Origin of the sequence: Arthrobacter sp. TWP1-1, assembly GCF_049897845.1 — a bacterium.
GTDB lineage: Bacteria > Actinomycetota > Actinomycetes > Actinomycetales > Micrococcaceae > Specibacter.
The window spans coordinates 1-113643 of record NZ_JAFCXC010000007.1 but is presented as its reverse complement, the minus strand read 5'-3'; the positions used below and the strand labels follow the sequence as shown (position 1 = coordinate 113643).

The window sequence follows — 113643 nt, the reverse complement described above, 5'->3', positions numbered from 1 at the left end:
GGCATGGGCATGGGCATGCCAGGAGCTCCGGTTGAGCCGATGACCTTAAGCCAAGCCGAAGCGGCAATGGGCTTCAATATCTATGCGATTCCCAACGCCGGCCTGCAGATTGGCATCCTGATCTTGGGCGCCTTGGCTGTGCTGCTCATTTCCTCCGAGTTCGGTACCGGGATGATCCGCTCCACCATGACCGCCGTACCCAAGCGCTTGCCGGCATTCTTTGCCAAGGCCGTGGTGCTGGTTGTTGTCTCCTATGTGCTGACCCTGCTGGCCGCCGTGGCCACGACCCTCATCGCCATGCCAATCTTCAGCGCTTATGGGATCGATATTTCCTTTGGCCTGGACGGAGTGGTCTACTCCATCCTCATGGGTGGCTTGTATGTTGCGGGCGTGGCCCTGATCGGCTTGTCCTTGGGCACGCTGCTGCGCAGCTCGGCCGGGGGCATCATCGTCCTGGTGGTTGTCTTCTTCCTGCTCGACGTCGGTACCCAGCTGATGCAATTGATGCCGGGTGAGTTCTGGAAGTACTTCAACCAGTACGTGCCGAGCGTGGCCGGAGGCCGCATGTTGGAAATCCATGACAAGGGGGCCTTCATCAGCCCGTATGTGGGCGGGCTGATCTTCCTAGGCTGGATCCTGCTCTTTATGATTCCGGCCGTTATTTCCCTCAAGGTTCGTGACGTCTAAGACCTGCTGATGGCCCCAACTTTTCGGTGGGGGACCTAAGCTCAAACTTATGCGCACATTTGACCAGGCGGGGGACGCGGAACGAACGGCCGCGCACCCCGCCGACATACCATCCGTTGAACGGCGGGCCGCGGAATTCACGGCCCGCCGTCGCGGCGTTCTCAGTCGGTACTTCCACCGGCACCCCCGCGTCATGGATGTGGTGGTCGTGGCAGCGTATCTGCTGGCCGGGTCGGGGATCTTCCTCAGTGGCGATTACAGCATCAACCTGAAAGAGCATGTTGTCATCGTTTTGGCATCCGCCACGGTGCTCATGTTCCGGCGGGACAAGCCGCTGGCCGTGCTGACGATCGTTTCAGTTTTCGAAATACTCAACATCGCAGTGGTGCCAACTGCCAGCAACATGGGCGTCAGTATTTGGTTCGCGCTTTACGCCGTCGCCATTCGGTACCGGACCGTCATCAGCTTTGTGCTGGCGGTAGTGTCCGCAATACCACTGACCTTCTACATGCTGTTCCTCTACCAGTACCCCGCCCAGTTTCTGACGGAAAACGGTCCCAGTGCCGCGGCAAGCACTGTCATTTCCTCGATTGTCATTTTGCTGGCCAACATCATCTCCGCAGGTATCGGTGCTTCCGTACGTCGCAGCCGCACGCACGAAGCAGAATTGCGCCAGTGGGCGGTTCGCAACTCCCAGCTAGCCTCGGTGGCTGAGCGCAACAGGATCGCCCGGGAAATGCACGACGTCGTAGCCCATTCACTCACCGTCATGGTGGCACTGTCCGATGGCGCCGCCGTCGTGGTTAAAAGGGATCCGGCCAAGGCAGGGGAGGTGCTGGGCCAGCTTTCCCAAACAGGCCGCACGGCGCTGGCAGACATGCGGAGAGTTCTGGGGGTATTGCGGGAGGACTCCGGCGCAAACCGTGCCCCACAACCGGACCACGCCGACATGGGGGCACTGATTGAGGGATTCCGACAAGCGGGCCTTCCCCTTGTCTTCACTCAGTCCGGGCCGCCCGTGCCAGATGATCCTGCGCTGGCCCTGACGGTGTACCGGATAGTGCAGGAATCGCTGACCAATGTGTTGCGCTACGGGACCGCCGTGTCCCGTGTCCAGGTCAGTGTTGTCAACGAGCTGTCAGAGGGAAAACTCACTGTGCTGGTTTCCGATGATGGGCACGGCACCATGGATGAATCGATCGGCACGGGAAGTGGCATTGTAGGAATGCGCGAGCGTGCCGGCATCTTTGCCGGAACGGTCGACGCCGGACCCACGCCCCGAGGCGGGTGGACCGTCGAGGCGGTCCTGCATCCGGCGGAAGGGCCTTAAACAATGGAGGAAGCTGTGGAAGAGACATCGGCCGTGGAAGGCACAGCGGCACCGGGCGGACAGGCGATCAAGGTTCTGCTCGTGGACGATCAGCCATTGCTGCGGATGGGCTTTCGGCTGATCCTTGAGGGTGAAAACGATCTGGAAGTTGTTGGCGAAGCCTCAAATGGCATCGAAGCGTTGGCCGCCGTGGACAAACTGCAGCCCGATGTTGTGTTGATGGACGTCCGCATGCCGCTCATGGACGGGATTGAAGCAACCGGAAAGATCAGCTCATCCGCCGCCGAAGCCAGGATCATCATCCTGACAACCTTTGACCTGGACGAGTATGCGTTTGCCGGTCTTCAGGCCGGCGCCAGTGCCTTCCTGCTCAAGGATGTGGCGCCGCAGGATCTGGTACAGGCCGTGCGTCTGGTGGCCAGTGGCGATGCCGTGGTGGCCCCGCGGGTCACCCAGCGCCTATTGGAAAACTTCGTCCGCAGCGGGCATCCACGCCCCACCCAACCGGCGGATCCGTTGTTGGGTGACCTCACCCCGCGTGAACTTGAAGTTGCCCAGTGCATTGCCCAAGGGCTCTCAAACGCCGAGATCGCCCACTCACTGTTTCTTTCCGAAGCGACAGTAAAAACGCATGTGCGGCGGATCCTGACCAAGCTACACCTGCGTGATCGGGTACAGGTTGTTGTCTACGCCTATGAAACCGGCATGGTGGTGCCGAGCAATCCCGACTACTAAGCGGACCATGGCGCTTCATGATTGAATCGATGTATGACTTCCGCTGAGCACATCCTGGACCTCCGAGACTTTATTGAGGCGTCGCCGTCGAGCTTCCACGCCGCGCACGTAGCGGGCGAGAGGCTGGCGGCGGCGGGGTTCACGCAGCTGGCGGAGAACGAGCACTGGCCCGTTCATGGCAAGTTCTTCATGATTCGCGACGGCGCCATCATCGCCTGGGTTGTGCCGAAGCAGGCTACGGCAACCACAGCGTTCAACATTCTGGGCTCGCACACGGATTCGCCGTCGTTCAAGCTCAAGCCGAAACCCACCACGGGCCGTTTCGGCTGGTTGCAGGCAGGGGTGGAGGTTTACGGCGGACCGCTAATAAACTCCTGGCTGGACCGCGAACTCCAATTCGCCGGCCGTTTGGTGGATCTCGATGGCACCGAAACGCTGGTGGCCACCGGAGCGCTGCTGCGTTTCCCTCAGTTGGCCATCCATCTGGATCGCAGCAGCAACGACGGCCTGAAGCTGGACAAGCAGCAACACATGAACCCCATTTGGGGTCAGGGCAACCCCGCGGACGAGGACCTGCTGGGTCTGCTGGCCGAACGGGCCGGTGTTGACGCCACGACGATTGGTGGCTTCGACATCGTTGTGGCCGACACCGCGCCGGGCCAGGTCTTTGGTGCGAAAAATGAGTTCTTTGCGGCCGGCCGCATGGACAACCTCACCTCGGTGCATGCAGGTCTGGTGGCGTTGATTGCCGCGGCCGATGCGGTTGCCGCCGGTGGCGACCAAGCGATTCCGGTACTGGCCGCCTTTGATCATGAGGAAATTGGTTCCGGCTCCCGCTCGGGCGCCTGTGGACCCATTCTGGAAGATGTCTTGACCCGGGTGTCGGATGGTTTGGGCGCTTCGGTGAGTGAACGCCGTCGTGCATTTGCGAACTCGGTGTGCATCTCGGCCGACGCCGGCCACGCGGTCCACCCCAACTATTCCGAACGCCACGACCCGGCGAACCTACCGGTGCTCAATGGCGGCCCGCTGCTGAAGATCAACGCCAACCAGCGCTACGCAACTGACGGCGTGGGTGCCGCACTGTGGGCCAAGTTGTGCACCACGGCAGGCGCGCCCTACCAAGAGTTCGTCTCCAACAACAATGTCCCGTGTGGTTCGACGATCGGTCCGCTGACGGCTACGCGCCTAGGTATCCGCACCTTGGACGTGGGTACCCCGCTGCTGTCCATGCACTCAGCGCGAGAGCTATGTGGCGTTGAGGACCCGTTCTACCTGGCGAAGATTGCGCAGGCCTTCTTTAGTTCGGCCGCCTAGCCCGGCCGCATCCACGGTGGTCAGGCGACGAGGCTGACCACCAGGTTGATGGTGGTGGCCAGAATGCCCGTGCCAAAGACGAAGGCCAGCAGGCTGTGCCGCAGGACGGCCGATCGCATGGCCCGCGTGGTGATGTTGGTGTCGGAGACTTGGTAGGTCATGCCGACGCTGAACGCCATATAGGCAATGTCCGTGTACTGCGGCGGCTCATCCTGGTTGAACTCGATGCCACCGGGTTCCTCGCTATAGTAAATCTCCGTGTAGCGCAGCGTGAACAAGGTGTGCACCATGAGCCAGGACATGGCCGTACAGCTCAGGGCCAACAATGCCAGCAGGAATCGATCGGTTCCACTCACGCCTGTACTGCCGAGCATGACAAGCACGACGGCGGCCAGCGAGCCTAGCGCCGCCAGCAGGATCAGCAGATCCGAGATGCGGCGCCCGGGGTCCTCCGCTACCGCGTGGGCGGCAGTACGTTCGGCGTCCATGGGGCTGATCTGCAACCACACCGAGGCGTTGTATACGAGTGCGGCCGAGGCCCAGCCGACGGCCGGGGCATAAATCCAAGCGCCCAACACACCTGTCAGAACAGCCGCGAGGGCACCGCACACCATCATGCCAAGTATGCGCAGCCGCCGGTGCCGAGCCCGTGGCGAAGGTGCAGGGTTCATGCTGTGATCATGCCACGGCGGCGGACTGTTGTCCCGCCGCACACAGCCCAATGAAGGCACCCAACTCTGCCATGCCAACAGGAGTGGACGGCATGAAGTTGCTGAGCATGGGCGAACGGATGATGACAGCACGCCACTGTCCGCGAGACACGGCCACGTTGATGCGGTTGCGGTTCAGGAGGAACTCCATGCCGCGCGGAGCACCTGTGGGATCGGCGCAGGCCATGGTCACCAGCACCACGGGGGCCTCCTGGCCCTGGAACTTGTCAACGGTTCCTACCTTGACTCCGGACAAGCCCGCCTGGTCAAGAACGCCGCGCACCACATGGACTTGGGCGTTGTAGGCGGAGACGACCAGAATGTCCTCCTGGGCCAGTGGGCGGGGTGCTTTATCTGCGTCGGGCATCCACATCAGCCCGATGTGCGCCTTGGCCTGTGCCACCACCTCCGCGGCCTCCTCCTGGGACGACTGCACGTTATCTTTCTCGCTCTTTGGGTCCTGACTGATGTACACGGTTTCCACGCCGGGAGCCTTGCCCGCGAGGTGACGGAGCGAGGCGGCGGGTGCCGATTCCAACTTCCCTTCATAGCTCAGAGCCGAAACTGCCGCGCACAGATCCGGATGCATCCGCCATGAGTCAGCTAAGAAGTAGCCCAGATCCACCGGCAGGGTGGCATGCCCGGCGGACAGCCAGCCTAGGGCGGAATCATCCACAGGTGCGGGGTGCGAGCCCTGCGTGACCTGCGGCAATTGCTGCGGATCGCCCAGCAACAGCAGGCGCTTGGTGGCTTGCGCAACGGCCAGTGTATTGGCCAGCGAGTACTGCCCGGCTTCGTCGATCACGAGCAGATCCAACGAGCCCTCGGGCACATTTGCCCCTGTCATGGTCCAGGCCGTGCCGCCGATCAAGGCGCCGTCCGGGCCATCCAACAGCTTGCCAAATTGTTTGTCGTCCAGGACCTTCCAGGGCACCTCATGAGTGCCGTTGAGCTTCTTACCCACGCGCTCCGGATCCACACCGGCCTTGTCGACGGCGGCGCGCAGCATGTTTTCCACGACGGCGTGCGATTGCCCCACCACGCCAATCTTCCATTTGTGGTCCTTGATCAAGGTGGCGATCACATGGGAACCCACGTGCGTCTTTCCGGTCCCGGGAGGTCCCTGAACGGCAAGGTAGGAATGATCCAGCTTGAGGATAGCCTCGGTGATGGCGGTGATGTAATCGTGTTCCTGCAGGCTGTGCCCGTCCCCGGGCACGACGGCGGACGGAAGACTCGCGCCGTCGGCCAACCGGGGCTTGGCCTTCCGCAGGATCTCAATGCCCGGGTGCTTGGGCAAGTGCGGGAGGTTGCTGCCAACCTTGTTGGCCAGTTCCGAGAGCGCCGCCCGGATGCTTGCCGTGGGGACAGGCTTGTTGGGCGCCAGGGCAATGGGCTCCTGGCTGTAGGGCTGCACCTTGGTGGTGGACTTTTCCTCCACGAGCAAGGTGGTCAGCTCCGGCGTTGCGGGGTCGGAGACGTCCTCGAGCAAGGTGATGTTGAACAGCCCGCCCCGCAGGGCTGGCGCCTTGTCAGATTCTGTTGGGTCGTCTTCCATTCCCTCGGGCAACGGGGCGTTGTACATGCCAAACCACGTGGTTCCCGGACGGAAGTCCGAGCCCTCCGTGGCGGTCCCCGTGACCTTCAGGGTGCGGGATTCGGTCCGGGCACGGGGCTTGTCGGCCGGTTTGGCCCATTCCTCCACCACCTCAGCGTGCTCGATGCGCAGCATGTTGCGTTCCTCGGTCCAGGCTTCCGGGCCCTTTTCCAGCCGGTCAAAGTGGCCCCACCAAAACTGCTTGTCCTCGCGCCGGTGGTAGCTGGCGGCAGCTGCCACCATGTCGATCGCGTTTTCCTCGGCACTGAGCACGTAGCCCTTTTGGTCCTTGAGCGCGGCGATGTAGCTGGCCAACTTCGCTTCCTCGGGGCTCGGCTCGTAGCCACCCTTCTTTTCTTCGGGGAGCTTGAGTTTTCCGCTGCTCTCGGTCCACGTCTCCACTTTCACGGCGGCGCCGATGGTGAGCAGCCAGTCCCGCAGCCGCAGCGTGGAGACGCAGTCGTAGCGGTTGTAGTCGCTGATGGAAGCGAGGGTTTCTTCCGCCTTGGCTGCCATTGAGGCGTCACCTGCCAGTCCGGCATCGCGCTGCTTGCAGTAGTCCGCGTAGGCCACCACGGAGGCGCCGGCATCCTTCACATCGCCTGCGCGGCCTGCGGGCATGTAAAAGGGCTCGAGCTTCTTGATGGAGTAGGAGGACTCCGAGATCCGCACTGATTGCCGTACGGTGTCGAGCAGGTCAACGAGCAGGCCCGTGCGCAGCCAATTGTCAATGATGTCCTCGGCCTTGGCGTCACCATGCATGACGGAGAGGTTCCGCAGGGCAGACTTTTCATAGGGTGCGTAGTGGTAAACATGCATTTCCGGCCATATTTCACGTCGGGCTTCCACATACTTCAGAAAGTCCAAAAACGCTGCACGTTCTTCGTCGCGGGAGTGCGCCCAGAACGGTTTGAACACCAGGTCCTGATCCGGTACGGATGAAGGGTCAACCCCATCTGGCGGCGCCTCGATGGAGCCGAAGAGGTACTCGATGCCCCACTTTTCCGTGGCAGCATCCTGCCAGAGCGGATCGCCCTCGAAATCAAAGAAAATATCGCCGCCGCTGGACGTGGGTAGCTTGCTGACGGTGGGCAGGACCTTGTAACTCAGTGGATGCTCATCGGCTCCCTTGCCGGCAACGACGGTGACTACGTCAGCCTCCAACCCCAGCTGCATGCGGGCCTGGTCACGCAAGCGGGCCAAGGGACCTGTAGCGGCGGCTGGTGCTAGGTCCGCCAAGTTCTGGACGGAGTTGATGCCTTGCGCCATGAGCTTGCGGCGCTGGGAGGAACTCATGCCGTTGACCAGCAGAAGATCGTCGTGCTCGCGCACCTGCTCCGCGCAGTAATCGCAGCGCCCGCAGTAGCTGATACCGGCCTGGAGCCAGGCCACCGGCGACGGTTGGGCTCGGTGAGCGGCGGTCAGCGCAAGGAAGTTGTCCCGACGTTCCCGGAACACGGGCAGGAGATCCGGCATTGGATGGTTGCTTTCGCTACGGTCGCCCAGCTTCAACGTGGCCACCGGTGCCACAGGAATCCCGTAGTGCTGGAGCTGATCACCGTAAGCGGCCAGCTGCAACAGCGCGCTGACCTTGGCATGACGGGCCAACTTGGTGTCCCACACCGCATACGAACCGTCAGGCTGCCTCATGAGGAAATCGGCGAAACCCACGAGGGAACCGTCAAAAAATGTCGCCTGGAAAACCACATCGGCGCCGGCCCGCAACGCCTCAAGAGTTTCCTCGCGCTTGGCCTCGAGCCCAGCCCAGGAAAGCTCGCCACGGTCGACGGACTTCACGCCCTTGCCCGTGATCGGGTCCCATTCGCCATGCTCGGCAATCAGCTCGTTGAGAATCTTGCGCTCGAAGGCATCGCCGAGCTTTGCTGCCCGTTCCAGCATTTCGTCCCTGGCAAAGCCCGGCTTCGGCGTCCGGCCCAGCTTCTCGTCCAGGATCCGCAGCGTCCGGTACTGGCATTCGCTGGCCGTCACCAAATCCGAGGCAGAGAAGATCAGCGGCGCAAGTCCCGCGCCCGAAGGCGAGTCACCGGGGGAGTCAAGCAGAAACATGTCAGTGCCTTCCATGCTGGTTGGGTGCAGCACCTTGAATCTAGCAAGCGGCACCCACATTGCCAGAATGCCCGCACCCAGCATCCACACACGTCCGTGAGGCAGGATGGAAGCACCACCAACCTAGGAGGCCCCATGAACACGTTCCGCTACGAGACCACCCTGCCGCATCCGCGTGCCGATGTGTTTGCCTGGTTTACCCGGCCCGGCGCCTTGGTGCGGCTCACGCCGTCGTTCTTTGGGACCATCCTGGCCGAGCCAAGCAACGGCATCAATCCAGGCTCGACGGCGGCCATGGGCGTGGGTGCCCCGGGCGGGGCTGGGATGTGGCTCGGATCCGCGGCCGGGACTGTGCGCGGGCTGCTACCGGCATCCATCGCGGGCAAGAAGTGGGCGCGTCCTGAAATTCGCTGGGACGCGCTGCACACCGATTTGGTGCCCGGATCGAGCTTCACCGACGTCATGGACAAGGGGCCGCTGGCCTCGTGGACGCATAAGCACAGCTTCACCGACGGCGCTGAGCCGGGCACCACCGTCATGGTCGACGAGGTGCAGTACGAGCTTCCGGCCTTGGCCCGTGGGGATTGGGCCCGCAAGAAGATGGATGCCGAGCTCACGCGCATGTTCGCGTTCCGGGAGCGGCAGCTGTTGGGTGATCTGGCCTTTCACGCGGCGCATTCCGGACCACCGTTGACCATTGCCGTGAGCGGCGCCTCCGGCATGGTCGGGCGGCAGATTTGCGCGCTGCTGGGCGGCGGTGGACACACTGTGCTGAAGCTGGTGCGTCGCGCTCCGAAATCGGCTGACGAGATTTTCTGGGATCCGGATGCCGGTGTGTTGGATTCCGCTGGTTTGGCGCGCGCCAACGTGGTGATCCATCTGGCCGGACACCCCATTGGCGGGCGGTTCACCGAGGACGTGAAGGACGCCATTTACGTGAGTCGCGTGCGTGGGACCCGGCTGCTGGCGCAATCACTGGCAGCGTTGGCGTCCGACGGCGTGAAACGCACCTTGGTTTCGGGCTCCGCCGTGGGCTATTACGGCGCGGATCCGCATGCCGGAACTGATGCGCTGCGTCCGCCGCGGGCGCTGGAGGAAACGGACCCTCCCGGCACCGATTTTCTTGCTGGTGTGTGCCGGGACTGGGAAGCGTCGTGTGCCCCAGCCGGGGACGCCGGTGTGCGCGTGGTGAACGTGCGAACGGGCATCGTACTCTCCGCCGCCGGGGGCGTTTTGCAACGGCTGCTTCCCCTGTATCTGGCCGGAGCCGGTGGCCCGCTGGGAAGCGGACAATGGCAGAGCTGGGTTGGTATTGATGACATTGCCGGGATCTTTGCCCATGCTGCGGTTTCCCCTTCCGTTCAGGGGGCCGTCAACGGTGTGGCGCCACACCCGGTGACCGGCGAAGACTTTGCACAAACGCTGGGCTCGGTCCTGCGCCGCCCCGCGAAACTCAAGGTGCCGGAGCTGGGCCCACGGCTTCTGTTGGGCGATCAAGGCGCGGCGGAACTGGCGCTGGCCAGCCAGCGGGTTTCGGCTGCCACGGTGGTGGCAAGCGGCTATGAATTCAGGAACCAGGATTTGGAATCCGCACTGCGGCACATCCTCGGCGAGTAGCCGCCTGGCTAGGTCGCTGTGGCGGTGTCCGGCGTCGAAATTAGGGCGCGAATAATGAGCACCACCATGGGAACCAACACGGCTAGAGCCATCATGTTGACCCAGAAGAAGCCGCCTGCCGCAAGGACGGGTCCGGCCAACGCGGCCATTCCGGCGGCAGCGAAGTTCATCAACATGTCATTGGCGCCCTGAAGGGGGACTCGCAACTCGGCAGCGGCAGACTGGTTGAGCAGGGACGAGCCACCGATCAGGCACGCCGACCAGCCAAGGCCCAGCATGACGAGAGCCGCGGACATCAGCATGGGATCGCTGCTGTCCGAGACAATGGCGCCGAGGGTAATGGCCGCTAAGAAAATACCGGAACCGGCCAAAATCACGGCCAAGGCGCCAATCCTGTCCACAAGCCAGCCAAACAAGGGGCTGGCGGCGTACATGCCCAAGATGTGCAGGCTGATGACGATCCCAATGATTTCCAAGGGATGGCCGTGTGAATTCATGGCAACTGGTGTCATGACCATGACGCCCACCATGATGGCGTGCCCGCCCGTGACGGCCGCCAGTGCCGCCAGCGTCTGCGGGTTGTGACTGGCCAGCCGCAGTGCCCGCCATGCCCCATGCCTCTTGCTTGGAGCTGCGGCCGTTCCAGCTGCTGCCGACCCAGCCGCGTCCAACTCAACTGTGGCCGAAGGCGTAAGGAAGAATACGGCGATGACCAGCGCGGCCGTGACGAAGGCTACCAGCGAGAAGGTGAAGGGCCCGGACAACGGCACCAGGCCCAGCCTGATCCCCAGCAAGCGGCCGGGTTCGGAGAGGTTGGGCCCGGCGACCGAGCCAACCGTCGTCGCCCAGATGACGATGGCCATGGCGCGACCGGCCTTCTCCTGAGGGGCGCCGTCGACCGCCGCATACCGTGCCTGCAGGCCGGCCGCAGTGGCGGAACCAAAGAAGAGCATTCCGACGGCCATCAGCCAGAACTGGCCCAGAGCGGCAGCCAGCAATACCAGTGCTGCACCCATGGCACCCAAGGCAAAGCCAGTACTTAGGGCCCAGCGGCGGCCGGCCCGCACCGCCAGGTTGGCCAGCGGCACGGCAACCAGCCCCGCGCCCAGGGCCGACGCCGTCTGCACAAAGCCGGATGCCGCCGTCGTGCCTGCCAATTGAGCGGCAAGGATGCCGCCCACGGCAACACCGGAGGCCACGCCAACGCCGGAGAGTAGTTGGCCGATGACCAGCACGGTTTGGTTGCGGAGACGGAGGGGGACTGAACTCATGCGGACATCCTTCGAGGTGTTGTGGTGTTACTTTGGGCCAGCGCCTTGGTGGCCGCGTTCGTCACGGCGTTCGTCAGCAGGTCCAGCGCCGCCGACTGGATTTTCCAACGTTGCCAAAAGAGCGGAATGCGGGTGATGCGCCCCGGAACCAACTCCACCAGGTCTCCTGATCTTAGGCCGTCACCACAGTGTGTTTCCGGCATGAGTCCCCATCCGAGACCTTGTTTCACGGCCGCGGCGAATTGGATGGTGTCGGGGATGAAATGTTGGACGCCACGTAGCTCGGTGTTGGTTACTGCGCTGAAGAAGTTGTTTTGCAAGGTGTCATGGCGATCAAACTGGACGGTGGGTGTCGCGGCGAAAATCTCGGCCGAAAACCCCCGCGGAAACCACCGGGCCATGAAGCCAGCCGAGGCCACTGCGCGGTATTCCATGGCGCCCAGCGGGACAACTGTGCACCCCTGAACAGGTACGGCCATGGCGGTGACGGCGGCCATGACCTCACCGGACCGCAGCAAGGCAACGGAATGATGCTCATCCTCTCGAACAATCTCACAGGCCAAGCTTCCATCCCGCGGAACCAGGGCAAGGGCATCCATGAACCACGTCGCCAAGGAATCGGCATTAACTACAACGGCCAGTGTGCCTTGAGCGGCACCAGCCAAGCCCAGCTCCGCCGCGGCATCGGCCTCGAGTTGGCGCAGCTGACGCGCCAGCCGATGCACAACGGTGCCGGCCGCCGTGGCGGTGATGGGCGTTGAACGTTGCAGCAGGACCTGACCGGCTGCCTGTTCCATGGCCTTGATGCGTTGGGAAACGGCCGAGGCCGTGACATGCAGTGCGCTGGCGGCAGCGTCAAAGGTGCCGTGTTCCAGCACCGCAAGTAGGGTGCGCAGCTGCTCGGTCTGAAACGCCAACATTAGATTTCCTTAGGTATCAACAAAATAATTAGCTGTACTGATCATAGTGTGGCTAGTAGTTTCAAAGGGTGACCTCATTGGATATTTTCTCAAGCACTGCCACCGGCCTCGGTGCCGGGCTGGCCCTCATCATCGCCATCGGCGCCCAGAACGCCTTTGTGCTCCGCCAAGGCATCCGAGGGGAACATGTGGGCCTCGTTGTGCTCGTCTGCATGCTCAGCGACATAGTGCTTATTGCGGGCGGGATCCTCGGGATCGGGGCCGTTATTACGGCCGTGCCAGCCGTGGTGGTGGCGATCCGGTTGGCCGGTGCCGCGTTCCTGATCGGCTACGGTGTTCTCGCCGCACGGCGGGCACTCCGGCCCGGTGCGTTGACGGCCGGTCCGCAGAAGGGCTCGTTGAGCGCCAAAGCTGCTCTCGTGACGGCGGTGACGTTGACCTGGCTCAATCCCCACGTCTACCTTGATACCGTGCTGCTCTTGGGAACACTCGCCAATCAGCACGGAGAGTTGCGCTGGTGGTTTGGCGCAGGAGCCGCGTTGGGCAGTGTTGCATGGTTCAGCGCGTTGGGGTTTGGGGCACGCTTCCTGCGCCCCGTGTTCGCGAAGCCTGGAGCCTGGCGCGTGCTCGACGCACTGATTGCCGCCGTCATGCTATTCCTTGGCGTCAAGATGGCGCTGGGGGTCTAGCCCAGAGACGGAAGTTCGGCTAGATGAAGTCCATCTCGACCCGGAGAAACGATTCCGCCGAGACGATGGCTCCGGCAAAGGCGTCGTCCTCCGTGGGGGACTTCTGGGGGGTGCGCGTGTACCACTCGTGCAGATTCATGTGAACCCGGAGCACCCGCCCCTCCGCAGGAGCATAAAACAACCCAAAGCGTTGAACCGGCCATTCCGCCGGCGTCTCAATCCCCACAAGGAGGGCCGCATTCAGCGCGGGGTTGAACCATTGGGCGATGGGCCGGCGCCGGTCCTCGAAGAACAATCCTGCGGCGTACCTGCCCGCAGCAATCGGGCCCATATCCGAGCACAGACGTTCGCGCCATAACGGCAGGATCACTGTGTCATGACGTTGCCAAACTGCTGGGACCAGAGGTTGGTCGCTGCGAGAGCCCACGGATTAATTCTAGCCACTCCGGCCGTTCTGAACAGAGGGCCGTGCACAGAATTCGCGTGGTAGGCGGGCAGGGCCTATTCGCAGCCCACGCCGTCGTTGTCTCCGTCGAACTTTGTTTGAAAACCTGGCTGGCCGGCGTGGATGGGCGCCGCTCCTGCGGCTCGCACGGCCGTGCAGTTCTGGTAGTAGGCATCCGCCGCCGGCACCTCGACCAGCGGGGCCGGAACAGGTGCGGCTTCGACCGGAGCGACCGGGACAACTGGTGCCACCGGAGCCACGGGTGCAACCGGGGCCGGCGGTGGCAGGATGACAGGCTCAACCGGGGGAGGTGTTTGGTTCGTGGGAACCTGAATGTCGGCGCAGCCATCGAGAACCCTTGCCATGGCGTCGTGTTCGGCCTGCGTCACCCACAGGCTGTAGGTGGCCTTGACGGAGATCTGCCGGGCCACGTAATCGCAGCGGAAAGACTTGTTCGGTGGCAGCCATGTGGCCGCGTCCCCGGCCCCCTTTTGCTGGTTGGTGGGGCCGTCCACGGCAAGCAGGTTCAAGGGATCGTTGGCCATCGACGTGCGCTGTTCCACGCTGAGTTGCTGGGCTCCTTTTTGCCAGGCGTCGCTGAGTGCCACGACGTGATCGATCTGCACGGCGCTGCTGGTCGATGAACCGCGCACAAAGGAGATCGTCCCCGCCGTGTACGGATCGGCAAGAACGCCCGTTAACACCAGGCAATCGCGCGTTCCGGGCTTGAACACCTTCGCCGTCAGGTCGCGGTTCAAGATGTCATTGCGGGTGTCGCAACCATTCCTGTCCACATCAGCCCAGGCCTGACCGAACTCCTCGCGGCTGTACCCCGTTTTCGGCGCTCGGCCCTTAACCGGCAACGTCGCCAAGACTTCCAGAGCCTTGGCGGCGAAGGCGGGCTGCACGTTGGCGGCCAGATCGGCATTACCCGCGTCCGGAGCATCCTCCCCATCCAGGGGAGCCGCATCCTCCGCCGTGGGAGTCGGGCTGGGTACGGGACTGGGTACGGTGCTTGCCTCAAGGGAGTGTGTTGCCACGTCCGACGCCGGATCGGCCTGGGGTGCCGGCGCGCTACCGCACGCCGTGGTGACGAAAAGGACTGACGCAAGCAGTGAACCCACGATGAAATCTGCGGGGCCAAAGGAGCGGGTGGGACGTGCAGCAGGCAAGGCGGAGTTCTCCCCAAATAAAGAACGAATGGTGTCCCACCAGCCTATCGGCGACCACTGACAAAGAAGTCCACCCAGCGGGGCCGCCCCCTTAGCTGGCTGAGGCGGTCACTTCGGCCAGGATGCGTCGCAGGACCTCCTCGCCCGCTAGAACACCACGCACGGAGGTGAGGCGGAGGTGGGACGCCAGGTATCCGGCGTCGTGCAATTCGCCATGCAGCGGACGGAAGGCAAGATCGGCGCCGTGCAGCATGCCCTGATCGAGCAGGGAATCGCCGGCGGCAATCACGGTGCCGGAGCCGGTGCGGCGGGCCACCTCGGCAAGGGTGTCCGTCTTGTTAATGGGCAGCGGGACACAATAGAGTTTCCGGCCCTGGATCGAAACGCTCCAGCCGGCCTCGGCGCAGAAGTCATTGAGCTCGTGCACAAAGGAATCTGGCATGGATTCACGGTCAATAATGGCGTAGACGAACAGGTCCTCTGCCCGGCGCAGGCGCAGGATCCACGGCGCAAAATCCGGGTTGGACAGGTGGGCCTCGATGCGTTCAAGGGGCGCGCAGGCGGCCGCCATCTTGGCCGAGAGCTGCTGGTGCCATGCCGCATCGGGAACGCCGTTGTGCAGCAGCACCCCGCCGTTGGAGGTGATGGCGTACTCAGGCACCGGTCCGGGAAGTTGCACACGTTCGTACTGAGCCTGCGTGCGCGTGGTGACGGGGACGAACGTTGCGGCAGCCTTTACCGCGAGTAGCAGCTCCTCGGCCGCGCGTGTCATGTAGGAGAGCGGGGCGCCGTCGTACACCTCGGCAACAATGAGCGAGGGGGCGTCCTTGTCGGCGCCGGTGAGCCAGAGAGCGTTCTTAGAGTAGATCAGGGTGCGGTCAAGGTCGCACGCAACCAGGGTTGGAGTGCTCATGCGTTGTGAACCGCCTTGCCGTCGGCGCCAACGGCGCTCTTGTCGAACTGGGGGTGGATCAGGCCAACGCAGCTGTAGGGCAGGCCCGGGACTTCCTCCACAGGGACACCGCGCTGTTCGGCAAGCAGGAGCACGTGGGCAACATCTGCCCGTGCCTCGGGGTTGACCAGCACCCGCCATGGCACGCGGCGCAGCAACACCCGGGTGGTTTCGCCAACGCCGGGCTTGACCAGGTTCACATTGTTGATCCCGTACTCGGTGCTGATCCGCTCCACGGCCTCCCAACCAATCCAGCTCGGCTGCGGTTGTGCGGCCCGGTGATCGGCGCTCTGGCGCTCAACGTCCGGGCGAACCTTCTCGAAATGGGAAGCGATGGCGTCCAAGAAATCATTGGAGACATCGTTGGGGGCCAGCTCGGAGTAGAACTTGGCCCCATGGAAATCGTCCGGGCCAATGTGCTCAACGTTGAATACCGTGCGGGAAACCAAGCCAGAGACCGTCGAATTCAGGCAGGCCGAAGGGATCAGGTAGTCCTCGCGGGTGCCGAACATCGAGACGCAATGTCCGGGATCGGCAAGAACGGCGAGGTCGTCGGGGAATCGGACGCCCGAGGTAGCGGCAAAATCATCGAGGGCGGCGGTGAGCTCGCGCGAGATGGCACCTTTGCCCGTCCAGCCGTCAACGAAGAGGATCCTGGAGGGGTCGAAGTTGGCGGCCAGGTACCGCAGCGCCGTCGGATCCAGACCTACCCCGCGCACGATGCTCATGGTGAAATGCGGCAGCTCAACCCCGTGGATCGCTTTGGCCCAGCGGCGCATCAAGATGCCAATGGGTGTGCCGGCGCGGGCAAGGGAGACCAACACAGGCTGGTTGTCCCTGGCTGACAGCGCCAATTCCGTCACCACTCCAACAGCCGTGGCAATCCGCGTCCCGGCACGGGCAACGGCCTCCTCATACAAGGCCTGGTACTCCGCACTGGGCGAGTACTCAACCGGCAGCGACTCAGCGTAGTTCGCGGCCCCGGATTGGATGGCGCGTTCCCTCTCGGCCGTGGGTGCCTCAAGGGCAACGTGGCTCAAATCCTTCAGCAGCCACACGACCTCGTCCGCAGCATAAGATCCAAAATCCGGCCCGGTCAGGGGCGTGGGCAGTTCAAAGTTGCTCATGGGGCGACCTCAATGGGGGTGCTGGTGGATGGGCTGGAGGAGTTTGCGGGATTGTCCACGGGAAGAAGGACCACGACGGCGTCATCGGCGACCGCCCGCAGCGCCACTGCCAGCGGCGGCAGGTCCGGGACGGAGCTGTGCAGCAGTTCCGTTCGCTCCGTGCCCGGTTCCGGGAATGCCACGATGGTTCCGGGCCGTTGCCCGGAACCACTGAGGTTATAGGCGAAGCGAATACCAGGACCGTCGTTTGTTAGATCATGGCTGGCAAAGACTAGGGCACTGGCGATGGCGTAATCGGGACGATCGACGGGAACGATGGGTGAACGGGTCGTGGTGGAGAAACGCACTTCACCATCAGGGCGCAAGCGGCCCAAAGCTTGGGCCACGGCCAGCGGCAGGAACATGTTTTCCTCACAGCCCAGCACCACGAACGGACCCTGAGCGCCGGTCTCCTCCAATTGCGCGGACAAATGCTCGGCAATTGCCTCGACCGTGGCCTGCAATGGTGCGGAGGCGTTGCCAAAGCGGTCGCTACGCACGGGTGAAATGAAACTGCTGGCCAACTCTAGAATCGACACGCGGCCGGCAGTTTCAAGCGAGAGCTTTTCTTGTGGCAGTTCTTCGATCAGCGTCGCAGCGCGGCCCAGAATATCCGCACCGAGTTCGATTCGCCCTGTTCCAAGGGCTGCCACCGCAATGCGGCAGTCAAGCTCCGCGGCCAAGGCATCAAAGCGTGACCGGTCCTCGGCGCTGCGCAGGTCTATCAACGCGGCCACCACATAAACAGGATGCGGCACTAGGGCGTGGAGCTCGCGAATGGTGTTGATGACCGTGGAACCTGTGCTGAGCTCGTCGTCGACCAAAATCACCGGCCCGGCCCCGTCCAGCCACTGCGGATCTGTGGGCACCATGGCATGCGAGGTGGCGTGCGAATGCCCCTCCTCAAAACCCGCCACGGGAACAACGCCGGGCGTGGCATGCCGGGTTGAATGAATGTAATAAGCCCCCAGGGCATTCGCTACCAAACGGCCAAGACCCGTGGCCGTTTCTGCATACCCAATCACGACGGCGTCCGGCACCACGGTGCGCAGCGTGGCGACGTGCCCGGTCAATGCGGAAATGGCTTCTTTTCGCTGCCCTGCGGGCTGTTGCAACACCGCGGTGAGAGCCCGGGCGGCCGCGGTGAGCTCGACGTCGGGCACTTGCTGGAAAAGTTCCTTGGCCGCGAAGGCGCCCAACAGCTCTCCCGCCGCAATGACCAGGGCGGGCTCGGTGGGTACGTGCTTGGCCAGGACTTGGGAGACCAGCAGGTGGGCCCGCTTGGGGTTGCGACGCAGGGCCAGTCCCACCAAATCCTCGATGGCGACGGCGCTGGCGGGATCGCTGTGGATGGCCACACCCAGGGCGTTGGCGACGTATCCGCCGGTCCAGAGGGGTTCGCTCATGCCATGCTCGCTTCCAAGAGATCAACGAACGTCACGTTCGCCGCGGAGACACCGAAGGCCTCGGCGCGCAGGAGTGTGCGCTGGGCCCAGGCCTGGTGGGGTTTCATCTCGTTCATCTTGTTGCCGTAGGGCGAGGCTGCCGCGCCGCCGTTGACGTTCCCGGCGATCGCCAGCGCATCCAGGTATTCCTCGTGGCTGACGACAGTCATGGCGTGAACGAGCGCCACGTGGGTGGGGTGAATGACGGTTTTGCCGAGCAGTCCGTTCGCCAGATCCAGTTCGATCTCGCGGATCAAGGTGTCCAAGTTTGCCGTCATGATGCGCTGCCGCAATCCCTGTTCCTGTAGCCCCGCAAACGGCGTGACACGCAGTTGGGGACGCAGCACGCGCTCGGTGTTTGAGTAGTGTTCCCAGACGGGGCCGGAGATGACGAAACCGCCCTCGGGCCGGCCCAGGACATTGACGATGTCGCCAATGACCCCGGCCACGACGTTGACGTCGTAAATGGTGAGGTCGCGGGAGCGGCGCAAGCCAAAGGCGCTGGACATGTCCGTTGCGCCGATCCGCACGGACAGGATGTCCTGGCGGTTGGCGGCCAACAGGGTGTAAATGTTCGTCAAGGCCGCGGCACGAGTCTCCAGGTGGATCACGGCCGGTGATTCAAGGATTGGCATGATGCGCAGGCGCCGACGGCGCGCCCCGCCGGATCCGCCATCAGGCACACCACCGTGACTGCCGTCCAGGCCTAGCTCGGCCTGGATCACGTGCAGGGCGTCGATGAATGCGGCACCTGTTCCAGTTTCGTTGTCGAACTTGGGAATCACAAACCCTGTCAGCACGGATGTGGCGGCGCCGGCTCGACGGGCAACGGACAGCATTTGTTCAGGCGTCCGGACGCGGACAAAAAGGAGCGGCAGGGCCTCGTTGCGGGCGGCGAGGCCCTTGAGGGTCGAAACCACATTCTCCTCGGCCTTTGCCACATCGGCATCGGGAATTGAATCCTCAAGGCAAAGCACCATGGAGACGCAACCGAGGTCCCGCTGCCGCCGTACATCCTTGACCAGATCCGGACGGTTCGCCGGGGTGTACAGCGTGCCGCCCAAAGCAACGGCCTGCAGATCTGGGGTGCTGTCCGCCGTTAGTTCAACAGGCGGCCGGTGAAAAAGCGTAGTCATTTGTGAAGCGGTCAATGAACGGAAATGTCGCATGGGCCCTTTCAAACGGATGTTGGCATACCTGCGGTGTTTACCAGCAGTGCCTAGCGGCCATAGGCGGACGTAGGTGCCCTGTGTGTCATGGAAAAATCGAACTCTTGCCAAATTTGCAGATCGGACCAATCTAGCGGTACCGGTTCGGCCCGGAGCTCCAGAACACTGCCAATCCGGTGGACCAGCAGGACTATCTGCGTGCCATCCTTGGCCGGTGGCAGCGCCACGGTATCGCCCGAGAACAGCCTTACACCCATGGCAGAGGTGCTGCGGTTGATGAAAATTGCGCGCCGCAGTTCCCGCACATGGCGCAACGTGATCAGGGCATCGTTGCCAAGGTAGCCCACCAACTCACGGTTTCCGCTGGTCTTTACGGGGCTTCCCGCCTTGTGCCCGTCAGCCGTCTGGGCACCAACCACGCGGCGCACGCTTTCCCATGCAATGGCCGTGCTGCCCGTGACGACAAGGGTGCCCACGGAGGATTGCAGTGCTGACAGCCGCAAGGCCCGATCCACCAGATTCAGTTCGTAAACGTCCTTGATGCCGGGAGCCGCGAATAGCAGCGCAACCTCGTGATCCTCCTGTTTGGACTTTTCCCGCTGCGCCGCTAGCTTCTGGGCCCGCGGACCAATGGACGACGCCGGACCGCCGCCTCCCAGCACTAGTCCGGCTGATCGCTGTGGGTGGGATTGGGGCTGGGATTGCGGCTGGATTTGAGCTTGGGTAGCCGGTTGCTGGGCAGGCGCCGCTACCGGTGGCCCGCCCAAGCTGAGCCCCGTTGAGGGCCGCAAGGCAGGGGGCGGGGATTGCGCCGGTGGTGCAACTGCCGGCGCAGTCTGCGCGGACGTGGCGCCTGTGCTGGTCCCGCTACTGGTGGCTGATTGGGCCCGGCCAGGCTTGATGCGGCGGCGCAGGAAAGTGATGTCGGTGCGCGGAGTGGAGGAGACGTTCACGGGGCGGCCCTACAGGCTGATTCCGTAGTCCTTGGCCACGCCGGCCAAGCCTGTGGTGTAGCCCTGGCCGAGGGCCCGGAACTTCCAATCATCGCGATGCCGGTACAGTTCGCCAAAAATCATAGCCGTAACAGAATCCACGTTCGTCACGGAAAGGTCAAAACGCACCAATTCACGATTATCCGCGGTAGCCACCCGGATATGGGCGCTGCGTACCGAAGCGAAAGTGCCCTGGCCCCGGAATTCTGGATCCACATGGGCCAGGAAAATGATCTTTGAAATGTCTGCAGGAACCAGGCCCAGCTGGACATCGATCTGTTCCTGATCGCCGTCGTCAATAAAGGTGACCGAGGAATCGGCGCTGACCAACTGGTTGAAATACACCAAATGGTCGTTGGAGACGGCCTGGCCGGATGCATCGCACATGACGGCGAACGGCACCAATTCCGCCTGCGGCCCCAGGCTGGGGATGGCATCCCAACCCAAGCCGACCACAACGTGGTCAAGGCCCGGATTCTCGGCAGTCAGGGCAGCATTTGCCCCTGCCACTAGTGTTGCCAAGATTGGCCCTCCAGACGCAATGGGTCCCTTTCAGAAACTGGTTGTTGCAATTGCAGGGCTGCATCCTGGGCGGAGAACTTGTCCGCAAGGAAGCGCCCATGGGTGGAAAGTTCCTCCACGGCGCCAATACGAATCTGGTTCAGTAGATCCGCAAGGGTTTGTTCAAGAGTCGCCAATTGTTCGGCGAACATGAACGTCGCAGAGGACTCCTCGTCATGATGGGACGGGGGCAGTGCCAGATACGCCTGCAGTGGTGTTGGCACGTAGCTGGTGATCATGGCGTTGAGCAGAACCCGTTGCTCCGTGGAGCAACCCCTGATTTGGATATCGGCAACTGCGTCCCGCATCAGGTCACCCAAGTGACGCAGCTGGGACATCAGCAGGGGTGGCAGAGTGCTCCCCGAACGGCGTACAGCCGCACGCAGAGAATCTACGGAGGCACCCATCTGGGCAATCTCCTGCGCAATCGGGTCAACGGTGGGGCGGTCGGGCACACTAGGTGCCCCTCCGCCGCCAAATCTGCCCCCCATAAAACGGCCAATCATAGCGCCACCCTTGTTTCCTCGAACGTGCTTCTAGCCTACTCGCGATCGGATTGGCGTGAGCGCTCCAGGTACGGCTTGGCCTTGGCCAATCCGTCCTCCAGAGCGTGCACAGTGCCTTCCATGTTTTTGGCGGCCGAGGCACGGAACGTGTCGATGGCATCCATGGTGGCAAAGACGTTGTCGAAGGCCTTCTGCAAGGTTTCAACACTCACGCCTGAGCTGGCGGCCTGCTGGTGAATGCGAACCGTCTGGTCCTTGAGCATCTCCGAGGTCTTCAGGATCATGTTGTTGGTTGTGGTGTTGATGGCATCAATCTGGTCCAGCACCATCTTTTGGTTCGCCAAGGCCTGAGCAACGATCACGGCGGTACGCAAGGCTGAAATGGTGGTGGTGCGAGCCCTGTCGACACCCTTGATCAGTTCAAGGTTGTTCTTGCGGATCAGGTCCATGGCCAGGTAGCCCTGCACCGAGACAGCCAGCTGGGTCAGGATGTCCTGATGGCGCTGACGGATGGGGTACAGAACATCGGCTTCAAGTTTCTGGGCCTGATCGATCTGGCCCGAGGCGCGGGTGGCGTCAATCTTCTCGACGCAGGCGGCGTCCAAGGCCTTGGCGAAGACAGCGTATTCACTCAGGCTCTGCATGGTTTCCCACAGCTTGACCTTTTCCCCGGCCAGGGAGGCGTTGTCCTTGAGGAGTTCGTCCTGGCCGGCCATCAGCGACTTGATAATGGCATCCAGCTGGGTCTGCGCGGATTCGTACTTCTGGAAGTACTTGGCCAGCTTGTTGCCGCCGGGGATGAAGCCCAGAATCTTGCGGCCAACACCGAGATCGGCGTTGTTGGGCGTGAGGTCCTCAACGGTGGTGCGCAGGTCGTTCAACGTGCCGGCAACCTGAGCCTGGGCGCTATTGCCGCTCTTCTTTGCCCCGGCCATGGACGTTGTGGAGCGTTCTAGCATGCGGCTGGATGCGTCCGAAGAGGTGGTCATTTCCGTGCCGGCCAGCTTGGAAATGCCGTCAACCTTGGAGGTGAATTCAGGGCTGCGAGCATCAACCGTGGCGATCTCGGCAATGAATTCCTTGGCCTGACGGCTGATTTCGACCTGACGCTCCGCGGGAACGGGAACCATGCCGGGGGCCTCTTCGGCCACAACGATCTCCGGTGCGTCGGGCGCCTTCAGGACTAGTGCGGTTTCGGCTTCGGAGGGAGGGGTCAAAGGTGAAGTCATTGTTAGATCCAATTCTCAGATAGCAAGGTGTGCAGAATGCTGATTTATGGGTGAAGCCTGCCGCCACGTCACAGGTGGCTGTGGCGGCAGGCTTCAGCAATGCAAAAAGCGATGGATCAGCCCAGCGGCACACCGAAATCGGTGGCGATGCCGGCCAAACCGGTTGCGTAGCCCTGACCTACGGCCTTGAACTTCCACTCCGCACCGTTGCGGTAAATTTCCGCGAACAGCATGGAGGTTTCGGGGGCTGCATCTTCGCTCAGGTCAAAGCGCACAATTTCTTGATCGTTGCTCTGGTTCACTACGCGGCAGTAGGCGCCACGTACCTGGCCAAAGTTCTGGCGGCGGGCTTCGGCCTGATCGATCGAGACAACGATGACAACGCGTTCAACATCCGCGGCGACCTTGGTGAGGTCGATCAGGATCTGCTCGTCGTCGCCGGCGCCGTCGCCGGAACGGTTGTCACCGAGGTGGGTGACGGAACCGTCTTTGGCGGCAGGCTGGTTGTAGAAGATGAAGTCGTCACCGGAACGTACCTTGCCGGTGGCGGCCACCAGAAGCGCCGAGGCGTCTAGGTCAAAGGCTTCGCCGGTGGTGGTGCGTGGATCCCAGCCCAAACCAACAACTGCTTGCTGCAGTCCCGGATCGGTTTTGGTCAATGAGAGGTTGTTACCTTTTGCGAGCGTCAGTCCAGCCATGAAATCGAGTCCTTACGTTGTGGATTTACTATTTGGAGCAGCTGCGTTTAGTCCAGAATAATTCCGTAGTCGGTTGCAATGCCGTGCAAGCCGCTGGCGTAGCCTTGGCCAACAGCGCGGAACTTCCACTCTGCGCCGTGGCGGTAGATCTCGGCAAAGATCATGGTGGTCTCCGACGCCGCGTCCTCGGAGAGGTCGTAGCGCACGATCTCGGTGTCGTTGTCCTGGTTGATCACGCGGCAGTATGCGTCCCGAACCTGGCCAAAGTTTTGGCCGCGGGAATCGGCCTGGTCAATCGAAACAACAATGATGACCTTGTCGATGTCCTCGGACACCGTGGCGAGGTTGATCAGGACCTGCTCGTCATCGCCGTCACCATCACCGGTGCGGTTGTCGCCCTGGTGGACAACAGAACCGTCCTTGGATTCGAGCTGGTTGTAAAAAATAAAGTCGTCATTGTTGCGAACCTTGCCGCGGTTGGTGACAAGGATGGCGGACGCATCCAGGTCAAAGGCGGCTCCGCTGGTGGTGCGCGGGTCCCAGCCCAAGCCAACCATGGCCAGCTGCAGTCCGGGATCGGCCTTGGTCAGGGATAGGTTGCTGCCCTTGGACAATGTCAAAGATGCCATGAAAACTGAACTCCTCTCATCGCGAAGCGACGCTAACAAACTTAAGAAAAACGGTTGGCGAATCCCTACAGGGTTGCGGCTGCCGGCTGGATCAGGTCCATGGCCGTACGGCCGTTGGCACGGTCACCGATGGCCGTGAACTGCCAAGCCCCACCGTCGCGGGAAACCTTGGCCATGATCATGGCCGTGTGGGTGCCGGAATCGGTCAATTGAAAACGAGCCACTTCCGGGGAACCAGCCGTGGACTCATCAACGAGGCGGCAGAAAGCATTCTCGACCAGGTCAAAGGTTTGACGGCTGTAGCTGCTGATGACAAATACGATCTGTGCAACGGCCGGGGAGACCTTGGCAAGATCAACGAGAATGACCTCGTCGTCGCCATCGCCCTCACCGGTCAGGTTGTCGCCCGTGTGGCGGGTGGAGCCGTCCTTGCTCTGAAGCTGGTTGAAGAAGACGGTGTCGAGTGCCTTGCCGCTCGCGTCAAAGAAGATGGCCGAGGCGTCCAGATCAACGTCGGCAGCCTTCTTCAGGCCACCAAACAATCCACGCTTGGCAGGGGCCGCAGAGTCCCAGCCCAGACCCATCCGCACCCGGGTGAGGGCAGCGCCGTCGTTCTTCTTCAGTGAAAGGGCCTGACCCTTTTGCAAACTAAGTCCCATAACGTTCTTGCTCCTTGTGAATAGATGAGGAAAACAGTGGTTCGTCAGCTGGTTAGCTGGTCAACTTTGGGCTGCTCCGACTCGGCGAGGCGCTTGTTGCGGACAATCGAGGACACGAACGCGGCGGCAATGAACACCACGCCGATGACGCCGGTGATGACCTCGTTGACCTCAATGCTGATGGTCAAAAGCAGGATGACGGACAGCGCACCAATGGCCCAGTGCGCGCCGTGATCAAGGTATTCGTAGTCATCCAGGGTCCCTTCGCGAACCAGGAAAACAGTCAGCGAGCGGACAAAGATGGCGCCGATCAGGCCGAGGCCTAGGGCGATGATGATGGGGTCGGAGGTGATGGCGAACGCGCCGATGACCCCGTCGAAGGAGAATGATGCGTCAATGACTTCAAGGTAGAGGAAGAGCATGAACGCGGCCTTGCCCACTGCCTTGCCGACGCCCTTGTTGGACTTGTTCGACTTCTTGGCGATCGCAGCGGCCTGGGCATCGATGTCATCGGCGTCGCTATCCCCGTCGCCATCGACGTCGAACAAGTCACCCAAGCCGTTCACGAGGAGGTAGGTGACCATACCCAGGATTCCGGAGATCAGGACGTCAACTTCCTTGCCTGGGCGGACCATGGTGGCCGAGATGACAAGGATGACCATGGCGATCGCCATTGCGGCGCCGTGGAGGCGACCAACGAACGCAAGTGGCTTTTCCAGCCACTTGAGCCAATGGATCTCACGCTCTTCAAACATGAAGTCGAGGAACAACATGAGCAGGAAGACGCCACCGAAAGCGGCAATCTGCGGGTGCGCATCGTGCAGGAGGTAGGCGTAGCTGCCCTCGGTGTGGATATCGCCCTTTTCCAGCGCCAATTGAATGGCCTGCACAGGATTGAGATTGGCGGTCACGCCCACGATCAACAGCGGGAAAGCAACACGCATACCCACAACGGCAATCAAGATACCGACGGTAAGGAAGATCTTCTGCCAGAACTCGCTCATCTTTTCCAAGATGCGCGCGTTGACCACGGCGTTGTCAAAACTCAGGCTAACTTCCAAAACACCCAGAATGGCGCAAAGAATTAGCGCTTCAATGCCACCGTAGAAAAAGGCGACAACAAGTGCCACGGCGGTGATCCCGAAAGACCACCCAAAAGTTTTCATGAACACGCGCTGACAAGCTCCTCAAGAGTTCCCCGGTCACATGGGATCAGGGATTTGTGGTCGATGTGAGAATACCCGCACGCGGCCCGACGGCGTACGCGCGGATCGTTCAAAGTCAATTATCTCCATTCACTCTATATATTCCTAATGGTTGGGGCGCCGAAATGGTTCCCTTTTTCTCATCAAAGTGATGGTATCCATGGTGCATCACGGCACTGACAAAGCTGTTGCGGAAATGGGTTTTCACTATTGGGTGAATTATCTTCGAAATTCTAAGAGTGGATGGGCGCCGCAGTCAGGCGTCACGCAGCTGTGGTTAGCTGCGCAAAAGTGTGGAAAGCAGTATGGTCAGGCTCAGTTGGACTTATGCTGCCGCTGCAGCGTCATTCATGAATTGGGGGCTGGATCATGACGGAGATTTTGTTGGATGCCAAAGGACAGGACAGGCTTAACATCCTTGTGCAATGGGCTGCGGAAGCGGCGCTGGCCGGCCATCTGGTGCCGGAGCAGGGTGATCTGCAAATCATTGCGCACACCAAGCTTGTTGCCGTAGAGGGAAGCGGCGCATCCGTGGTTCAAGGGTGGGAGTCAACCATCAGCTGGATGCTGAAACAAGCCACGTTCGGTGTCATGGATCCCTTCCGGCACCTGCCCGAGGAGCTACTCAGTCCGGCGGGCATCCCAACGCCGGGCCCCGCCGTCGTTCTCGAGGGAAACGAGGAAGTCACTGAGGTCCTTGAGGTCCTGCCCAAGGCAACATCCCCGTCCAAGCTTCCGAAGTGGGAAGCAGCTGCCCGTGAGCAAGTGCGTGAGGCCATTAAGCGGTACACCAAGCCACTGCACGATCTAAAGGCCCGCGATGCCAACGAAGGAGATACCCGCCTTGTTGTCACCGATATCTTGTGTGAGGGGCTGGACTACGACAAATTTAGGGACCTCACCACCGAGTACATGGTGAAGCAGGATTTTGCCGATTATGGAGTGCGGATCGACAAGCAACTCGTGGCCTTCATTGAAGTGAAGCGGATCAGCCAGAAACTCAACGAGCGGCATCTGCGGCAGGTACAGATGTACGCCGTCAATGAGGGAATTGAATGGATGGTCCTGACCAACGGCGCCGTCTGGCAGGCCTATCACCTCACCGGTGGGTTGCCAGTCATCATCAATATGGCCTTTGAGATTGACCTGCTGGGCCCGGAGTCGCTCGAGGAAAAAGCCGAGCTGATGTTCTTGTTGCACCGTGAGGCGCTCAAGCGTCGGCGGATCGATGAGTCCTGGAAACACCGAGCGGCCACCGAGCCGAAAGCCCTTTTGGAGCTCATCCTCTCCGAAGCCTTGCTGGAGCAGATCCGAAAGGAAGTTAAACGGCGTACAGGCATCACAACAACTCCCGAGGCGCTGAGCGAAGTCATTAAGACTGAGATCGTTGACCCGAAGCTCATGGCCAAACTTTACAAGTCCTGACGGCTGGCAGCTTAGGGTTAATGGCATGACAACGCGAGAATTAACGCTGCCCACGGCCGAACTCCACCTGCACATCGAGGGGACGCTCGAGCCGGAGCTAATTCTTGAACTTGCGGCCCGCAACGGCATTGCTCTGCCGTTCCCGACGCTGGAATTACTGAGTGCGCAGTACGAATTCAAGGATCTCCAGTCCTTTCTGAACCTGTACTACGCCAACATGGCCGTCCTGATCACCGAGGCTGACTTTGCTGACATGACCCGTGCTTACCTGGGCCGGGCCCAGGCGGCCGGGGTTCGGCATGCCGAGATCATGTTTGATCCCCAGGCCCACCTTGCCCGCGGTGTTGAACTGACGACGGCGGTGGACGGTATCGTTGCGGCCCTGGCTTCCAGCGAAGCCGAGTTTGGTATCAGTACCGGGCTCATCGCGGCGTTCCTGCGCGATGAATCAGAGGACTCTGCGCTGGAGGTTTTGGAGGCCCTGCTGTCCATGGGCGCTCCCATTATTGGTATTGGCCTCGACTCCGCGGAGGTGGGGAATCCGCCGTCGAAGTTTGTCCGGCTCTTTGAGCGGGCGCGTGCTGCCGGGCTGCGGCTCGTGGCCCATGCCGGCGAGGAAGGCCCGCCCAGCTATGTTGTGGAAGCCCTTGACCTGCTCGGGGTTGAGCGGATCGATCATGGCATTCGGTCCGTGGAGGATCCTGCGCTGGTCAGGCGGCTCGTTGCGGAGCAGGTTCCCCTGACTGTGTGTCCGCTGTCCAATGTGCGCCTGCGCGCGGTGGATACGCTGGCGGAGCATCCCCTGCCCCGCATGATCGAGGCCGGCATGAACGTGTCCGTCAACTCGGATGACCCGGCCTACTTTGGCGGCTATCTTGGTACCAACTTTGAGGCGCTGGAGACCGAATTCGCCTGGGGCGCTTCGGTTGCGCGGACGCTGGCCGGCAACTCCATCCGGTCATCGTTTGCATCTGACTCGCGTAAGAGCGAGTTGTTGGCTGAACTTGATTCCTGGAGTGCAGCGCAGGGCTAATTTGTGGCTCAGATGCCGGCGGCCTCGGCTAGGCCAGCGCGGTAAGTCTGCCGGCGGCTTCGGTCACCGGACCAATCTGCTCGACCAGTAAAACGGCGCCGAGGGCGCACATAATGATGCCGCTGGAGAGCGTCACGCCGCGGGCAGCGCCGGGCCGGGAACGCAGCAGCTTTCGCGAGCCGGCGGCCACCAACGTGTAGATCACGGCAGTGGAGACCACGAAGGACGTGCCAAGAATTGCCGATTGCAACGGTACCGAGAAGGCGGCGTCGGTCCTGATGAACTGCGGGGTGAGAGCCACGAAGAGCAGCAGCCCCTTCGGGTTGATGCTGCTTGTTCCGAAGCCCTGCACAAAGGACCCCCACGTCGAGCCCGCCGTGTCAGGGGCAGCGGATGTCCCGGACGCGGCGGGAAGTTCGCCATTGGCCCCGACACTCACGAACCCTGCTCCGCGCCAGGACTTGGTGGTCATGAACCCCAGCCACAAAAGATAAATGGCACCAGCCACCGTCAACCACAGCAACAGGCTCGGGATGGCCGCCATGAGAGCCGCGATTCCGGCGGCCAACAGGATTGTGTGAAGCACGTATCCGCCACATAATCCGGCCACCGCTGGGACAAAGCTGCGCCGCCCGAGGCCCGCAGCAATAGCGAAGGCCCAGTCTGGACCGGGGGTGCAGCTCAGGGTGATGGCCACGATGAGGAATCCCGTGAGTGCCTGCGGTTCCATAATGTTCCTGCCTGATTGTTGGGTTACGGCAAGCTTAGGGAAACGTGCACAAGAAGTGCTTACCTTTTTCACCCCGAATTCAGGTCTGGGCGATAAGATAATTGCGTGATTGATGCAATTGATAAAGAAATTTTGCGCACGCTCCAGAATGACGGACGCATGAGTGCCACCGCGCTTGCTGCCGAGGTTGGGTTGACGGTTGCCCCGTGCCATCGGCGCCTGAAGGATTTGGAAGGATCTGGCGTCATCAGTGGGTATCGGGCCATCGTAGATCCGGGTGCGGTGGGGCTGGGGTTTGAGGCGCTGGTCTTCGTTTCGCTGGCCCAGGTGGACCGTGCCACGATCGACGAATTCGAGGCGAAGGTGTCCGGCAACCGGCGCATCACATCCGCCCAGCGCTTGTTCGGAGACCCGGATTACATTCTGAAGGTCGTGACCAAGGATCTCGACGACTACCAAAAGCTGTATGACACCGAGCTGACCAGCCTTCCCGGCGTTCTGCGACTGCGCTCCACTTTGGTCATGAAGAATCTCAAGCCAAGCGCGGGTTTGCCGCTTTAGAAAAGCCCTGCTGAGGCACCCCTGAATTGCGCGAATTTCGACAAGTTAGGGTGTGGTCAGTCCACATGATGCGTGATTTGGCCTACAGTGGTGATCATGAAAATTGCGCTCTTCGCCACCTGCATCGTTGACGCCATGTATCCGCGCACGGCACAGGCCACCGTGGCGATCCTTGAACGGCTTGGGCACGAGGTCGTTTTCCCCGCCGGCCAGGCTTGTTGCGGGCAGATGCACGTGAATTCCGGCTATTTCAAGGAAGCCCACTCCGTGGTTGCGAATCATGTGCGGGCCTTTGACACGGAAGACTACGACGTCGCCGTGGCGCCTTCCGGCTCCTGTGTGGCCAGTGTGAAGCATCAGCATGAGTTGGTGGCCCGCCGCTGCGGAGACAGTGCGCTGGAAGCCCGAGCCGCCGTCGTGGGCGCCAAGACCTATGAGCTATCCCAGCTATTGACTGACGTCTTGGGTGTTACCAACGCGGCCGAGCAATTGGGATCGCACTTCCCGCACAAGGTCACCTACCATCCGAGCTGCCACGGTATGCGGCTACTGCGCTTGGCGGACAGGCAATTGAACCTCCTGAAAAGTGTGGGCGCAATCGAGATGGTGGAACTGCCGGAAGCCGAGCAATGCTGCGGCTTCGGTGGCACGTTCTCAATGAAGAACGCAGACGTATCCAGCGCCATGAACGCCGACAAGGCTGCCAACATCTGCGGGACAGGCGCCGAGCTGTGTTCCGGGGGAGACGCCAGCTGCCTCATGCACATCGGCGGCGGGTTAGCGCGGCAGGGGAGTGACGTAGCTACCCTGCACTTCGCAGAAATCCTGGCCAGCACTCTTGAAAATCCGGTATCGGTCACCGGTACGGTCACGTTGGCAGGGGGCAAGCGATGAGCAACACTTTTCTGGGCATGCCGTCGCTGCCCGTTTATGGCCACGGCAATCTCAACGCCACGGAGCCGTTCCCCAAAGCGGCCCATCGAGAACTTGGCAACGAGCAGTTGCGTGCCAACCTTGGCCACGCGACCCACACCATCCGGGACAAGCGTCTCAAAGTCGTTGCCGAGCTTCCCGATTGGGAACAGATGCGTGACGCCGGCAGCGCCATCAAGAATGCCACCATGGCGAATTTGCCAGCCCTGCTGGAGCAGTTCGAGGCGAACTTTACGGCCCGCGGCGGCATCATCCACTGGGCTCGTGACGCCCAAGAGGCCAATGAAATTGTCACCGCTCTCATCAGGGAAACCGGTGAAAGTGAAGTGGTCAAGGTTAAATCCATGGCCACCCAGGAAATCGGTCTCAACGAATACCTGCAAGAGCAGGGGATTGAAGCCTTCGAGACCGATCTCGCGGAGCTGATTGTTCAGCTCGACCACGACAAGCCCAGCCACATTCTGGTCCCCGCTATCCACAAGAACCGCAGCCAGGTCAGGGAGATCTTCCTGCGCGAAATGCCCGTGGTGGATCCAAACTTGACGGACGAACCGGCACGGCTTGCCGAGGCTGCCCGGAAGCACCTGCGCAAGAAATTCCTCTCCGCCAAGGTTGCGGTCTCAGGCGCCAACTTTGGCCTTGCCGACACAGGCACGCTGACTGTTGTGGAATCCGAAGGCAACGGCCGCATGTGCCTGACCCTGCCGGAAACCCTCATCACTGTCATGGGCATCGAAAAACTTCTGCCTTCGTGGAGCGATCTCGAGGTGTTCATGCAGCTGCTGCCACGGTCTTCCACGGGCGAACGCATGAATCCTTACACGTCCCTGTGGACGGGCGTGACCCCCGGCGATGGTCCGCAGAACGTGCACCTGATCATGCTCGACAACGGCCGCACCGCCGCGTTGGCCGATGAAATGGGCCGCACGGCACTCAATTGCATACGCTGCTCAGCATGTATGAACGTCTGCCCCGTCTATGAACGCACGGGCGGCCATGCCTATGGTTCGACCTATCCGGGCCCGATTGGCGCCATCCTTTCTCCGCTCATGACAGGCATCAAGAGCGAGGAAAACAACTCCTTGCCTTATGCGTCCTCATTGTGTGGCGCCTGCTTTGACGCCTGCCCCGTGAAGATCAATATTCCCGAAATCCTTGTGCACCTGCGCGGCGTGGACGTGGACTCCAAGCGCTCCAAAGGGAAGGTGCCCAGCCAGATGGACCTCATGATGAAGGGCGCAGAGTGGGCGTTCTCCAGCGGCTCGCACCTGAACTTGCTGGAAAAGGGGCTGCCGTTGGGCAAACTGGTTGCGGGCCGGGACAAGGTCATCAAAAAGCTCCCAGGCATCGCCGCAGGGTGGACCCAAAGCAGGGATATTCCGGCCCCGCCCACGCAATCGTTCCGCCAGTGGTGGGACAAGGAACACCAGCCGGGTGCCGCCGTCGTACCCGGGACCGCAGTCGGAACCGAGAACAGCAACGAAGGGGAGCAGGCATGAGCGCGCGCGAGGACATCATGAACCGCATCAAATCGGCCCTGAGCGACGCCCCAGAGGCGCCCGAAGTCCCCCGGGAATACCGCCGCAGCTCGGCCATGACCGCGCAGCAGCGCCTCGATCAGCTCGTGGACAGGTTGGTGGATTACAAGGCCAAAGTGTTTGTCACTCCCACGGACGGCGCTGCGGCGAAGCTGGCTGAACTGCTGTCCGGGAGCACCGCCATCGTGGTGCCGCACGGCTTGCCCCAGGAGTGGCTTGCCGCGGTGAAGAACGACGCCGAGACGTTGGCTGTGCACGTTGACTCACCCGAGCACCGCCTCACCACTTTGGAACTGGATGCCGTGGATGCTGTGGTGACGGCTGCGGCGACGGCCGTGTCGGAGACCGGAACCATCATGCTCGACGGCAGCGACGATCAGGGTCGACGGATCATCTCGCTGGTCCCGGACCGGCATATTTGCCTGCTGCGGGCCAGCGACATTGTGGAGGTGCTGCCCGAGGCTATTGCGCGTCTGGAGGCCACCCGCCCACAGACCTGGATCAGCGGGCCGAGTGCCACGAGCGACATTGAACTTGAACGCGTCGAGGGCGTGCACGGCCCGCGCACCCTCGACGTCATCATCCTGACGTAGCCGCCCTTACATATTCCTAGTTCCACCCCTAGACTGGCTGGAACCCCTTGATTCCCCGATAAATTTCGGCACCAAGTATTGCGCTTGGCGTATATTTTCGCGGGCGGGGTTGATTTCTTGTTGCACTAGAAGGCTCCAGAAGGAACCTTCTGAACTAACTAGGAAGGAAGCATCGCCATGTCAGGAAACAAAGCTGTTGCCTACAAGGGACCCGGAGTAGTTGAGGTCATTGACGTCGATTACCCCACGTTTGAACTCAAGGACGGGCCGGGCGTCAACCCGGCCAATGTGGGGCGCAAAGTCCCCCACGGCGTCATCCTGCGCACTGTAGCCACAAACATCTGTGGCTCCGATCAACACATGGTGCGAGGACGCACCACGGCTCCCACGGATTTGGTGCTGGGCCATGAGATCACCGGTGAAGTGATCGAGGTAGGCCCGGATGTTGAATTCATCAAGGTCGGTGACATCTGCTCGGTTCCCTTCAACATTTCCTGCGGTCGTTGCCGCAATTGCAAGGAACGTAAGACCGGCATTTGCCTCAACGTGAACCCAGACAGGCCCGGCAGTGCCTATGGATACGTGGACATGGGTGGTTGGGTTGGTGGCCAGGCCGAGTACGTCCTGGTGCCCTACGCCGACTGGAATTTGCTGAAGTTCCCGGACCGGGATCAGGCTCTTGAAAAGATGCTGGACCTGACCATGTTGTCGGACATCTTCCCCACGGGCTTCCACGGCGCTGTCACGGCAGGCGTCACGGTTGGCTCCACTGTCTACATCGCCGGCGCTGGTCCTGTCGGTCTGGCCGCAGCAACGAGCGCGCATTTGCTCGGCGCCGCGGTGGTCATTGTCGGTGACATGAACGCGTCCAGATTGACGCAGGCCCGCACCTTTGGTTGTGAAACTATTGACCTTTCGCAGGGAGATCCAGGCAGCCAGATTGAGCAGCTGTTGGGCATCCCGGAAGTGGATTGTGCCGTTGATGCCGTGGGCTTTGAGGCGAAGGGGCACGGACAAGGTGCTGGTGAGGCGCCGGCGACTGTGCTGAACTCGCTCATGGACATCACGGCGGCTGGCGGTGCAATGGGCATTCCGGGCCTGTATGTCACGGGCGATCCCGGTGGCATCGATGCGGCCGCGCAGAAGGGTGCACTGAGCCTAAGCTTGGGTACCGGCTGGGCCAAGTCCCTGTCCTTCACAACCGGTCAGTGCCCCGTCATGAAATACAACCGCGGCTTGATGATGGCGATTCTGCATGACAAGGTCTCCATTGCCAAGAACGTCAACGCGAAGGCGATATCCCTCTTGGATGCACCTCGCGGCTATGCCGAGTTCGACGCCGGTGCTGCCACGAAGTACGTGCTGAATCCAAACGGCTACTTGAACTAGCCACCATCTGTGATGCAGTAGTTGCTGAATTTGTGCCGATTTTGGCCGATTTAGAGCATCTACTGCATCACAGTCTGGTTGGGCCCAGCTCGCCGGCGCTATTTTTCCCAGGGTGCCTTGAAGGGAAAATACTTCTCTAAAAAGTCTGTGACGAGTTCTCGTCGCCGTGATGGGCTGGCATCACCATTGCTGCCGTCATTCAAGCACAGGAAGTCGGCATTGCGTTGGGCCAGGATGCGATCAAGAGAGGCCAGACCGGCAGTGTTTGCCGTGTCAACATAGATACCCTTGCCGTCCTTGTGCATGACGGCACGGCCGGTCAAGAGCGCGTAGTAGTGGTAGAGCGAGTTTGTCACGGAGATATTCTCTGCGGCCCGGAATGTGCTGGCCGCCGTGGCGGCAAACTCCTGGGCGAATTCCTGTTCAAGTTCACTCAGTACTGACCTGCGCAAGGGTGCGGCGCTGTGCTCCAGATGGTGAGTTGTGAAGGCGTCGAAACGGTCCCATAGGAGCCTGCGGTTCACTCGGGCGGAGTTTTCAAAGCCGCTGCGGGCCGCTTCGCTTTCGCCCAGACCAATCCGGTTGGGGGAGAGTACAAAGCGGGTGATACCGCCGGGCGTGAAGAACAAATCCGGGGAGATGGGGCGACCAAAGAACATGTCGTCATTGGAATATAGAAAATGCTCGGACAATCCCTCGATATGGTGCAGTTGAGACTCCACGGCCATGGAGTTATGCGTTGGCAGCACCGAAGGGTCGGCGAAGTGCTCCTTGCTCCGGACCACGGTGACCTTGGGATGGGCGGCCAGCCACTCGGGCGCGGGTGAGTCAGTGGCAATGAAGATGCGCCTGACCCACGGAGCAAACATATGCACGGAACGCAAAGCGTACTTCAGCTCGTCCACCTGCCGGAAGCGTGATTCGTGGTCATCGCCCTCGCCTAATATTGCGTCCGCTTCAAGGGCGCGCCGGGACGCCTGGTACTCGGCGCCGCTGCCGTCCACCCAGGAAAACACCATGTCGATGTCAAAGCGAATGTCGAAAACGTGGTCAATGAACATGTTTTCGATGGTGGGCCAATGCTGCCCGTAGCGGTCGACGGAGCTGCGTGTGGCATCTGCACGATCGATGCTGCGCCGGGTAAGCGAATTTTCCAGCGGGAGGTCGATGCGATCGGCGGTGAAGGACCACAGCTCGATCTGAACGCCCCACGCTGCGCCAAAGTGCAGACCACCACGCGGTTCTACGCGGGGACGGAAGAGTCGCATGATGCGAGTCTTTGCCGAGGCCGCCAAGTGCCCGTCCGCGAGCAACACCGTTGACTTTCGGGTGTCCACGCTGCGGGCATAAAACGGCTCGTCTGCGAACGCCTCCGCAAGGGCCTGCTGCAGTTCCTCACGTAACACGGCATCAATGGCAAGCACCGGGCGCAGGTCATTGCCACGCACCAGCAGGTATTCAATCGAGTGGGCATCCAGCACGCTGCGGATCGCAAGAAGGTCCGCAGTCATTGCTTCATTTGGCGTCTGCGCCGCTGAGCTGTCATCAGCAGCGCTGGCACGGTTGATCAACGCCAGCCGGCCGCGGTGCAGCATCACGTCATCCCGGTCCAGAATTTCCGCGGCCCTCGGCGTAAGCGCCCCGAGCGCTCTGGAACTCGACGCGTTGGCGGAGCCTTCGCTGGGTGAGGCGGGCATGGCGGCTCCTGTACGGCTGGGGTAAACGTGGAGTTGGGCCGTGCTGGCGGCCCGACCCTGAGCTTACCGCGCCGGAACCTGACCCAACCGGAATACATTCCCGGGGTCAAACTGCCGAGCCAGAGCTGTTAGCCGCTCCAGCACCGGAGCGGTGTAGTTCGCCGCGAAGCCTGCCTGGCCGCTGCCGGCGGAGAAATTTGGCAAGGTCCCACCGTATGCCCATGGCGACATATTTTCCCGCAGCACTGCTGAATGGGCTTGGATTCCAGCTAGATCAGGGGGCGCCCCGACTCCCACGGTGTACAGCCCGAAGGGGGCATCCCGATGACACAGGGCGCTGGGCTCGTCCGGATCTTGGGCCAGGACGCCGCCAAATTGGCGGATTTCCACCAGAAGTTGCGATGAAGCCGCGTCTGGACCGGCAGCCTCCAGCAGGGCATCGACGGTTGCCGTGTTGAAGTCCGTCAACAAGGCTGAACCCTCGGTAGCAGGCATGGGATCTTCCGGATCGGAATGTACCAGCCCGATCATCGAAGCTGGCATCAGCCCGACGGCGTCCATTAGCACCGGCGCAGCCGAACGGATCGGCGCAAGCCAGGTGGCGCCGTCGTCAGCGTTTCCGGCGTAGACGTAGCGGACGGCAATCGTGAACCTCCCGGCCAGCGGTTCCGGGACTCCCGGCATGGGTGGCAACTGCATGAGGGCTACCGAGGTGGTCGCGGCGTGCGGCAACGTGGGGCACCACTGAGCCCAGGCGTGCAGGACGCTTGGTACGTCGGCCGTGTCGAAGAAGAGCGCGCCGGCATAGATCATGGGCAACGCCAGCAGATCGAATTCAAGGCCCGTGATGATGCCCAGCGATCCCTTCCCTCCGCGGAGACCCCAGAAGAGTTCGGGTTCAGTGGCGGCGGTGACGTGGCGGAGCGCGCCGTCGCCGGTTACGACATCGAAGGAGCGCACCATATCTGAGGCGGCACCGAAGGTCCGCGCCATGGGTCCGATTCCGCCGCCGCTGGTGTAGCCGGCGACGCTGACGCCGGGGGCGGAGCCACACAAGCCGACCAGTCCAGGTGCGGCGCAGTCGCCAAGCACCGTTTTCCACGTTATTCCGGCGCCTGTACGCGCGGTGCCGCCGCCTTCGGACTCGCTGATCACGCACTCGTTCAAGGCGCCGGTGTGGATGAGCAGGGCGCCGTCGAGGTTGCTGGCGATGCCATGGCCAGTGGCCTGAACGGCGACCGCCAGTCCGTTGGCGGCAGCGAAATTCACCGCCTCAACCACATCCTGCGGTGTCGTGGCGCCCACGACGGCCGCCGGGCTCGTCGTCACGGCCACGTTCCACGGCGTGGCCAGCTGTGCGTACAAGGGTTCGCCGGGTTCGTGGAGAGTGCCGGACAAGGCACTTCGAAGGCGGGAAAAATCCGGGCGGGGGCTGGCGGGTTCCATGGTGACCTCTCGCAATGACGGCCGTGCACAGCGCTTAGACCCCCAGACGGCCTGTGTTAAAGCCTGCCATTGCCATGACGATCTGGCTATGGATAGTTCAGCTCAATATTCGACGTCGGACCCCGGGTTCAGCTGTTTCGTGCGGCACGCTTGCGGTGGAACAGCAGGGCAACGGCGATTCCGGCAAGCCAGAAATCCTTCGCCAGTGCTGTGCCGGCAGCCGTTGGGCGGATACCATCCGCTTCGGTCATGCCGGGCGACTTGAGATAGGTGGCTACGAGGCCGCCGGAAAACGCGCCAAGGGCCAGCCCGGCCAGGCGGCTGGGAATGAACGGGGTAAGAACCAGTGCGCCGAGACCGATCTCGGAATAGCTCAGGTACTTGCCAAATTGCTCCGGGGCAAGCTGGCCAAGCTGCGGGACTGCCCGCTGCGCCATGTCCTGCAGGCCAGCGGCGTGTTCCTCGGGAAGGCTGAGTTTGTTGATTCCGGAGTTGAGAATAAACGCCCCGGAGACAAGGCGAAGTGCTGCGTTGCTGATGCTGAATCCCATGATGATCTCCCGTGCGTCTTGGTGGCGTTTGTTGTTTCAGCCTAGGGTCGTGTGCATCGCGTGGCTAGTGCCCGGCAGGGCGTGTTCCATCGCGACCCGGTGCGGATCAGCTAGCTCCGTGGCCCAACCGTCGCCGCAAGCCCGGCGATCATGGCCTTCAAGCCCAGCATGAATGCGGCATCGGCGTCATTTCTGGCGCCCGCGTTTGCCGCCCTGAGCTCGACGGCGGCGCTGAAGTTGGGGGCCTCGGACGCCAGCGAGCCTGCGTCGAAGATGTCGGCCGGCGCGTTGACGTCATACGCGGATCCGTAGATGAATGACTCCAATGCCACGACGGCGTCAATGATGGATTCGCGCGGCCAGCCGGCGGCCAGGAACCCCCGCGTCACGGCCTCGTACATCGTGATGGTTGCCGGGGCATTAGTTACCGGCAGCAGCGCGATGACCGGAATTAGCGGCAGGTGCGCCGCGAAAACGTCTCGGTAGGACGTCGCCCACGAGGTCACGGCCGTTTCCCACGGTTCCAAACCAAAGGCGGAAACATCCACGCGGCCCATGAGGTGGTCTTCCACAAGCAGCAGCACGTCCTGCTTGGAACGCACATGGTTGTACAAGGCGGACGGAGCCACGTTTAGTGACCTGGCCAGCGCCGCCATCGTCAAACCCTTGTAGCCGGCGTGGCTGACGAGTTTCAGGGCAGCCTTGGTGATCCGGGCGGAACTGAGCAGTGCCTGCGGGGGGCGCCCTGCCCGACGTCGTGCATTTGCGTGCTGCTCTACAAGCTCGGCCAAGGCCATTTCCCCTTCCTGGCGCAACGGTGGCGCAAGATTTTCCGCACACCCCTTTACGGGTGGTGGTGATGTCCGTTACAGTCTATTCTAAATGAACGGCATTCATTTAGTGAGGCGGATCACCAGCGCCTCGTAGGAGAGGGAAACATGACATCGGCAGAAACCCCCGTCACGATCGATCGCGATGTGGTCATCATCGGAGCAGGCCCGTCCGGGTTGACGGCTGCCCACGAACTGAAGAAGGCCGGCCTGAGCGTCGCAGTCGTTGAGGCGCGTGATCGCGTGGGCGGGCGGACCTGGTCCAACACGATCGACGGTGCATGGCTGGAGATCGGCGGCCAGTGGGTTTCCCCGGACCAGACGGCGCTCATCGGTCTGCTGGAGGAACTCGGCCTGAGCACGTACCCGCGCTACCGCGACGGGGACAGCGTCTACATCGCCCCCGACGGCACCCGCACCCGCTACACCGGCGAAATGTTCCCCGTGTCAGCGGACACCGAAGCGGCCATGAACAAGCTCATCGATACCCTCGACGGGCTCGCCGCCGCCATGGATCCCGCGAAACCCTGGGACCATCCGCAGGCCCGCGAGCTGGACATCATCTCCTTCCACCACTGGCTGCGCGGCCAGTCCAATGATGAGGAGGCCTGCAATAACATCGGCCTGTTCATCGCCGGCGGCATGCTCACCAAGCCCGCCCACGCTTTCTCCGCTCTGCAGGCAGTGTTCATGGCATCCTCCGCTGGCTCCTTCAGCAACCTTGTTGACGACAATTTCATCCTCGACAAGCGTGTGGTGGGCGGCATGCAGGGCGTGTCCCTCGCGATCGCCAAGGAGCTCGGCGCGGACGTCATCCTGAACTCCGCGGCCCGCACAGTCCGCTGGGAAGAGAACGACGGCGGCTACCTCGCCACCGTGATTGCCGACGGCGCCACTGTGACGGCCAAGCGCGTGATCATGGCCGTTCCGCCTAACCTCTACAGCCGAGTCTCCTTTGACCCGCCGCTGCCGCGCCGCCAGCACCAGATGCACCAGCACCAGTCGCTGGGCCTGGTCATCAAGGTCCACGCCGTCTACGAAACCCCGTTCTGGCGTGAAGACGGGCTCTCCGGAACCGGCTTCAGTGCCTCATCACTGGTTCAGGAGGTCTACGACAACACCAACCATGAAGACCCCCGCGGCACCTTGGTCGGCTTTGTTTCCGATGAGAAGGCCGACTACGCGTTCACGCTTTCCCCGGAGCAGCGCAAGAAGGAAATCACCGCCTCACTCGCGGAATTCCTTGGCGAGGCTGCCGCCGAACCGGTGGTCTACTACGAATCGGACTGGGGCTCGGAGGAATGGACCCGAGGCGCGTATGCGGCCAGCTACGACCTAGGCGGACTGCACCGCTACGGTCCCGACCAGCTGGCACCTGTTGGCCCCATCCACTGGTCCTGCTCCGACCTAGCTGCCGAAGGCTACCAACACGTTGACGGTGCGGTTCGCATGGGCCAGTTCACCGCCGCAGCCCTGATCGCAGAACTGGCGTAACACCGCGCTGGTCGAGCTTGCCGAGACCCGGCGGCCAGAACCAACACATTGATCATCACGTCCTGAGGAGGACCCTATGCGGTACGTAGTTGGATATGCGGCCAATGCCCGTGGCGGCGACGCCGTCAACCTGGCCGTGGCCTTGGCTCGTAGGCAGGGTGCCAGCCTGGATCTTGTCATGATCATGCCCCAGGATTCGCCGTACAACGGTGTCTATCCGCCGGATTCCGGTTTTGGCGACATCTTGGCCGAGCAGATATCGCAGTGGATCGATGAGGGCTTGGCCCTGATCCCGGACGACGTCCCGTCGCAGGCTCACATCCGCCGGGGTGAATCCGAGGCGGAGGCGCTGATCACTGCTGCCGAGGAGTTGGGGGCTGAACTGCTGGTCATTGGGGCCAGCAGCTCGGGCTTGTTCAAAAGATTCTCCATTGGGTCTGTCGCCAGCGCCCTGCTGCATGCCTCCACAGTTCCCGTGGTGCTTGCACCCTCGGGCTACAGCCGCACGGATCCCATCACACGCCTGACCTGTGCGCTGGGCACCCGTGCCGGAGCCGAAGACGTGCTGCGCACCGGCTTGGACATGGCCAAACGCCGTTGCCTGCCGCTCCGGCTGGTCTCGCTCGTGGCCCTGGGCCAAGCCGATTCAGGGGCCACCATCGAAGAGGCAAACGCCCACCTGCGCAGTGTCGCAGAAGCCAGCCAAGGCCTCGACGTCGACGAACTCGACAAACCCGAGATCGACGTCGTCGTTGGCCACGGACGCACCATTGAGGATGCAGTGGACGGGCTGGACTGGGAAAAGGGCGAGATCCTTTTGATCGGATCCAGCCGCCTGGCCCAGAACAAATCCATCTTCCTTGGCAGCACAGCAAACCGCATTCTGCGTGCCCTGCCGGTGCCCATGATCGTGGTGCCGCGCAATTTTGAATTTTCAACCACCGAGGTGACGACATGAGCACACCCAATGCAGCAGTGAACTCCGCCGATCGCGGCTTGAGCGAGAAGGGCCTAAAAGCAGGCTCGGTGGGGCTGATCGGCGCCGTCGTGATTGGCATTTCCTGCATCGCTCCGGCCTACACGCTGACCGCCGCGCTCGGGCCAACCGTGTCTGAGGTGGGTGTGCACCTGCCGGCCATCTTTATTGTGGGGTTCATCCCCATGCTGTTGGTGGCGCTGGGCTACAGGGAACTGAACAATGCCATGCCCGACGCCGGAACCTCCTTCACGTGGGCATCGCGCGCCTTTGGTCCGTGGCTGGGGTGGATGGGTGGTTGGGGTTTGATCGCCGCCACCATCATCGTGTTGTCCAACCTGGCCGCGGTGGCCGTCGACTTCTTCTATTTGATGTTGGCGCAGATTTTTTCCAACCCGTCCCTGGCCGACTTGACTACGGTGCTGCCGCTGAACATTGCCACGACCTTGGTCTTCATTGCCGGTGCCTGTTGGATCTCCTACCGGGGCATGGAAACAACCAAGACGTTCCAGTACGTTTTGGTTGCCTTCCAGCTCTTGGTGCTGGGGTGGTTTGCCATTGCGGCCTTCGCCCACGTTGCCAACGACACGGCCTTTGACGCCACCGCAATTCAGGCCGACTGGTTCAACCCCTTTGCCGTGGAGTCATTTTCACAATTTGCCGCCGGAGTTTCCCTGTCGATCTTCATTTTCTGGGGCTGGGATGTCACCTTGACCATGAATGAGGAGACGAAAAACCCGGAGAAGACACCGGGGCGTGCGGCTACCGTCACCGTCATTGTCATCATGGTGATTTATATGACAGTGTCCTTGGCCACCCTCGCCTTCGCAGGCATCGGAACGGAAGGTTTGGGTGCCGGAAACCCGGAGAATCAGGGCAGCATCTTCGCGGTCTTGGCGGGCCCGGTCATGGGGCCGTTCGCGATTTTGATGTCCCTAGCCATCCTGAGCTCCTCGGCGGCATCCCTGCAGTCGACCTTTGTTTCACCGGCCCGGACGTTGCTTTCAATGGGGCACTACAAGGCCTTGCCGAAGAGTTTTGGCAAGATCAGCCCCACCTACAAGTCGCCCAGCTATGCCACCATTGCGGCGGCCGTCGCGGCGGCAGCCTTTTACGTGGTTACCCGCACGCTGTCGGAAAATGCTCTGTGGGACACCATCACGGCGCTAGGCATGATGATTTGTTTCTACTACGGCATCACGGCGCTGGCCTGTGTTTGGTACTTCCGGGCAGAGGCATTCCGTGGGGCCCGCAACTTCTTCTTCAAGTTCCTGGCACCCCTGGTGGGCGGAGTCATCTTGCTGGTCATGTTCTTCAAGACCGCTTACGACTCTATGGATCCTGACTACGGATCCGGATCCAACATTGGCGGGCTGGGGCTCGTGTTCATCCTTGGCGCCGGCGTAATCCTGCTCGGCGCGGTCCTGATGTTGATCATGAACTGGCGTCATCCGGAGTTCTTCAAGGGCCAGGTCTTGAGCAAGGCCAGTCAGCCTTACAACCCGTAACCACGAAAAGGGACGGCGTTTGCGCAAAAAGCCGGTGGTAGACCACCCGCCGATTGCGCAAACGCCGTCCCTTTTGGAATCAGCGGGTTTAGCTTTGCGGGCGGCGTGCCGCTTCGCGCTCTTTCGCCAGCTTTGCCTCGGCGCGAGCCTTGGCATGAACGGCGCGTTCCTCAACCAGCCACGCAGGGGGTGCCTGCAGCAGCGCGGTGATGTCCGCCGTCGTGAGTGCATCGGTGATGTTTGAACGGTTCAGACCACCGATGGAGATGTTCAACTTCTGCGCCATGACGGGGCGCGGGTGCGGCCCATTGCGGCGCAAGTCCTCCAGCCAGGTGGGCGGGGTTTCCTGCAAAACCTTGAATTCCTCCCGGCTGATCGCGTTCTCTTGGAATTCCACGGGAGCTGCGGGCAGGTGGATGCCCAGCTTCTTTGCCGCGGTGGCGGATTTCATTGCTTGGGGGGAAGGTTTAATGCTCATATCTCTAAGGGTACCGGTGCTCGCGCGGTAGTTTAGGGGAAAAGGGTGCGTTAGGGTAAACAGGTGTCTGAATCCCGCGAACTTACAGTGACCTTTGTCCCGGGTGTGACCCCCGGAAAGTGGATCCACCGCTGGGAGGAGCGCATGCCCGGCGTACCCCTCGTGGCGAATCCGGTATCGGAGGAGCACCAGCTGGATGCCGTGCGCGCCGGCGAGGTCAACATGGCGTTCGTTCGCCTGCCCGTGGACAAGACCGGACTCCACGTCATTCCGCTCTATGAAGAGCTCTCCGTGGTTGTGGCACCCAAGGATCACCCCATTGCAGCCTTTGACGAGCTCTCCGTTGAAGATTTGGCCGACGAATACCTGCTCGCGGACCCGGATGAATTCCCGGAATGGCGCGATATTTCCACCGAAATTGCTGCCGGAACCCGCAAGCCATTGCCGCCCATGGCCTCCATTGAAGAGGCGCTGGATCTGGTCGAGGCCGGGCTCGGAATCCTGATCCTGCCGATGTCGGTGGGCCGTCACTTCAGCCGCAAGACCCTCCGCTCGCGACTGCTTCATGGCGTTGCGCAAACCACCGTCGCGTTGGCCTGGATCGACTCCTTCTACCCGCTCCCGGAAGAAGAAGAAGCCGTCATCCAAGAATTCGTTGGCGTTGTCCGCGGACGTAGCGCCAACAGCTCCCGCCAGCCGTCGGTACAGGCCAAGCAGGATGCTGCGCCTAAAAAGGGTGCCAAGGTCGCTAAAAGTTCGACGCCGGCCCGTGCCGGTGCAGGTAAGGGCAAGTCTGGCGGACCCAACCTGCGCGGTGGCGGGCGTCCCGGCGCCAAGGCCAGGGCGCAAAAGCGCGGGCGTCGCTAACGGGCCTGGGTGCCGTGGCACGAAGGAAATCCAACTTCTTGAATCTCGGAATTTGACGGAGTGGGCCGGCTCCGCTCCAGACACTTAGGAGCACGATCACGATGACCGAACGCTTTTTTCTGGACAAGTCCGACCCGGGCAGCTGGCGCGCGCTTAATGGATTGGCACTGAAGGTCCATGCATCCACTGAGGCTGCCGGGATTCCACGTTCGGTGATCGAACTGCTGAACGTGCGAGTCTCACAAATCAATGGCTGCGCGTTTTGCCTAGACATGCACAGCCAGTACGCTTTGGACGCCGGTGTGGCCAGCCAGCAGCTTGCGGTGTTGCCCGTGTGGCGGGAAACGGCACTGTTTACGGACCTGGAGCAGGCGGCGCTCGCGATCGGCGAGGCCGCTGCACTCCTGCCCGATGGCGACGAGCGACAGGTGGAACTCCAGAAGGCGCGCTCGGTTCTGACGGATGACCAGTATTCGGCGTTGCAATGGGCTGGCGTGGCCATCAATGCGTTCAACCGGGTCTCGATCCTTAGCCAACACCCGGTCCGGCCCCGCGGCTGACATATTCCGTTGCGGCCCTGCAACTGCGCCCCTGCGAAGAGGGTTTCGGCAATCATGGTGGATCTAGACTTGGCCCATGAGCAACGTGGAGACACAATCCGAAGAAGTGGTCTGCGCCTTCGAGCAGAATGTCGGTGGCGCCGAGGTTCTTCCGCCGAGAGCTGTTCCGCTAGGTGGAATCAGGGCCATGGAAGTTCGCCGGACCCTGCCGCAGAAACGCCGCAGCCTCATCGGGGCCTGGTGCTTCGTGGACCACTATGGGCCCGATCTGATCCCCGCATCGGGCGGGATGAACGTTCCCAGACATCCGCATACCGGCCTGGCGACCGTTAGCTGGTTGTTCTCCGGCAAGATTGATCACCGTGATTCGGCGGGCTTCACCGCCGTCGTCCGGCCCGGCGAGGTGAACCTCATGGTTGCGGGCCGGGGCATCTCGCATCAGGAGTTCTCGACCCCGGACACCTCGATCCTGCACGGTGCGCAACTGTGGTTCGCCCTGCCCGAGGCAACCCGGCACATGCCTCCAACGTTCGCACATTATGTTCCGGAGCCGGTTCTCGGGGAAGGCACGGAGCTGCGGGTGTTCCTTGGCTCATTGGCGGGTTCGACCTCACCGGTTGACAGCTACACCCCTCCTTTGATGGGAGCCGAGGCGGTGCTGAGGTCTGGCGCCCGGCTGGAGCTCTCATTGGATCCGAGCTTCGAATACGGGATTCTGCTGGATACCGGCGATCTGCAGGTGGACGGCGAACAGGTGCCGGTGGACCACCTTGTGTACCTGCCCCCGGGCCGCTCGACTGTGGTGCTTGAAGCGGGTACGAGTCCTGTGCGCGTCCTCCTCATCGGCGGTGAGCCCCTGGGCGAGAGGATCGTCATGTGGTGGAACTTTATTGGGCGGAGCCACGAGGAAGTCGTGGCCTACCGCGCGGCCTGGCAGGCCGAGATCGGTGCTGAACCGGCCGCGCCACCGGCAGGCGACGTTTACCCGGACGGGGCACCCTACCCGCGCTTTGGCCCCTTCCCAGACAATATGCCAGCACCTTTGCCCGCACCGGGACTACCAAATGTTCAGCTGCGCCCCCGCGGCTGAAAACCGGACCGGAGCGGATTTTTTTTGCCCTACGACCGTCGACGATGCCAACTCTAGTCAGGACATCGGCCCTGTACTAAAGTCGGAATCGCGTGACCCATCAACTAGTCACGGTGCCCGAATCAACGAAAAAAATGTGGGCGGGCACCGACGGTAGATAAGGAAGAATGCAATGGCCACTTACAAAATCGGATACTTCGTCGGAAGCCTTGCCAGCGGATCCATCAACAGGATCCTCTCCAAGGCCTTGATCCGGCTGACCCCTCCGGAGCTCGAATTCACCGAAATCCCCATCGGGACCCTGCCACTGTACAACTCGGATTTTGACAGCGATTTCCCTGCCGCCGGACGGGACCTGAAGCAGGCCATCGAAGCCTCTGACGGGATCCTTTTTGTTAGCCCGGAGTACAACCGGTCGATCCCCGGCGCCCTGAAGAACGCCATCGACTGGGGCTCGCGCCCTTGGGGCACCAACTCATTCGCCCGCAAGCCAACAGGAATTATCGGAGCTTCCCCGGGCGGCATCGGCACGGCCGTCATGCAGTCCTCCATGCGCGGCGTCCTGAGCTTCCTCGATGCTCCCCAGCTCAACGCTCCGGAAGGATATATCCGCTTTGACGCGGAAGCCTACGGTCCTGACGGGGAGGTCAAGAACGCCGAGACGGAGGCGTTCCTGAAGCATTACATCGATGAATTTGCAGCCTTTGTCACGCGTGTCCTGGCCGCCAACGCACCTGGCCACATCGGTGACTCGGATCCGGCCTCGGCCAAGTAGCTTCGACAATCGTGGCGCCGAAACCGGGTCTCATGGACGGTTTGGTCCATCAATTAAACGCAAAAATGCCGGTTCCCGCATGATGCGGAAACCGGCATTTACTGCCACGTGTCAGTGAGCGGAGGTGTCGACCTGCTGCTGCTTCTGCTTGTTCACCAAGGTCTTGACCTGGCCGAGGTCTGAAACAACGTTGGCCAGCTGCTTCTTGGACGTCGGCCACTGCTGACCCTTGAAGTTGTTGGCGTCGGGGCCTTCCCAGCGAACCGACTGAGCCTTGCTGTCCAACGTCGACATCACCTGAGTGATCTGGTCGATGGCCTGCCCCAGCTTGGAGACCAAATCAGCCATGTCTGCCGGGTCGTTACCAATCATTCCACCTGCCATGATGCACATCCTTAGATTAGAAATTTTGTCGCGGCGTTGCCGCTCCAGGACCACCCTGACCGGGAAGTTCCGGCTGAGCGATTACTAAGAATCTATCCCGACCCGGCAAGTCCCGTCGATGGGGTGAGCTACCCATGCAGGACTGCCCATACCCACGGGACCAAGATCAGAACCGGGACCGATGCCGCTAGGGACCCCTGAATCATTGACAGGCCATGGGGGCCGTGCCATATTGACGGCAGGGCCCGGTACCCGTTTAAGCCAAGGATTGCCGGCCCAAGAGGAGGCGCGGTCATGAAATCGGCACTGTGGGAAATTGAGGCCTTTGACTATCACGCGGCGGGGGAGCCGTTCAGGATAGTTCCTGCCCTGCCCTTCCCCATCGAAGGATCCACCGTACTGGAACGTCGTGAGAACGCCATGACGGGCGACGCCAACAAGATCCGCAAACTGTTAGTCAACGAGCCGCGTGGCCACGCAGACATGTATGGCGGGTTCATCGTGCCGCCCAACGATTCCGGCGCCCATTTTGGGGCACTTTTCTGGCATCGTGAAGGATTTTCCACGGTCTGCGGACACGGCACCATGGCGCTGGGCACCTGGGCGGTCCGCAGCGGTCTGGTTCGTGCCCCGGACGACGGCGAAACTGACGTGGTGATTGACATTCCTTCGGGTCGCGTTACGGCTCGGGTCATGATGGCGGAGGGCAAGGTCGCCGAGGTTGCTTTCCATAATGTGCCCTCCTATGTGGTGGCCAGGGACATTGAGGTCAGGACCGCGGACTTTGGCCGGCTGCGTGTTGACCTGGCTTGGAGTGGCGCGCTGTACGCCTCGCTCCCTGCCGCAGCCGTGGGACTGGAGGTCACGCCGTCGAACTTGGCAAAAGTGGTTGCAGTAGGGCATCAGGTGGCAGCGGGCCTAGCCAACGAGCAAGTCGTGCACCATGCCTCGGATTCGCGATTGTCAGGCATATTCGGGACGATCCTTTATGAGCCGGTGGCTCATTCCGGTCCTGGGCTGGCCCAACGCAATGTGAGCGTCTTTGCCGACGGGCAGGTGGACAGATCGCCCAGTGGTTCGGGTACTGCCGCCCGCGTTGCCCTGCTTAGCGATTCCGGAGAGCTGGCCGAAGGCGAGGTGCTGGAACACTATTCCATGATAGATTCACGCTTTGCGGCCCGTGTGGTTGACCAAGTCAACGGCTCAGGCGGCGGGCTGGTCGTGGAAGTCAGCGGCCGCGCTTTCCCCGTGGGGGAAGGGAAATTCACGTTGGATGCCGATGATGAATTGGGACTGGGGTTCGTACTCCGGTGAAGTGCACGCTGATTGCCTGGCGGTGCTGAAATGAAAGGCAGTACTGACATGGAACGCAGCACCGAGTCACGCGGCAGCCGGGCGCGTCGGAATTTTTCCATTGCCAAGGTCCTAAAGCTTGGAAGTTCACCGATCCCGGCGTGGGTGTCATTCACAATGGCGCTTTTTGTGACCGTGTCAGCATTTGACGATTCGCGGTTGTTTATCTTGACGGGACCAACGGGTGACCAGCCATGGTGGGTACTTGCCGGAACGGTTGCCTACTGGACGTTGTGGATGGCATTGGCCTTTTTGCCCCAGCTGGCGCCGTACGCCTTTGCGCTGTTGTTGGTGACCATGTATCCCCAGGTAACACCGGGCGGGGCCATGTTGATGGCCTTCGGTGCGCTCGCAGTTGCGGCGTACCGGGTGTCGGCGCGTGGACTTGTTGTCATGGTGGGTGCGTTTCTGGTGTGGCAGATGGCATGGACGTCAGGAGTCTCCACCCTGGGCACGTCAGGCCTGTGGGGACTTTTCCCGGCTACTTTGATGCTTGTGACACCCGGATTGGCTGTGAAATTTCAGCGGGAGCGTTCCCTGCAAACCGAACGAGTGCAGATGGCGGCCGAGGAGACGGCGGCAAAAGTTGCCTTGAAGCAGCGCACGGAGCTGGCTAGGGAACTGCACGACGTTGTCACGCATGGGCTGACCATGATTGCCGTTCAAGCCAACCTAGGCACGCTTTCCAAAGAAGACGGGGAACAGCACCGGGCGTTGGCGGAAATTGGCCAGATGGCCCGCAACTCCCTTGATGACCTACGCCGGCTCTTGCAGACCATGCGAGCCGACGATCCACCCGCCGTGGCTTTGCTGGAGGCAAAGGTTGCGCCCAGCTCGGCAACCATTGACCTTGCCCAGAGTGTTGCAGATGCCCAGAAAAGGCTCAGTGGCCTCGGGTTTCCCACGGTTGTTACGACGTCCGGGGATCTGGACCGCACGCCTAATGGACTCCGCTCAACGGTTGTGAGAATCCTGCAAGAGAGCGCCACCAACGTTGCAAAGCACTCAGGATCCGGCACGGACTGCGAGATTGCCCTTGACGTCCACGAAGACCGTCTGGAGCTCAGCATCCGGAACCAGATGACTTCGGGCAAGCCCCGACTGCCGGTTTCTGGAACTGGCCTGGTGGGGTTGAGGGAGCGGGCATCCCGTCTCGGCGGAAGCCTTGAAGCCGGACAGTCTCGCGGCTCGTGGACGGTTCGTGCGGTGCTGCCTTTCACGGGACGCCAAACACTCCACTGAGCGAGAAAACACCCATGGGCTCTTGTGGGCTCTTGAGTCGACGCGGCTTTGCACCCTGAGCTTTGGAACGCAGGGCCAAGGTTGGCCATGCGGATAGTTTAATGGATTTTGACCCCTAAATCCCTGTCCAATTGGCTAGAATCTCGCAGACTTGTTGTTGTTGGAGCACTCTTGTCCGTAGCGTCAAGTGGGCGCGGTAGAAGTACTTGGTGCTCAAGGCCAAGCACCTGCCAAGCCAGTTCGAAGGAGAAAACGATGAACGCTTTACGTGTATCTTGCACTGGTTCCAGAACGCAGCACGGGCAGTCAAAAATCCCCGGCATCTGGCCAACTGGCACCATTCCTGTACCCGGCGTCTGAAACCGGGTACGTAGACTGTCAACATGAGTATGAGCGCTGAGGTAACCGAGCTTATTACCACGTCCGAACCAATCGACGTGGTCATTGTTGACGATGAAAAATTCGTGCGCGGGGCGTTGCGGACATATTTGTCCCAGGCTGCAGACTTGGTGGTGGTGGGCGAAGGCGAGAACGGCGCTGACGCTGTCCGCCTCGCGCACGAGTACCACCCGGATGTCATGCTGATAGACATCCAGATGCCCGTTATGGACGGCATTGCCGCCATTCGCAAAATCGTGGCCCAGATCCCCGAGGTCCGAATTCTTGTGGTCACCGGACATATTTCCGATACCTACCTCAAGGCGGCCTTGATTGCTGGCGCCAGCGGTTACGTCGTCAAGGATGCGGAACCTGGGCGAATCGTTGCAGCGGTCCGGGAGGTCCATGCCGGGGACTGCCCGATTGATCCTGCCGTCACGCACCTCCTCGTTGCGGATGTCCGCAAGAGCCTGCCCGCCCGTAGGCCCCGCCCCGATATAGACCTCTCTGAGCGGGAAAATGATGTTCTCCGGCTCCTCTGCGAGGGGCGCAGCAATAGTGAAATCGCGGCTGCGCTCTTCCTCTCCGAGTCCACCGTCAAATATCATCTTGTCCGTTTGGGCAGGAAGTTTGAGGCCCGGGACCGTCTGCAATTAGTTATTACAGCGCTTCGCACGGGAGTTGTCGCGTAAGGCATTAACGGAAAGACTGTCCAAAAGGACAGGGGTCAGGGGTGTTCTGGCTGTATACCTAGCGTCGCGTGCGACCTATGCTGGGGAACATCCATGCATCGGCGGGCCAGCCCCGCCTCGTTGAAAGGCACCTGTCATGAAATCACCCTTCATCTCCGCGGGCGTTACAGCAATTCTCGCGGCAGGTCTTATTCTGTCTCCGGGCCTCTCTCCGGCGTCAGCCAGTACAACCGATGAAGCTACCTCAAGCTCTCCAAGTATTTCGCAGGCCGTAGATAAAGGTTCCGTGGCCACTACCTTAGGCATGTGGTATTTGCCGTGCAGTTTCGCAGGCCTTCGCTGGTGCTGAGCCAACGGTAAAATCCGGGCTCGGCTGCTAGGCAGCATGAGCCTGCTTGTTTTAGGCGTTCTATATTGGTGCTCGCATGATCGCCAATAAGGTTGGGGGGACGCCCGCAACTAGCGCTGCGCACGGGCTGAACTTCTGCAGGCCCTCTCCTTCGTTTGTCTAACGACACTCGAAGGAGAGGGCTTTTTTGCGTCAACGGTCAATCGGCCAGCGGGTCAGCGGGTCAGTGCGTCAACGGTCAATCGGCCAGCGGCTTGCGGGCAAGCCATGCAGCCACAATGGCGCCTGAAATGTTGTGCCAAACGGAGAACACGGCAGAGGGGAGCGCGGCAAGAGGCGAGAAGTGCGCGGTGGCCAAGGTCGCGGCCAATCCCGAATTCTGCATGCCAACCTCAAAGGCCAGTGCTCGGCGGGCCTTCGCATCAAGCCTGCCCACTTTGCCGGCCAGGTAACCAAGACCTAGCCCGAAACCGTTGTGCAGGATGACGGCAAGGAAAACGATGCCGCCGGCTGCAACGATCTTGGACGCGGAGCCGGCCACCACGATGGCCACGATGAAGGAAATGACCACGGCCGAAATCCAGGGCAGCACCGGGAGAACAAAATTCACCACGCGGTTGAGGAACAGCCGGGCCAGCAGCCCCGCGATGACGGGGACGAGGACGGTCTTGAGGATGTCGACCATCATGGCGCCGGCGTCAACATTGAGCAAGGAACCGGCAAGGAAGAGCGTCAGGGCAGGCATGACGATGGGCGCGATGAGCGTTGAGACGGTGGCCACGGCAACGGACAAGGCCACATCGCCCTTTGCGAGGAAGGCCATAACATTCGAGGCTGTGCCGCTGGGTGCGCAGCCTACCAAGATGACGCCGGCGGCCAGTTCCGGGCTCAGGTGAAGGCCCATGGCGATGAGCCAGCCGGCCCCGGGCATGATGATGTAATGGGCGCATATGCCAAGGGCTACGGCCCATGGGCGCTTTGCCACAGCGGTAAAGTCGGGCAGCGTCAGCGTGAGTCCCATGCAGAACATGATGATGCCCAACAAATACGGCACGGATGGAGCCATGGGCTTGAACGCTCCCGGCAGCAAGAATCCGAGGACGCCGGCGACAACGACCAATAGCGGGAAAACGGTGACGGCGATCAGCGTGGCCCGGTCTGCCGTGGCGGGTTCTGTGGTCTTTGGTGTTGCAATGATTGACTGAGGCACCCGTTAATCTTGCACCTCGCCAGCCACGTAACCGAATCAGTCCACTATGTGCAACGGGCTAGAAACCCTGAGCCTTGCGGTAGCGCTGCATCTGCTGGTGGCGACGAACCAGGCTGTCACGGCGTGGTGTCTGCTCCGATGAGGCCACCTCAGCGGTCAGGTCGATGTGGCTTTCGCCGAACTGCCACAGCAGCAAGTCATCGAGCAGCCGGTCGGGTCCGGGGGAGTACCTGTGGTCCAGCGCCTTGCGGACGTTGGAGATGATTTCAGGTTGCAGCAAAGCCGCTAGATCCATGGTTTTGCCCAGCCCGTGCGCGGCGACCAACTCGGCAGCCCAGCCCCAATCGTCGTCGGCCTTCCTGTCAACGTGCGGCAACAGCGTCTGCCAGACGGCCTTGATTCGGTTGGGCGTCAGGGAAACTTTGCCCTCGCCGTCGGCGTCCCAATAGCTTGTGACGGTTTCATACCTGCCATGGAGCTCGGAAAATGCCGATTCCACGGTCTCCAACATGGCCGCGGTGGCCGTGAACTGCCTATCAAAGTACGGGCTCCACGCGCGCGGGTCCTGGGACTTGAAGCGAATGTCGTGTTCGATCTCGCTCCACGCATGGGCAAAAATGGTGCGAATTTGGCACTCGAAAAAGTAGCTGCCATTGGGCTTGTTCTCGGGATCAAGCAGCTCTTGGTAGCTGCGCACCACATCATTTTGGATCGTTCGAAGGATCAGGTGACGGCTGGAATATCCGTAGGTGCCCGATTCAATGGAACCAATGTCCTTCTCTGTATCGCCGCGGCAGTCGAAGATGTTGCGCTTGCGCTTGATCAGGTTGGCAGCTTCGGCGTTCTCCCCGGGCAGGGTGGTGATGACGCGTACGCCCACCATGTCGGTCAGGTTGCGCAGAGGTTCAGGGAACAGCAGGGCCGGATCAGCATCCGGCTCGGCCACCATCCTCGACGCCTTTTCCCTAAAGGACTCAATGGTCTTGGTCCGGCTTGTCACAAAAAGTGGTTTGTCTTCGGCCTCGGACAAGATCTCCCGGACCAGGGACTCCATCTCTGCGGTGACCTTTTCCAGGGCAGGCCGCGTGCGCTCGTAGTCAGCCACTGAGGCGCTGACCGCCGGACGCAGTGATTCATCGAGACGATCCCAGTTGCTACCCATAACCCGAGCCTAAACGCCCGGGTGGGCTGGATGCGAGCAGCACCGCCGACTATGACACAAATTCTCGATTAACTTATGTTCCCTCGCGAGCGTTGGCAGTGTCGCGGAGGCTGCAGTGTCACGGTGCTGGCGGAGCTCCCGTGCTGCTCCGCACTATCAGCTCCGGAACCAAGGAGACCGGCGGCAGCTCACCCCTTGCAGGATCCAGACGGTGCAGGAGCCGTTTGACGGCCAGTTTTCCGATCATCTTGAACGGTTGGGCTACCGTGGTCAGCGACGGGGAGCTGAATTCAGCCAGCGCAATGTTGTCAACGCTGACGATGGAGATGTCCTCCGGGATTCGCTTGCCGCTTTCATGAAGGGCGCGAATCAAGCCGAAAGCCATTTCGTCGCTCGAGACAAAAATTGCCGTCAGATCGGGGATTCGGGCCGCAATCAGCCCGTTTTTGTACCCCGATTTAGGGGACCAATCACCCTGGAGCTCCGGAGGTGCAGACTTTCCTGCCCGTTCCAGGGTTCGCCGCCATCCTTCGCTGCGGTCGAAGGCCTCGATCCAATTTTGTGGTCCGGCCAGATGCCACACCGTCTCATGGCCCAGATCCAGCAGGTGTTGCGTCGCCAGCTCCGCGACGAGAGCCTGATCAATGACAAGCAGTTCACTTGACTCGGTTCGTGAGCCGTCAAGGGTGACGATCGGCGTCGTAGTACCGATCCGCGCTACGACCGGGCTGGATTGGATCATGGGGACAGCAAGGATGATGCCGTCGGCGCCACGGTCCACGAGCCCTTGCACAGCTGTCTCGATCACGTGGTCATCCATGGAAGAGATGGGTGAGCAAATGACCGAATGGTCCAATTGGGCCGCGGCCATTTCAATACTGCCAACCACCATCGAACGGGCGTAGGAATCGGTATCAAAAAGAACCAGGCCAATAATTTGTGTCCGGCCAGTGGAAAGGCTACGGGCCGCGTAATTACGGTGGTACCCGAGCTGCATAACGGCCGCCTGGACGCGTTCCCTCGTGGCTGGCCTCACGCTGTGGTGGCCGTTCAACACCCGCGAGACGGTCTGCGGCGAAACGCCGGCCACGTTGGCGACATCGCGAATGCCGGTCGGCCGTGACGCGGAATTGCTCATTCGGTAATCCAAGCTGCAGTGGTCATATCAAGAACTGTAACCAAAACTGCGGGGGTTGGGCGTCATGCCCAACCCCCGCAGAATTACCTCCGGATTGCGTTCTTTCCTTGGTGTTGCCCCGTCAAGAACGACGGCGCACCAGGGTAAGTGCCCCGAGTCCCGTCAGGAACGTGTCGGCCAGATCATCGCAAAAACTCCTCGCCCATAGTGTTTAGTGCTGGTGCTGTCGAGGCAGGTGAAACAACGGCCATGCCGGCCAACACAAGGCTGGGTGCGGCAAGAGCCGTCACAATGCGCCACGTGCTCTTCATAAAGGTGGAAACTCTCGAATTTTAGAGATTTCAACGGCAGTTGGCAAGGGGCCGCGGACGCCCGACAGCCCATGAACATAATGCCGGGTGCGGCACGTAGGCTGGTGCCATGTTGACTGTTATTGGTGAAGCGTTGGTTGATGAAGTGGTGCGCCCGGGGCAAGCCCCTGTGCCGCACGTGGGCGGAAGCCCCATGAACGTTGCGGTGGGCTTGGCCCGGCTAGGCCACCCCGTGCAGTTCCTTGGCCGCTTTGGGCAGGACCCTTACGGCGACATGGTGGCCGGTCATCTTCACGCCAACGGTGTCATGGTTCCACTAGCTGCCGATTCGCACGCTACCTCCGTTGCCAGGGCCACGCTCGATGCCGACGGTGCTGCCAGCTACGAATTTGATCTGGACTGGTCACTGCCGGAGCTTGCCGCAGGTGTGGCTGATGGTGGGCCGAATTTCATGCTGGCGGCAACTTCCATGCTTCACACCGGTTCAATTGCCACCATGTTGGCGCCGGGAGCCGCGCAGGTCTTGGAAGCCGTGATGCAGGCCCATCCGCACGCCACCATCGCCTATGACCCCAACTGCCGTCCCAGCATCATTACGGACGTGGATTATGCCCGGGATCAGGCGAAGAAATTCGTCCGCCTGGCCGACGTCGTCAAGGCCTCCGATGAGGACCTGGAGTGGCTATACCCCGGTGTTGACCCCAAGGAATCGGCCCGCCGATGGCTTGCCATAGGAGGTGCGGAGGGCCCCGCCGTCGTAGTTGTTACCCAGGGCGGGGAAGGTCCGTGGGCGGTATGCGCCGCCGGCGAAGTTTCCTGCGCCGTGCCGCCGGTTCGGGTTGCCGACACCGTAGGCGCCGGCGATTCCTTTATGGCAGCGTTGCTCTCCACCCTCGTGGACCGTGAACTTGATGGCGCCCAACGTCGCCCCGAGCTGCGTGCCATGAGCACGGCAACTCTCGCCGAGGTGATTGGCTATGCCGCACGCGCGGCCGCCATCACAGTGTCAAGGGCTGGTGCCAACCCGCCCAGCCGCGCCGAGCTCCAGCAGTAGGCGCACCGCGGGTCCACCGTGCGAGAGGAAGTTGGGTAGCCTTGGGTATGCGTTTAATTGCCAGCGACATTGACGGAACAATTCTCGGTCACGACGGAAAGATCAGCCGCCGCACCGTGGATGCTTTCGCGGCCGCAGCCGAGGCCGGTATTGAGATTGTCTTTGTGACCGGACGCCCGCCGCGCTGGCTCGAACCGATTCGCGAGCAGCTGGGCCACACAGGCACCGTCATTTGTTCCAATGGCGCGGTGAGCTACGATCTGGGTGCCGAAAAGGTCCTCGATTCCCACCTGCTGCCGTGGGACACCGTCGATAAAGTTCGCAGCATTGTCACGGAGCTGGTTCCCGAGTCCTACTTCGCGTTGGAATCACTGACCGGATTGCACGTCGAGGAGGGCTTCTTCGGCTCCCGCCCTGCGGCCAGTAGCTCCGAGGTGGTGCCCTCCATGCTGACCCCGGACATGGCCGACGCAGGGATCGTGAAGATGCTGGCCGTTCGCCATACCGGCAGCGCCGACGACTACCTCGAACTTGTTGCCCCACGCCTCGCCGCCTTGATCGGCGTGACGCATTCGGCTCCGGATCTGGCCTTGCTTGAGATGGGTGCGCTCGGCGTCAACAAGGCCGTGACACTGGCCAGGTATGCCGCGGCCCGCGGGATCGACGCCGCCGATGTTGTGGCCTTTGGTGACATGCCCAATGACATTGAAATGCTGGGTTGGGCGGGCTCCGGATACGCCCTTGCCAGCGGTCACCCGCAGGCGCTGGCAGCCGCAGCCCTCGTTGCCCCGCGCTTCGAGGACGACGGCGTAGCTCAGGTCATCGAGTCCCGTCTCGCCGCGCTGCGCCTGGCGTGAGCAGCGGAGGGACGGTGGCAAAGTCCGTCGATTCAAAGCCGTATCTGAACTCGGAGAATCCTCTTGCGATCGCACACCGGGGCTACTCCCGGGACGGGCTGGAGAACTCCCTGAAAGCGTTCAGGTCAGCCCTGGAGCTCGGTTATCGTTACGTTGAAACGGACATTAACTCCACGGCTGACGGCGTCGCGGTTGTCTTCCATGACGCAGCGCTTGACCGGACCACGGATCAGGTAGGGGTCATCGCGGCGTTGCCCTGGTCCCGAGTGCGCACGGCACGTATAGGCGGGACCGAGCCGATCGTCACGCTGCCTGAATTCTTTGCGGCATTGCCAACGGCTAGGTTCAATATCGATGTGAAGGATGCCGGATCCGTGGCACCGCTGGTGGCGGCCATTGAGAGATACGGGCTGCACGATCGTGTATGCGTCGCATCGTTCTCGGACACGCGGCGGCGCAAGGTTCTGGCCGGGCTATCCCGTCCGGTTGCAAGTTCCCCGGGGCAGGGGCTGCTGGTGGCATATTTCCTCGTGGAAGCATGGCTGCCGAAGGCTTTGCTGCGGTCACTGATGCGCACCGTGGACGTCCTGCAGATACCCCGAACGTACAAGGGGATGGCGCTTGTCACCGGGGCAAAGGTTCGCCGGGCACACCGGCTGGGGCTGAAGGTTCATGTCTGGACCATCGACGATCCGGCGCAGATGCACGAGCTATATGAGCTGGGTGTGGACGGCATTATGACCGACAGGGCCGATCTTCTCGCCGAAGTTATGCGCCAGCGCGGCTACTGGACGTAATTATTAAGCCGTGTCAGTGACCGGTGGCAGGATGGGGGCATGCGTATTCTTATTGCCCCTGACAAGTTCAAGGGGACCTTAACCGGCCCGGAAGCCGCCGCGGCCATGGCTGAAGGTGCCTTGCGGGTCTACCCTGACGCTGTGGTGACCTCCCTGCCCATTGCCGATGGTGGCGAAGGAACTGTTGAGGCTGCCGTGGCTGCCGGTTTTTCGGAGCGGTTAAGCACAGTCATTGGCCCCATCCTTAAACCCGTTGCCGCGGTGTGGGGATTCAACGATGGCGGCAAGGTGGCCGTCATTGAAACCGCGCAGGCAAGTGGCTATCTGCTCAGTGAACCCACTGTCGAAAATTCATTGCGTGCCCACTCCTACGGTTCCGGCCAATTGGTGGCCGCCGCATTGGATGCCGGGGCTGAGGAGATCATCATCGGGCTGGGCGGCTCGGCCATGACCGACGGCGGAACCGGTGCCTTGCGTGCCCTCGGCCTGAAATTGCTGGACGTTCACGGAAACCTGGTGCCCCTGGGCGGGGGACCCTTAGTGGATGTTGTCGCCGTGGATGCCTCCGGCCTCGACGCGCGCTTGGCTGCTGTAAAGGTTCGGATGGCCGTGGATGTGGATAATCCGCTGTATGGCTATAACGGTGCCGCACACGTATTTGGACCGCAGAAGGGTGCCGATCCCGATGCCGTGGAACTGCTGGATGCCGGGCTGCGGAATCTGGCCTCGGTGGTCAGGGAAGCAACCGGAATCGACATTGATGTTCCGGGAGCCGGGGCAGCCGGCGGATTCCCGTCCATGTTCGTGGCCTATGCCAACGCCACTGTGGAACGCGGCTTTGACCTAGTGGCGGACCTCATCGACCTGGAAACCCACCTAGACGATGCCGACCTGGTCATCACAGGCGAAGGTTCACTGGATGCGCAGTCGTTGTCCGGCAAGGGGCCCCTCGGCGTTGCTGACGCTGCGCACGCTAGGGGACTTCCCGTCGTCGTAGTTGCCGGGCGGATCACGGTGACGCCGCAACAGCTGGCCAAGCATGGTGTTGTTGCTGCCGTCAGCGCCACAGATGTGGCCGGATCTCCGGAGGCGGCGTTGGCCGACGCTGCGCGGTACACCACGATCGCTACATCCGAGGCGCTCAACGGCATCTAGCTGGATTTGCCACCTCATTAAGATTGCCGCCGTCCCGAATTTCACTTAGGGGTGGGGCGCGGACACTCAGGGCTCAATTGCATCTCGGTTCGGCAAAACTGTTGACATCAAAACATGTAACATGTCATATTTTACTGACTAGCGAAGTGTGATGTACCCGACAGCAGGCAGGCATGCGGGGAGTATCCGCGTGGTTTGCTTCACGTTGTCCGTCAAAGGAGATGTAGACAATGAAGCTTCGAATTCCCAAATCCGTCACCATGGCCGCCGTGGCCGCAACCGTTCTTGCCACGACAGCGTGTGGCGGCATCCTCGGCGGCGGAGGCGAGGAAACCGCCGATGCTGGCCCCATCAAGATTGCCGCCGTCATTCCATTGTCAGGTTCCAGCGCACCCACTGGCGTGTTCATGAAGAACGGCATGCAGATGGCCGTCGATGAAATCAACGCCAAGGGAGGCGTGCTTGGCCGCCAACTGCAGTTTGATCCCGAGGACGAAGCCTGCGATCCCACCCAGGCCGCAGCCGCTGCCAACAAGGCAGTCTCCAACGGCGCGGTGGTGTCCGTGGGTGGCTACTGCTCCGGCGCCACCCTGCCAACCCTGCCCATCTTTGAAAAAGCCAACATCCCCATGATCATCCCGGCCGCCAACTCCCAGGACCTGGTCAACCAGAAACTGCCCAACGTGTTCCTGATCAACGGCACCGGCGTCCAGCAGGCCGCCGCTGCCGTGAAGTTCATGGTCAAGGACGGCGTGAAGACGGTGGCCCTGGTTGATGACAACACCAGCTACTCCAAGGACATCGCCACCCAGACCAAGAAGGACCTAGAGGCGGACGGCAACGTTAAGGTTGCCCTGGCCACCTCGGTCACAGCCGGTGAAAGCGACTACTCCTCCGTGGTCCACGACATCATGGGCGCCAACCCCGACATGCTGTACTGGACCGGCTACTACCAAGAGGGCGGGCTGATCATCAACCAGCTCAAGGCAGCCGGATACACAGGCAAGATCATGGTGGCAGACGGCAGCGTTGACGCCTCACTGATCACGATTGCCGGAGGAACCAATGCTGACGGTGTGTTCGCCACGATGACCCAGACCCCTGACACCATCAAGGGCGCAGAAACGTGGATTGCCGACTACACGAAGAAGTTCGGCAGTGCCCCCGGACCGTACTCAACACAGTCCTATGACGCAGTCCGTGTTGCCGCCGAGGCCATCACCAAGGCCGGCAGCACCGACGGCGACAAGATCATTGCCGCCCTGCAGGCCATCGACGGATTCCAGCTGTTCTCCGGGCCCCTGAAGTTCACCCCGGAACACACGCTGACCAACGGCGGCTTCCAGATCCTGATCGTCAAGGATGGCAAGTTCGCCCTCCAGGACGATCTGAGCTGACCATCCACAACCGGCGGGCCACGGTTGCGCTCCGCGCAATTCCGCCCGCCGGTTGGCGTTCCCTCCCGCGTTCGGCTCTTACGTCAAGGCAGGACAAACATGTCTCAGCTAATTTGGAACGGCCTCTTTGTGGGCTCGTTCTACGCACTTATCGCCTTGGGCTATTCAATGGTCTACGGCATCATCAAACTTCTAAACTTCGCCCACGGTGACATTTACATGCTGGGTGCCTTCATCGGCTTTGCCACACTGAGCTCCTTTGGCATCATCCCAGCCTCCATGTCCATCACGGCTCTGCTGCTGGTGCTGCTGCTGACCATGATCATCACCGGCGGCATCGGCGTGGGCATAGAGCGCCTCGCCTACCGGCCACTGCGAAATTCGCCGCGGCTAGCGGTGCTGATCACCGCCGTGGGCGCTTCCTTCACCCTCGAATACGGTGTCAGTGCCCTCGCCGGCCCCAATCCGCGAGTGTTCCCCGTGCGCTTGCAAGGCCAGACTTTCGACGTGCTGGGAGCCCGCATTTCAGCACCGCAAATTGTCCTCATGGTGGTTGCCGTGATCCTCATGCTCAGCCTGAATTCCTACATCCAGCGGACGTCCATGGGGCGGGCCATGAGGGCCATCGCCCTGGACCCCAAGGGCTCGCTGCTCATGGGCATCAACGTCAACAAGGTCATCACCTGGACATTCTTCATCGGCTCGGCGCTCGCCGGTGCTGCTGGCGTGATGGCCGGTGCGTATTACGGCAAGATCGACTTCCTCATGGGCTTCATTATTGGCCTGAAGGCGTTCACCGCCGCCGTCATTGGCGGCATCGGCAACATCAAGGGCGCCATGCTGGGTGGCCTGCTGCTGGGCCTGCTGGAAGCATTCGGCTCCCAGTGGCTGGGCGGGGAATGGCGTGACGTTTTCACCTTCGCCGTGCTCATCACCTTCCTGACCCTAAAACCCACCGGCCTGCTGGGCGAGCGTGTGACGGAGCGTGTCTAAATGAGCGAGAATGTCGACACCTCCACCGCACCACGCCGGATCGGCAAACCCGCCAGCCGCGTCTCACGCCTGTTTGAAAGCAAGCAACTGGGCTGGGCGGCGTTCGCCGTGGCCGTCATCTTCCCTTTCCTAATCGCAGACAACTACGCTATGAACATCGCCACCACGGCCGTGATCTTCGTGCTGTTGGCCTCGGGTCTGAACATTGTGGTGGGCTACTGTGGCCTGCTGGACCTGGGCTATATCGCCTTCATGGCGGTGGGAGCCTACACGGCTGGCATCGTGTCCAAGGCCTTTGAAATGCCCATCCTGTTCACCATCCCGGCCGTCGTTCTCATGTGCATCCTGGCCGGGCTGATCATCGGCGGCCCTACGCTCCGGTTGCGCAGCGACTACCTGGCCATCGTGACCCTTGGCTTCGGTGAGATCATCCGCCTGACGGCCAACAACCTCGACATCACTGGCGGCCCTTCCGGTATTTACGGGATCCCTGGCGTGGAACTGTTCGGCGTGGACCTCTCCAACCCGGTGCCGTTCTACTACTTTTGCGTCGTGGTGGTGGGCCTGCTGGTGCTGGGCTCGGCCCGGTTGGGCAAATCGCGACTGGGCCGGGCTTGGCGCTTTGTCCGAGAGGACGAGGATGCTGCCGAGGCCATGGGCATCCACACCTACAAGGTCAAGCTGGCCGCCTACATTTTCGGCGCCATCTGGGGCGGCATCGGCGGCATGCTGTTCGCCTCGCACCTCTCCGCCATTTCCCCGCAATCTTTCGTGTTCCTGCAGTCCGCCCTGGTCCTGATGGCCGTGGTGCTCGGCGGCATGGGCAACACCCGAGGCGTGGTGGTCGGTGCCGTGGTCATCTCGCTGCTGCCCGAATTCCTTCGCGACATGGGCAACCTGCGCTACGTGATCTTCGGCGTCGTGCTGGTGGCCGTCATGGTCCTGCGTCCCCAGGGCTTCTGGCCCGCCAGGGCCTATGAACCTGAGAAGGGCGGGACTGAGAACGACCGGCCTGAGAGGAACGACGGCGGGACGGGGCCGGGTGCCCGCGGCGGCAAACATTCACGCAGGAAGAAACTGGCCCCTGCCAGTCCTGCGAGCAATGCCAGCACTGAGACGGGAGAAGACGCATGAGCCCGCTGCTTGAGGTCAAGGACCTGCAAATTGCTTTTGGTGGCGTCAAGGCCGTCAACGGGCTCAGTTTCACGGCCGACGCCGGCGAGATTGTCTCCGTCATCGGACCCAACGGCGCCGGCAAGACCAGCGCCTTCAACTGCATCACCGGCTTCTACAAGCCCGTCAGCGGCACCGTCACGGTGGACGGGCAGGACGTCACCGGCAAGCGCCCTGCCGTGATTGCCGCAACGGGCGTGACGCGCACCTTCCAAAACCTGCGCCTGTTCCCCGACTTGACGGTCCTGGACAACGTCAGGGGAGGCATGCACCTCTATGGTGGGCAGAACTTCCTGGACTCCCTGTTTCACACGCCCAGATACCGCAAAAGCGAGGCGTTTTACACGTCCGAGGCCCACCGCTGGCTGGACTTTGTAGGCTACAAGGGAGGCCGGGGCATCCCGGTGAGAAACCTGGCGTACGGCCAGCAGCGGCAGGTGGAAATGGCCCGCGCCATGGCCCGCAAGGCCAAGCTCGTGCTCCTGGATGAGCCCGGTGCGGGACTGAACCACTCGGAGAAACGAGACCTGCTGGTACTGTGCCGCAAGATCAGAGACCAGGGCGCCGCCGTCGTGCTTATTGAGCATGACATGGGGGTGGTCATGGAGGTGAGCGAACGGGTGGTTGTCATGAACTTTGGCAAGGAAATTGCCGACGGCACCCCTGCGGAAGTGAAGAAGAATCCGGCCGTGATCGAGGCCTATCTGGGCAAGGAAGACGAACCGGAAGAGGGTGGGTCCTAATGTCCATGCTGGAATTTGAGAACGTGGAAGTGTTTTACGGCAAGATCCAGGCACTGCGCGGGATGAACATCCGGGTAGAAGAAGGGGAAATCGTCTCGCTGCTGGGTAACAACGGGGCCGGAAAAACCACCACGCTGTCTACGGCGTCGGCCATCGTGAAATCTCACGCCGGCAGGATCAGTTTTGCCGGCACCGACATCACGAAGGCGAAACCGTGGGAGGTGGTAGGTGCCGGACTCATCCACGTTCCCGAGGGGCGGCGGATCTTCTCCACCCTGAGCGTCACGGAGAACCTGCAACTGGGCGGCTACCTCGTCAAGGACAGGGGCGCGGTCAGCAAGCGGATGAAGGACGTTTTTGAGATGCTGCCGCTGCTGGCCGAGCGCCGCAACCAGCAGGGCGGCACGCTTTCCGGGGGTGAGCAGCAGATGCTGGCCATCGGACGGGCGCTCATCGCCGGGCCGAAGATGCTGATGCTGGATGAGCCGTCCATGGGGTTGGCGCCGTTGATCGTGGCTCAGGTTATGGCGGTCATTAAGGACGTCAACGCCAACGGCACCACCGTTTTGCTGGTGGAGCAGAATGCGCGTGCGGCACTGAAGATCACCAGCCGCGGCTACGTCATTGAAAGCGGGGTCACGACCATGACGGGAACGGGGCCGGAACTGCTGGCCGATTCACGCATTGTCGAGGCGTATCTTGGTGCCTAAGTCGGACCTGGCAGCGGCTGATTTGATGCAGGCTGGTTTGGTGCAGGCCGCGGCGTGGCGGGTGGCTACGGTGGACTACCATACGGCGGGGGAGCCGTTCCGGATTGTCCCGGAGCTGCCCTTTGAGATTCCAGGGGCCACAGTCCTGGATCGGCGTGAAAGCGCGCAGGCAGGCCCGGCCAATGTGCTGCGGCAGCTGTTGGTCAACGAGCCTCGCGGCCATGCCGACATGTACGGTGGCTTCATCGTCCCGCCCAATGATTCCGGCGCCCATCTGGGCGTGCTGTTCTGGCACAAGGATGGGTTTTCTACCGCCTGCGGCCACGGCACCATCGCCCTGGGTGCGTGGGCCGTGGAAAGCGGTCTGGTTCCTGCCTCGGACGACGGCGACACGGACGTTGTCATCGACGTCCCCTCGGGGCGCGTCACGGCCCGGGTGACGATGCTGGCCGGCCAAGTGGATGCCGTCACCTTCCTCAATGTGCCCTCCGCCGTCATGGCCCGGTCCGTCGCGGTGGACACGGCGGACTTTGGCCGGCTCGAGGTGGATGTGCTCTGGGGAGGGGCGCTTTACGCCTCACTGCCGGCACAGTCAGCGGGACTGGAGGTCACGCCGTCGTGCTTGAACCGGCTGATCGAGGCGGGGCGGCAAATCAAGGCCGCGCTGTCCGGGAATTCCGCCGCCAGATACCCCATCGAGCCGCGGCTGGACGGAATTTACGGCACCATCTTCCACGAACCGGCTGACGGCGGGGGCGGGAACCTCGCCCAACGCAACGTCACCATTTTTGCCGACGGACAGGTGGACCGCTCGCCCTGCGGCTCCGGGACGGCGGCCCGGGTGGCCTCGTTGGATGACTCCGGCGAACTGGCCGACGGGGAGGTGCTGGATCACTTTTCCATTGTCGGTTCACACTTTTCGGCGCAGGTGGTGGTCCGCGAGCCGTCCGGGGTGGTGGTCGGCGTCCGCGGCACTGCCCACCAGGTGGCGCAATCCCTCTTCACCTTCGACCCGCGAGACGCGTTGGGGCTGGGCTTCGTGTTGCGCTGAGGCGCGCCAGACCCTGGGGTGAGGAGGGGCCCAGGGGCACAAGAATGGTCCACTAAAACCCTAGTGGAATGTGACATTGTACTGTTAGGCTGACCGTGTAATCCATTGTTGGCGGCGCTGCCAGCACCCTCCCGGGGGCGGCGCAACCAAAAACCTATGGCCGCTGACCACCTGCAAGGAGAAATTCATGACAACCCGCACCCAGCCCTGGCAGGGCATCCACGTTGCCACGGCACTTCCCTTCAACGACGACCTCAGCGTCGACTACGCCGCGTTTGGCGAGCATGTGGCCTGGCTGGCGGCCAATGGCTGCGACGGTGTGTGCCCCAACGGCTCGCTCGGCGAATACCAGACGCTGACCGATGAGGAGCGGGCCAAGGTTGTCGAGACCGCCGTGGCCGCATCTCCCGAAGGGTTCACCGTCATGCCGGGCGTCGCCGCCTACGGTGCTGCCGAATCTCGGCGCTGGGCCGAGCAGGCCCGCGACGCCGGGGCAGCCTCCGTGCTGGCCCTGCCGCCGAACACGTTCCGGGCCGACGATGACACCGTCATGGCCCACTACCGGGAAGTGGCCAAGGCGGGCCTGCCGATCGTGGCCTACAACAACCCGCTCGACACCAAGGTCGACCTGACCCCGCCGCTACTGGCCCGGCTCCACGGTGAAGGTCTGATCGTGGCCGTGAAGGAATTTTCCGGCGATGTGCGCCGCGCCTATGAAATCGCCGAACTGGCGCCGGAGCTTGACCTGCTGGTGGGCTCCGACGACGTGCTGCTGGAAATGGGCATCGCCGGCGCCGTGGGCTGGATCGCTGGCTACCCCAATGCCATCCCGCAAAGCACGGTGAACCTGTACAACCTCGTCACGAGCGGCAACATGGAGGACATTGCCACGGCGCTGCCCATCTACCGTGAGCTGCACCCTTTGCTGCGTTGGGATTCCAAGACCGAATTTGTGCAGTCCATCAAGCTGTCCATGGACATGGTGGGCCGCAAGGGCGGAGCCTGCCGCCAGCCCCGCCTGCCACTCTCGGCCGAACTCACCGCACGCATCACCGCAGACACCGAGGCCGTCTTGGCCAAGGGCTACAAATAGCCACCCCAACCCAGCCGCCCGCCCCAGCACAAAGGAAACCGTCCCATGCGGTCCACAAGGGTATTTCACGCAGTTGACTCACACACCGAGGGGATGCCCACACGGGTCATCACCGGCGGCGTGGGCACCATGCCCGGCGCCACCATGGCGGAACGCCGGCAGTGGTTTATGGAGAACAGCGATGACATTCGGACTCTGCTGATGTTGGAACCGCGCGGGCACGCCTCCATGAGCGGCGCCATCCTGCAGCCGCCCACCCGGGCGGACGCCGATTATGGGGTGCTGTTCATTGAGGTCTCGGGGCTGCTGCCCATGTGCGGTCACGGCGCGATAGGCGTGGCTACCGTGCTGGTGGAAACCGGCATGGTCGCGGTCCAGGAACCCGTCACCACCATCCGGCTGGACACCCCGGCCGGATTGGTCGTGGCTGAGGTGCACGTGGAAAACGGGGCGGCGAAGTCGGTCACCATTACCAACGTCCCCTCTTTTTCGCTGGCCCTAGACCAGAGCGTAGACGTCCCCGGGTATGGAGCAGTCCGGTACGACATGGCGTTCGGCGGAAACTTTTATGCCGTCGTCGAACTTGCCGAACTCAAGCTGCCGTTTGAGCGCGAAGCCAAGGACCAGCTGTTGGCCGCGGGGCTGGCCATCATGGCCGCCATCAACGAACACAACCCGCCCGTGCACCCGGAACGCGACGACATCCGCGGCTGCCACCACGTCTACCTCAAGGCGCCCGGCTCCACCGCGGCCCATTCCCGCCACGCCATGGCCATCTTTCCGGGCTGGTTTGACCGTTCACCCTGCGGCACGGGGACCAGCGCCCGCATGGCACAGCTGCATGCCCGTGGCGAACTGGCCCTGGACGCCGATTTCATCAATGAGAGCTTCATCGGCACTCAATTCACCGGCCGGCTCATCGCCGAAACCACCGTGGGCGGACTCCCCGCCGTCATCCCCACCATCACCGGCCGCGCCTGGGTGACGGGAATGGGCCAATACCTGCTCGATCCGGACGACCCCTTCCCGGCCGGGTTCCTGCTGTGAGTGGGGCTGTGATCGGGCGCGGGTTGTTCCTCACCCCTGAGGAAACTGCCATGCTCGACGGCGGCCGCGGTCCCGGAACTGCCATGGCCATGCGCATCGTGGTGGCCGTGGCCGGGGTGCTCGGCGCCGACAGGCTCATGCCCATCACCAACGCGCACATCGACAGCTGTCTCTACCACGGCAAGGCCGGGCTGGACTTTGCCCAAAAACTCGCCGACCTTGGTGCGAAGGTCGCGGTCCCCACAACGCTGAACACCAGCTCCCTTGACCTGCTGCACCCCGGGCTGGTCCACCTGCCGCCGGGCGATGCGGTGCCGGCGCGCGCCCTCATGGACGCCTACCGGAGCCTCGGCGCGCGCGCCACGTGGACGTGCGCGCCCTACCAGTCCACGGAACGGCCAGCCTTTGGTGAGAACATCGCCTGGGCCGAATCCAACGCCATCGTCTTCGCCAACTCCGTCCTCGGTGCCCGCACCGAACGCTACGGCGACTTCCTGGACATCTGCGCCGCCGTCACCGGAAGGGTGCCCCACGCCGGGCTGCACCTGAGCGAACACCGGATGCCCGCCGTCGAACTTGATTGCTCACAACTGTCCGCGGCAATGCTGGGACACGAGGCCGTGTGGGCCGCCCTGGGCGGAGTGGTGGGGCGCCTGGTGGGGGAGCGGATCCCGCTGTTGACTGGAATCGACCCGCAGGTGGCGGATGAGGACAAGCTCAAGGCCTTCGGCGCCACGGCGGCCTCATCCGGGGGCGTGGCACTGTTTCATATTGCCGGAGTGACTCCGGAGGCGCTCGCCGCTGGTTGGGACGCCGGGGCCATTGGCGGTGCCGTGGACGGGGCTCTGGAAAAGGAAGTAATCACGCCCGCCGTGGTGCGTGCCATGCGGGATGAATTGACGACGGCGGACCCCGCCTCGCCGCTGGATGCGATCGCCCTGGGCACGCCGCACTTTTCAACCACCGAATTCAGCCAGCTGGCCGGACTGCTCCAAGATAAGCCGTCCTTTAGCCCGGGCTGCACCGTCTGGATCAACACCTCCCGCGAGGTCCTCGCGCAGGCCCGCGAGGCCGGGCATGTCCAATTCGCCGAGGACCGCGGCGCCCGGATCGTGGTGGACACCTGCACCTACATCACCCCCATTCTGGGGCCGGAGGAACGCGCCGTCATGACGCCCTCGGGGAAGTGGGCCTGGTACGCGCCCATGAACCTTGGCGTGGACATCGTCTTCGGCACCATGGCCGAATGCGTCGACTCAGCCATCGCTGGAAAGGTGGTCCGCCATGACGATCAATGGGCCTGAAACTTCCGCTGGCGCCATCACATTGCCGGCCACCACCCTGTGTGCCGGTGCGGGATCCGGCACGCTGCTGGCATTGGCGGAACCCCTCTCCTTCTGGGGTGGCACCGACAGGAATACCGGCGAGATTATCGACACCCACCACCCGCAGCGGGGCATTTTGCTGGGCGGTACCGTCCTGTTGATGGGTGCTTCCCGCGGCTCCAGTTCGTCGTCGTCCGTCTTGGCTGAGCAGCTCCGGGCAGGTGTGGGGCCGAGCGCAATCCTGCTCACGACACGGGACGCCATCGTCTGCCTTGGCGTACTGGCCGCAGCGGAACTCTACGGCAGCCAAACCCCCGTGGTGCTGCTGACCCAGGCCGACGCCGATACACTGGGCCGCAGCGCAGGCCCGGCCCACGTGTCGGTGACGGCAGCACCCGGCGGGAGCGCCGCCGTCGTACTTACCCTGAAACCGGAGGGCTTGCCCGAACGCCAAATATGAACGCCAAACATGAGGACAACCATGACACTGCCCTACATTGACGCAGCACAGCTGCAGGAACTACTCAGGCCCGCGATTGCCGTGGCCGCCCTCGAGGAGGCGCTGCGCGGCGGACTGGATCCGGAGCTCGATTCGCCTCGCCTGTTTGCGCCGCTGGATGCAGGGGAATTTTTGCTCATGCCGGCGCAGTCGGCTAGGTATGCCGGGATCAAGGTGGCCACCGTGGCGCCCGGAAATCCGGCCAAGGGCCACCCGAAAATCCAAGGCACCTACCTGCTGCTGGACAAGGCAACTCTGGCGCCGCTGGCCGCCATGGATGGAGCCGAGCTGACGCTCATCCGCACACCCGCCGTCACCGTCATGGCCATCAAGGGGCTACTGGCGCTGCGCGGGGCGAACTCGGCCGGAGCCGTTGTGGTGATTGGAACTTCGCTGCAGGCCGACCGGCACATCGAAGCGTTGGCGGCTGTGTGTGGCATTGAGTCTCTGGTGATCGTGGGGCGCCGTCCCGAGGCTGCGCAGGCGCTGGCGGACAAGTATGCCGGGCAGGGCATGGTGGCCCGTGCCGGGTCCGTGGATGATATTGCCGGGGCCGACACCATCATCTGCGCCACATCCTCGCAGGTGCCGGTCTTTGACGGGAACCTGCCCAGTGACTCCGCCGTGGTGGCCGCTATCGGTTCACATGGCCTGGGATCGCGGGAAATAGATCCCGTGCTGGCCCGCCGCGCCGACGTGGTGGTTGAGGGCAGGGCCTCGGCGCTGCGCGAGGCGGGGGATCTGATTCCCGCCCGCTCCGCGGTGGAATGGGAGCAACGCGGCCTAGCCACGCTGTCGGATCTGGTGTCCGGACGATTTGCCCCTGCCGCCGGCAGGCCGTTGCTCTACACGGGTGTTGGCATGGCGTGGGAGGACATTGTTGTGGCCGGGCGCGCATTTGAAGCATTGAGTGAATCCGGGATGCCCGTGCACTAAAATGTCATATTACAGTGGGGAATTCTCCCGCAGAGTTGCCCTTTCTAGGAAATGGAGTGGCGTGAGCATGCAAACTGCATCGCACTTGACGGTGGTCAAAAAGAACGTCAGCCTGCGCGAAACGGTGACCTTGGCACTGCGGGCCGCCGTCGTTTCCGGTGAGATGAAGCCGGGCGAGGTGTATTCCGCCCCGGCCCTCGGCAAGCGCTTCGGCGTCTCGCCCACCCCCGTCCGCGAAGCTATGCTTGACCTGGCCAAGGAGGGGCTGGTGACCTCGCTGCCGAACAAGGGTTTCCGCGTCACCGAAGTCTCCGACGAGGACTTGGATGAAATCACGGCCCTGCGTCTGCTCATCGAACCTCCCACCGTCTATCAGGTCACGCCCCTGATTGACGACGCCGGACTGGCCCGCCTGCGCGGGATGGCGAACGCCATCGTGGACTTTGCCGTCTCCGGTGACCTGATCCAGTACACGGAAGCAGACAGGGCGTTCCACATTGCGATCCTTGAGTACAGCGGCAACAAGCGCCTGATCTCCCTGATTTCGGAGCTGCGGTCCCATACGCGGCTGCTGGGGCTGGCGCCCTTGGCCGCTGCGGGCAAGTTGCGTGACTCGGCGCTGGAACACGTGGAGCTCGTGGACCTGATCGCCGCCGGCAAGGCTGCGGAGGCGCAGGAGCTGATGACCATGCACATTGGCCATGTCCGCACCGACTGGGCCAAGCACTAGCCGCAGCCCGCAGCGGGCCCGGCCGCAAACCCGTCGGATTTCTTGTCAGAACATCTGCTACGCAACTGTGGTGTGTGACATACTACCGCTATGAGTCTTCCCCGATTCGTTGACGTTGTTGTCATTGGCGGAGGTGCCGTGGGCGCCGCCTGCGCGTATTTTGCTGCGCGCGCCGGCCTGTCCGTGGCGGTTGTGGAGCGGGGCGCTATTGCGTCGGGAACCTCCAGCGCCTGCGAAGGAAATATTCTCGTCTCCGACAAGGAGGCTGGCCCCGAACTCGCCCTAGCCCAATACTCGCAGAAGTTGTGGCGCGGCGAGCTCGCCGAATTTGGGCACTTGTGGGAGTTTCAGTCCAAGGGCGGTCTGGTGGTGTCCGCCCTGCCCGGCACCCAGGGAAACCTTGCCCGCCTAGCGGAGCGGCAGCGTGCGGCCGGCATCGCCGTTGAGTTAGTCCCCGGGCCGGAACTGCTGGACTTTGAACCGCAGTTGAACCCAAACATGTCTGGCGGGGCATATTATCCACAGGATGCCCAGGTCCAGCCCATGTTGGCGGCGGCCCACCTGTTGAGGCTGGCGCGGGGACAGGGTGCCAGCGTCCACACGAACACCACCGTCACAGGATTCCTTCGGAAGGGCGATGCGGTCACGGGGGTGGTGACCAACATGGGGAACGTGAGCGCATCCGCCGTCGTCAATGCCGCAGGAACCTGGGGAGGCGCCATTGCGGCCCTGGCTGACGTGGACGTGCTGGTGCTGCCACGAAAAGGCTATGTACTCGTGACCGAACCGCTTCCCGTCATGGTCAGACACAAGGTGTACGCGGCCGAGTATGTTGACAATGTGGCCAGTTCCGACGCCGGCCTCCAAACCTCCCCGGTGGTGGAGGGGACGGGTGGCGGTACCATCCTGATTGGCTCCAGCCGTGAACGCGTGGGCTTTGACAAGTCCTTCGACAAACAGGTCATCGCTGCCATGGCGGCCAAGGCGATCGCCCTGTTCCCGTTCCTGTCCGGCGCCAAGGCCCTGCGCAGCTATTTCGGGTTCCGACCCTACTGCCCGGACCATCTGCCAGTCATTGGTGCCGATCCCCGGGCTCCCGGGCTGTGGCATGCCTGCGGGCATGAAGGGGCGGGGATCGGACTGAGCGTTGGCACGGGCGCGTTGATCGCGGCGGAGCTAGCTGGCGTTGCTCCCGCCATGGACCTGGCGCCCTTTGCGCCTGAACGTTTTGATGTCCCAGCCGCACAGGAGAGGGCCCTTGCCTGAGATCGAACTGACATTTGACGGAGTGCCGCTCCCCGCCCGCCCCGGCCAGACCGTGGGGGCCGCCTTGACTGCGGCCGGCGTGGCAAGCTGGCGCACCACGGCCAAAAACGGCCGCCCGCGAGGCTTGTTCTGTGGCATCGGCGTCTGCTTCGACTGCCTCATCATGGCCGACGGCGTCCCCAACCAACGTGCCTGCCTCACGCCCGTGCGTGAAGGCATGGTGCTGGAAACAGGGGACACTCATGAGTTTTGAAGAGGTCTTTGATGTCGCGGTCGTGGGTGCCGGGCCCGCGGGACTCGCCGCCGCAGTTCATGCGGCCGACGCCGGGCTGGGCGTGGTTCTGGTGGATGCCGGGCAGCAGCCGGGTGGACAGTTCTGGCGCCACCGCAACGAGGCCGGACACGGGAGCGCCGTGGCAGGAAGCGAGTCCGGCGAAGGTTCCGGCCACCATGACTGGAAACGCTTCGTGGACCTGCGTTCTCGCCTCTACAGTCATGAGGCGGAGGGCCGCCTGCGCTACCTAAGGGGAACGCAGCTGTGGCTGGTGGAGTCAGCCGCTGCCGATGGATCGCGAGTGCTGCAGTTGAGCCCCACCGTTGACGTTCCGTCAGCGCATGGCGGTGCAGAAACTGTGGGCGTCCCGGAGGTCGGCGCAGACCCGGATTCCGTGCGGGCATCCCACCTCATCCTGTGCCCCGGCGGATATGACCGCCAACTGCCGGTGCCTGGCTGGGACCTGCCAGGCGTCATGGCAGCCGGCGGCGTCCAGGCCCTGCTGAAAGGCAACATGACAATGCCGGGGGGAACCGGCGTCGTGGGCGGAACCGGCCCCTTCCTGCTGCCGGTCGCGACGGCCCTGGCAGCTGCGGGCGTCAAGGTTGCGGCGGTTTGCGAGGCCAATTCACCTACTGGCTGGCTGCGGAATATGGTCGGCGCGGTCCGGGCGCCGGAGAAGGCCGTGGAAGGCGTGGAATACGCGGCGGCCCTGGCGCGGCATCGCATCCCGTATCGCATCCGCACCGCCGTGACGGAAATCCATGGCACGGACAAGGTTGAGGCTGTCACCATGTCCCGGCTGACCGCAGACGGTGCCGTGGTGGCCGGCAGCGGTCGGCGCGTTCCGTGCGACTTTGTGGCACTGGGCTGGGGCTTTACGCCCTCGCTGGAACTGGTCATGGCCGTGGGTGCCGACACCACAGTGGATGTTGACGGATCGCTCGTTGCCGTGGTGGATGAGGGGCTGAACAGTACCGTGCCGGGTGTGAGCGTTGCTGGTGAGGCCACAGGCATTGGCGGTGCATCCATGGCCGTTGTTGAAGGCGAACTTGCGGCGTTGAGCGTCAGCGCAGCCCGGGCCGCCGGGCTGGGCGTGGGCCCGCGGATCTCCCGCCTGCAAAGGGAGCGTGCACGGTTGCGTGCCTTTGCCGTGGCCATGCACCGGGCCAACCCGGTTCCCGCCCGCTGGACCGGCTGGCTGACACCGGAAACGGTGGTGTGCCGTTGCGAGGAAGTCAGCTACGGGGAGCTGTGCAGCGCCCACGAGGAACTGGGGGCGCAGGATGCGCGGAGCCTAAAGTCCTTTGCCCGGCCCGGCATGGGCTGGTGCCAGGGGCGTGTGTGCGGGTTTGCCACTGCAGGCATTGCCGCAGATTTTGCAGGCCGGGCCACCTCGGCCGACGACCTGCGGGCCATGTCCAAAAGGACGCTGGCCGCACCAGTGTCACTGGGCCGCCTCGCTGCACTGGCCACCGAGGCTGATGAAGAACGGACAAGTTCATGAAGAAAAGGGTGCGAACAATGAGTGAAACAGCCACCACCGCGGCCGAGTTGGAGGCCATTCTGGCCGCGGCAGCCACCGCAGCGCAGCAGTGGGGACAACGTCCCGCGGCAGACCGGGCGGCCGCCTTGGTCGCTGTGGCCGACGCCCTGGATGCCGCCGCGCAGGAGCTCATCCCCATCGCTGAAGCGGAAACCAATCTGCCGCCTGCCCGGCTGTCAGGTGAGCTGAAACGCACCACCTTCCAACTGCGCCTCTTTGCCGAACTCCTGCACGACGGCGGCTATCAGGACGTCCGCATCGACCATGCCGACGAGGCCTGGCCCATGGGCGCCCGCCCGGACATCCGCCGCGTGCTCGAGCCGCTGGGGCCGGTGGTGGTGTTTGCCGCCAGCAACTTCCCCTTCGCGTTCAGTGTGGCCGGGGGAGACACTTGTTCCGCCCTGGCCGCAGCTTGTTCGGTGGTGCTGAAGGTCCACTCGGGTCATCCCCGTTTGTCTGCCGCGGTGGGACGCGTGGCCGCGGAGGCGCTGGAAGGCGCCGGTGCGCCGTCGGGCATCCTGCAACTTGTGTACGGCACGCAGGCTGGCCGCGACGCGCTCTTGGACCCCCGGATCAAGGCCGGCGCGTTCACCGGCTCCATCCCGGGCGGGCGGGCGTTGTTTGACCTGGCTAATTCACGTCCCGAACCCATCCCGTTCTACGGCGAGCTGGGCAGCGTCAACCCCGTCTTCGTCACCGAGGCCGCCGCCACCGCGCGCGGGCCGGAAATTGTGTCAGCGTTTGTGCAGTCCTACACCATGGGTGCCGGGCAGTTTTGCACCAAGCCCGGCATTCTGCTCGTTCCGACGGGGTCCACCATGGTGGCGGAGCTGGCTGCAGCCAGCCGCCCGGCGCCGGCCAAACTGCTCAACGAAAGGATCCAGTCCGGTTACACGGAGGCCCTACAGGCTTTGTTGATGCACGACGCCGTTGCCCCCTTGGGTGGGACCGTGGACACCCTGGCGTTCCCGCCGGCCCCGGCCCTGAATGTCACTACGGCGCAGGCCCTGCTCGAGGACCCGGCTGGGCTGATCGTCGAATGCTTTGGCCCGTCGGCACTGGTGGCCACCTATCAGGAAGAGTCCGAGCTGCTGGCCGTGGCCGGCGTGCTGGACGGCCAGCTCACGGCCACCATCCAGGGCGAAGACAGCGACGCGATCGCCCCCGAGCTGGTGCGCGTGCTGGCCGGAAAAGCCGGACGCGTGCTGTGGAACCAATGGCCGACCGGCGTATCCGTGACGTACGCGCAACAGCACGGCGGACCATACCCGGCCACTACCGCCCCCACGTCCACATCTGTCGGCACGGCCGGGATCACGCGCTTCCTGCGTCCCGTGGCCTACCAGGGGCTGCCAGCCCACCTACTGCCAGCCGCCCTGCGCGACGGGAACCCGTTGGGCGTTCCTCAACGGATTAACGGTGTAACCTCCTGACGCCTTCGCAGCGAAGTCGGCCTCCCGTCGTCGTGCTTTCGCGGCGGAGGAGTTAGGACTTTCCGAGCGTTGCCTCGGCGGGCTGGTCATCGGGATCCAGCGGATTGGTGGCCGTACCGCGCCACTTCGCCAGCGCGCTCATGCCGTGGTAAATGATCAGGGCCGCGGCGGTGCCCAGCGCAATGCCCTCAAAAGTGAGGTTCCCAGCGGTCCACGTGAAGTTGGCGATGCCAATGATGAGCGCAACGGCGGCCGTGGTCAGGTTGATGTTGTTGGAGAAACTGACCTTGTTCTGGACCCAGATGCGCACACCCAGCACGCCGATCATGCCGTAGAGCAGGGTTGCCGCGCCGCCCAGCACACCAGCGGGGACCGTGGCGATGACTTCGCCGAACTTAGGCGAGAAGCTCAGCAGCAGTGCGGCAATGCCGGCCACCCAGTAGGCGGCTGTTGAATAAACCTTCGTTGCGGCCATGACACCAATGTTTTCCGCATAGGTGGTGGTGCCGGAACCGCCGCCGAAGCCGGCAAGGGTGGTGGCGACGCCGTCGGCGATGATGGCGCGGCCAGCGTACGGGTCAAGGTTTTCACCCGTCATGAGTGCCACCGACTTCACATGGCCAATGTTTTCGGCAACCAGCACCAACACCACGGGGATGAACAAGCCCAAAACGGCGATGTGGAAGGTGGGGGTTTGGAAGTGCGGCAGGCCAACCCACGCGGCAGCCTCGATCTTGGAGAAGTCCACTTCATCGCGCAGCACGGCCACGCCGTAGCCAATGATGACGCCCACCAGGATGGCCAATCGGCCAAGGATTCCGCGGAACAGCACGCTGACCAGGATGATGACCAGCAGCGTGATCAGCGCTGTGACGGGGGCCAGTTCAAAGTTGGTGCGCGCGGACGGTGCAAGGTTCAAGCCGATCAGGGCCACGATGGTGCCCGTGACGGGAGCCGGCATGAGCCGGTTGATCCATGAAGAACCGAACTTCTGCACGAGCAGGCCAAGAACAGCCAGTGTTACGCCGGCAACCACCACGCCGCCAAGTGCGCCAGCCACGCCGAACTGCTGTTGGGAGGCCAGGATCGGGGCGATGAAGGCAAAGCTGGAGCCCAGGTAGCTGGGCACCTTGCCACGGGTTAGGACCAGGAAGAACAAGGTGCCAATACCGGAGAAGAACAAGGTGGTGGCTGGGGGCATGTTCGTGATGAGGGGGACCAGGAACGTTGCGCCGAACATGGCGACCACGTGCTGCATGCCAATGCCGATGGTGCGCGGCCAGCTCAGGCGCTCATTAGGGGTGACAACCTGACCCGGCTTGATGCTGCGCCCGTCTCCGTGAATGCTCCATTGTGTGCCCAGCAAACTCATCCGCTTCTCCGATTCTGGTGCCGCGCATGTACGCGGCCCGCAGATAAGAATATCGGACAGGGTTCACGGGTGCGGAATGTGGCCTTCGTTGGCTAAGAGAACGACGCCGAGAAGGTCGTTAAGCGCGTGCGCCAGGTCCGGATGGGCTAATTCATACCGGGCCCGTCGGCCCTCGGCGATGGCTACGGCCAAGCCGCACTCGCGCAGGCAGGAGAGGTGATTGGAGATGCTTTGTCGTGAAACGCCCAGTTGTTCCGCCAGATCGGCAGGATACTGCGGTGCCTTGGCCAGGCTCATAAGGATCTCGGCCCGGGTGGGGTCGGAGAGGGCGTAACCAAAGCGGGCCAGCACGGCTGCGTTGCTAATGGTCTTCATTCTCAATATCATACATTAGTTGCTGAATTCAGCCATGGCTGTACTATTGAGGTATGTCAGGTCACGATCATTCCCATTCCCACGCCGGAGCCCCGGGCGAAAGCCACCAGGGCCGCATTGCCGTGGCACTGGGGATCACGCTGGCCGTTTTTGTCGTCCAGATCATCGGTTCGTTCCTGACCGGATCGCTCGCACTGCTTTTTGATTCGGCCCACGTCCTCACCGACGCCGGTGGACTCGCCATGGCACTTCTGGCTGCACGCCTCATGACCCGCCCGGCAACAAGCCGACGCACCTGGGGGTTCGCCCGGGCCGAGGTCCTCGCTGCCACAGCGCAGGCCGCGGTGCTTCTCGCCGTCGGACTTGTCGTTTTAGTGGAGGGCGTCCAACGGCTCTTCAACCCCACCGAGATCGCCTCCAACGAGATGATCATTTTTGGTGCGATCGGCCTGCTCGGCAACATCGTGTCCATGTTTGTCCTCATGGGCGGGCGCAGCAAGAACTTCAACATGCGGGCGGCCTTCCTGGAGGTGGTGAACGATGCGCTGGGCTCGGTGGCCGTCATCGTTGCCGCGATCGTGATCTCAACGACCGGATGGATGCAGGCCGATGCCATCGTGGCCATGCTCATTGGAGCCCTCATCCTGCCGCGCACCGTGAAGCTGCTGCTGGAGACCGTCCACGTGTTGCTGGAATCGACGCCTTCGGGCCTTGATCTGGACAAGGTCCGTGTTCACATCCTCGAACTTGACCACGTCATCAGCGTCCACGACCTGCACGCCAGCCAGATCGCCACCGGGCTGCCGATCCTGTCCGCGCACGTGGTGGTTGACGACGAATGCTTCCATGACGGCCATGTGCCCCAGCTGCTCGATTCACTGCAAAACTGCGTGGCCGGGCACTTCGAAATCAGCGTGGAACACTCAACGTTCCAGCTGGAAACCGCAGCCCACGCCGAACACGAACACGGCGCGCACCACTAACCGCCGCGGGACGATGAAACCGGATCGACATTTTTCCGGCTGGGCCCACAAGCACGAGGGCCCCGCTGCGAGCTTGCGAGCAGTGGGAGTGCTTGGGGCCTATCCGACGCGTCGGCCGCGGGCGGCCTTTGGCGTCTCCTTTACGTCGCCTACAAAAAATGCCGACTCCGGCTTCATTGCCGTCGGCCCGGGCTCCGGTGTTAGGAGATGACGCCGTCTACTAGTGCCTTCGCCTCGGCCTGAACCTGGGCCAGGTGTTCCGCGCCCTTGAAGGATTCGGCGTAGATCTTGTAGACGTCCTCGGTGCCGGAGGGGCGGGCCGCGAACCAGGCGTTTTCGGTGGTGACTTTCAAGCCGCCGATGGCCGCGCCGTTGCCGGGAGCCTCCGTCAACTTAGCCGTGATGGCTTCGCCGGCCAGGGTGGTTGCCGTGACGTCGGCAGCGGAGAGCTTGCCGAGTGCAGCCTTCTGCTCGCGAGTAGCGGCCGCATCGATGCGTGCGTACGCCGGAGCCCCGAAGCGGTCGGTCAGCTCACCGTAGTGAACCGAGGGGGACTTGCCCGTGACGGCCGTGATTTCCGAGGCCAGCAGCGCCAACAGGATTCCGTCCTTGTCGGTGGTCCATACGGAGCCGTCCTTCTTCACGAAGGAGGCGCCAGCGGATTCCTCGCCACCAAAAACGCCCTCGCCGGAGAGCAAGCCGGGCACGAACCACTTGAAGCCAACGGGCACCTCCACGAGCTGGCGGCCCAGATCGGCGGCCACGCGGTCAATGATGGAGGAGGAGACAAGGGTCTTGCCCACACCGGCGGTGGCCGGCCACTGCGAACGGTGCGTGTAAAGGTACTGAATCGCTACGGCCAGGTAGTGGTTGGGGTTCATCAGCCCACCATCCGGGGTGACAATACCGTGGCGGTCCGCGTCGGCGTCGTTTCCGGTGGCAATGTCGAAGGGTGCGCCGGCCTTGAGCTTGTTGATCAGCGAAGCCATGGCTGAGGGGGAGGAGCAGTCCATGCGGATCTTCTCGTCCCAGTCCAACGTCATAAACGCCCACTGCGGGTCAACGGTGGGGTTCACAACTGTCAGGTCCAGGTTGTGGCGTTCGCCGATTTCGCCCCAGTAGTCCACCGAAGCGCCACCCATGGGGTCAGCGCCGATGCGAACACCGGCGGCGCGGATCGCATCCAGATCCAGCACGGAGGGAAGATCGTCAACGTAGCTGGAGAGGAAATCGAAACTGCCCGTGGTCGAGGCGGCCTTGGCCTCACTGAGCTGCACACGCTTCACGCCGCGCAGATCATTTTCCAGGAGCTCATTGGCGCGGTTGGCAATCCACCCGGTCGCATCGGAGTCGGCCGGACCGCCGTGCGGAGGGTTGTATTTGAATCCGCCATCGCCCGGGGGGTTGTGCGAAGGAGTCACAACGATGCCATCGGCAAGCGCGTCGGTGCGGCCCTTGTTGTGGGTAAGAATCGCGTGCGAAACGGCCGGTGTAGGTGTGTACCCGTGGCGCGCATCGATCAAAACCTCGACGCCGTTTCCTGCCAACACCTCGAGGGCCGTGTTTTGTGCCGGCTCGCTCAAGGCGTGGGTGTCCTTGCCCATGTACAACGGGCCCGTGATGCCCTGCCCGGCGCGGTACTCAACGATGGCCTGCGTGATGGCGGCGATGTGGCCCTCGTTGAAGGAAGCCTTCAACGACGATCCACGGTGTCCGGAGGTGCCAAACGCCACGCGCTGCGCCGGATCGCTGAGATCGGGCGAAAGATCGTAGTAAGCATCCAACAACATAGAAAGATCAACAAGGTCCTGGGGAAGGGCAACAGTGCCCGCGCGGCTAGCCATGGCTCCAGCATGACAGAGCCGCGGTCCAATTGGCACGTGCTGCCCATTGTGTGAACCTGAATTACCGTCCGAGGGCACTTTTATTTGAGTTCCCCCGGGAAAGTAGGCACAGGCTGCACTACGATGGGAGGCAACTTTAGATAACCGCTTTACCCCTATTTCGGGGCACAATGTTCAGCAGGAGCCCGTCGTGTCCAACCAGCCAGAGAACCCCCAACCCTATGAGGGTCAGGCGCCCAGCTACACGCCACCGGGTTACAACGCGCCCGCAGTCCCGCCGCCATACCAAGTCCCTCCTGCAAATGTGGCTCCGCAAAGTACCTACAGCGGTGGCAGCCAGCAGTTCCAAGCGCCTACTTATGGTGCGCAACAGCCGTACCCAAGCCAGCAGCCGTTCCAGAACGGAGCGCCCACGTATTACCAGGGCGGCCCGGGGTACATCGGTACCACCACCGGCCCGCGTGGGTTGAGCCTGACCAGCATGATTTTGGGTCTGGCCTCCCTCGTGGCGGGGGCCGGGTTCTTCATGGTCCCGCAGATCGTGGGCATTGTCTTGGGTCATCTGGGATTGCGCAAGGAAGATCCGCAGGGGCGAGGATTCGCCATTACCGGATTGATCACCAATTACCTGGCGCTGTTGATCTGGGGCCTGCTGTACATTTTTCTGATCTTTGTTATTGCGGCGTCGGAGAGCGGTTCGAACTACTAAACCGGTTGCGCGCGTCCCTTAACTGACGGCGGCACCTTCCTCTTCGCGCAAGCGAAAGGGAAGATGCCGCCGTCGTACTTTAACGCGGGACTACATGATTCCGGCCATCAATTTCTTGACGGGCTTGCGGCCAAGGAACAACACCACGCCGAAGGCAATGGAGGCCAGCCCGACTACGAGGAAGTACGGGGTTTCGTTGTCGGCGTCGTACCACTGGGCCAGCACACCGGACATGGCCGTACCGAGTGAGACGGAGAGGAAGAACAGCGCCACCATCTGCGTCTGGAAGGCCGCCGGAGCCAGTTTCGTGGCCAGCGAAAGGCCAACAGGGGAGAGCATGAGCTCGGCAATTGTGAACAGCAACAGGATGAACACGATCGCCAGCATGGGCACCGCGGCCATGCCCGAGAACGGGATGAACGCCAGGTAGGCAAGGCCCATGACAACCAGCGCCACCGAGAATTTCGCGGGGGTGCCCGGCTGGCGCGATCCCCACTTGGTCCAGAGCGCGGCGAAGACGCCAGCTAGGACGATGATGAACACCGGGTTGATGGAGGTGACCCAGCTGGCCGGGACTTCCCAGCCAAGGATGCTCCGGTCAAGGCGCTTGTCCGCGTACAGGGCAATGACCGTGAACTGCTGCTGGAACAGGGACCAGAAGACGGCGCTGGCCAGGAACAGGGGGATGAACGAGTACACGCGGCTACGGTCTACGCCGGTTACCGACTTGTTGGAGAGAATGACGGCAAAGTAGGCGATGGAGGCCAGGATCACGAAAGCAACGATGATCCACTTAAGGTTCTCGGCCGTGATGAGCTTGAAGATGACGGCCAAAACAATAACGACGACGGCGGCCGCGGCCAGTATGCCAACCTTGGCGTACTGGTTCTTGGGCAGTGGATTGGCAATGCGGTGTGCTGTTTCCGGCAGATTCTTCCTGGTCAGCCCGTACTGCAACAGGCCAAGGGCCATGCCGACGGCAGCGGCAGCGAAACCAACGTGGAAGCCCCAGGTAACCTGCAGCCAACCGGTGACAAGCGGCCCAATGAGACCGCCGATGTTGATGCCCATGTAGAAGATGGAGAAGCCGGCGTCGCGGCGCTCGTCGTCCTTTGAGTACAGGGTTCCCACCAGGGATGTGGCGTTCGCCTTCAAACCACCGGAACCGACACCGATCAGGATCAAGCCGGTGGCAAGTCCGGCCGTGCCGGGAAGCAGGGCCAGGGACAGGTGTCCGGCCATGATGAGAATCGCGCTGTAGAACAGGACCCTTTCGGAGCCCATCAGGCGGTCGGCAACCCAAGCGCCAAGAATCGTGGAGAGGTACACGCCGCCGCCGTAGGCGCCGACGATTCCCAGGGCGGTGCCTTCGTCAATACCGAGGCCACCTTGGGTGACCGTGTAGTACATGTAGTAGGCGAGAATGCCCTGCATACCGTAGAAGGAGAACCGTTCCCACAGCTCTACGCTGAAGAGGTTCAGCAGCATCTTTGGCTGTCCGAAGAAGGAAGTATCTCGGGGATTTTGCTGTGTCTGGGCCGATTCGGCGGGACTCTTTTGTGAACTCACAGCTTCAATTTTTGCATTATAGTCACGAATCGTCACATTTGAGGAGAAATGACGACGGCGGGAAGGCCCCTCGAGTGGGCGCGCCGGGCCCCTCGGGGACTAGGCTTAGCCACAGTATTTCGTCTATACCTGCCAGGAGTAAAACATGTCAGACATCATGAACGTCAGCGTCAGCGAACTCGGTGCGGACGCGGTGATTTTGGATGTCCGTGAAGACTACGAATGGGAAGCCGGGCACGTTGATGGCGCCGTCCACATCCCGCTCGAGCAGCTGCCGGCCCGTTTGGAAGAACTTGATCCGGACATGGATTTGAACGTCATCTGCCGCACCGGCGGGCGATCCTTCCGCGCCGCCACATGGCTGAACCAAAACGGCTACAGTGCGTTTAACGTGATTGGCGGCATGGGAGCCTGGTTCGAGGCGGATAAGCCCATGATTTCCTCCAACGGGGAATCCCCGCGCGTCCTCTAATTCTCTTCCGCTTATTGCTGCAACGAACAGGTGCCCCATGATTTCCGTGCCCAATGTCTCCGCATTGCCCTTGACGTTCCTTGGGCCGGAGGGGACCTTTACCGAGTCCGCCCTGTTGCAGGTTCCGGGCGCTGCGGACATGGAGCGGATCCCGTCGACCAATGCCGCTTCCGCGCTCGCCAAGGTGCGCAAGGGTGAGGCGTTTGCGGCCATGCTGCCCATCGAGAACTCCATTGAGGGCGGCGTGCCAGCAACCCTTGATGCCATCTCCAACGGCATGGAGCTGCGCATCCTGCATGAAGTAGTGGTGCCCGTCAGCTTTGTGCTGGTGGCTCCCGCCGGAGTGACGCTGGCGGACATAACGGCCGTCGGGACGCACCCGCACGCCTGGGCTCAGACCCGCGACTGGTTTGGTGAGCACCTGCCGTTGGCCACACATGTTCCGGCGAATTCGACTGCGGCTGCCGCCCATTCCCTGGTGGCTGGCACCGACGCGTTTCAGGCTGCCGTTTGCGCGCCACTTGTCGCCGATCAGACCGGGCTGAGTATCCTTGCCGCAGGCATTGAGGACAACATCGGTGCCGTGACTCGCTTTGTCCTCGTGGGTCAGCCAGGTTCCCTGCCCGAGCCAACGGGTGCGGACAAGACAACACTGGCGATTCCGCTTCCGGAGGACCACCCAGGGGCCCTGATGGCCATCCTTGAACAGTTTGCCAGCCGTGGAGTGAACCTCAGCAGGATTGAGTCGCGCCCTACGGGCCAGTTCCTTGGCCACTACATTTTCAGCGTTGACGTTGATGGTCATGTGCGTGACGCACGCGTGGCGGACGCGCTGCGGGGATTGCACCGAGTTAGCCCGGAGATGCGCTTCCTGGGTTCATACCCTCGGGCCGATAAGCAGCCGCCATTGATTCGCTCTTACAACTCGGATGCGGCGTTCGGCGAAGCAGCCGCGTGGGTCGAGTCGCTGCTGTAGCGAGTGGGTCTAACGGGGCAGTTGCCGCCGCGTTTTGAACATGCCGCGCCCCACGATGACGAAGATGGCGATCGAGAGGCCCACGGGGACTAGTAGTCCGAAGAATCCGCCACTGAGGACCACCTGGGTGAGAACTTTGAGCACTAACAAGGCTCCCGTGCTGGCGATGCCAACCAAGGGGGTCAGCCGTTCGGCCATTCTGCGCCGCAAGAGCATCAGGACGCCAGAGCCGGTGACAGCAACGGCGATTGCCAGTCCCAGCATGGACAGCAGAAGCAAATACCAAGGCGCAAATAAGATATTCGTGAGGACCTGGGCGAAGGCTCCCAAGGATTCCAGAATGCCCAAGATGGTCAAGAGGATGCCGCCGGGAAGTTTGAAACTCAAGGGATCGGCTGGCAGCTCGTTAGGAACCGGCTCATTGATGGCTGGTTGCTGGGACGGCGGGACTGACGGTGGGATTTCCGGCTTGTCCGACAAGGGGTGACTCACGTGGTGACTCCTGGTCCACAAGTAAAGCTTTTAATAACTAGATTAAGAATACGCTGTGGCGTGACCCTTTCGCTCCAGCACTCGCGAACCTATGATTGGCCTATCTTCAGGAAATCAGGTCCCAGGCCGGAAAAGTTGGCCTTAGTAGGAAAGAGGCGAGCGAATCATGACTTCGCAGGTACAGCCGGTGCGTGCAGATAAGGACAGTGGCCAGGACGGCACGATCGTCAATCCTGGGGCAAATCAAGGGCGGGACACCTCGGTTGGTGACGAGGGCGACGACGCCAACGAGTTGCGCTTTAACGAAGAGGCACGTCTCATCCGGGAGCAATCGCAACGCCCCGAAACGGACTAACTCTTTTTATGCCGGGTTGTTGGGTGCGGCAACGCGCACCAGTACCGACTTGGGCTCAACGCTGACCTTGACACACGTTGCCGGGCCGGACGGATCGCCGTCGATCTGGGTTTCCACAGGCATGATGGTGCGGATCGTCAGGTTTTTGGAGCGGTAGAAATCAATCACCGGCAGGTTGTTTTTGTGCCTAAAGACCACCTTGCCGGCCATCGCGATCCAGCCCAGTGCGCTGCGTGGGCTCACCACCACAACATCCAAAACGCCGTCGTCAATCAAGGCGTCGGGGACAAAATCAATGCCACCTGGCAGTAGGCCACAATTGGCGAACATGACCGAACGGACCTTGCGCTGCTGCGCCGGCTCGTCGTCCAATTCAATGCTGACCTTTTTGCGGGGACCCGCCATGTGCCGTAGCCCGGCCTCGCTGTAAGCCAACCAGCCAACGTGTTCCTTGAGCTTGGAATTCGTGTCGCTCATGACCTCCGCGTCCATGCCAAGGCCCGCGATGACCATGAAGGAATGCTTGGAAACGGCGCCGGTGACGCTGTTCTCAAGTTCCATCAGTCCCGAGTCGATATGGCGCTGGTGCCCAAATAACGCAATCTGGACGCTGCCGGCAACGTCGGCAACGTCGAGACTCAGGTTGCGAGCCAGCAGGTTTCCGGTGCCCAACGGAACGATGCCCAGAGGAACCTCGGTGTGCCGCAGGGTCTGAGCCACGGCGCGTACTGTTCCGTCGCCGCCGCCCACAATAACGACGTCGGCCTTGGCGTCCAGCGCGGCCTGGGCCATAGCGAAACCCGGATCCTCGGCGGTAGTTTCAAGGAAGAGGGGGGCGGGCCATTCGGCCTTGGAAACGGACCGGGCGATCAGCGTTTTGGCGTCATCCACACCGCCCTTGGTGGGGTTGAAGATGAACGCCACCTGCTGTTTTGCCAGATGAATTTTGTGTGGGGAATCCGCAACAGCACTGCGTGTGTGCTTTTGCGCGAGCTTGCGCACCCCCAGCCAACTAATGGCAATAACGAGCACGATGATGGCCACAATGATGGCGACAAGAAGTTCTGTTGGCATGATTCCCTAACCCTATCCCGTCAAGTTGCATTGATTCGATAGGCTTAGGGCGTGATCGATGTACGAGACCTCTGCGAAAATCCTGAAATTTACCGTGCCAGCCAACGTGCGCGTGGTGCCCAACCGTCTGTGGTGGACGCCATTATCGCCGCGGACAGCTCCCGGAAGTCGGCGATCACCTCTTTTGAGGCTTTGCGGGCCGAGCAAAATGCCTTTGGTAAGAAGGTTGCCAAGGCTAAGGGTGAAGAGAAGCAGGCACTCCTGGCCGAGGTCAAGGAGCTGTCAGTCTCCGTGAAGACGGCGTCCGCCGCTGCCGATGCCGCCGCCGCCGAGCTCGACGCGCTGGTACGCAGCGTCCCCAACCTTGTCGCCGACGGGGTCCCCGAGGGTGGCGAGGACGACTTCGTTGTCGTCAAGACCGTTGGTACGCCGCGCGAATTCCCCGATTTTAAGCCGAAAGACCACCTGGAAATCGGTGAGCTCATTGGCGCCATCGATATGGAACGAGGCGCCAAGGTGTCCGGTTCACGCTTCTACTTCCTCAAGGGAGTCGGCGCGCGCCTGGAAATGGCGCTGTTGCAGCTGGCCATGGACCAGGCCATCGAAGCCGGCTTCACGCCCATGATCACCCCCACGCTGGTGCTGCCCGAAACCATGGCCGGCACCGGCTTCGACGTTGAGCACGACGCCGAGATCTACCGTCTGGCCGATGACGATCTGTACCTGGTGGGCACCTCCGAGGTGGCCCTTGCCGGTTACCATGGCAACGAAATCATCAAGGTGGACGAGCCCGTTCGTTACGCCGGCTGGTCCTCCTGCTACCGCCGCGAGGCCGGTTCGCACGGCAAGGACACGCGCGGGATCATCCGCGTGCACCAGTTCAACAAGGTGGAAATGTTTGTTTACACCACTGTTGAAAAGGCTGCCGAGGAGCACCAGCGCCTGCTCGCGTGGGAAGAGGAAATGCTCGCCAAGGTTGAGCTGCCCTACCGCGTGATCGACACGGCCGCCGGTGACCTGGGCATGTCCGCATCCCGCAAGTTCGACTGCGAAGCCTGGGTTCCCACCCAGGACGCCTACCGCGAGCTGACATCTACCTCAAACTGCACCACGTTCCAGGCTCGTCGCTTGAACATCCGCGAACGCCTCGTCACGGATGACGGCGGCAAGGGTGGCACTCGCGCCGTTGCCACGCTTAACGGCACGCTCGCTACGACCCGCTGGATTGTGGCGATCCTTGAGCACCACCAGAATGCTGACGGCTCCGTCAATGTTCCGGTTGCCCTGCGCAAGTACATGGGTGGCCTGGAAGTGTTCCCGGTCCTGTAGCATCTAGCTGTTTCTGGCCTTTGATGAGCGCCTAGGTTAATACCCACACTGTGCACACAGCTGTGAGTATTAACCGGGCGTTCATGGCTTTAACAGCCAACGGACGTGGCTTTTTAGGGTCCATCTGTTTGACTAGAGACATGACAATGACAGTAAACACTGCAATTGCCGGCATCGATGACCGGTCAAATACAAATACAAGTACAAATACGAAGTACCTCGTAGCCCTTGATGTAGACGGCACGCTGGTTGACCACGACGGCAACATGACCGACGGGGTCCGCGACGCGGCCAGGGCCGTGGTTGACGCAGGCCACCACGTGATCATCGCGACGGGCCGCTCACTAGGTGCACTCCTTCCCATCGTGGAGATGATCGGCCTGCGCTCAGGTTACGGTGTCTGCTCCAATGGTGGCGTCACCATCCGCCTAGACCCCGATCTGGTCGACGGCTATGAGGTCATTGACCGCGTGACCTTCGATCCGGCCCCCGCACTTAATGCGCTCAGGGACCGTGTGCCCGGCGCCCGTTTCGCCCTTGAAGATGCAGAAGGCAACTTCCTAGCAACGTCCCGCTTCCAGGATGACAGCTTCGGTATTGAGGCCCGCGGCGTCGACTTCCACCACCTTCTAGAGGCCAAAGCCGTACGCGTTGTGGTCAACAGTGCCGAGGCGAGCACGCAACAATTCGCCGATGCCATCGCCGCCGCCGGGCTTAGCGGTGTCACCTACGCGATTGGGTGGAGCGCATGGCTGGATATTGCGGCCGCCGGTGTCACCAAGGCCTCGGCGTTGGAGGTGCTGCGTACTTCCCTCGAGGTAGACAGCGCCCTGACGGTGGCCATCGGTGATGGCTCGAATGACATTGAGATGCTCCGCTGGGCCGGTCGCGGCGTGGCCATGGGGCAGGCTGAGGCTGAGGTCAAGGAAGCCGCTAACGAGGTGACAGCCTCCGTGTACGACGACGGTGCTGTCGCCATCTTGCGCAGCCTGGTCTAGTCCCCACGCCCTCCCGAAGCTGAGCCGCTGGCGCGTCTCCGCTTCGGGGTCCTCGGGCGCGTGGGCCCAACACACTGGCCCCACCCGGTCCTTTAGGAGCGGCCTTGGTGCAAGGCCTTCGTTTCGGCTTTATCAATGCTTACGTGGTGCTTGCGTTCCGTCTCCGAACCGACGCCGTTGATGGAGTTCAGCACGGCATTGAGCGGCATCAGCGGGAACAGGACCGTGCGCAGGAACATGAGCCATCCGTTGCGCCAGAATCCTGGGGCAGAGCCGTCCCGCAGTTTCACCAGCCGGGTGCCGGCCAGAAGCGTGCCGAGGGTATTCCCGCCGGCACAGCAGAAGCCGTAAAACCAGGGGAACAGCAGCCACACCGTGATGCCCACAAAAATGCCGGCTCCGATACTTCCAGAGCCCTTTGTGGCACTGGCGGCGACGGCGATGACCGGCACAAGCACAACCAGTAGGTCTACTGCCCACGCGGCAACTATCCTGCGGTCCGTGGCGCGCACGCCCCAACTGCCGTTACGGAAGGGCGCGGTACGGTTTCCGCTCCAGGCACCGATTCCGGCCTGGGGCTGCTGGGCGGGCGCGGTCACTGTAGTCCCTTTTCCACAAGGCCGACGACGGCCTGGCGGGCCGTTGCCGCCGCTACGGGAGTCAGATCAAGTTTCACGGCGCCGTCCACGGGGCGTGACGACAGCGACAACAGCTGTCCGGCTGTTGTGTATAGCGTGTAGTTGGCGAAAGTCTCTTCCTCCAGGCTCACGCCCGTGATTGAGGTGACGCCTAGGGCTCCTGCCAAGACGGTGCCTGCCTGCTGCTGGAACTCCTCAACTGTGAACGACGAGGTTTCCCCGTCCGCGGACTCCACACCGGCCGCATTGGCCAGCTCCATGATGTGCGTGGGGAAATCGGCGCGGGTGGCCAGCATGAACGTGTGGGAGCCTGCGTTGTCCAACAGTTCCTCCAGGACCACGTCGCCATGGACGTAGCCGTAAAGCCACACGGTTCCGGTCTCTTTTTTCAGCTCTGCCGTGATGATCCGTTCTCCGGTGCGCCGCAACGCCATGACGCCGGTGATCTCGTCGTTGGCGGCGAGGCCGCTGGGCTGCAGATCCTCACCAAGGATCAGCGGAAAAGCAGCGCCGCTGGTGAGTAGGCCACGCAGGGCCACATTGCAGGCCAATTCCCGCTGATCTTGATGCTCATCCAGCCAGGGTAGGGCAGTCATCTGTTCACGGTTGATGCCGTCTAGGGCAACGATGGCCTCATCGGTAAGCGTGGGAAGCTGGAACTCCGGATCGTCGATGCGTGCCAGCAAGGCTTGGGCACAGTTGTAGTCGCGCTCGGTCCAGGTGATCTCAGGCTGTTCTGTCATGCGAAAAGCCCTCCAAGGCTCTTGACGGGATTGGACAGGAAGTCCTTGGCGCCGTCAACGGCGCCGCTGACGGCATTCTTTGCTCCATCAACTACGTTACCAACCGCGGCGGTTGTGTGGTTCCAACCTTCAGTGGCTTTGTCACCGATCCACTTTCCGGCGGCCTTGCCCCACTCGCTGTCGGCAATCATGTTACCCAGCGCCCAGCCTCCGGCAATGACTCCTGCGCCCACCAGCACCGCGATACCGACGGGGTTCGCAACGGCGCCAACAGCGATCAGAATAGACCCGGCCGCGCCAATGACGCCGAGTCCGCCAGCGATGCGGTCGCCGACTCCGCGCCACCCATCATGTCCGGGATCAATCATGTCTCGGATTCCGCTGTAAATGCCCAGCGGAGCAAGCAGCGGTCCGGCAAACCGCCCAAAGGCGCCGATCAGCTTTCCGGCCTTGCCTAGGAACTGGCCCGTTGCGCCAAGCTTGCCCAGCAGCCCGCCCTCGGCCTGGAAGGTTTTGAAGGCGTTGTACGCCTGACCAAACTGCTTCCACTGCTTGCCGGCGAGGAACGTGGCGTGCTCCCTGAAGTTGCTGATGAAGCCCTTGATGCCCAAGGCGATGCCTATCGCCTTGCCGCCAAGTCCAAGAAAATCGAGGGTTTTTGCAATGAAGCTCTTGTCGTCAGTATTTCCGCCACTGCCCGGGCCGCTGCCGTCCATACTTCCGACGGAACTCGCCGTTTCCTGCTCCTGGGCATTCCTGCGCAGCAGGTCTGCAGCCTCCTGCAATGACCGCGACGTCGCCGCGATGGCGGGGCGGTGCGAGGAGTTCCAGGTTTGCCGGAACCGCTCTGCGTCCGGTCCCCGCCAGCCGTGCGATTGGTTCACCGCGCTGGAGAGGGCCTGGGCCTGCTGAATCAAGGCGTGGGAGGCCTTATCCATGGTCTTGGCGAAATCGCGCAGATCTGCGATGTCTGCGCCTAAAAATCCGTCCATGGCGGTCCTTTCAAAGGGAGGGTGCCCTGCAGCGACTGGGAACTACAAGGGTGGGGAAGTCAACGGCCCCAGTTTATGGGGCTGCCCCCAAGACCACCATGGGCACAACTACCCCACGCCCTCCCCGAAATGCAATGAGCCGTCAGGTAATGCCGTTATGGATCTATGTTTCGGGCATTATCTGACGGCTCAACGTCGTTCTGGGGGAGGAGTAGGGATTAGTGCTCGAGTGCCTCGAAGCGCTTGATGGAGGCTTCGAGCTCAGCTTCGGCAGCTGCGCGGTCGGCCCAGCCCTCGGCCTTGACCCACTTGCCGGGCTCCAGGTCCTTGTAACGGGTGAAGAAGTGCTCGATCTCCTTGACCAGGAATTCATCAACGTCGGACAATTCCTGGATGTGGTCGTAGCGCTTGTCGTCAACAACGCACAGAACCTTGGCGTCGCCGCCGCCGTCGTCGGTCATGTTGAATACGGCGATGGGGCGGGCATCCACAACAACGCCGGGGTGCAGGTCAAAGTCCTGCAGCATGACGAGGGCGTCCAAAGGATCGCCATCTTCGCCAAGAGTGTTGTCGAAGAAGCCGTAGTGGGTGGGGTACGCCATGGAGGTGAACAGCACGCGGTCCAGGCGGACGCGGCCGGTCTCGTGGTCAACTTCGTACTTGACTCGTGATCCGCGGGGGATCTCGATGGTGACGTCGTGCTTCATCGTTATGCTCCTCATGAGGGTGGTGCGCGCGGCCAGACGCGGCCGTGCACGTAAATTCCGTCTAGTATGAGGATATAGGCGCTTTCGTTGCGCTAAAAACCCGCCCGGAATTTCCGGGCCCACTCTTGTCATTTTCCCGCCCCATGTGGTGTGCCGGGACCCTCCGCGAAGGAACTGCCTGCTCAATGGGACGCACGTCAAGAGTTGTGACGGGCGGGTTGCTCATATGCTCCTTGGCCGCCGTGAGTGTTCCCGCCGGCCTGCAGCTTGTACCCGCCTTCCTCCCGCAGGATCCCGCGGCCGTTGCCGTTCTGCCGGCGGCCCAGAAAACCCCCGCCGCCTTGGGTGAGGTTGCCGGGGTGGATCCCTTGGTTTCTACGGCGCCCCTGCCCGACGCCGCAACTCTTGCCACGGATCTGAAGAAGGCGTTGACCTACGACGCCGCAGGTACTTTCGGCATGTATGTCGCCGACGCCGTGACCGGCCAGGCAATATTTTCCCAGGACGGTGAGACCGCCAAGACTCCCGCGTCAAACCTGAAGCTGCTGACGGCCGCTGCCGCGCTAAGGACGCTGGGTACGGATACCCGGTTCAGCACCTCAGCCGTTTCGGGAGCGACGCCCAATGAAATTGTGCTGCTTGCCGGCGGAGACGCCATGCTGGCTGCCGGGGAGAGCGATGCTGACGCGGCTATGGGTCACGCCGGTCTGGCCACCCTGGCCCAGCAGACGGCGACGGCGCTCGCAGCCGCCGGTGTCAGCGGCCCGGTAACGCTCGTCATCGATGACACACTGTTTACTGGCGCGGCACTGAATCCCAAGTGGACCGACGGTGACGTTGACGCTGGCGAAATTGCACCGATTTTCCCGATGGCATTGAATGCCGGACGTGTTGCTCCCGAGGTTTTGACCGGGGGCCGCCCGCAGGATTCAGCCGTTTCCGTTGCGGAGGCCTTCGCCAGCGCACTGGAAGGCGCCGGAGTGTCCACTACTGGTGCCATTTCGCGAGGGACCGCCCCGGCTTCCACTGCTTCCGCTGAGGCTTCCGCAGCCCCCGGCCAGGCCCAGCCAGGCGCGGTGCTGGCGTCGGTCAGTTCTGCCACGGTGGCTGAGCAGACCCAATACATGCTGGCCGAGTCCGATAACTATGTGGCCGAGGTCCTTGGCCGGATGGTGGCCGTGAAGTTGGGTCTTGAGGCAACCAACGACGGCGCCGTGGCCGCCGTCCGCCAAGTTGTTACCGAGCTGGGGCTGCCACTGGATGGTGTTGTGACAACAGATAACTGTGGCCTAGCGACGGGCAATCTGATCAGCCCCGAAAAGTTCGTGACGCTGCTGAGCCTGATGTTGGCAGATCCCGCCGCGGACATCGGCCAGGCACTGCCGGGGCTTCCCATTGCCGGGCTGACCGGGTCCTTGGACAAGCGCTTTAGTAGTTCTTCCTTGCTCGACGGCGCCGGGGTGGTCCGCGCTAAGACCGGTTCCCTGAACCAGGTGACATCGCTATCCGGTTACGTCATTAACAGCGACGGCAGACTTCTGGTTTTTTCGATTCTCGGCAATGGCCTGACAGGTGGTGCCGCAGCCGCTCGTCCTGTGGTCGATGCGGCCGCGGCAGTCCTGGCCCGCAGCTAGATAGCCCGTCTTAGCTACCCGTCTTAGCTAGCAAGGGCCTTCTTCAAGGCCTCGCCGCGCTGGTTCAGGAAGGTAGTAAGGGTCGCCGACTTTTCCTTAACCGCGTCCTGAGTTAGATCGTCACTTACCGGAATCGACGCCGTGATGGTCGTCAAGAGCGACGTCCCCTTTCCATCGGTGAACACCGTTGTGTAAAGCGCCTGGTAGGCCGACTTGTAGAGCTTCTTGAAAGTCTCCGAAGCCAGGAAACGGGTCTTGAGCGTGTTCCCGCCAAGTCCACCAGCGGCACCACCCTTGCCGCCGCCCATGGACATGGACTCGTCCGGGCTGGCTGTGGCGTTGCCGCTCAGGGCCGAGTTTAGATCCCACGAGATGACGGTGAACTTTTTCGTGCCGAGGTCATAGTAGAGGTAGTAATTCTGGCCGGGGCCGGCCATGTCATCGGAGTTGGCCAACAGGTTCTGCATAGCCGTGTATTTTGCGAAGGAATCCACGTCAACCCATGTAGCCAGTTCGGCGTCAAAGGTGGCATCGTCAGCCTCATCGAGCCACTTCAGGAAGCTGACAATGGGTTTGGCGTCCTGATCGTCGGTCTTGTTCAACTGCTTGAACTGGTCCTCGTAGGTGGCCAAGTCATCTCCCTGGTAGGAGAATTTGGAATCGGCATCGGCCTTGAAGAGGACACCATTTCCGTCCAAGAGGCCCTCAGCGTAGGTCTCCTCAGGATTTTCTAGCAACAACCGGGTTTTTGTTGCCGAGCCGTTGACCGAGTAGGTGGTGTAGGCGTACCGCTGGGTTATTTGGTCCGTTGCTGCCGTCAGTGAAAGCGCCAAGGCCTCGTTGATAACAGGTGATCCCGGGCGTAGTGCCAGCTGGGTCAGTCCTTCATATTGGATGCCATCAACGTACTTGTCGAAACGAATCAGCAACGGCAAGCTAGCCGGATCGTCCGAAGAGATGTTAGCGGAATCTCCCATTCCGCCCATCCCACCCATATTCGCCATATCGGTCGGCATATCCGTTGGCATGGTGCCGTCGAAACCTTCCGGAGGCGATATGCCGGCCATGTCGGTTGGCATATCGGTGGGCATGGTGCCATCGGTTGTTCCGCCGGGGGCCATTCCGCCGCCACCGAATGTTTTGCCACCCAGTGACATGAGTGTCGAGTTTCCTTTCAAGCGGACGCCTACGTTTTTGATCAATGTGCCGTCGATCGTGATGTCTGCGGTGATCCACGACTTGTCGGATTCGTTCGAGTAGTTCGCGATCATTTCCGTGTAGTCGTCCTCGTTCCAGACAATGCTCACCGCGTGTGGGACGCTGGCGTCGAAGAGAGTGACAGATCCGGTGATGGAGGTATCGCTCTTACCCGCGGCCGAGCTAGCCGAGCTAGTTGACGAGCTGGAGCAGCCTGTTACAGCCAGCGCAGCAGCGGCGACGGACCAAGCCAGGATGTTACGTCGGCTGGGTCCTGCAAGTGATTTTTTATTCATGGCACTTTCTCTAAGTTGATTCATATTATTAGCGCTGTCCCATTCCGCCACCGCTGGTGTATTCGCCAGCCGTAGCCGTTGTCACTTCCGTGGCACCGGTGGCGGAACCCGTACCGAGCCCAGCTTCAACATCAGCCGTGCCGCCGGTAAGGACGGTGTATTGTTCGCCAGCCGTAAGGTCAGCGCTCGAGAAGACGATTGAGGAGGTTTGCTTGGTGGTCACAAACGTTGCGACAACGGTTCCCGTTGAGTCGGTGATCTGAACGGTTGTTCCGGCGGCCACAGCGGAGTCAAAGGTGATCTGAAGGCCGGACTGGGTTGAGGTCTCACTGGGAGTCACAACCATTCCGGCGCTGCCTGCCGCGGCGATGGTGCCGCCAGTGACAGTCAGATCACCGTTGACGTCCAGGGCACCATTGCCGTCGGATGACGGCCCGTTGACAACAATGGTTCCGCCGCTGATGGAGGCGTTGCCGTTGGAGTCCAAACCGTCGCCTTCCGCGTTGATTGTGATGGTGCCGCCGGAGATATCTAGGGAGAAGTCGCCCACGGTGTCCATGCCGCCACCGCCCATGCCGCCTTGCTGGCCACCTTGTGCTGACTCAGCAGCAGTATCGGTGGTTGTTGTGGACCCGCCGGCGGCATTGAGGCCGTCGTCGTTGGAGGTGATATTCACGGTGCCGCCCGAGATGGAGATGTGGGGGGCCGCGAGACCTTCTTCGGACTCTGAAACGGTTGCGGTGCCGTCGCTGATGGTCAGCGTTGTGGCTGCCTTGATGCCGTGATCCCCGGCTGCCACATTCAGTGTTCCGCCGGCTACCAGGAGCCAGCCGTTGTCTGTTTCGGTGCTGTTGGTGGACTTAACACCGTCGCCGCCTGCGGTCACCGAATAGGCGCCGTCGAGCAGAACCGTGTAGTCCTTGCCCTTGATGCCATCATCGGCTGCCTTGACGGTGACATTTCCAGCGGCAAGCACTAGTCCGTCCTGGGAGACAATGCCATCGGCGTAGTTGCCGTTGACGGCCAGCGTGCCCGTTCCGGCGATAGTGAGGTCTGCCAAGGAGTAGACGGCGGCGTTGGCGGCATCCGTTCCCGTGGCCGTGTAGCTCGAGGCGTCGCTGAGGGTATTGGTGGTGCCATCTTCAAGGAAGAGCAACACCTCGTTGGCGCTTTTAATATCAACGGCCGAGCCGGTTGAACTGGTTACCGTGGCATTGTCCAAAATAATGCGCACTACATCTTCTTCTCCCGCAGCGACTACCAGCTCGCCATCGGCCAGCGAGCCGGAGACCCGGTATGTTCCGCCGGCGGTGATGGTCACCGTGTTGCCATCAACCGAAACGGCATCTGCGTTGGTACCCGAGGCTGCGGTGGAACCGTCGGCCAGAGTCACCGTGGTTTCTTTGGCAGCATCCCACGTAAGGTCGTCGGCATCGTAGTGGGTTGAGTCGGCGATGCTGCTGGCCAGCTCGGCCGTCGTTCCGCTGGTGACCACGCTGGTGGCCGACGACTCGGCAGCGGAGGTGGAATCCGCCGTCGAACTTGAGGACTGGGCTGAACAGCCTGCCAGGGCCAAGGCCAGGGCGAGTGCCGCTACGGAGGTGACGCGTTGTGCTCGGGAGAAGAAGTTCATCGTGTGTTCCTTATCGGTTCGGGGGTTGCGGCATGTTGAGGCTTAGTGCGCGGTGCCAACGATTGGCCGGCAGGTGCGGCATGAGGGTGGCCATGCCGGTGGCAAATTTTGAGATGCGGGAGGGTCGGATGCCGTTCCTCCATAAGTGTTTGTCGAGCTGGCCGGGGGCGGAGCCGGATTTCGTCTCCACCACGAGTTGATCCGTCATGATCAGCGGATCCGCTCCAGGCAGTGACCACGCAACGTTCACATCGATCGTGGCCCGGCTGTTGGAAGCCGGCAGGTACAGGGTGATCCGCCCGTAGACCGTTTCCAGCACGGGAGACAGGTTGACCGGCGGTGCCTGGCCCGTTCCTAGGAGTGTCTCGGTGATGTAGGCCGCGCCCTCATCCGTAATGGTGGAGCGATCGGCAAGGTCGTAGGGAATACGTTCCTTGACGGTGGCGCTACGGGAGCCCTCCGTTTTGACTTCGAGGAAGCTGACGCCGCTGTCGAGGTAGCTTCGGGTGCGGATCTTGTAGCGTCGTCGCCGGCCGTAAGCGGCCAGGTGGTAGCTGTCCAGCCCCGGGGTATCGAAGTACACGGAATCGTAAGGGAAGATCTGCAGGCCGTTGGTGTCCAAGACCTGCATCTCAGCGTCAAAACTGTTGAAAATCTCCGTGAACTTGTCCACCGGGACCAGATATTTGCGGTCAATTCTGGTCTGTAACGCCGCGGTGGTGTTGAGATCCTCAAGATTGATGGTTGGCAGCGTGTCCAGCCGGGGGCTGAGGGTGCTCTGGTAGCTGAGTTTCACTAGGCACCTACCTGATCAAAGTTCCGGCCCGCTGCTGGGGGGAGCTGCTCCAGGAGCGGCCCCCGTGGGCCCGATTCCTGCTTGCTGTAGACGCCAACTTCGAAACGGACATCTACGTGGGTCTTGTCGTTGACCAGATCAAGGCACTGAACAATAACGGTGTGGACGGTGCCGCCAAGGACCTCTTCCAGCCGAGCCTTCAGAACTTCCGGATCGGCGATGGCCTGATCTAGGATGACGCTCTGTTGACGGTAGGCCGGGAGAACGCGGGGGTTGTCACCGATGAACATGACAGCAAGGATCAGCGCCATCAGCGAAAGCGAGAGCCACAGCGGATCAACACCAAGTCCGGCAATCAGGCCAAGTGCCAGCGCCGAGAAGTAATAGGCCACCTCGTGCTGGGACAGTTCCGTGGAGCGCAGACGGATGATCGAGAGGACACCGAACAAGCCAAGGCCAAGTCCGACGCCAGCGCCCGAGCTCGAGAGGGCCGTTGCCACGGCCAGAACGCCAACGTTGATACCGAGGTAGGAGACCACCAGGTCGCGGCGCCGGTGCCGGCGCAGATACATGCCAAATGTCAGCACCATAATTGCCACAAGATCGGCGGCCACGAATATCCAAGCGTTCATAATTGTCTCCAAATTCAAGGTTCTAAAGGGGTTCTATAACTAGACTTCCGCGTGAAGCTGTGCTGAATCTGTGACGGTGGACAGCTGGGCTTGTGAATATATATTCGTTGCCGATTTCTCTTCTTTGGCGGTGGCCCGCTCTCGGAACAGGAACCGTTTTTGGACGGCGAAGCTGAGCAGGAACAGCACTATCTCGGTCAGGATCTTGGCCGGCAATGCTGGCAGGCCGGCCTCCGTGAAGCTGATGAGGAGCCCATAATTGGCGCCCAGCAGGACCACCACCAGGGCAAAGTAGCGCAGCGCTGTTCCTTTGAGTGGGGCGGATCGCCCTTCAGGGAAAACGAGGCGCCGGTTGACGGCGAAGTTGGCAGCTGAGCTGATGGCCCTAGCGCCCACTACGGCCATCCACAGGGATCCTGTGGCGGCCATGAGGACAAGGAAAGCGACCGTGTCCACCAGGAACCCCATGAACGATGACATGGAGAACTTCAAGAGTGGTGCGTAGATCCGCAGGGAGTCACGCAGGGGGCGGAAATGTGATGACTCATTCTCGGAGATATAGATGGTGGCGATGCTGACGCTTTCGAAGGTGTAACCCGCCGAGCGGGCTTCCAGCAGAACATTGAGCTCATACTCATAGCGGTCCCCGCGCACGGACAGCAGCCAGGGAAGTAGCTGGGCCGGGTAGCCCCGTAGACCCGTTTGGGTGTCACGAAGCCAGGTGCCGGTTGCCAAGGCAAAGAAGAACCGCGTGGCAGAGTTACCGAAACTGCTCCGCAGCGGAACTTGGCCACTGAAATGCCGCTCACCTAAAACAATGGAATTGTTGGGCTCAACTGCCTGAGCAACGCGGAGAATGTCTGTTACGCAATGCTGGCCGTCGCTATCGGCACACACCACATCGTGACCGGGCAGGTTGGCGGCGATGTAACTGAAACCTGTTTTAAGTGCCTGCCCTTTGCCGTGATTATGGGGGTAACCGATGACTATGGCGCCAAGGGTTTCCGCCTGCCGAAAGATTGCTTCGAAGCGTGGACCGCTGCCGTCGTCAACAATCACAATTTTTATTCCGGTGCCGGAATCATTCAGTGCGTGGATCAGCTCGGGGAGTTTTTCATCGGGTTCAAAGGAGGGGATTAAGATGATCATCGCTGCCTACTTCGCTAAGTAAAGGATGTCGGAGGTGCCGCGTTCCTGGTTCTTGCCCAGGGGGTTGTTCACAAGCGAGCCGTTGAAGTACATGGTTGAGGATCCGCCGCCGTCAATGTTGTACGCCGTGGTGGCGCCCTGATCGAGCATGATCTGGGCGAGATCAGGGATGGTGACACCCGCGCTGTACCCGGTGGAGCGGCCATCCACCACAACGAAGACCAGCTGATTGGTGCCAATGAAACCAACCGCCGTTCGCGGCTGAAGTCCCTGAATGGAGTGGTTGCCAAAATTGGTGTCAACTTCGATGCTGTCGATGCCGGCCTTGACGGCGCCGTTCTCAATGAGTGAGGGACCGAAGGAGAGCGTGTTCCATACACCGTCAGCCACGAGGGTTGCGGCATCTGTTGCCGTCTCGTCGTAAACCTTGACCGTGCCATCGCGGTAGAAGGCAAGGCCGTCCCTGGCGCCGGCGTCGCGGTAAGCGACGCCGTTGCGAATCACGATTCCGGTATCGCGGAAGCCATAGTAGTCACCATTGATGGCGAAGATGGCGTCCTTGCTCGCGGCAATGGCGGAGGTGGTTTCGGTGATGTTTTCCCCGAAGCTGTTCTGCGCGAACGCGGATTTCAATGCCGTCGCGTCGGTCAGATCGATCTTCGCCGTGAAGTAGTTCAGCGTTGAATCGCCGCTCCCGGTGGTGACCTGTTCAATGGCGAGAGTTGCGTTTGCGGACGTGAAACCGTTGTCACTAACGACGCTGGCAGCATCGGATGCGCTTGTCGCGGCGGCGCTCGCCGTGGTGCTGGATTCTGACGTGACCGCGCTGGCCTCGTAAGCGTCGACGTCAGTGATTTCAACGTGCTCCACGACGAACCGGTCAAGGGCCCAAGCCGTGGCCCCGCCGGCGGAGAGAAGCAATCCAAGGGCCCCGCCTAGGACAACGCGTCGACTTGGGGATTTCTTGGCACCGGCGGCAACGGGTGCTTGCTCTGCGGATAGTTGCTCTGTGGGGATCTGCTCTGTTGGGCCTGTGGGAGAAGAAGAATTGTTCATACTTCTTTTTTACGCAGGCACCCTGTGCCGTTTGCATCCCCTACCTTGTGCTGAAGCTGTGAGCCTTAGTTGGTGTGCTCCTGGACCGGCAGCTGGAGCATAAAGCACGTCCGGCCGGGGACGCTGGTTACGGTGATGGTGCCTTGATTCGCCTCCGCCAGGGCATCGACAATGGCCAAGCCCAGCCCCGAACTGTTGCTTCCGTTACTGCTGGCACGCGCGGCATCGGCCCTGCTGAATCGCGTGAATATTCGATCGAGGAACTCTTGGGGAATGCCTTCTCCGTTGTCCTCGATGGACAGCGCTGCCATCCCCTTGGCAGCTGTCAAGCTCACTTGAATGTGGGTGCCGGCAGCTGTGTGCTTTGCCGCGTTCGAGAGGAGGTTGATGATGATTTGCCGCACCTCGGCTTCCACGGCAAACACCAGGACCGGCTCCTCGGGGAGTTGCAAAGCCCACGTGTGGTCCTGTGCCGCAACTCTGCTGTCCTGCGTGGTTTCCATCAACAAGTCCGTCAGGTCAACGGAGTCCGGTGCTCCCCGTTGGCCTTCATCAAGCCGGGCCAGGAGCAGCAGGTCTTCCACCAATGCGGACATACGCCGGGATTCACTGTCCACCCGACGCAGCGCAGAGGATCCGGATGGGGTCAGCTTCTCGCTCAAGAGGACAAGCTCTGTGTAGCCGCGGATGGAGGTGAGGGGAGTACGAAGTTCATGGCTGGCATCGGCGACGAACTGACGCACCTTCACCTCGGCGGCATGGCGGGCCGCAAAGGAGCGGGTCAGGTGGTCCAGCATGTTGTTGAATGCCACGCCCACATCACCAATTTCGGTGCCGGGTGCCGAAGCCATAGGAGGGATGCGCACGTTGATGGGCGCTTCTCCCGAGTCCAGTGGCAGTGAAGCAACAGTGGTTGCCACGGCGGAAAGTTCATCTAGGGGACGCAGGGAGCGCCTAATGATGATGGTCCCAACCAAACCGATCAAGGCCAGACCAGCCGTGGAAACGATCACCGTTGTCCACGCAAGGGAGTTCAGGGTTGAATCCCGCTCCGCGGTGGGGAATCCCACCACGAGTTTCCCTCCCGTGGGCATGAACGTCGAGGACGCGGACAGCCGGTAGGTGCCGATGGAGAGGTCCATTTCGGTGGCCTCGCCGGTGGTGGGCAGGTGCTGGATTTGCCGTAGATCCGCGGAGGTCAGGGCGATGGCGGAACCATCTGACTGGACGACAGAAGAGTCGATGACGGTGGTTGGCGAAATGCTCTGGGAGAACAGCGCCAATAGCGTTCCTGGCCGCTGGCCCCGGGTGTCCAGTGGATTGGGCTGCCCACTGGGTAGCGATGACAGCCCATCGGCGTTAACGACGGAACCTTGCGGCCGGTCTTTGGGGCCTGCGGAGCGTGCCGCCGATTCGTGGAGGCTGCTGTCGATTTGTTCTGTGAGATATGTGTTCATGGCCAGGTGGCTCACGATTCCAATCGTGGCGCAGATAGCGGCAAGCAACGCCAGGACAGCGAGAATCAATTTGGTCCGCAGCCTGTGGGTTCGCTGTCTCCGCACACCGGGTTGCGCCTCGGCGCTGATGGGACCAGTCACTAATTGGCCGGCTTAAGGACGTAGCCCACGCCGCGGACGGTGTGAATCATGGGGGTGCGACCGGCGTCGATCTTCTTGCGCAGGTAGGAGATGTAAAGCTCTACGATGTTCGCCTGACCACCAAAATCGTAGTGCCACACTTGATCGAGGATTTGGGGTTTGCTGACCACACGCCGCGCGTTTTCCATGAGGTAGCGTAGCAACTCCCACTGGGTGGCGGTCAGATCGATGTCCGTGCCGCCGCGGGTGACCTCGCGAGTGTCAAAGTTCAGGACCAGATCGCCCACCACAATCTCGGCGTTGTCTGAGGACGCAATTCCGGAGCGTTGTACCAAGCGATGCAGGCGCAGCATGACCTCCTCCATGCTGAAGGGCTTGGTGACGTAGTCATCGCCACCCGCAGCCAGCCCGGCAATCCGGTCATTGACGCCGTCGCGGGCCGTCAAGAAAAGGGCCGGGATGTCCGTGGCGAACTCACGGATCTTTCCCAGCGCCTCGATCCCGTCCATTCCGGGCATCATGACATCAAGGACCAGTACGTCCGGGCGGAAGGTGCGCGCAGTGCGAACGGCCTCGGCGCCGTCGCCCGCCGTGGCAACTTCCCACCCCGCCATACGCAGGCCCATGCTGATCAGTTCCGACAGGCTCGCTTCATCATCGACAACCAGGGCGCGGATGGGGCTGCCATCCGGGTGCGACAGCGGCGGCAGGTCGGTGAAGGAAATCCGCGGGTTCTGCGTCATGAACGTGAGTCTTTCGTAAAGGCCGGCCCTGGTGTGACCTGCATCTGGTGGTTCCAACAGTAATTGCCCGCGGCTCAAGGCGGCGGCCTTTCAGTTGCTTTTATCTCAGTGTGACCGGCAATTCTAGGCCGCATCTAGTCCGATCCTGTGCTTCAGCTGTGAGGTGTCGGCCAGCTTTCAGGCATCTGTGGTCTGATGGTATTTATGACTCCGCAGAGCAAAACTACATCCACGCAGCTGCCCAGCATGATCAATTGGGAACTTGCCGCAAAGACGGCCGCAAACTTGACGCCGGCCGGGCCCCCGCTGAAGGGATCGGAGATTTCCTCGGCCGTAGAAAACCTGCGGCTCATGGCGGAGAAGTCCGTGCCACACGTTCACGAAATCAGCCGGCTCGAAGCGGCCAAGGATCTTCGCGATTCCGAGGTGCTGGTGGTAGACAGGGCCTCCTGGGCCAAGGCCAACACCCAGAGTTTCGCCGTCATGATGGATCCGGTTTTACGTGCAGTTGCAGCCAAACAAGCCGGTTCCGCACAGGGAAGCAGTAACGCGCTTAGTGCCACGGTGACGGGCGCCCAATTGGGCGGTTTGTTGGCCTTCATGTCCAGCAAGGTCCTTGGCCAGTACGATCCCTTTGCAGCCTTGGCGCCTACCCGTTCCGCCGAGCAACAGGCATCCGGCGGGCGTTTGCTGCTGGTAGCTCCCAATATCATTACTGTCGAACGTGAACTCAAGGTCGACCCGTCCGATTTCCGGCTTTGGGTGTGCCTGCACGAACAGACGCACCGCGTGCAGTTTGCGGCCGCACCATGGCTGAGACATCACATGCTCAGCGAGATCGAGAAGCTCGGATCGCTCCTAGTGGGAGACTCGGAAAAATTTGGCGAACGGCTCCTTGAGACAGTGAAGTCCATGGGATCCAAGCCATCTGGGGTCAAGTCATTGGGGACCGAGGGTGCCACGAAGGATCCCAGCCGCGGTGGCGTCCTGGATCTGCTGCAAAATCCCGAGCAAAAGGCCGCACTTTCACATCTGACGGCCGTCATGAGCCTCCTGGAAGGCCACGCAAACGTTGTTATGGATGGCGTTGACCAGCGCATTGTGCCCACTGTGCGCACCATTCGCCAGCGTTTCAACGGACGGGGCAAAGACCGTGGCGTGATTGAAAAGTTCATCCGCAACCTCATCGGCCTGGACGCGAAAATGCGCCAGTACAGTGACGGGGCAAAATTTGTCCGCGACGTTGTGGCCGTGGCCGGAATGGACGGCTTCAATAACGTCTGGACAAAGGCGGAGAACCTGCCGACGGAACCGGAAATCCACAACGCCCGGCTCTGGATTGAACGGATGGGTCTGTAGATGGAAACCGCCATTACACCCCACGACCATCGCCGCGCCCGCGGTCGTCTTGACCCCACGGTTGGCAAGGCACGGGCCATGGTGGGAGAGCTTTTGGGTCTGAAAACCACCGGTAAGAACCGCCCCGTTGACAATCCGCCCCTTATTTTGGTGGGGTGCAGCGGTGGGCCGGACTCGCTGGCGCTGGCAGCCGTCTGCGCATTCTTCGCAACTCGCGGCGAAGTTCGCGTAGGCGCCGTGGTGGTTGACCACCAGATGCAGGACGGCAGCGCCGAGGTGGCTCAGGAAACCGCGGACCAGCTGCGTGGTCTGGGCCTTGACCCGGTCATGGTGCGCACCGTTGATCTCCAGCACGACGGCGTTGGCCCGGAGGCGGCAGCCCGCGCCGCCCGCTTTGGCGCACTTGAGACGGCGGCACGAGAATCCGGCGCCCAGAATGTCCTGTTGGGACACACCCTGGATGACCAGGCCGAGTCCGTCCTCTTAGGGTTGGCCCGGGGCTCGGGAACCCGCTCACTGGCCGGCATGCGTGAACGTCGCGGAATCTACCTTCGTCCCTTCCTTGCCCTGCGCCGCCATGAGACATTGGCCATATGTGAAGCGCTCGCCTTGGCACCGTGGCACGATCCCACCAACCAGGATCCGGCCTATCTGCGGGTCCGGGTCAGGAACAACGTCATCCCTTATCTTGGCGCCGAGTTGGGCCCGGGGATCGCCGAATCCCTTGCAAGGTCAGCGAACATTTTGGGACATGACGCCGATTATCTGGACGAGTTGGCGGCTGTTGAATACAACAGAATGGCCCTCCGTGGCCCGCTGTCTGCAGATGGCAATGTTGCGGGAAATGACGCGGGAAATGGCGCCGAAAATGGGACAGAAGCTACCGGCGTGCAGGAAATCGCCCTGTCCGAAGATGGTCTGAGGGGACTGGCTCCGGCCCTGAGGATGAGGGTGTTGGCGCTGGCCGCCGTCGAACTTGGGGGAGTGCAACCAAGCCTGGAACGGCTCGGCTCCGCCGAAAAACTCCTCGAGCGGAAGGGCTCCGCCGGACCGGTGCAATTAGCCGGAAAAGTCAGCGCCTGGCGAATCTCACGGAACCAGGGCGTTCCCCACGATGGCCCCGGCTATGGGAAGCTAGTTCTTAGACGCAGCACGTAAGCGCCCAATAGTACTAAAACCAGTACCAAAACCTTCACAATCAGGAGTCATTGGTGGATTCACAAGACGTCCAAGCCGATCTTAAGCACGTTCTTTATACCAAGGAACAAATCCAAACCCGCGTCGCCGAACTGGCCGCACAGATTGACGCTGACTACCAGGACCGCGATGTCCTCCTCGTCGGTGTACTCAAGGGCGCTGTCATGGTCATGGCCGACCTGTCCCGGGCGCTGCACAGCCACGTCACGATGGACTGGATGGCAGTTTCCTCCTACGGCTCCGGCACCCAGTCCTCTGGTGTTGTACGGATCCTCAAGGACCTCGAAACCGACCTCATGGGCAAGCACGTGCTCATCGTCGAGGACATCATCGACTCCGGCCTGACCCTGTCATGGTTGCGCGCCAACCTGATGTCACGCGGCCCGGCCTCCGTTGAAATCTGCACCCTGCTGCGCAAGCCCGCAGCAGCAAAGGTAGAGATCGACGTCAAGTACGTTGGCTACGAGATCCCCAACGAATTCGTTGTCGGTTACGGCCTGGACTTCGCTGAGAAGTACCGCAACTTGGACTTCATCGGTACCTTGGCACCGCACATCTACGAGTAATTCTCGTAGGGCGCCCGCTTCTCCGTTATTTCGGGGAGGCGGGCGTTTTTGCATTTCGGTGGCTTACATGGGTGAATATTCGGCCAAATGCGTGAATCGTTATGCCCTCAGGGAACTATTGGGCATTCCCGTACGTGTTGTAATGCGAACGGTGTAAAGCTATTACTTGGGAACGTGTCGCCGCGTCCTCTACAGGTACGAATTGGTTGAGCAGGAGGGACGAGGCCTGGCCTCGAACACATGAAAGTCAAGAAACTCTTCAAAGGTCCATTTGTGTGGATCGTTGTGGTGGTTGTGCTCATTGGAGCCGGCCTGTTCACATTGACCGGTACCGGGACCAACCGGGTCGGCACGTCCGAAGCTCTGGACCTGCTCAAGAGCGACAAAGTTGCCTCGGCCAAGGTCTTTGGCTCCGAGGGCCGGGTAGACCTGATCCTCAAGGATGACTACACGACTGCCGAGGGCCGCAAGGCCGGCAAGAACGTGCAGTTCTACTTCGGTGGCTACCGGGCAACAACCATGGTTGCTGCCATTGACGACGCCAAGCTGGAAAAGTTTGATGACCAGCCGGCGTCCAACAACTTCTGGTCCAGCATGCTCTCGCTGCTGATTCCGTTCGTCCTCATCGGCTTGATCTTCTGGTTCCTGTTCTCCCGCATGCAGGGTGGCGGCTCCAAGGTCATGCAGTTCGGTAAATCCAAGGCCAAGCTCATGACCAAGGACCATCCGCAGGTGACGTTTAGCGACGTTGCTGGCGCGGACGAGGCTGTGGAAGAACTGCACGAAATCAAGGATTTCCTGCAGAACCCGGACAAGTTCACGGCCGTTGGCGCCAAGATCCCCAAGGGTGTGCTGCTGTACGGCCCTCCCGGAACTGGTAAGACGCTGCTGGCTCGTGCCGTTGCCGGCGAAGCTGGCGTGCCGTTCTACTCCATCTCCGGTTCTGACTTTGTTGAAATGTTTGTGGGTGTGGGTGCTTCCCGTGTCCGTGACCTCTTCGAACAGGCCAAGGCGAACTCCCCTGCCATCATCTTTGTTGACGAGATCGACGCCGTTGGCCGCCATCGCGGTGCCGGCATCGGCGGCGGTAACGACGAACGCGAGCAGACCCTCAACCAGCTGCTCGTGGAAATGGACGGCTTTGACGTCAAGACCAACGTCATCCTGATTGCCGCAACCAACCGTCCCGACGTCCTGGACCCCGCACTGCTGCGCCCGGGCCGCTTTGACCGCCAGATCCCTGTTGAAGCACCCGACCGCTTGGGCCGCGAACAGATCCTGAAGGTTCACTCCAAGGGCAAGCCCATGGCTCCCGGCGTCGACCTGAACGCCGTTGCCAAGAAGACGCCCGGTTACACGGGTGCCGATCTGGCCAACGTCCTGAACGAGGCGGCCTTGCTGACAGCCCGCTCCAACGCCCAGCTCATTGATGACCGTGCCTTGGATGAGTCCATTGACCGCGTCATGGCCGGGCCGCAGAAGCGCACCCGCGTCATGAAGGAAAAGGAACGCAAGATCACCGCGTACCACGAGGGTGGTCACGCCCTGGTTGCCGCGGCCATGCACAACACGGCCCCGGTCACGAAGATCACGATCCTGCCTCGAGGCCGCGCCCTGGGTTACACCATGGTGGTTCCCGAGGATGACAAGTACTCGATCACCCGCAACGAACTTCTGGACCAGATGGCCTACGCCATGGGCGGCCGTGTTGCCGAGGAAATCGTGTTCCACGATCCCTCCACCGGGGCCTCGAATGACATTGAGAAGGCCACCGCAACGGCCCGGGCCATGGTCACCCAGTACGGTATGAGCGAACGCATCGGTGCCGTCAAGCTTGGCGCGGCCGCTGGTGAACCCTTCGTTGGCGGCGGTGGCGGTCACGAACGTGACTACTCCGAGTCGGTTGCCGGGATCGTGGATTCGGAAGTTCGCAAGCTGATCGATCAGGCCCACGATGACGCCTATGAGGCACTGATCGCCAACCGCGACATCCTTGACCGTCTCGCCTTGGAACTGCTGGAGCGCGAAACCCTGAACCAGGCCGAGATCGCGGCCATCTTCACCGACCTCCGCAAGCCGGCCGAGCGCGAGGTCTGGCTGTCCAAGGACACCCGGCCCGTCTCGGATCTGCCCCCTGTCATCACCGACAAGGAACGGCGCGAAGCCGCGGCCGCCATCGAATCTGCAGCGGCACCGGCCCTGGAGTTGACGAAGGATGACGCGCCGGAACTGCCCGGCCAACCGTAATCGAAGATAGGATCACATCCGTGACTTATTACGACGACGAACACGACTCCGTACGGGGCGGCGCCTCAGGTGCCGCCCCGGAGGGCGACGAATTTCAGGTGGACCTGCCGCGGATTGAAGCGGCCGTCCGGGAAATCCTGCTTGCCATCGGCGAAGACCCCGAACGCAGCGGACTCCTAGATACCCCTAAGCGGGTGGCCAAGGCCTATGGTGAAGTCTTTGCCGGACTGCATCAGGATCCGGCCGATGTGTTGGGCGTAACTTTTGACATTGCGCATGAGGAAATGGTCCTGGTCAAGGACATTCCCTTCTACTCAACGTGCGAACACCACCTAGTGCCCTTCCACGGCAGCGCGCACGTTGGTTACATCCCGGCGTTGGATGGGCGCGTTACCGGCCTGAGCAAGCTTGCACGCCTTGTGGATATCTATGCCAAGCGCCCGCAGGTTCAGGAACGGCTCACAACCCAGATTGCAGATGCCTTGATTGAGCATCTGAAACCTCGCGGCGCCATAGTTGTCGTTGAGTGTGAACACATGTGCATGTCCATGCGTGGCGTGCGTAAACCAGGGGCCAAGACAGTCACCAGTGCTGTCCGCGGCCTGCTTCATGAGCCCGCAACCCGGGCCGAAGCCATGAGCCTGATTCTCGGAAGGTAACTTTACAAACCATGGATTCTCTCGCAGCCGCCCCCGGTACGGGCCCGGCCACCTCTCCCTTGCCCGTCCTCCGGGCGCGGCGGGCGGTGGCAACGTTTGCCGCCCTGCCGAAGGACCGCACGGTGGTCATGGGTATCTTGAACTGCACCCCTGACTCCTTCAGCGACGGTGGCGAGTACGACTCCACTGAAACTGCCATCGCACACGGTTTGCGTATGTTTTATGGCGGAGCGGACATCATCGATGTGGGCGGGGAATCAACCCGTCCGGGCGCAGCGGATGTTGATGAGCTCGAAGAGCAGAAACGAATTCTGCCCGTCATCTCAACTCTGGCCAAGGCTGGCGCCCTGATCAGCGTCGACACCCGCCACGCCTCTACTGCTGCCCTGGCACTGGATGCCGGCGCAGGTCTGATCAACGATGTCTCCGGTGCCCACGTCCATGACGACATGATCGCACTCATCGCGGAGCGCCAGGTTCCCTACGTCTTGATGCACAGCCGCGGCGATTCCCGGGCCATGGACTCCCTGACCCAGTACACCGACGTCGTTGAAGATGTGGTGCGTGAACTGAGTGAGATTCGGGCGAAGTTCTATGCCGCGGGCGTCAAGGAAGAAAATCTGATCCTTGATCCAGGAATCGGCTTTTCCAAGACGGCAGAACAAAATTGGGAATTGCTGGCCAACCTCCAGCAGGTTGCGGAGATGGGCAACAAGATTCTGGTGGGCACCTCCCGCAAGCGTTTCCTTGGCTCCTTGCTGACCAATGCTGGTAAGGCCGCGGCACCCAAGGAACGTGACGACGCCACCTCGGCAACCACTGCCATTTCTGCCGCACAAGGCGTTTGGGGCGTTCGCGTGCACGACGTCGGAGCGAGCCTTGACGCTGCAAAGGTCGCCGCAAAGCTGGTGGCCGGCAAGCGCTCTCGCGACGCCCGGTTGTTGGCTGCTGCGCAAGCTGGTGGCGAGTGACGGCTCCGAGTACTTCAGCGGTGGCGCACAGCGACTCGATCAAGCTCTCAAGTGTTACGGCCATCGGCTACCACGGGGTTTTCGATCATGAAAAGCGTGACGGACAGCCGTTCATCACGGACGCTGTGCTGTACATGGACGTCTCGGCGGCTGCGCAAACGGATGATCTGAGTAAAACGGCTGATTACGGTGCGGTGGCAGAAACCATCGTTTCCATGGTGACAGGCGAGGCGTTCGATCTGATCGAAACGCTCAGCGTCCGCATGGCCGAGAAGATCCTGGCTGACTTTCCCGTGGTCAATGCCGTGGAGGTCACCGTGCATAAGCCCAAGGCCCCCATTCAGGTGCCGTTCGGCGACGTCAGCATCACCGTTTACCGCTCCCGCACCGTAACCGTAACTGAGTCGGCATGAACGCCGTTCGTCCGCTGACCAGGGCCATTCTGGCCTTAGGTAGCAACCTCGGCGAACGCAAGGGGACGCTGCAAAGCGCCGTCGCCGAACTGGTTGACCGGCCCGAGGTGCGCCTGCAAAATGTCTCACCCGTGGTCACCACCAAGCCGGTGGGCGGACCCGAGGGCCAGCCCGATTTTCTGAACATGGTCATTGCCGTGGACACCACACTGGCGCCGGAGGAGCTCTTAGCGCACTGCCAAGTCGTCGAGCTGGCCCATCACCGGACCCGGGATGTGCGTTGGGGTGCCCGCACCCTTGATGTTGACATCATCACGTACGGCGACGTGGTCAGTGCGGATCCGGTGCTGACGCTGCCGCATCCGCGTGCTGCCGGGCGGGCGTTCGTGCTGTATCCGTGGTCACTCATGGACCCCAGTGCAACCTTGGCCGGGCAGTCCGTGGCGGAGCTCGCCGCCGCCGCCCCCGATATGCCCGGCATTGCCCACGCGCAGGATGGGCTGCTTGCCCATGACTCTGCGGCTGCTGCCGAGTAACTGCCAGCCACAACCCAGCTGCCATCGCCCAGCCGCAAGAACCTAGGGCGGCAAAAAAGTCCAAAGCGGCAAAAAACCAGTACGGTTAAATGTGTAGTTCCAACGCGAATCGATGAGGCAATCATGAGAAGCACAATGCGGACCATCAGGCCTACATGGCTGCTGGCCGTGGCCGTATCTGTGGCGGTCATTGGCTGGGTCGTCACGGAGCTGACGTCCCGCGCCAGCCTGGCCCTGCCGGTCTTGCCGTTGAGTTCCCTAGTGACCATGGGTTTGATTGCTGTGGTGTGCCTGATTCTTGGTTTGAAGGTCCGCCGGTGGCGTGATGGCAAGCGTGACAAGGTCCTTGACCCGCTCCTTGCTGCCCGCACCTTGGTGCTGGCCCAGGCCTGCGCCTATGCCGGCGCCATGCTGTTTGGTTGGCACGCCGGTATTCTCCTAGACCAGCTCCCCACCCTCTTCTTGCGGGAAGATCTGGCCGTCATCTGGCAGATCGTGGCCCTGCTGTCGGGTGGGATTGTCATGGTGGCCGTGGGAATCGCCGTCGAACGTTTCTGCAAACTGCCGCCGGAAGACAGTGAACCGACATCAAAACCGCGGCCTAAGCGTGAAAGCCACGGGGAGGAAGAATTTGCCTAAGCAACACAGCAGCGCCATCGACCCCGCGGACGTCAACTTTCTGGGGGTTTCAGGACGGCTGGTCACGGCACGATTCATTTCAAGCGGCATTGGGGCGCTCATCTTTTTGGCCGTAACCGCCGTTCCCCTCGTCCTGAAGCTGACAGGAGTCTGGAGCGGCTACCCGGCATGGCTCGCCTGGGCAGCTCCGGCCGTGGTGATTGTTGTTGCCGTGTGGGAAATGATCCTGATTCCGCGGCAGGTTCGCGCCATTGGCTACGCCGAACGCAACGAGGACCTGCTGATTCGCGGCGGCATCATGTTCCACCGCGTCATGGTTGTTCCCTACGGGCGTATGCAGTACGTGGACGTCACGATGGGTCCGCTGGAGCGCATGCTCGGCCTGAGCACCATTCACCTGCACACGGCCTCGCCCGGTACCAACGCCGTGATCAACGGCTTGCCAGCGGCGGAGGCGGCGCGCCTGCGTGAGCAGCTTTCGGCCCGCGGTGAGGCGAAATTGGCCGGCCTGTGAGCGAGGACGTTCTTGACGGCGAGCAGCCCTTCACCACCGACGACACCGAAACGTGGCACCGTGTGCACCCCGTTTCGCCGCTGGTTCGTGGCTGGGTGGCAGTTGTTGCTGTCATCTTCATCTTTGGCCGGAACTCGTTGGAGTCGGTTTTTTCGGAGGGCTGGGACGGCGGGAATGCACTGACTCGCGGGACCCCTGCGCTCTTTATGGCCGTGGTGGTGGGTGCCGCCGTCGTCATTTTCGGTGTGGCTTTCTTCCTGTCCTGGCGCTTTACGCGGTATCAGGTCACGGATGAGCACGTGCACATTAATTCCGGGATCGTATTCCGGCAGCAGCGGCGCGCACGGATCGATCGGGTGCAGGCCATCGACGTGGCCCAGCCGCTCGTGGCGCGCGCCTTTGGGCTGGCCGAGCTGAAATTTGAAGTGGCCGACGGCGGGAAGTCGGCCATGAAGCTTTCCTTCCTCAAGCTGGGGGAGGCCAAGCGGCTTCGGGCAGCCATTCTTGCCCGGGCCGCCGGCGTGGCCATTGACCCGGAGGCGCCAGGGCAGGTACAGGAGGCGCCGGAGTCGCATGTGCTAGCTCTCAGGCCGGGCCGGATCATCGGTGCGGCCTTCCTTGGCAGCACAACCGTTCTGGCCCTCTGCGTCATTGCGGCGGCGCTTGTGGCCGTAGCTTGGAGCGGCAAACCCGGTGTTTTGGTCGGTGCGGTGCCCATTTTCATTGGTATTGGTGCCGCGTATTGGAAGAACATCACGGGTGATTTCAATTTCAGGGTTGCGGTTTCCCCCGACGGCGTGCGCCTGCACTACGGCCTGCTGGAAACTCGTTCGCAAACCATTCCGCCGGGCCGCGTCCAGGCCGTGGGTATCAGCCAGGGCCCGCTCTGGCGGCTTTGTGGCTGGTACCGGGTGCACGTGAACGTTGCCGGCTATGGCACCGACTCCTCCGACCACGGCTCCCGGACCGTGCTGCTTCCGGTGGGAACCCTTGATGAGGTTATGGCCGTGCTGGGGCTGATATTTCCGGATCCGGGCGTGGAAAACCCCTTTGAGGTATTTGGTGCCGGGCTGCGCGGACCGGCAGATGCCCAAGGCTTTGTCCACTCGCCGCGGTCGGCCCGCTGGATTGACCCGCTGTCCTGGCGCCGCAATGCCTTCCGGGCCACCGAGACCGCCCTGCTCTGCCGCCGCGGCGTGATTTTCCGCAGCCTGCAGGTGGTACCGCATGAGCGGACCCAATCGCTCGGGCTGCGCCAGGGCCCGCTCATGGCCGCCCTTGGCCTTGTGGATTTTGAGCTGCATTCAACGGCGGGGCCCATCCGCCCGCTGGTGCACCACATGTCCCTGGCGAACGGGTTGCAACTTTTCGATGAGCAGGCCGCCCGTGCAGCGACGGCCCGGCGCGTCCACCGAAACGAAAAGTGGCTGGCGACTCCGGTGGTCGAGCCTGCCTTGCCGGTCGAGCCTGTCGAGGCCCCCGCGGCAACAGAACAACAATTGCGTATCAAGGAGCAAGAACGTGGCTATTAAGCCGGGCCGTCTAGGCATTGGAATCATCGGCGCCGGCAAGGTGGGTGCCGTTTTGGGTGCCGCCCTGCGTGGCGCTGGGCACGCCGTCGTGGGAGTTTCAGCGGTTTCGGAAAGCTCCAAGGAGCGCGCAGAGCTGCTCCTGCCGGGTGTGCCGGTGCTGGAGGTGGCCGAAATTGTTGAGCGGGCCGAGCTGGTCTTGCTCGCCGTTCCCGATGACGTGCTGCCCGAACTCGTGGCGGGCCTTGGCGCCATGGGGGCGTGGCAGGTTGGCCAGCTGGTGGCACATACCTCCGGGCGCTTTGGGGTGGGAGTCCTGGCCCCGGTCAAAGCTGCCGGTGGCATCCCGCTGGCCCTGCACCCGGCCATGACGTTTACCGGCATGAGCCTTGACCTGGCCCGGCTGACGGACTGCAATTTTGGTGTCACGGCCGATCCCGCCATGCTTCCCATCGCCCAGGCACTAGTGGTTGAGATGGGGGCGGAGCCGGTGGTCATCGCCGAGGCTGACCGTGTTCTCTACCACGCGGCCTTGGCGCATTCGGCAAACCACATGGTCACGCTCGTGGCCCAGGCGGCGCAGATCTTGGGCGACATTGGCGTTGAATCGCCCAGTCAGGTGCTCGGTCCGCTGCTGCGCGCTGCCCTGGAGAATGCGCTGGCTTCCGGGGAATCGGCGCTGACAGGTCCGGTTGCGCGCGGGGATATTGGCACCGTGGCCGCGCATTCGGCCGCGCTGCGGGAGCATGCGCTGGACACCGGATCGGGGGACGTCCTTGATGCCTACCTGGCCATGGCTGGTGCAACGGCTGCCAGGGCGGCACGGCGCCGGCTGCTGTCCGCGGAGGCGTATCTTGGAGTTCAGGCCGCGTTGACCACGGACGACGCCGGACCCTCCACCGGGTCCCCGGCCGCCTAGGATATTTGGCCGCCTAAGATATCTATTGGCCATGTGACGGCCTGTCGGCTGGTTCGCGGGCTTTCGCTGTGTGATTTGTATGGATTGAAGAGATTTAAGAAAGTGAAGAGCATGAGCATTGCCCTGGTGACAACGATTGCCGAATTGCAGGCGCTGACAAGTCAGAAGCTGCGCCTGAAGGAGGCAGCTGGCGAACCCAAATCATTGGGGCTGTTGCCCACCATGGGTGCCCTGCACCACGGCCACGCTACGTTGGCCCGCCGGGCCGTTGCCGAAAATTCGGTGGTGGTTGCCTCCGTATTTGTGAACCCGTTGCAGTTCGGTGACGCGCAGGACCTGGCACGCTACCCGCGCACCACCGAGGCAGACCTGGCGCTGCTCGATGAGGCCGGTGTTGACTTCATGTTTGCGCCATCCGTGGAGGAAATGTACCCCGACGGGGAACCGTCTATCCGTGTTACGGCCGGGAAGATGGGCGAGATCCATGAAGGTGCCTCACGCCCCGGGCACTTCGATGGTGCCTTGACCGTCGTGTCCAAGCTGCTTCATGTGGCGTTGCCGAACGAGGGCTTGGCCGCGATCGATGGCCGTCCGGCCTACCGCGCCTACTTTGGTCAGAAGGACGCCCAGCAGTTGACCCTTGTTCGCCGTATGGTCGCGGACCTGAACTTCCCGGTTGAGATTGTTCCGGTCTCGATTGTTCGCGATGAGGACGGCCTGGCAACCTCCAGCCGGAACCGTTTCCTCTCCGAGCAGGAACGCACCGCCGCGCTGGTGCTCTCCCGCGCGCTGGGGCTGTTGGCGAGCCGGGCTCAGGCCCACGAGCCGCTGGACATCGCTTCGGCAGAGGCGTTGGTGCACAGCGCCCCCGGAGTGGAACTGGATTACCTGGAAGTTGTTGATCCGCAGACCCTTGCTCCGCGAGCCGAGAACTGCCAAGACACCCCGTTCACCGGCGAGGCACTCGCGCTCATTGCGGCCAAGGTCGGTTCGGTTCGCCTCATCGACAACATGCTGCTGGGCTGACAGCAGCTGTCGTCTGCCGAACGTACAGTTGATGCCGATGTTCAAGTGGCAAAGTCAAGTGGTCGTAGCAACGCGGGGGTTATGCTGCTGTTTGCAGCAGCTGGTTGAGTCGGTTGGCAGGCGTCTCAAGGTTGAGGGTCGGGCGGGGCCGGCGGTTGAGTTTCGC

At 62.0% G+C, this 113643-nt stretch carries 110 protein-coding genes (1 of these 110 only partly in view); 64 read left to right on the top strand and 46 right to left on the bottom strand.

Going from position 1 to position 113643, the window contains the following annotated elements; all coding sequences use genetic code 11:
* The 4 genes in view from ACP7B9_RS13225 to ACP7B9_RS13210 are tightly spaced (at most 49 nt apart) and all read left to right on the top strand, a layout consistent with a single transcriptional unit that may run on beyond the window.
* Positions 1-687 carry the 3' portion of an ABC transporter permease gene (locus tag ACP7B9_RS13225; protein WP_425864077.1) on the top strand. Its footprint begins 204 nt before the window's first position, so 687 of the gene's 891 nt are visible here — the last part of the coding sequence; the start codon falls outside the window, past its left edge; it ends in the stop codon at positions 685-687.
* A 49-nt stretch (positions 688-736) separates the two neighbouring features.
* Positions 737-2017 (top strand): sensor histidine kinase, encoded by a 1281-nt coding sequence (locus tag ACP7B9_RS13220; RefSeq protein WP_425864075.1) that lies wholly within the window; start codon positions 737-739, stop codon positions 2015-2017.
* Positions 2018-2020: 3 nt separating this feature from the next.
* Positions 2021-2752: a response regulator gene (locus ACP7B9_RS13215; protein ID WP_425864074.1), complete on the top strand. Its 732-nt coding sequence runs from the start codon at positions 2021-2023 to the stop codon at positions 2750-2752.
* Between the two features lie 33 nt (positions 2753-2785).
* Positions 2786-4069, top strand: coding sequence for a M18 family aminopeptidase (locus ACP7B9_RS13210; RefSeq protein WP_425864073.1), 1284 nt, complete (start codon positions 2786-2788; stop codon positions 4067-4069).
* Between the two features lie 20 nt (positions 4070-4089).
* Here the strand turns inward: ACP7B9_RS13210 and ACP7B9_RS13205 are convergent, their stop codons facing one another.
* Entirely contained in the window at positions 4090-4740 is a 651-nt protein-coding gene (locus ACP7B9_RS13205; protein ID WP_425864072.1) for a DUF1345 domain-containing protein, read from the bottom strand.
* A gap of 7 nt (positions 4741-4747) precedes the next feature.
* Positions 4748-8443, bottom strand: a complete 3696-nt coding sequence (locus ACP7B9_RS13200) for a TM0106 family RecB-like putative nuclease (protein ID WP_425864071.1) — start codon at positions 8441-8443, stop codon at positions 4748-4750.
* Positions 8444-8578: 135 nt separating this feature from the next.
* Here ACP7B9_RS13200 and ACP7B9_RS13195 point away from each other — a divergent pair, with 135 nt between their 5' ends.
* A complete protein-coding gene (locus ACP7B9_RS13195; RefSeq protein ID WP_425864069.1) occupies positions 8579-10060 on the top strand; it encodes a TIGR01777 family oxidoreductase in 1482 nt (493 codons plus the stop codon).
* An 8-nt stretch (positions 10061-10068) separates the two neighbouring features.
* On the opposite strand, the gene ACP7B9_RS13190 is transcribed toward ACP7B9_RS13195, so the two are convergent.
* Positions 10069-11331, bottom strand: coding sequence for an MFS transporter (locus ACP7B9_RS13190; protein ID WP_425864068.1), 1263 nt, complete (start codon positions 11329-11331; stop codon positions 10069-10071).
* The gene (locus ACP7B9_RS13185; RefSeq protein WP_425864066.1) at positions 11328-12251 is read right to left on the bottom strand and encodes a LysR family transcriptional regulator ArgP; all 924 of its coding nucleotides are present in this window, start codon (positions 12249-12251) and stop codon (positions 11328-11330) included. Before ACP7B9_RS13185 ends, ACP7B9_RS13190 begins: the two co-directional genes overlap by 4 nt.
* A 68-nt stretch (positions 12252-12319) precedes the next feature.
* On the opposite strand from ACP7B9_RS13185, the gene ACP7B9_RS13180 reads away from it, so the two are divergent.
* Entirely contained in the window at positions 12320-12940 is a 621-nt protein-coding gene (locus ACP7B9_RS13180) for a LysE/ArgO family amino acid transporter (RefSeq protein ID WP_425864065.1), read from the top strand.
* 19 nt (positions 12941-12959) lie between these two features.
* Here ACP7B9_RS13180 and ACP7B9_RS13175 read toward each other — a convergent pair whose 3' ends face one another.
* The 14 genes from ACP7B9_RS13175 to ACP7B9_RS13110 all read right to left on the bottom strand — a co-directional run bounded on the left by ACP7B9_RS13175 (position 12960) and on the right by ACP7B9_RS13110 (position 25735).
* Positions 12960-13367, bottom strand: a complete 408-nt coding sequence (locus ACP7B9_RS13175; RefSeq protein ID WP_425864063.1) for a hypothetical protein — start codon at positions 13365-13367, stop codon at positions 12960-12962.
* Between the two features lie 74 nt (positions 13368-13441).
* Positions 13442-14557: a GmrSD restriction endonuclease domain-containing protein gene (locus ACP7B9_RS13170; RefSeq protein WP_425864062.1), complete on the bottom strand. Its 1116-nt coding sequence runs from the start codon at positions 14555-14557 to the stop codon at positions 13442-13444.
* A 91-nt stretch (positions 14558-14648) separates the two neighbouring features.
* Positions 14649-15470 carry an HAD family hydrolase gene (locus ACP7B9_RS13165; RefSeq protein WP_425864060.1) on the bottom strand — a complete coding sequence of 274 codons (822 nt, stop codon included), beginning with the start codon at positions 15468-15470 and terminating at the stop codon, positions 14649-14651.
* Complete coding sequence (locus ACP7B9_RS13160; RefSeq protein WP_425864058.1) at positions 15467-16636, bottom strand: cysteine protease StiP family protein; 1170 nt, start codon at positions 16634-16636, stop codon at positions 15467-15469. The genes ACP7B9_RS13165 and ACP7B9_RS13160 overlap by 4 nt, the downstream gene beginning before the upstream one ends.
* The gene (locus ACP7B9_RS13155) at positions 16633-18081 is read right to left on the bottom strand and encodes a phosphoribosyltransferase domain-containing protein (protein WP_425864057.1); all 1449 of its coding nucleotides are present in this window, start codon (positions 18079-18081) and stop codon (positions 16633-16635) included. The genes ACP7B9_RS13160 and ACP7B9_RS13155 overlap by 4 nt, the downstream gene beginning before the upstream one ends.
* Positions 18078-19256 carry an HpcH/HpaI aldolase/citrate lyase family protein gene (locus ACP7B9_RS13150; protein WP_425864056.1) on the bottom strand — a complete coding sequence of 393 codons (1179 nt, stop codon included), beginning with the start codon at positions 19254-19256 and terminating at the stop codon, positions 18078-18080. Before ACP7B9_RS13150 ends, ACP7B9_RS13155 begins: the two co-directional genes overlap by 4 nt.
* An 83-nt stretch (positions 19257-19339) precedes the next feature.
* Positions 19340-20242 (bottom strand): hypothetical protein, encoded by a 903-nt coding sequence (locus ACP7B9_RS13145; RefSeq protein WP_425864054.1) that lies wholly within the window; start codon positions 20240-20242, stop codon positions 19340-19342.
* 9 nt (positions 20243-20251) lie between these two features.
* A complete protein-coding gene (locus tag ACP7B9_RS13140) occupies positions 20252-20803 on the bottom strand; it encodes a TerD family protein (protein ID WP_425864053.1) in 552 nt (183 codons plus the stop codon).
* On the bottom strand, positions 20791-21297 hold the full coding sequence (locus ACP7B9_RS13135) for a hypothetical protein (protein WP_425864051.1): 507 nt from the start codon (positions 21295-21297) through the stop codon (positions 20791-20793). The genes ACP7B9_RS13140 and ACP7B9_RS13135 overlap by 13 nt, the downstream gene beginning before the upstream one ends.
* Positions 21298-21383: 86 nt before the next feature.
* Positions 21384-22577 carry a toxic anion resistance protein gene (locus tag ACP7B9_RS13130; RefSeq protein WP_425864049.1) on the bottom strand — a complete coding sequence of 398 codons (1194 nt, stop codon included), beginning with the start codon at positions 22575-22577 and terminating at the stop codon, positions 21384-21386.
* Between the two features lie 116 nt (positions 22578-22693).
* Entirely contained in the window at positions 22694-23275 is a 582-nt protein-coding gene (locus tag ACP7B9_RS13125) for a TerD family protein (RefSeq protein WP_425864047.1), read from the bottom strand.
* A 47-nt stretch (positions 23276-23322) separates the two neighbouring features.
* Positions 23323-23904, bottom strand: coding sequence for a TerD family protein (locus ACP7B9_RS13120; protein ID WP_425864046.1), 582 nt, complete (start codon positions 23902-23904; stop codon positions 23323-23325).
* A gap of 65 nt (positions 23905-23969) precedes the next feature.
* Positions 23970-24563: a TerD family protein gene (locus ACP7B9_RS13115; protein WP_425864044.1), complete on the bottom strand. Its 594-nt coding sequence runs from the start codon at positions 24561-24563 to the stop codon at positions 23970-23972.
* A gap of 44 nt (positions 24564-24607) precedes the next feature.
* The gene (locus ACP7B9_RS13110) at positions 24608-25735 is read right to left on the bottom strand and encodes a DUF475 domain-containing protein (protein ID WP_425864042.1); all 1128 of its coding nucleotides are present in this window, start codon (positions 25733-25735) and stop codon (positions 24608-24610) included.
* 402 nt (positions 25736-26137) lie between these two features.
* Here ACP7B9_RS13110 and ACP7B9_RS13105 point away from each other — a divergent pair, with 402 nt between their 5' ends.
* Together ACP7B9_RS13105 and ACP7B9_RS13100 are read left to right on the top strand one after the other, a co-directional pair.
* A complete protein-coding gene (locus ACP7B9_RS13105) occupies positions 26138-27193 on the top strand; it encodes a hypothetical protein (protein ID WP_425864041.1) in 1056 nt (351 codons plus the stop codon).
* Positions 27194-27218: 25 nt separating this feature from the next.
* The gene (locus tag ACP7B9_RS13100) at positions 27219-28226 is read left to right on the top strand and encodes an adenosine deaminase (RefSeq protein WP_425864039.1); all 1008 of its coding nucleotides are present in this window, start codon (positions 27219-27221) and stop codon (positions 28224-28226) included.
* Between the two features lie 28 nt (positions 28227-28254).
* On the opposite strand, the gene ACP7B9_RS13095 is transcribed toward ACP7B9_RS13100, so the two are convergent.
* Positions 28255-28956, bottom strand: coding sequence for a LysE family translocator (locus tag ACP7B9_RS13095; RefSeq protein WP_425864037.1), 702 nt, complete (start codon positions 28954-28956; stop codon positions 28255-28257).
* Between the two features lie 105 nt (positions 28957-29061).
* Between ACP7B9_RS13095 and ACP7B9_RS13090 the strand changes: the two genes are divergently transcribed.
* The 5 genes from ACP7B9_RS13090 to fdhA all read left to right on the top strand — a co-directional run bounded on the left by ACP7B9_RS13090 (position 29062) and on the right by fdhA (position 33970).
* A complete protein-coding gene (locus tag ACP7B9_RS13090; RefSeq protein WP_425864035.1) occupies positions 29062-29517 on the top strand; it encodes an Lrp/AsnC family transcriptional regulator in 456 nt (151 codons plus the stop codon).
* 96 nt (positions 29518-29613) lie between these two features.
* The gene (locus tag ACP7B9_RS13085) at positions 29614-30411 is read left to right on the top strand and encodes a (Fe-S)-binding protein (RefSeq protein WP_425864033.1); all 798 of its coding nucleotides are present in this window, start codon (positions 29614-29616) and stop codon (positions 30409-30411) included.
* Positions 30408-31949: a LutB/LldF family L-lactate oxidation iron-sulfur protein gene (locus ACP7B9_RS13080; RefSeq protein WP_425864032.1), complete on the top strand. Its 1542-nt coding sequence runs from the start codon at positions 30408-30410 to the stop codon at positions 31947-31949. Before ACP7B9_RS13085 ends, ACP7B9_RS13080 begins: the two co-directional genes overlap by 4 nt.
* Complete coding sequence (locus ACP7B9_RS13075) at positions 31946-32581, top strand: LutC/YkgG family protein (RefSeq protein WP_425864030.1); 636 nt, start codon at positions 31946-31948, stop codon at positions 32579-32581. Before ACP7B9_RS13080 ends, ACP7B9_RS13075 begins: the two co-directional genes overlap by 4 nt.
* A gap of 177 nt (positions 32582-32758) precedes the next feature.
* A complete protein-coding gene (gene fdhA / locus ACP7B9_RS13070; RefSeq protein ID WP_425864028.1) occupies positions 32759-33970 on the top strand; it encodes a formaldehyde dehydrogenase, glutathione-independent in 1212 nt (403 codons plus the stop codon).
* A gap of 98 nt (positions 33971-34068) precedes the next feature.
* Here the strand turns inward: fdhA and ACP7B9_RS13065 are convergent, their stop codons facing one another.
* The 4 genes from ACP7B9_RS13065 to ACP7B9_RS13050 all read right to left on the bottom strand — a co-directional run bounded on the left by ACP7B9_RS13065 (position 34069) and on the right by ACP7B9_RS13050 (position 38461).
* Positions 34069-35667, bottom strand: a complete 1599-nt coding sequence (locus tag ACP7B9_RS13065) for a stealth conserved region 3 domain-containing protein (protein WP_425864027.1) — start codon at positions 35665-35667, stop codon at positions 34069-34071.
* Positions 35668-35730: 63 nt separating this feature from the next.
* Entirely contained in the window at positions 35731-37113 is a 1383-nt protein-coding gene (locus tag ACP7B9_RS13060) for an FAD-binding oxidoreductase (protein WP_425864025.1), read from the bottom strand.
* 128 nt (positions 37114-37241) lie between these two features.
* On the bottom strand, positions 37242-37664 hold the full coding sequence (locus tag ACP7B9_RS13055) for a hypothetical protein (RefSeq protein ID WP_425864023.1): 423 nt from the start codon (positions 37662-37664) through the stop codon (positions 37242-37244).
* Between the two features lie 110 nt (positions 37665-37774).
* On the bottom strand, positions 37775-38461 hold the full coding sequence (locus ACP7B9_RS13050; RefSeq protein WP_425864022.1) for a TetR/AcrR family transcriptional regulator: 687 nt from the start codon (positions 38459-38461) through the stop codon (positions 37775-37777).
* A gap of 141 nt (positions 38462-38602) precedes the next feature.
* On the opposite strand from ACP7B9_RS13050, the gene ACP7B9_RS13045 reads away from it, so the two are divergent.
* The 3 genes from ACP7B9_RS13045 (at position 38603) to ACP7B9_RS13035 (ending at position 42472) form a co-directional block, all read left to right on the top strand.
* Positions 38603-39988 carry a flavin monoamine oxidase family protein gene (locus ACP7B9_RS13045; RefSeq protein WP_425864021.1) on the top strand — a complete coding sequence of 462 codons (1386 nt, stop codon included), beginning with the start codon at positions 38603-38605 and terminating at the stop codon, positions 39986-39988.
* Positions 39989-40064: 76 nt separating this feature from the next.
* Positions 40065-40946 carry a universal stress protein gene (locus ACP7B9_RS13040; protein ID WP_425864020.1) on the top strand — a complete coding sequence of 294 codons (882 nt, stop codon included), beginning with the start codon at positions 40065-40067 and terminating at the stop codon, positions 40944-40946.
* Positions 40943-42472: an APC family permease gene (locus tag ACP7B9_RS13035; protein WP_425864019.1), complete on the top strand. Its 1530-nt coding sequence runs from the start codon at positions 40943-40945 to the stop codon at positions 42470-42472. The genes ACP7B9_RS13040 and ACP7B9_RS13035 overlap by 4 nt, the downstream gene beginning before the upstream one ends.
* Before the next feature lie 88 nt (positions 42473-42560).
* Here ACP7B9_RS13035 and ACP7B9_RS13030 read toward each other — a convergent pair whose 3' ends face one another.
* Positions 42561-42923: a DUF5997 family protein gene (locus ACP7B9_RS13030; protein ID WP_425864173.1), complete on the bottom strand. Its 363-nt coding sequence runs from the start codon at positions 42921-42923 to the stop codon at positions 42561-42563.
* Between the two features lie 90 nt (positions 42924-43013).
* On the opposite strand from ACP7B9_RS13030, the gene ACP7B9_RS13025 reads away from it, so the two are divergent.
* The 4 genes from ACP7B9_RS13025 to ACP7B9_RS13010 all read left to right on the top strand — a co-directional run bounded on the left by ACP7B9_RS13025 (position 43014) and on the right by ACP7B9_RS13010 (position 46242).
* On the top strand, positions 43014-43817 hold the full coding sequence (locus ACP7B9_RS13025; RefSeq protein ID WP_425864018.1) for a substrate-binding domain-containing protein: 804 nt from the start codon (positions 43014-43016) through the stop codon (positions 43815-43817).
* A gap of 101 nt (positions 43818-43918) precedes the next feature.
* Positions 43919-44377: a carboxymuconolactone decarboxylase family protein gene (locus ACP7B9_RS13020; protein WP_425864017.1), complete on the top strand. Its 459-nt coding sequence runs from the start codon at positions 43919-43921 to the stop codon at positions 44375-44377.
* 76 nt (positions 44378-44453) lie between these two features.
* Positions 44454-45467, top strand: a complete 1014-nt coding sequence (locus ACP7B9_RS13015) for a pirin family protein (protein ID WP_425864015.1) — start codon at positions 44454-44456, stop codon at positions 45465-45467.
* A 172-nt stretch (positions 45468-45639) separates the two neighbouring features.
* Positions 45640-46242: an NADPH-dependent FMN reductase gene (locus tag ACP7B9_RS13010; RefSeq protein ID WP_425864013.1), complete on the top strand. Its 603-nt coding sequence runs from the start codon at positions 45640-45642 to the stop codon at positions 46240-46242.
* Between the two features lie 111 nt (positions 46243-46353).
* Here ACP7B9_RS13010 and ACP7B9_RS13005 read toward each other — a convergent pair whose 3' ends face one another.
* Entirely contained in the window at positions 46354-46626 is a 273-nt protein-coding gene (locus tag ACP7B9_RS13005) for a WXG100 family type VII secretion target (RefSeq protein ID WP_425863225.1), read from the bottom strand.
* A 294-nt stretch (positions 46627-46920) separates the two neighbouring features.
* Here ACP7B9_RS13005 and ACP7B9_RS13000 point away from each other — a divergent pair, with 294 nt between their 5' ends.
* The 3 genes from ACP7B9_RS13000 (at position 46921) to ACP7B9_RS12990 (ending at position 50291) form a co-directional block, all read left to right on the top strand.
* Positions 46921-47940, top strand: a complete 1020-nt coding sequence (locus ACP7B9_RS13000) for a proline racemase family protein (RefSeq protein WP_425864011.1) — start codon at positions 46921-46923, stop codon at positions 47938-47940.
* Positions 47941-48108: 168 nt separating this feature from the next.
* Entirely contained in the window at positions 48109-49221 is a 1113-nt protein-coding gene (locus tag ACP7B9_RS12995) for a sensor histidine kinase (protein ID WP_425864010.1), read from the top strand.
* A gap of 383 nt (positions 49222-49604) precedes the next feature.
* Positions 49605-50291, top strand: a complete 687-nt coding sequence (locus ACP7B9_RS12990) for a response regulator (RefSeq protein ID WP_425864008.1) — start codon at positions 49605-49607, stop codon at positions 50289-50291.
* 587 nt (positions 50292-50878) lie between these two features.
* On the opposite strand, the gene ACP7B9_RS12985 is transcribed toward ACP7B9_RS12990, so the two are convergent.
* The 3 genes from ACP7B9_RS12985 to ACP7B9_RS12975 all read right to left on the bottom strand — a co-directional run bounded on the left by ACP7B9_RS12985 (position 50879) and on the right by ACP7B9_RS12975 (position 54150).
* Positions 50879-51838, bottom strand: coding sequence for a bile acid:sodium symporter family protein (locus ACP7B9_RS12985; protein ID WP_425864171.1), 960 nt, complete (start codon positions 51836-51838; stop codon positions 50879-50881).
* Positions 51839-51908: 70 nt separating this feature from the next.
* A complete protein-coding gene (locus ACP7B9_RS12980; RefSeq protein ID WP_425864006.1) occupies positions 51909-53012 on the bottom strand; it encodes a GTP pyrophosphokinase in 1104 nt (367 codons plus the stop codon).
* A 118-nt stretch (positions 53013-53130) separates the two neighbouring features.
* A complete protein-coding gene (locus ACP7B9_RS12975) occupies positions 53131-54150 on the bottom strand; it encodes a LacI family DNA-binding transcriptional regulator (protein ID WP_425864004.1) in 1020 nt (339 codons plus the stop codon).
* A gap of 420 nt (positions 54151-54570) precedes the next feature.
* Here ACP7B9_RS12975 and ACP7B9_RS12970 point away from each other — a divergent pair, with 420 nt between their 5' ends.
* The 20 genes from ACP7B9_RS12970 (at position 54571) to ACP7B9_RS12875 (ending at position 74540) form a co-directional block, all read left to right on the top strand.
* The gene (locus tag ACP7B9_RS12970) at positions 54571-55515 is read left to right on the top strand and encodes a carbohydrate kinase family protein (protein WP_425864003.1); all 945 of its coding nucleotides are present in this window, start codon (positions 54571-54573) and stop codon (positions 55513-55515) included.
* Positions 55516-55562: 47 nt separating this feature from the next.
* On the top strand, positions 55563-56372 hold the full coding sequence (locus ACP7B9_RS12965; RefSeq protein ID WP_425864001.1) for an HAD-IIB family hydrolase: 810 nt from the start codon (positions 55563-55565) through the stop codon (positions 56370-56372).
* Between the two features lie 14 nt (positions 56373-56386).
* Positions 56387-57169: a glycerophosphodiester phosphodiesterase gene (locus tag ACP7B9_RS12960; RefSeq protein WP_425863999.1), complete on the top strand. Its 783-nt coding sequence runs from the start codon at positions 56387-56389 to the stop codon at positions 57167-57169.
* Positions 57170-57208: 39 nt separating this feature from the next.
* Entirely contained in the window at positions 57209-58324 is a 1116-nt protein-coding gene (locus ACP7B9_RS12955; protein ID WP_425863997.1) for a glycerate kinase, read from the top strand.
* Between the two features lie 230 nt (positions 58325-58554).
* Positions 58555-59721, top strand: coding sequence for a branched-chain amino acid ABC transporter substrate-binding protein (locus ACP7B9_RS12950; RefSeq protein ID WP_425863995.1), 1167 nt, complete (start codon positions 58555-58557; stop codon positions 59719-59721).
* A gap of 99 nt (positions 59722-59820) precedes the next feature.
* Positions 59821-60714: a branched-chain amino acid ABC transporter permease gene (locus ACP7B9_RS12945; RefSeq protein ID WP_425863993.1), complete on the top strand. Its 894-nt coding sequence runs from the start codon at positions 59821-59823 to the stop codon at positions 60712-60714.
* On the top strand, positions 60715-61848 hold the full coding sequence (locus ACP7B9_RS12940; RefSeq protein ID WP_425863992.1) for a branched-chain amino acid ABC transporter permease: 1134 nt from the start codon (positions 60715-60717) through the stop codon (positions 61846-61848).
* Entirely contained in the window at positions 61845-62630 is a 786-nt protein-coding gene (locus tag ACP7B9_RS12935) for an ABC transporter ATP-binding protein (RefSeq protein WP_425863990.1), read from the top strand. Before ACP7B9_RS12940 ends, ACP7B9_RS12935 begins: the two co-directional genes overlap by 4 nt.
* Positions 62630-63340 carry an ABC transporter ATP-binding protein gene (locus tag ACP7B9_RS12930; protein ID WP_425863987.1) on the top strand — a complete coding sequence of 237 codons (711 nt, stop codon included), beginning with the start codon at positions 62630-62632 and terminating at the stop codon, positions 63338-63340. The genes ACP7B9_RS12935 and ACP7B9_RS12930 overlap by 1 nt, the downstream gene beginning before the upstream one ends.
* Entirely contained in the window at positions 63333-64391 is a 1059-nt protein-coding gene (locus ACP7B9_RS12925; RefSeq protein WP_425863980.1) for a proline racemase family protein, read from the top strand. The genes ACP7B9_RS12930 and ACP7B9_RS12925 overlap by 8 nt, the downstream gene beginning before the upstream one ends.
* Positions 64392-64578: 187 nt before the next feature.
* Positions 64579-65484 carry a dihydrodipicolinate synthase family protein gene (locus tag ACP7B9_RS12920; RefSeq protein ID WP_425863979.1) on the top strand — a complete coding sequence of 302 codons (906 nt, stop codon included), beginning with the start codon at positions 64579-64581 and terminating at the stop codon, positions 65482-65484.
* Positions 65485-65529: 45 nt separating this feature from the next.
* Positions 65530-66531 carry a proline racemase family protein gene (locus ACP7B9_RS12915; protein ID WP_425863972.1) on the top strand — a complete coding sequence of 334 codons (1002 nt, stop codon included), beginning with the start codon at positions 65530-65532 and terminating at the stop codon, positions 66529-66531.
* Positions 66528-67835, top strand: coding sequence for an aconitase X (locus ACP7B9_RS12910; protein ID WP_425863970.1), 1308 nt, complete (start codon positions 66528-66530; stop codon positions 67833-67835). Before ACP7B9_RS12915 ends, ACP7B9_RS12910 begins: the two co-directional genes overlap by 4 nt.
* Positions 67816-68316, top strand: a complete 501-nt coding sequence (locus ACP7B9_RS12905; protein WP_425863968.1) for an aconitase X swivel domain-containing protein — start codon at positions 67816-67818, stop codon at positions 68314-68316. The genes ACP7B9_RS12910 and ACP7B9_RS12905 overlap by 20 nt, the downstream gene beginning before the upstream one ends.
* Before the next feature lie 21 nt (positions 68317-68337).
* The gene (locus ACP7B9_RS12900) at positions 68338-69291 is read left to right on the top strand and encodes an ornithine cyclodeaminase family protein (RefSeq protein ID WP_425863966.1); all 954 of its coding nucleotides are present in this window, start codon (positions 68338-68340) and stop codon (positions 69289-69291) included.
* 67 nt (positions 69292-69358) lie between these two features.
* Positions 69359-70021, top strand: coding sequence for a GntR family transcriptional regulator (locus tag ACP7B9_RS12895; protein WP_425864170.1), 663 nt, complete (start codon positions 69359-69361; stop codon positions 70019-70021).
* 90 nt (positions 70022-70111) lie between these two features.
* Entirely contained in the window at positions 70112-71287 is a 1176-nt protein-coding gene (locus tag ACP7B9_RS12890) for an NAD(P)/FAD-dependent oxidoreductase (protein WP_425863965.1), read from the top strand.
* Positions 71280-71540: a (2Fe-2S)-binding protein gene (locus tag ACP7B9_RS12885; protein ID WP_425863963.1), complete on the top strand. Its 261-nt coding sequence runs from the start codon at positions 71280-71282 to the stop codon at positions 71538-71540. The genes ACP7B9_RS12890 and ACP7B9_RS12885 overlap by 8 nt, the downstream gene beginning before the upstream one ends.
* Positions 71530-73068, top strand: a complete 1539-nt coding sequence (locus ACP7B9_RS12880) for an FAD-dependent oxidoreductase (protein WP_425863961.1) — start codon at positions 71530-71532, stop codon at positions 73066-73068. Before ACP7B9_RS12885 ends, ACP7B9_RS12880 begins: the two co-directional genes overlap by 11 nt.
* A gap of 17 nt (positions 73069-73085) precedes the next feature.
* Positions 73086-74540, top strand: a complete 1455-nt coding sequence (locus ACP7B9_RS12875; RefSeq protein ID WP_425863960.1) for an aldehyde dehydrogenase (NADP(+)) — start codon at positions 73086-73088, stop codon at positions 74538-74540.
* Between the two features lie 52 nt (positions 74541-74592).
* Here the strand turns inward: ACP7B9_RS12875 and ACP7B9_RS12870 are convergent, their stop codons facing one another.
* Both ACP7B9_RS12870 and ACP7B9_RS12865 read right to left on the bottom strand, forming a co-directional pair.
* Positions 74593-75912 (bottom strand): uracil-xanthine permease family protein, encoded by a 1320-nt coding sequence (locus ACP7B9_RS12870; protein WP_425863959.1) that lies wholly within the window; start codon positions 75910-75912, stop codon positions 74593-74595.
* 63 nt (positions 75913-75975) lie between these two features.
* Entirely contained in the window at positions 75976-76287 is a 312-nt protein-coding gene (locus ACP7B9_RS12865) for an ArsR/SmtB family transcription factor (protein ID WP_425863957.1), read from the bottom strand.
* Between the two features lie 53 nt (positions 76288-76340).
* Between ACP7B9_RS12865 and ACP7B9_RS12860 the strand changes: the two genes are divergently transcribed.
* A complete protein-coding gene (locus ACP7B9_RS12860; protein WP_425863955.1) occupies positions 76341-77270 on the top strand; it encodes a cation diffusion facilitator family transporter in 930 nt (309 codons plus the stop codon).
* Between the two features lie 200 nt (positions 77271-77470).
* Here the strand turns inward: ACP7B9_RS12860 and pgm are convergent, their stop codons facing one another.
* Positions 77471-79114, bottom strand: coding sequence for a phosphoglucomutase (alpha-D-glucose-1,6-bisphosphate-dependent) (gene pgm / locus ACP7B9_RS12855; RefSeq protein ID WP_425863954.1), 1644 nt, complete (start codon positions 79112-79114; stop codon positions 77471-77473).
* A gap of 190 nt (positions 79115-79304) precedes the next feature.
* Here pgm and ACP7B9_RS12850 point away from each other — a divergent pair, with 190 nt between their 5' ends.
* Positions 79305-79823, top strand: a complete 519-nt coding sequence (locus ACP7B9_RS12850; protein WP_425863952.1) for a DUF4190 domain-containing protein — start codon at positions 79305-79307, stop codon at positions 79821-79823.
* 90 nt (positions 79824-79913) lie between these two features.
* Here ACP7B9_RS12850 and ACP7B9_RS12845 read toward each other — a convergent pair whose 3' ends face one another.
* Positions 79914-81392: a peptide MFS transporter gene (locus ACP7B9_RS12845; protein ID WP_425863950.1), complete on the bottom strand. Its 1479-nt coding sequence runs from the start codon at positions 81390-81392 to the stop codon at positions 79914-79916.
* Positions 81393-81537: 145 nt separating this feature from the next.
* On the opposite strand from ACP7B9_RS12845, the gene ACP7B9_RS12840 reads away from it, so the two are divergent.
* Positions 81538-81864 carry a rhodanese-like domain-containing protein gene (locus ACP7B9_RS12840; RefSeq protein WP_425863948.1) on the top strand — a complete coding sequence of 109 codons (327 nt, stop codon included), beginning with the start codon at positions 81538-81540 and terminating at the stop codon, positions 81862-81864.
* Between the two features lie 37 nt (positions 81865-81901).
* The gene (gene pheA, locus ACP7B9_RS12835; protein ID WP_425863946.1) at positions 81902-82840 is read left to right on the top strand and encodes a prephenate dehydratase; all 939 of its coding nucleotides are present in this window, start codon (positions 81902-81904) and stop codon (positions 82838-82840) included.
* Positions 82841-82849: 9 nt separating this feature from the next.
* On the opposite strand, the gene ACP7B9_RS12830 is transcribed toward pheA, so the two are convergent.
* Positions 82850-83332 carry a hypothetical protein gene (locus tag ACP7B9_RS12830; RefSeq protein ID WP_425863944.1) on the bottom strand — a complete coding sequence of 161 codons (483 nt, stop codon included), beginning with the start codon at positions 83330-83332 and terminating at the stop codon, positions 82850-82852.
* 166 nt (positions 83333-83498) lie between these two features.
* Between ACP7B9_RS12830 and ACP7B9_RS12825 the strand changes: the two genes are divergently transcribed.
* On the top strand, positions 83499-83687 hold the full coding sequence (locus ACP7B9_RS12825; protein WP_425863942.1) for a hypothetical protein: 189 nt from the start codon (positions 83499-83501) through the stop codon (positions 83685-83687).
* 6 nt (positions 83688-83693) lie between these two features.
* Here ACP7B9_RS12825 and ACP7B9_RS12820 read toward each other — a convergent pair whose 3' ends face one another.
* Positions 83694-84761, bottom strand: coding sequence for a diacylglycerol/lipid kinase family protein (locus tag ACP7B9_RS12820; RefSeq protein ID WP_425863940.1), 1068 nt, complete (start codon positions 84759-84761; stop codon positions 83694-83696).
* Between the two features lie 51 nt (positions 84762-84812).
* On the opposite strand from ACP7B9_RS12820, the gene serS reads away from it, so the two are divergent.
* Both serS and ACP7B9_RS12810 read left to right on the top strand, forming a co-directional pair.
* The gene (gene serS, locus ACP7B9_RS12815) at positions 84813-86090 is read left to right on the top strand and encodes a serine--tRNA ligase (protein WP_425863938.1); all 1278 of its coding nucleotides are present in this window, start codon (positions 84813-84815) and stop codon (positions 86088-86090) included.
* Between the two features lie 140 nt (positions 86091-86230).
* Positions 86231-87088 (top strand): HAD family hydrolase, encoded by an 858-nt coding sequence (locus tag ACP7B9_RS12810; RefSeq protein ID WP_425863935.1) that lies wholly within the window; start codon positions 86231-86233, stop codon positions 87086-87088.
* 92 nt (positions 87089-87180) lie between these two features.
* Here the strand turns inward: ACP7B9_RS12810 and ACP7B9_RS12805 are convergent, their stop codons facing one another.
* The 4 genes from ACP7B9_RS12805 to ACP7B9_RS12790 form a co-directional block, all read right to left on the bottom strand.
* On the bottom strand, positions 87181-87687 hold the full coding sequence (locus ACP7B9_RS12805; RefSeq protein ID WP_425863933.1) for an RDD family protein: 507 nt from the start codon (positions 87685-87687) through the stop codon (positions 87181-87183).
* Positions 87684-88469, bottom strand: coding sequence for a hypothetical protein (locus ACP7B9_RS12800; protein WP_425863931.1), 786 nt, complete (start codon positions 88467-88469; stop codon positions 87684-87686). Before ACP7B9_RS12800 ends, ACP7B9_RS12805 begins: the two co-directional genes overlap by 4 nt.
* Complete coding sequence (locus ACP7B9_RS12795) at positions 88466-89461, bottom strand: WXG100 family type VII secretion target (RefSeq protein ID WP_425863930.1); 996 nt, start codon at positions 89459-89461, stop codon at positions 88466-88468. The genes ACP7B9_RS12800 and ACP7B9_RS12795 overlap by 4 nt, the downstream gene beginning before the upstream one ends.
* A 218-nt stretch (positions 89462-89679) precedes the next feature.
* On the bottom strand, positions 89680-90168 hold the full coding sequence (locus ACP7B9_RS12790) for an inorganic diphosphatase (RefSeq protein WP_425863928.1): 489 nt from the start codon (positions 90166-90168) through the stop codon (positions 89680-89682).
* A 185-nt stretch (positions 90169-90353) separates the two neighbouring features.
* Here ACP7B9_RS12790 and ACP7B9_RS12785 point away from each other — a divergent pair, with 185 nt between their 5' ends.
* On the top strand, positions 90354-91802 hold the full coding sequence (locus tag ACP7B9_RS12785) for a D-alanyl-D-alanine carboxypeptidase/D-alanyl-D-alanine-endopeptidase (protein WP_425863926.1): 1449 nt from the start codon (positions 90354-90356) through the stop codon (positions 91800-91802).
* Positions 91803-91825: 23 nt separating this feature from the next.
* Here ACP7B9_RS12785 and ACP7B9_RS12780 read toward each other — a convergent pair whose 3' ends face one another.
* The 8 genes from ACP7B9_RS12780 to ACP7B9_RS12745 form a co-directional block, all read right to left on the bottom strand.
* Positions 91826-93295 (bottom strand): CotH kinase family protein, encoded by a 1470-nt coding sequence (locus ACP7B9_RS12780; RefSeq protein WP_425863924.1) that lies wholly within the window; start codon positions 93293-93295, stop codon positions 91826-91828.
* A 28-nt stretch (positions 93296-93323) separates the two neighbouring features.
* A complete protein-coding gene (locus ACP7B9_RS12775; RefSeq protein ID WP_425863922.1) occupies positions 93324-94928 on the bottom strand; it encodes a carbohydrate-binding domain-containing protein in 1605 nt (534 codons plus the stop codon).
* A gap of 10 nt (positions 94929-94938) precedes the next feature.
* Entirely contained in the window at positions 94939-95724 is a 786-nt protein-coding gene (locus ACP7B9_RS12770; protein WP_425863921.1) for a polyphosphate polymerase domain-containing protein, read from the bottom strand.
* A complete protein-coding gene (locus tag ACP7B9_RS12765; protein ID WP_425863919.1) occupies positions 95724-96356 on the bottom strand; it encodes a DUF4956 domain-containing protein in 633 nt (210 codons plus the stop codon). The genes ACP7B9_RS12770 and ACP7B9_RS12765 overlap by 1 nt, the downstream gene beginning before the upstream one ends.
* Before the next feature lie 39 nt (positions 96357-96395).
* Positions 96396-97505 carry a GtrA family protein gene (locus ACP7B9_RS12760; RefSeq protein WP_425863917.1) on the bottom strand — a complete coding sequence of 370 codons (1110 nt, stop codon included), beginning with the start codon at positions 97503-97505 and terminating at the stop codon, positions 96396-96398.
* Between the two features lie 6 nt (positions 97506-97511).
* On the bottom strand, positions 97512-98561 hold the full coding sequence (locus ACP7B9_RS12755) for a phosphodiester glycosidase family protein (protein ID WP_425863915.1): 1050 nt from the start codon (positions 98559-98561) through the stop codon (positions 97512-97514).
* A gap of 65 nt (positions 98562-98626) precedes the next feature.
* A complete protein-coding gene (locus tag ACP7B9_RS12750; protein ID WP_425863913.1) occupies positions 98627-100159 on the bottom strand; it encodes a sensor histidine kinase in 1533 nt (510 codons plus the stop codon).
* Entirely contained in the window at positions 100159-100902 is a 744-nt protein-coding gene (locus tag ACP7B9_RS12745; RefSeq protein ID WP_425863912.1) for a response regulator transcription factor, read from the bottom strand. Before ACP7B9_RS12745 ends, ACP7B9_RS12750 begins: the two co-directional genes overlap by 1 nt.
* A gap of 204 nt (positions 100903-101106) precedes the next feature.
* On the opposite strand from ACP7B9_RS12745, the gene ACP7B9_RS12740 reads away from it, so the two are divergent.
* The 13 genes from ACP7B9_RS12740 to panC all read left to right on the top strand — a co-directional run bounded on the left by ACP7B9_RS12740 (position 101107) and on the right by panC (position 113477).
* A complete protein-coding gene (locus ACP7B9_RS12740; RefSeq protein WP_425863910.1) occupies positions 101107-102261 on the top strand; it encodes a zinc-dependent metalloprotease in 1155 nt (384 codons plus the stop codon).
* Positions 102262-103419 carry a tRNA lysidine(34) synthetase TilS gene (gene tilS / locus ACP7B9_RS12735; RefSeq protein WP_425863908.1) on the top strand — a complete coding sequence of 386 codons (1158 nt, stop codon included), beginning with the start codon at positions 102262-102264 and terminating at the stop codon, positions 103417-103419.
* Positions 103420-103472: 53 nt separating this feature from the next.
* Positions 103473-104024 (top strand): hypoxanthine phosphoribosyltransferase, encoded by a 552-nt coding sequence (gene hpt, locus ACP7B9_RS12730; RefSeq protein WP_425863906.1) that lies wholly within the window; start codon positions 103473-103475, stop codon positions 104022-104024.
* Positions 104025-104264: 240 nt separating this feature from the next.
* A complete protein-coding gene (ftsH, locus tag ACP7B9_RS12725; RefSeq protein WP_425863904.1) occupies positions 104265-106271 on the top strand; it encodes an ATP-dependent zinc metalloprotease FtsH in 2007 nt (668 codons plus the stop codon).
* A gap of 20 nt (positions 106272-106291) precedes the next feature.
* Entirely contained in the window at positions 106292-106930 is a 639-nt protein-coding gene (folE, locus tag ACP7B9_RS12720; RefSeq protein WP_425863902.1) for a GTP cyclohydrolase I FolE, read from the top strand.
* Positions 106931-106941: 11 nt separating this feature from the next.
* On the top strand, positions 106942-107901 hold the full coding sequence (folP, locus tag ACP7B9_RS12715; protein WP_425863900.1) for a dihydropteroate synthase: 960 nt from the start codon (positions 106942-106944) through the stop codon (positions 107899-107901).
* On the top strand, positions 107898-108314 hold the full coding sequence (gene folB / locus ACP7B9_RS12710) for a dihydroneopterin aldolase (protein WP_425863898.1): 417 nt from the start codon (positions 107898-107900) through the stop codon (positions 108312-108314). Before folP ends, folB begins: the two co-directional genes overlap by 4 nt.
* Positions 108311-108850, top strand: a complete 540-nt coding sequence (gene folK, locus ACP7B9_RS12705) for a 2-amino-4-hydroxy-6-hydroxymethyldihydropteridine diphosphokinase (protein WP_425863896.1) — start codon at positions 108311-108313, stop codon at positions 108848-108850. Before folB ends, folK begins: the two co-directional genes overlap by 4 nt.
* 135 nt (positions 108851-108985) lie before the next feature.
* Positions 108986-109489, top strand: a complete 504-nt coding sequence (locus tag ACP7B9_RS12700; RefSeq protein ID WP_425864168.1) for a DUF3180 domain-containing protein — start codon at positions 108986-108988, stop codon at positions 109487-109489.
* A complete protein-coding gene (locus tag ACP7B9_RS12695; protein ID WP_425863894.1) occupies positions 109482-110003 on the top strand; it encodes a PH domain-containing protein in 522 nt (173 codons plus the stop codon). The genes ACP7B9_RS12700 and ACP7B9_RS12695 overlap by 8 nt, the downstream gene beginning before the upstream one ends.
* Positions 110000-111535 (top strand): PH domain-containing protein, encoded by a 1536-nt coding sequence (locus tag ACP7B9_RS12690; RefSeq protein WP_425863892.1) that lies wholly within the window; start codon positions 110000-110002, stop codon positions 111533-111535. The genes ACP7B9_RS12695 and ACP7B9_RS12690 overlap by 4 nt, the downstream gene beginning before the upstream one ends.
* A complete protein-coding gene (locus tag ACP7B9_RS12685) occupies positions 111525-112451 on the top strand; it encodes a Rossmann-like and DUF2520 domain-containing protein (protein WP_425863890.1) in 927 nt (308 codons plus the stop codon). Before ACP7B9_RS12690 ends, ACP7B9_RS12685 begins: the two co-directional genes overlap by 11 nt.
* A 111-nt stretch (positions 112452-112562) precedes the next feature.
* Positions 112563-113477 (top strand): pantoate--beta-alanine ligase, encoded by a 915-nt coding sequence (gene panC / locus ACP7B9_RS12680; protein ID WP_425863888.1) that lies wholly within the window; start codon positions 112563-112565, stop codon positions 113475-113477.
* Positions 113478-113643 lie beyond the last annotated feature (166 nt).

Coding starts and splice junctions, on each gene's coding strand:
- ACP7B9_RS13220 (WP_425864075.1), top strand. CDS start 737: ATGCGCACATTTGACCAGGCGGGGGACGCGGAACGAACGGCCGCGCAC.
- ACP7B9_RS13215 (WP_425864074.1), top strand. CDS start 2,021: ATGGAGGAAGCTGTGGAAGAGACATCGGCCGTGGAAGGCACAGCGGCA.
- ACP7B9_RS13210 (WP_425864073.1), top strand. CDS start 2,786: ATGACTTCCGCTGAGCACATCCTGGACCTCCGAGACTTTATTGAGGCG.
- ACP7B9_RS13205 (WP_425864072.1), bottom strand. CDS start 4,740: ATGAACCCTGCACCTTCGCCACGGGCTCGGCACCGGCGGCTGCGCATA.
- ACP7B9_RS13200 (WP_425864071.1), bottom strand. CDS start 8,443: ATGTTTCTGCTTGACTCCCCCGGTGACTCGCCTTCGGGCGCGGGACTT.
- ACP7B9_RS13195 (WP_425864069.1), top strand. CDS start 8,579: ATGAACACGTTCCGCTACGAGACCACCCTGCCGCATCCGCGTGCCGAT.
- ACP7B9_RS13190 (WP_425864068.1), bottom strand. CDS start 11,331: ATGAGTTCAGTCCCCCTCCGTCTCCGCAACCAAACCGTGCTGGTCATC.
- ACP7B9_RS13185 (WP_425864066.1), bottom strand. CDS start 12,251: ATGTTGGCGTTTCAGACCGAGCAGCTGCGCACCCTACTTGCGGTGCTG.
- ACP7B9_RS13165 (WP_425864060.1), bottom strand. CDS start 15,470: ATGAGCACTCCAACCCTGGTTGCGTGCGACCTTGACCGCACCCTGATC.
- ACP7B9_RS13160 (WP_425864058.1), bottom strand. CDS start 16,636: ATGAGCAACTTTGAACTGCCCACGCCCCTGACCGGGCCGGATTTTGGA.
- ACP7B9_RS13155 (WP_425864057.1), bottom strand. CDS start 18,081: ATGAGCGAACCCCTCTGGACCGGCGGATACGTCGCCAACGCCCTGGGT.
- ACP7B9_RS13150 (WP_425864056.1), bottom strand. CDS start 19,256: ATGACTACGCTTTTTCACCGGCCGCCTGTTGAACTAACGGCGGACAGC.
- ACP7B9_RS13130 (WP_425864049.1), bottom strand. CDS start 22,577: ATGACTTCACCTTTGACCCCTCCCTCCGAAGCCGAAACCGCACTAGTC.
- ACP7B9_RS13125 (WP_425864047.1), bottom strand. CDS start 23,275: ATGGCTGGACTGACGCTCGCAAAAGGTAACAACCTCTCATTGACCAAA.
- ACP7B9_RS13120 (WP_425864046.1), bottom strand. CDS start 23,904: ATGGCATCTTTGACATTGTCCAAGGGCAGCAACCTATCCCTGACCAAG.
- ACP7B9_RS13115 (WP_425864044.1), bottom strand. CDS start 24,563: ATGGGACTTAGTTTGCAAAAGGGTCAGGCCCTTTCACTGAAGAAGAAC.
- ACP7B9_RS13105 (WP_425864041.1), top strand. CDS start 26,138: ATGACGGAGATTTTGTTGGATGCCAAAGGACAGGACAGGCTTAACATC.
- ACP7B9_RS13100 (WP_425864039.1), top strand. CDS start 27,219: ATGACAACGCGAGAATTAACGCTGCCCACGGCCGAACTCCACCTGCAC.
- ACP7B9_RS13095 (WP_425864037.1), bottom strand. CDS start 28,956: ATGGAACCGCAGGCACTCACGGGATTCCTCATCGTGGCCATCACCCTG.
- ACP7B9_RS13085 (WP_425864033.1), top strand. CDS start 29,614: ATGAAAATTGCGCTCTTCGCCACCTGCATCGTTGACGCCATGTATCCG.
- ACP7B9_RS13080 (WP_425864032.1), top strand. CDS start 30,408: ATGAGCAACACTTTTCTGGGCATGCCGTCGCTGCCCGTTTATGGCCAC.
- ACP7B9_RS13075 (WP_425864030.1), top strand. CDS start 31,946: ATGAGCGCGCGCGAGGACATCATGAACCGCATCAAATCGGCCCTGAGC.
- fdhA (WP_425864028.1), top strand. CDS start 32,759: ATGTCAGGAAACAAAGCTGTTGCCTACAAGGGACCCGGAGTAGTTGAG.
- ACP7B9_RS13065 (WP_425864027.1), bottom strand. CDS start 35,667: ATGCCCGCCTCACCCAGCGAAGGCTCCGCCAACGCGTCGAGTTCCAGA.
- ACP7B9_RS13060 (WP_425864025.1), bottom strand. CDS start 37,113: ATGGAACCCGCCAGCCCCCGCCCGGATTTTTCCCGCCTTCGAAGTGCC.
- ACP7B9_RS13055 (WP_425864023.1), bottom strand. CDS start 37,664: ATGGGATTCAGCATCAGCAACGCAGCACTTCGCCTTGTCTCCGGGGCG.
- ACP7B9_RS13050 (WP_425864022.1), bottom strand. CDS start 38,461: ATGGCCTTGGCCGAGCTTGTAGAGCAGCACGCAAATGCACGACGTCGG.
- ACP7B9_RS13045 (WP_425864021.1), top strand. CDS start 38,603: ATGACATCGGCAGAAACCCCCGTCACGATCGATCGCGATGTGGTCATC.
- ACP7B9_RS13040 (WP_425864020.1), top strand. CDS start 40,065: ATGCGGTACGTAGTTGGATATGCGGCCAATGCCCGTGGCGGCGACGCC.
- ACP7B9_RS13035 (WP_425864019.1), top strand. CDS start 40,943: ATGAGCACACCCAATGCAGCAGTGAACTCCGCCGATCGCGGCTTGAGC.
- ACP7B9_RS13030 (WP_425864173.1), bottom strand. CDS start 42,923: ATGAAATCCGCCACCGCGGCAAAGAAGCTGGGCATCCACCTGCCCGCA.
- ACP7B9_RS13020 (WP_425864017.1), top strand. CDS start 43,919: ATGACCGAACGCTTTTTTCTGGACAAGTCCGACCCGGGCAGCTGGCGC.
- ACP7B9_RS13015 (WP_425864015.1), top strand. CDS start 44,454: ATGAGCAACGTGGAGACACAATCCGAAGAAGTGGTCTGCGCCTTCGAG.
- ACP7B9_RS13010 (WP_425864013.1), top strand. CDS start 45,640: ATGGCCACTTACAAAATCGGATACTTCGTCGGAAGCCTTGCCAGCGGA.
- ACP7B9_RS13005 (WP_425863225.1), bottom strand. CDS start 46,626: ATGGCAGGTGGAATGATTGGTAACGACCCGGCAGACATGGCTGATTTG.
- ACP7B9_RS13000 (WP_425864011.1), top strand. CDS start 46,921: ATGAAATCGGCACTGTGGGAAATTGAGGCCTTTGACTATCACGCGGCG.
- ACP7B9_RS12990 (WP_425864008.1), top strand. CDS start 49,605: ATGAGTATGAGCGCTGAGGTAACCGAGCTTATTACCACGTCCGAACCA.
- ACP7B9_RS12980 (WP_425864006.1), bottom strand. CDS start 53,012: ATGGGTAGCAACTGGGATCGTCTCGATGAATCACTGCGTCCGGCGGTC.
- ACP7B9_RS12975 (WP_425864004.1), bottom strand. CDS start 54,150: ATGAGCAATTCCGCGTCACGGCCGACCGGCATTCGCGATGTCGCCAAC.
- ACP7B9_RS12970 (WP_425864003.1), top strand. CDS start 54,571: ATGTTGACTGTTATTGGTGAAGCGTTGGTTGATGAAGTGGTGCGCCCG.
- ACP7B9_RS12965 (WP_425864001.1), top strand. CDS start 55,563: ATGCGTTTAATTGCCAGCGACATTGACGGAACAATTCTCGGTCACGAC.
- ACP7B9_RS12955 (WP_425863997.1), top strand. CDS start 57,209: ATGCGTATTCTTATTGCCCCTGACAAGTTCAAGGGGACCTTAACCGGC.
- ACP7B9_RS12950 (WP_425863995.1), top strand. CDS start 58,555: ATGAAGCTTCGAATTCCCAAATCCGTCACCATGGCCGCCGTGGCCGCA.
- ACP7B9_RS12945 (WP_425863993.1), top strand. CDS start 59,821: ATGTCTCAGCTAATTTGGAACGGCCTCTTTGTGGGCTCGTTCTACGCA.
- ACP7B9_RS12940 (WP_425863992.1), top strand. CDS start 60,715: ATGAGCGAGAATGTCGACACCTCCACCGCACCACGCCGGATCGGCAAA.
- ACP7B9_RS12935 (WP_425863990.1), top strand. CDS start 61,845: ATGAGCCCGCTGCTTGAGGTCAAGGACCTGCAAATTGCTTTTGGTGGC.
- ACP7B9_RS12930 (WP_425863987.1), top strand. CDS start 62,630: ATGTCCATGCTGGAATTTGAGAACGTGGAAGTGTTTTACGGCAAGATC.
- ACP7B9_RS12920 (WP_425863979.1), top strand. CDS start 64,579: ATGACAACCCGCACCCAGCCCTGGCAGGGCATCCACGTTGCCACGGCA.
- ACP7B9_RS12915 (WP_425863972.1), top strand. CDS start 65,530: ATGCGGTCCACAAGGGTATTTCACGCAGTTGACTCACACACCGAGGGG.
- ACP7B9_RS12905 (WP_425863968.1), top strand. CDS start 67,816: ATGACGATCAATGGGCCTGAAACTTCCGCTGGCGCCATCACATTGCCG.
- ACP7B9_RS12900 (WP_425863966.1), top strand. CDS start 68,338: ATGACACTGCCCTACATTGACGCAGCACAGCTGCAGGAACTACTCAGG.
- ACP7B9_RS12895 (WP_425864170.1), top strand. CDS start 69,359: ATGCAAACTGCATCGCACTTGACGGTGGTCAAAAAGAACGTCAGCCTG.
- ACP7B9_RS12890 (WP_425863965.1), top strand. CDS start 70,112: ATGAGTCTTCCCCGATTCGTTGACGTTGTTGTCATTGGCGGAGGTGCC.
- ACP7B9_RS12880 (WP_425863961.1), top strand. CDS start 71,530: ATGAGTTTTGAAGAGGTCTTTGATGTCGCGGTCGTGGGTGCCGGGCCC.
- ACP7B9_RS12875 (WP_425863960.1), top strand. CDS start 73,086: ATGAGTGAAACAGCCACCACCGCGGCCGAGTTGGAGGCCATTCTGGCC.
- ACP7B9_RS12870 (WP_425863959.1), bottom strand. CDS start 75,912: ATGAGTTTGCTGGGCACACAATGGAGCATTCACGGAGACGGGCGCAGC.
- ACP7B9_RS12865 (WP_425863957.1), bottom strand. CDS start 76,287: ATGAAGACCATTAGCAACGCAGCCGTGCTGGCCCGCTTTGGTTACGCC.
- ACP7B9_RS12860 (WP_425863955.1), top strand. CDS start 76,341: ATGTCAGGTCACGATCATTCCCATTCCCACGCCGGAGCCCCGGGCGAA.
- pgm (WP_425863954.1), bottom strand. CDS start 79,114: ATGGCTAGCCGCGCGGGCACTGTTGCCCTTCCCCAGGACCTTGTTGAT.
- ACP7B9_RS12840 (WP_425863948.1), top strand. CDS start 81,538: ATGTCAGACATCATGAACGTCAGCGTCAGCGAACTCGGTGCGGACGCG.
- pheA (WP_425863946.1), top strand. CDS start 81,902: ATGATTTCCGTGCCCAATGTCTCCGCATTGCCCTTGACGTTCCTTGGG.
- ACP7B9_RS12825 (WP_425863942.1), top strand. CDS start 83,499: ATGACTTCGCAGGTACAGCCGGTGCGTGCAGATAAGGACAGTGGCCAG.
- ACP7B9_RS12820 (WP_425863940.1), bottom strand. CDS start 84,761: ATGCCAACAGAACTTCTTGTCGCCATCATTGTGGCCATCATCGTGCTC.
- ACP7B9_RS12810 (WP_425863935.1), top strand. CDS start 86,231: ATGACAATGACAGTAAACACTGCAATTGCCGGCATCGATGACCGGTCA.
- ACP7B9_RS12800 (WP_425863931.1), bottom strand. CDS start 88,469: ATGACAGAACAGCCTGAGATCACCTGGACCGAGCGCGACTACAACTGT.
- ACP7B9_RS12795 (WP_425863930.1), bottom strand. CDS start 89,461: ATGGACGGATTTTTAGGCGCAGACATCGCAGATCTGCGCGATTTCGCC.
- ACP7B9_RS12790 (WP_425863928.1), bottom strand. CDS start 90,168: ATGAAGCACGACGTCACCATCGAGATCCCCCGCGGATCACGAGTCAAG.
- ACP7B9_RS12785 (WP_425863926.1), top strand. CDS start 90,354: ATGGGACGCACGTCAAGAGTTGTGACGGGCGGGTTGCTCATATGCTCC.
- ACP7B9_RS12780 (WP_425863924.1), bottom strand. CDS start 93,295: ATGAATAAAAAATCACTTGCAGGACCCAGCCGACGTAACATCCTGGCT.
- ACP7B9_RS12775 (WP_425863922.1), bottom strand. CDS start 94,928: ATGAACTTCTTCTCCCGAGCACAACGCGTCACCTCCGTAGCGGCACTC.
- ACP7B9_RS12765 (WP_425863919.1), bottom strand. CDS start 96,356: ATGAACGCTTGGATATTCGTGGCCGCCGATCTTGTGGCAATTATGGTG.
- ACP7B9_RS12760 (WP_425863917.1), bottom strand. CDS start 97,505: ATGATCATCTTAATCCCCTCCTTTGAACCCGATGAAAAACTCCCCGAG.
- ACP7B9_RS12755 (WP_425863915.1), bottom strand. CDS start 98,561: ATGAACAATTCTTCTTCTCCCACAGGCCCAACAGAGCAGATCCCCACA.
- ACP7B9_RS12745 (WP_425863912.1), bottom strand. CDS start 100,902: ATGACGCAGAACCCGCGGATTTCCTTCACCGACCTGCCGCCGCTGTCG.
- ACP7B9_RS12740 (WP_425863910.1), top strand. CDS start 101,107: ATGACTCCGCAGAGCAAAACTACATCCACGCAGCTGCCCAGCATGATC.
- tilS (WP_425863908.1), top strand. CDS start 102,262: ATGGAAACCGCCATTACACCCCACGACCATCGCCGCGCCCGCGGTCGT.
- ftsH (WP_425863904.1), top strand. CDS start 104,265: ATGAAAGTCAAGAAACTCTTCAAAGGTCCATTTGTGTGGATCGTTGTG.
- folP (WP_425863900.1), top strand. CDS start 106,942: ATGGATTCTCTCGCAGCCGCCCCCGGTACGGGCCCGGCCACCTCTCCC.
- folK (WP_425863896.1), top strand. CDS start 108,311: ATGAACGCCGTTCGTCCGCTGACCAGGGCCATTCTGGCCTTAGGTAGC.
- ACP7B9_RS12700 (WP_425864168.1), top strand. CDS start 108,986: ATGCGGACCATCAGGCCTACATGGCTGCTGGCCGTGGCCGTATCTGTG.
- panC (WP_425863888.1), top strand. CDS start 112,563: ATGAGCATTGCCCTGGTGACAACGATTGCCGAATTGCAGGCGCTGACA.